Source organism: Streptomyces sp. NPDC090994 (assembly GCF_044768905.1).
Lineage (GTDB): Bacteria > Actinomycetota > Actinomycetes > Streptomycetales > Streptomycetaceae > Streptomyces.
Window position 1 is genome coordinate 230,889 of record NZ_JBIVWS010000003.1, and the last position, 92,502, is coordinate 323,390.

At 72.7% G+C, this 92,502-nt stretch carries 79 protein-coding genes and 1 pseudogene; 53 read left to right on the forward strand and 27 right to left on the reverse strand.

Annotation, left to right across the window (positions count from 1 at the left end):
• Positions 1 to 174: 174 nt before the first annotated feature.
• The 4 genes from ACIQR3_RS08475 to ACIQR3_RS08490 form a co-directional block, all read right to left on the reverse strand.
• Positions 175 to 2,583, reverse strand: coding sequence for a DUF3488 and DUF4129 domain-containing transglutaminase family protein (locus ACIQR3_RS08475; RefSeq protein ID WP_403535976.1), 2,409 nt, complete (start codon positions 2,581 to 2,583; stop codon positions 175 to 177).
• The gene (locus tag ACIQR3_RS08480) at positions 2,580 to 3,944 is read right to left on the reverse strand and encodes a DUF58 domain-containing protein (RefSeq protein ID WP_403535979.1); all 1,365 of its coding nucleotides are present in this window, start codon (positions 3,942 to 3,944) and stop codon (positions 2,580 to 2,582) included. The genes ACIQR3_RS08475 and ACIQR3_RS08480 overlap by 4 nt, the downstream gene beginning before the upstream one ends.
• Positions 3,944 to 4,966, reverse strand: coding sequence for an AAA family ATPase (locus ACIQR3_RS08485; RefSeq protein ID WP_403535982.1), 1,023 nt, complete (start codon positions 4,964 to 4,966; stop codon positions 3,944 to 3,946). The genes ACIQR3_RS08480 and ACIQR3_RS08485 overlap by 1 nt, the downstream gene beginning before the upstream one ends.
• A gap of 220 nt (positions 4,967 to 5,186) precedes the next feature.
• The gene (locus tag ACIQR3_RS08490; RefSeq protein WP_403535985.1) at positions 5,187 to 5,732 is read right to left on the reverse strand and encodes a beta-class carbonic anhydrase; all 546 of its coding nucleotides are present in this window, start codon (positions 5,730 to 5,732) and stop codon (positions 5,187 to 5,189) included.
• A gap of 444 nt (positions 5,733 to 6,176) precedes the next feature.
• Between ACIQR3_RS08490 and rsmH the strand changes: the two genes are divergently transcribed.
• The 16 genes from rsmH (at position 6,177) to divIVA (ending at position 23,962) form a co-directional block, all read left to right on the forward strand.
• A complete protein-coding gene (gene rsmH / locus ACIQR3_RS08495) occupies positions 6,177 to 7,133 on the forward strand; it encodes a 16S rRNA (cytosine(1402)-N(4))-methyltransferase RsmH (protein WP_403535987.1) in 957 nt (318 codons plus the stop codon).
• A gap of 64 nt (positions 7,134 to 7,197) precedes the next feature.
• A complete protein-coding gene (locus ACIQR3_RS08500) occupies positions 7,198 to 7,647 on the forward strand; it encodes a septum formation initiator family protein (RefSeq protein WP_403535990.1) in 450 nt (149 codons plus the stop codon).
• A complete protein-coding gene (locus ACIQR3_RS08505) occupies positions 7,644 to 9,620 on the forward strand; it encodes a peptidoglycan D,D-transpeptidase FtsI family protein (RefSeq protein ID WP_403535993.1) in 1,977 nt (658 codons plus the stop codon). Before ACIQR3_RS08500 ends, ACIQR3_RS08505 begins: the two co-directional genes overlap by 4 nt.
• A gap of 175 nt (positions 9,621 to 9,795) precedes the next feature.
• A complete protein-coding gene (locus tag ACIQR3_RS08510) occupies positions 9,796 to 11,352 on the forward strand; it encodes a UDP-N-acetylmuramoyl-L-alanyl-D-glutamate--2,6-diaminopimelate ligase (protein WP_403536774.1) in 1,557 nt (518 codons plus the stop codon).
• A 28-nt stretch (positions 11,353 to 11,380) separates the two neighbouring features.
• On the forward strand, positions 11,381 to 12,787 hold the full coding sequence (murF, locus tag ACIQR3_RS08515) for a UDP-N-acetylmuramoyl-tripeptide--D-alanyl-D-alanine ligase (RefSeq protein ID WP_403535996.1): 1,407 nt from the start codon (positions 11,381 to 11,383) through the stop codon (positions 12,785 to 12,787).
• The gene (gene mraY / locus ACIQR3_RS08520) at positions 12,787 to 13,884 is read left to right on the forward strand and encodes a phospho-N-acetylmuramoyl-pentapeptide-transferase (RefSeq protein ID WP_215167928.1); all 1,098 of its coding nucleotides are present in this window, start codon (positions 12,787 to 12,789) and stop codon (positions 13,882 to 13,884) included. The genes murF and mraY overlap by 1 nt, the downstream gene beginning before the upstream one ends.
• A gap of 8 nt (positions 13,885 to 13,892) precedes the next feature.
• The gene (murD, locus tag ACIQR3_RS08525) at positions 13,893 to 15,299 is read left to right on the forward strand and encodes a UDP-N-acetylmuramoyl-L-alanine--D-glutamate ligase (RefSeq protein WP_403536777.1); all 1,407 of its coding nucleotides are present in this window, start codon (positions 13,893 to 13,895) and stop codon (positions 15,297 to 15,299) included.
• A gap of 74 nt (positions 15,300 to 15,373) precedes the next feature.
• Positions 15,374 to 16,744, forward strand: coding sequence for a putative lipid II flippase FtsW (ftsW, locus tag ACIQR3_RS08530; RefSeq protein WP_403535999.1), 1,371 nt, complete (start codon positions 15,374 to 15,376; stop codon positions 16,742 to 16,744).
• A gap of 6 nt (positions 16,745 to 16,750) precedes the next feature.
• A complete protein-coding gene (gene murG / locus ACIQR3_RS08535) occupies positions 16,751 to 17,848 on the forward strand; it encodes an undecaprenyldiphospho-muramoylpentapeptide beta-N-acetylglucosaminyltransferase (RefSeq protein WP_403536002.1) in 1,098 nt (365 codons plus the stop codon).
• A gap of 25 nt (positions 17,849 to 17,873) precedes the next feature.
• The gene (locus ACIQR3_RS08540) at positions 17,874 to 18,668 is read left to right on the forward strand and encodes a cell division protein FtsQ/DivIB (RefSeq protein WP_403536005.1); all 795 of its coding nucleotides are present in this window, start codon (positions 17,874 to 17,876) and stop codon (positions 18,666 to 18,668) included.
• A 286-nt stretch (positions 18,669 to 18,954) separates the two neighbouring features.
• The gene (gene ftsZ / locus ACIQR3_RS08545; RefSeq protein WP_403536007.1) at positions 18,955 to 20,163 is read left to right on the forward strand and encodes a cell division protein FtsZ; all 1,209 of its coding nucleotides are present in this window, start codon (positions 18,955 to 18,957) and stop codon (positions 20,161 to 20,163) included.
• On the forward strand, positions 20,160 to 20,888 hold the full coding sequence (pgeF, locus tag ACIQR3_RS08550; RefSeq protein WP_403536010.1) for a peptidoglycan editing factor PgeF: 729 nt from the start codon (positions 20,160 to 20,162) through the stop codon (positions 20,886 to 20,888). The genes ftsZ and pgeF overlap by 4 nt, the downstream gene beginning before the upstream one ends.
• Positions 20,889 to 20,894: 6 nt before the next feature.
• Entirely contained in the window at positions 20,895 to 21,614 is a 720-nt protein-coding gene (locus ACIQR3_RS08555; protein ID WP_403536013.1) for a YggS family pyridoxal phosphate-dependent enzyme, read from the forward strand.
• Positions 21,615 to 21,743: 129 nt separating this feature from the next.
• A complete protein-coding gene (locus ACIQR3_RS08560) occupies positions 21,744 to 22,385 on the forward strand; it encodes a cell division protein SepF (protein ID WP_215167876.1) in 642 nt (213 codons plus the stop codon).
• Between the two features lie 46 nt (positions 22,386 to 22,431).
• Positions 22,432 to 22,716, forward strand: coding sequence for a YggT family protein (locus tag ACIQR3_RS08565; RefSeq protein ID WP_007448661.1), 285 nt, complete (start codon positions 22,432 to 22,434; stop codon positions 22,714 to 22,716).
• Positions 22,717 to 22,771: 55 nt separating this feature from the next.
• Positions 22,772 to 23,962, forward strand: a complete 1,191-nt coding sequence (divIVA, locus tag ACIQR3_RS08570; protein ID WP_403536016.1) for an apical growth/hyphal branching protein DivIVA — start codon at positions 22,772 to 22,774, stop codon at positions 23,960 to 23,962.
• Positions 23,963 to 24,127: 165 nt separating this feature from the next.
• On the opposite strand, the gene ileS is transcribed toward divIVA, so the two are convergent.
• Entirely contained in the window at positions 24,128 to 27,274 is a 3,147-nt protein-coding gene (gene ileS, locus ACIQR3_RS08575) for an isoleucine--tRNA ligase (protein ID WP_403536018.1), read from the reverse strand.
• A gap of 469 nt (positions 27,275 to 27,743) precedes the next feature.
• On the opposite strand from ileS, the gene ACIQR3_RS08580 reads away from it, so the two are divergent.
• From ACIQR3_RS08580 to ACIQR3_RS08600, 5 genes are all read left to right on the forward strand, one after another.
• Positions 27,744 to 28,661: a TraR/DksA family transcriptional regulator gene (locus ACIQR3_RS08580; RefSeq protein ID WP_403536021.1), complete on the forward strand. Its 918-nt coding sequence runs from the start codon at positions 27,744 to 27,746 to the stop codon at positions 28,659 to 28,661.
• A gap of 50 nt (positions 28,662 to 28,711) precedes the next feature.
• Positions 28,712 to 29,290, forward strand: coding sequence for a signal peptidase II (gene lspA, locus ACIQR3_RS08585; RefSeq protein WP_403536024.1), 579 nt, complete (start codon positions 28,712 to 28,714; stop codon positions 29,288 to 29,290).
• A 48-nt stretch (positions 29,291 to 29,338) separates the two neighbouring features.
• Complete coding sequence (locus ACIQR3_RS08590; protein WP_403536027.1) at positions 29,339 to 30,283, forward strand: RluA family pseudouridine synthase; 945 nt, start codon at positions 29,339 to 29,341, stop codon at positions 30,281 to 30,283.
• Positions 30,280 to 30,756 carry a GNAT family N-acetyltransferase gene (locus ACIQR3_RS08595; protein WP_403536030.1) on the forward strand — a complete coding sequence of 159 codons (477 nt, stop codon included), beginning with the start codon at positions 30,280 to 30,282 and terminating at the stop codon, positions 30,754 to 30,756. The genes ACIQR3_RS08590 and ACIQR3_RS08595 overlap by 4 nt, the downstream gene beginning before the upstream one ends.
• 90 nt (positions 30,757 to 30,846) lie before the next feature.
• Positions 30,847 to 32,433, forward strand: a complete 1,587-nt coding sequence (locus ACIQR3_RS08600) for a Na+/H+ antiporter (protein ID WP_403536033.1) — start codon at positions 30,847 to 30,849, stop codon at positions 32,431 to 32,433.
• A 20-nt stretch (positions 32,434 to 32,453) separates the two neighbouring features.
• Here ACIQR3_RS08600 and ACIQR3_RS08605 read toward each other — a convergent pair whose 3' ends face one another.
• The gene (locus ACIQR3_RS08605; RefSeq protein ID WP_403536036.1) at positions 32,454 to 33,581 is read right to left on the reverse strand and encodes a mechanosensitive ion channel family protein; all 1,128 of its coding nucleotides are present in this window, start codon (positions 33,579 to 33,581) and stop codon (positions 32,454 to 32,456) included.
• A gap of 90 nt (positions 33,582 to 33,671) precedes the next feature.
• Between ACIQR3_RS08605 and ACIQR3_RS08610 the strand changes: the two genes are divergently transcribed.
• The gene (locus tag ACIQR3_RS08610; protein WP_403536039.1) at positions 33,672 to 34,265 is read left to right on the forward strand and encodes a dienelactone hydrolase family protein; all 594 of its coding nucleotides are present in this window, start codon (positions 33,672 to 33,674) and stop codon (positions 34,263 to 34,265) included.
• On the opposite strand, the gene ACIQR3_RS08615 is transcribed toward ACIQR3_RS08610, so the two are convergent.
• The 4 genes from ACIQR3_RS08615 to ACIQR3_RS08630 form a co-directional block, all read right to left on the reverse strand.
• Entirely contained in the window at positions 34,250 to 35,899 is a 1,650-nt protein-coding gene (locus ACIQR3_RS08615; RefSeq protein WP_403536042.1) for an alkaline phosphatase D family protein, read from the reverse strand. The two genes, ACIQR3_RS08610 and ACIQR3_RS08615, sit on opposite strands and share 16 nt — an antisense overlap.
• 123 nt (positions 35,900 to 36,022) lie before the next feature.
• Positions 36,023 to 36,868, reverse strand: coding sequence for a thioredoxin domain-containing protein (locus ACIQR3_RS08620; protein WP_403536045.1), 846 nt, complete (start codon positions 36,866 to 36,868; stop codon positions 36,023 to 36,025).
• 81 nt (positions 36,869 to 36,949) lie between these two features.
• The gene (locus tag ACIQR3_RS08625) at positions 36,950 to 37,654 is read right to left on the reverse strand and encodes a hypothetical protein (RefSeq protein ID WP_403536048.1); all 705 of its coding nucleotides are present in this window, start codon (positions 37,652 to 37,654) and stop codon (positions 36,950 to 36,952) included.
• 76 nt (positions 37,655 to 37,730) lie between these two features.
• Positions 37,731 to 39,068 (reverse strand): DUF2252 domain-containing protein, encoded by a 1,338-nt coding sequence (locus ACIQR3_RS08630; protein WP_403536051.1) that lies wholly within the window; start codon positions 39,066 to 39,068, stop codon positions 37,731 to 37,733.
• A gap of 224 nt (positions 39,069 to 39,292) precedes the next feature.
• Between ACIQR3_RS08630 and dnaE the strand changes: the two genes are divergently transcribed.
• Positions 39,293 to 42,832: a DNA polymerase III subunit alpha gene (dnaE, locus tag ACIQR3_RS08635; RefSeq protein ID WP_403536055.1), complete on the forward strand. Its 3,540-nt coding sequence runs from the start codon at positions 39,293 to 39,295 to the stop codon at positions 42,830 to 42,832.
• A gap of 90 nt (positions 42,833 to 42,922) precedes the next feature.
• Here the strand turns inward: dnaE and ACIQR3_RS08640 are convergent, their stop codons facing one another.
• Positions 42,923 to 43,090, reverse strand: a complete 168-nt coding sequence (locus ACIQR3_RS08640) for a hypothetical protein (protein WP_215167890.1) — start codon at positions 43,088 to 43,090, stop codon at positions 42,923 to 42,925.
• Positions 43,091 to 43,312: 222 nt separating this feature from the next.
• Between ACIQR3_RS08640 and ACIQR3_RS08645 the strand changes: the two genes are divergently transcribed.
• From ACIQR3_RS08645 to ACIQR3_RS08660, 4 genes are all read left to right on the forward strand, one after another.
• Complete coding sequence (locus tag ACIQR3_RS08645; protein WP_403536058.1) at positions 43,313 to 44,536, forward strand: NYN domain-containing protein; 1,224 nt, start codon at positions 43,313 to 43,315, stop codon at positions 44,534 to 44,536.
• 120 nt (positions 44,537 to 44,656) lie between these two features.
• Positions 44,657 to 45,631, forward strand: coding sequence for an ABC transporter ATP-binding protein (locus tag ACIQR3_RS08650; protein WP_403536780.1), 975 nt, complete (start codon positions 44,657 to 44,659; stop codon positions 45,629 to 45,631).
• A gap of 83 nt (positions 45,632 to 45,714) precedes the next feature.
• A complete protein-coding gene (locus ACIQR3_RS08655) occupies positions 45,715 to 46,539 on the forward strand; it encodes an ABC transporter permease (RefSeq protein WP_403536060.1) in 825 nt (274 codons plus the stop codon).
• Positions 46,540 to 46,573: 34 nt separating this feature from the next.
• On the forward strand, positions 46,574 to 47,236 hold the full coding sequence (locus ACIQR3_RS08660; RefSeq protein WP_403536063.1) for an AAA family ATPase: 663 nt from the start codon (positions 46,574 to 46,576) through the stop codon (positions 47,234 to 47,236).
• Positions 47,237 to 47,769: 533 nt separating this feature from the next.
• Here ACIQR3_RS08660 and ACIQR3_RS08665 read toward each other — a convergent pair.
• The 6 genes from ACIQR3_RS08665 to ACIQR3_RS08690 all read right to left on the reverse strand — a co-directional run bounded on the left by ACIQR3_RS08665 (position 47,770) and on the right by ACIQR3_RS08690 (position 53,574).
• The gene (locus ACIQR3_RS08665) at positions 47,770 to 48,651 is read right to left on the reverse strand and encodes an alpha/beta fold hydrolase (protein ID WP_403536065.1); all 882 of its coding nucleotides are present in this window, start codon (positions 48,649 to 48,651) and stop codon (positions 47,770 to 47,772) included.
• A 114-nt stretch (positions 48,652 to 48,765) separates the two neighbouring features.
• On the reverse strand, positions 48,766 to 49,341 hold the full coding sequence (locus tag ACIQR3_RS08670; RefSeq protein ID WP_403536068.1) for a TetR/AcrR family transcriptional regulator: 576 nt from the start codon (positions 49,339 to 49,341) through the stop codon (positions 48,766 to 48,768).
• Positions 49,342 to 49,509: 168 nt separating this feature from the next.
• Positions 49,510 to 50,010 (reverse strand): Cys-tRNA(Pro) deacylase, encoded by a 501-nt coding sequence (gene ybaK / locus ACIQR3_RS08675; RefSeq protein WP_215167895.1) that lies wholly within the window; start codon positions 50,008 to 50,010, stop codon positions 49,510 to 49,512.
• A 22-nt stretch (positions 50,011 to 50,032) separates the two neighbouring features.
• Positions 50,033 to 50,773: an LON peptidase substrate-binding domain-containing protein gene (locus tag ACIQR3_RS08680; RefSeq protein ID WP_403536071.1), complete on the reverse strand. Its 741-nt coding sequence runs from the start codon at positions 50,771 to 50,773 to the stop codon at positions 50,033 to 50,035.
• Positions 50,774 to 50,784: 11 nt separating this feature from the next.
• Positions 50,785 to 51,867, reverse strand: coding sequence for a hypothetical protein (locus ACIQR3_RS08685; protein ID WP_403536074.1), 1,083 nt, complete (start codon positions 51,865 to 51,867; stop codon positions 50,785 to 50,787).
• A gap of 129 nt (positions 51,868 to 51,996) precedes the next feature.
• Positions 51,997 to 53,574, reverse strand: a complete 1,578-nt coding sequence (locus ACIQR3_RS08690) for an oxidoreductase (RefSeq protein ID WP_403536076.1) — start codon at positions 53,572 to 53,574, stop codon at positions 51,997 to 51,999.
• Positions 53,575 to 53,753: 179 nt separating this feature from the next.
• Between ACIQR3_RS08690 and hisD the strand changes: the two genes are divergently transcribed.
• The 8 genes from hisD to hisF are packed head-to-tail and all read left to right on the forward strand — an operon-like array spanning position 53,754 to position 59,502.
• Positions 53,754 to 55,097, forward strand: coding sequence for a histidinol dehydrogenase (hisD, locus tag ACIQR3_RS08695; protein WP_403536080.1), 1,344 nt, complete (start codon positions 53,754 to 53,756; stop codon positions 55,095 to 55,097).
• A complete protein-coding gene (locus ACIQR3_RS08700; protein ID WP_403536083.1) occupies positions 55,094 to 56,206 on the forward strand; it encodes a histidinol-phosphate transaminase in 1,113 nt (370 codons plus the stop codon). The genes hisD and ACIQR3_RS08700 overlap by 4 nt, the downstream gene beginning before the upstream one ends.
• Positions 56,203 to 56,796: an imidazoleglycerol-phosphate dehydratase HisB gene (gene hisB / locus ACIQR3_RS08705; protein ID WP_215167901.1), complete on the forward strand. Its 594-nt coding sequence runs from the start codon at positions 56,203 to 56,205 to the stop codon at positions 56,794 to 56,796. Before ACIQR3_RS08700 ends, hisB begins: the two co-directional genes overlap by 4 nt.
• The gene (locus ACIQR3_RS08710; protein WP_215167902.1) at positions 56,793 to 56,957 is read left to right on the forward strand and encodes a hypothetical protein; all 165 of its coding nucleotides are present in this window, start codon (positions 56,793 to 56,795) and stop codon (positions 56,955 to 56,957) included. The genes hisB and ACIQR3_RS08710 overlap by 4 nt, the downstream gene beginning before the upstream one ends.
• On the forward strand, positions 56,948 to 57,598 hold the full coding sequence (gene hisH / locus ACIQR3_RS08715) for an imidazole glycerol phosphate synthase subunit HisH (protein ID WP_403536087.1): 651 nt from the start codon (positions 56,948 to 56,950) through the stop codon (positions 57,596 to 57,598). Before ACIQR3_RS08710 ends, hisH begins: the two co-directional genes overlap by 10 nt.
• 4 nt (positions 57,599 to 57,602) lie before the next feature.
• Positions 57,603 to 58,328: a bifunctional 1-(5-phosphoribosyl)-5-((5-phosphoribosylamino)methylideneamino)imidazole-4-carboxamide isomerase/phosphoribosylanthranilate isomerase PriA gene (priA, locus tag ACIQR3_RS08720; RefSeq protein WP_403536089.1), complete on the forward strand. Its 726-nt coding sequence runs from the start codon at positions 57,603 to 57,605 to the stop codon at positions 58,326 to 58,328.
• A complete protein-coding gene (locus tag ACIQR3_RS08725) occupies positions 58,325 to 58,720 on the forward strand; it encodes a RidA family protein (RefSeq protein WP_403536092.1) in 396 nt (131 codons plus the stop codon). Before priA ends, ACIQR3_RS08725 begins: the two co-directional genes overlap by 4 nt.
• A 26-nt stretch (positions 58,721 to 58,746) precedes the next feature.
• Positions 58,747 to 59,502, forward strand: a complete 756-nt coding sequence (hisF, locus tag ACIQR3_RS08730; RefSeq protein WP_403536095.1) for an imidazole glycerol phosphate synthase subunit HisF — start codon at positions 58,747 to 58,749, stop codon at positions 59,500 to 59,502.
• Between the two features lie 43 nt (positions 59,503 to 59,545).
• Here the strand turns inward: hisF and ACIQR3_RS08735 are convergent, their stop codons facing one another.
• A complete protein-coding gene (locus tag ACIQR3_RS08735) occupies positions 59,546 to 60,181 on the reverse strand; it encodes a TIGR03085 family metal-binding protein (RefSeq protein WP_403536098.1) in 636 nt (211 codons plus the stop codon).
• Positions 60,182 to 60,263: 82 nt separating this feature from the next.
• On the opposite strand from ACIQR3_RS08735, the gene hisI reads away from it, so the two are divergent.
• The 11 genes from hisI to lgt all read left to right on the forward strand — a co-directional run bounded on the left by hisI (position 60,264) and on the right by lgt (position 69,137).
• The gene (hisI, locus tag ACIQR3_RS08740) at positions 60,264 to 60,662 is read left to right on the forward strand and encodes a phosphoribosyl-AMP cyclohydrolase (protein WP_403536101.1); all 399 of its coding nucleotides are present in this window, start codon (positions 60,264 to 60,266) and stop codon (positions 60,660 to 60,662) included.
• 11 nt (positions 60,663 to 60,673) lie between these two features.
• A complete protein-coding gene (locus tag ACIQR3_RS08745) occupies positions 60,674 to 62,179 on the forward strand; it encodes an anthranilate synthase component I (RefSeq protein WP_403536103.1) in 1,506 nt (501 codons plus the stop codon).
• 25 nt (positions 62,180 to 62,204) lie between these two features.
• Positions 62,205 to 62,846: a TIGR02234 family membrane protein gene (locus ACIQR3_RS08750; RefSeq protein ID WP_403536106.1), complete on the forward strand. Its 642-nt coding sequence runs from the start codon at positions 62,205 to 62,207 to the stop codon at positions 62,844 to 62,846.
• Positions 62,847 to 63,020: 174 nt separating this feature from the next.
• Positions 63,021 to 63,278 carry an HGxxPAAW family protein gene (locus tag ACIQR3_RS08755; protein WP_403536109.1) on the forward strand — a complete coding sequence of 86 codons (258 nt, stop codon included), beginning with the start codon at positions 63,021 to 63,023 and terminating at the stop codon, positions 63,276 to 63,278.
• 86 nt (positions 63,279 to 63,364) lie between these two features.
• The gene (locus ACIQR3_RS08760) at positions 63,365 to 63,859 is read left to right on the forward strand and encodes a DUF2752 domain-containing protein (RefSeq protein ID WP_403536112.1); all 495 of its coding nucleotides are present in this window, start codon (positions 63,365 to 63,367) and stop codon (positions 63,857 to 63,859) included.
• Positions 63,860 to 63,984: 125 nt separating this feature from the next.
• On the forward strand, positions 63,985 to 64,794 hold the full coding sequence (gene trpC / locus ACIQR3_RS08765) for an indole-3-glycerol phosphate synthase TrpC (RefSeq protein WP_403536115.1): 810 nt from the start codon (positions 63,985 to 63,987) through the stop codon (positions 64,792 to 64,794).
• Between the two features lie 21 nt (positions 64,795 to 64,815).
• A complete protein-coding gene (trpM, locus tag ACIQR3_RS08770; protein ID WP_374198396.1) occupies positions 64,816 to 65,055 on the forward strand; it encodes a tryptophan biosynthesis modulator TrpM in 240 nt (79 codons plus the stop codon).
• A 66-nt stretch (positions 65,056 to 65,121) separates the two neighbouring features.
• Positions 65,122 to 66,405, forward strand: a complete 1,284-nt coding sequence (gene trpB / locus ACIQR3_RS08775; protein WP_403536118.1) for a tryptophan synthase subunit beta — start codon at positions 65,122 to 65,124, stop codon at positions 66,403 to 66,405.
• Positions 66,402 to 67,217 (forward strand): tryptophan synthase subunit alpha, encoded by an 816-nt coding sequence (gene trpA, locus ACIQR3_RS08780; protein ID WP_403536120.1) that lies wholly within the window; start codon positions 66,402 to 66,404, stop codon positions 67,215 to 67,217. Before trpB ends, trpA begins: the two co-directional genes overlap by 4 nt.
• Positions 67,218 to 67,280: 63 nt before the next feature.
• Positions 67,281 to 68,057 carry a DsbA family protein gene (locus ACIQR3_RS08785; protein WP_403536122.1) on the forward strand — a complete coding sequence of 259 codons (777 nt, stop codon included), beginning with the start codon at positions 67,281 to 67,283 and terminating at the stop codon, positions 68,055 to 68,057.
• Between the two features lie 84 nt (positions 68,058 to 68,141).
• The gene (gene lgt, locus ACIQR3_RS08790; RefSeq protein WP_403536124.1) at positions 68,142 to 69,137 is read left to right on the forward strand and encodes a prolipoprotein diacylglyceryl transferase; all 996 of its coding nucleotides are present in this window, start codon (positions 68,142 to 68,144) and stop codon (positions 69,135 to 69,137) included.
• A gap of 81 nt (positions 69,138 to 69,218) precedes the next feature.
• Here the strand turns inward: lgt and ACIQR3_RS08795 are convergent, their stop codons facing one another.
• From ACIQR3_RS08795 to ACIQR3_RS08820, 6 genes and pseudogenes are all read right to left on the reverse strand, one after another.
• The gene (locus ACIQR3_RS08795) at positions 69,219 to 70,043 is read right to left on the reverse strand and encodes an HpcH/HpaI aldolase/citrate lyase family protein (protein WP_403536127.1); all 825 of its coding nucleotides are present in this window, start codon (positions 70,041 to 70,043) and stop codon (positions 69,219 to 69,221) included.
• Positions 70,040 to 71,230, reverse strand: coding sequence for a CaiB/BaiF CoA transferase family protein (locus ACIQR3_RS08800; protein WP_403536130.1), 1,191 nt, complete (start codon positions 71,228 to 71,230; stop codon positions 70,040 to 70,042). The genes ACIQR3_RS08795 and ACIQR3_RS08800 overlap by 4 nt, the downstream gene beginning before the upstream one ends.
• Positions 71,227 to 72,588 carry an ADP-ribosylglycohydrolase family protein gene (locus ACIQR3_RS08805; RefSeq protein ID WP_403536132.1) on the reverse strand — a complete coding sequence of 454 codons (1,362 nt, stop codon included), beginning with the start codon at positions 72,586 to 72,588 and terminating at the stop codon, positions 71,227 to 71,229. Before ACIQR3_RS08805 ends, ACIQR3_RS08800 begins: the two co-directional genes overlap by 4 nt.
• Positions 72,576 to 73,739 (reverse strand): ADP-ribosylglycohydrolase family protein, encoded by a 1,164-nt coding sequence (locus ACIQR3_RS08810; protein WP_403536134.1) that lies wholly within the window; start codon positions 73,737 to 73,739, stop codon positions 72,576 to 72,578. The genes ACIQR3_RS08805 and ACIQR3_RS08810 overlap by 13 nt, the downstream gene beginning before the upstream one ends.
• Entirely contained in the window at positions 73,736 to 75,088 is a 1,353-nt protein-coding gene (locus tag ACIQR3_RS08815; protein ID WP_403536137.1) for an ADP-ribosylglycohydrolase family protein, read from the reverse strand. The genes ACIQR3_RS08810 and ACIQR3_RS08815 overlap by 4 nt, the downstream gene beginning before the upstream one ends.
• A 521-nt stretch (positions 75,089 to 75,609) precedes the next feature.
• Positions 75,610 to 76,581, reverse strand: a pseudogene (locus ACIQR3_RS08820) (ADP-ribosylglycohydrolase family protein); the annotation flags it as partial.
• A 303-nt stretch (positions 76,582 to 76,884) separates the two neighbouring features.
• On the opposite strand from ACIQR3_RS08820, the gene ACIQR3_RS08825 reads away from it, so the two are divergent.
• The 3 genes from ACIQR3_RS08825 (at position 76,885) to ACIQR3_RS08835 (ending at position 84,062) form a co-directional block, all read left to right on the forward strand.
• Positions 76,885 to 77,616, forward strand: coding sequence for a VIT1/CCC1 transporter family protein (locus ACIQR3_RS08825; RefSeq protein ID WP_403536139.1), 732 nt, complete (start codon positions 76,885 to 76,887; stop codon positions 77,614 to 77,616).
• A 478-nt stretch (positions 77,617 to 78,094) separates the two neighbouring features.
• Positions 78,095 to 82,606, forward strand: coding sequence for a glutamate synthase large subunit (gene gltB / locus ACIQR3_RS08830; RefSeq protein ID WP_403536783.1), 4,512 nt, complete (start codon positions 78,095 to 78,097; stop codon positions 82,604 to 82,606).
• Entirely contained in the window at positions 82,599 to 84,062 is a 1,464-nt protein-coding gene (locus ACIQR3_RS08835; protein ID WP_403536142.1) for a glutamate synthase subunit beta, read from the forward strand. Before gltB ends, ACIQR3_RS08835 begins: the two co-directional genes overlap by 8 nt.
• A 106-nt stretch (positions 84,063 to 84,168) precedes the next feature.
• Here the strand turns inward: ACIQR3_RS08835 and ACIQR3_RS08840 are convergent, their stop codons facing one another.
• Both ACIQR3_RS08840 and ACIQR3_RS08845 read right to left on the reverse strand, forming a co-directional pair.
• Positions 84,169 to 85,068 (reverse strand): chitosanase, encoded by a 900-nt coding sequence (locus ACIQR3_RS08840; RefSeq protein WP_403536145.1) that lies wholly within the window; start codon positions 85,066 to 85,068, stop codon positions 84,169 to 84,171.
• A gap of 64 nt (positions 85,069 to 85,132) precedes the next feature.
• Positions 85,133 to 86,059 carry a rhomboid family intramembrane serine protease gene (locus ACIQR3_RS08845; protein ID WP_403536148.1) on the reverse strand — a complete coding sequence of 309 codons (927 nt, stop codon included), beginning with the start codon at positions 86,057 to 86,059 and terminating at the stop codon, positions 85,133 to 85,135.
• Between the two features lie 136 nt (positions 86,060 to 86,195).
• Here ACIQR3_RS08845 and ACIQR3_RS08850 point away from each other — a divergent pair, with 136 nt between their 5' ends.
• Positions 86,196 to 86,921 (forward strand): vWA domain-containing protein, encoded by a 726-nt coding sequence (locus ACIQR3_RS08850; RefSeq protein WP_403536150.1) that lies wholly within the window; start codon positions 86,196 to 86,198, stop codon positions 86,919 to 86,921.
• Between the two features lie 201 nt (positions 86,922 to 87,122).
• Here the strand turns inward: ACIQR3_RS08850 and ACIQR3_RS08855 are convergent, their stop codons facing one another.
• Positions 87,123 to 88,019, reverse strand: coding sequence for a hypothetical protein (locus ACIQR3_RS08855; RefSeq protein WP_403536153.1), 897 nt, complete (start codon positions 88,017 to 88,019; stop codon positions 87,123 to 87,125).
• Between the two features lie 158 nt (positions 88,020 to 88,177).
• On the opposite strand from ACIQR3_RS08855, the gene ACIQR3_RS08860 reads away from it, so the two are divergent.
• From ACIQR3_RS08860 to pepN, 3 genes are all read left to right on the forward strand, one after another.
• Entirely contained in the window at positions 88,178 to 88,516 is a 339-nt protein-coding gene (locus ACIQR3_RS08860) for a chorismate mutase (RefSeq protein WP_403536155.1), read from the forward strand.
• Between the two features lie 159 nt (positions 88,517 to 88,675).
• Positions 88,676 to 89,266 carry a two-component system response regulator gene (locus tag ACIQR3_RS08865; protein WP_403536158.1) on the forward strand — a complete coding sequence of 197 codons (591 nt, stop codon included), beginning with the start codon at positions 88,676 to 88,678 and terminating at the stop codon, positions 89,264 to 89,266.
• A gap of 47 nt (positions 89,267 to 89,313) precedes the next feature.
• A complete protein-coding gene (pepN, locus tag ACIQR3_RS08870) occupies positions 89,314 to 91,833 on the forward strand; it encodes an aminopeptidase N (RefSeq protein WP_403536160.1) in 2,520 nt (839 codons plus the stop codon).
• The last annotated feature ends 669 nt before the right edge of the window (positions 91,834 to 92,502 follow it).

A 92,502-nucleotide genomic window follows, 5' to 3' on the forward strand; every position in this document is an offset into this window, starting at 1 on the left:
GGGGCCCCCCGCCCGCCGCGTGGGGGGGGGGCCGTCCCGGGGGTGCCGGGGCCGGGCCGCCGGCCCGGCGGCCTTGGTGGCCGGGGGGGGGGGGGGGCCCCCCCCCCCCGGGGCCCCCCCCCTCACTCGTTCTTCGCCCGTTTCACTCGTTCTTCGCCCGTTCTGCGCCCGCTCTCAGCTCTCCGCCCCTCGGCCCCTCGCCCCGCGCGGGGCGGGCCGCGCCGACGCCACACGGTGCGCCACCCGGTGCTTGAGAGCGGCCCAGCGGGCCGACACCGCCCAGACCACCCGTACGGCCGAGCGCGGGGCGAAGCGGGCGCGCAGCCGCACTCCCCGGCCGGCCGCGGCCCCCAGCCCGGCCGCCACCCGGTGCACGTCCTCCGCCAGTCCCGTGACCGGACGCGGGCGGGGAGCGTAGAGGACCTGCTCCACGGCGTCCGCCACCCGGTGCACGGCCGCGGCGGCCGGCGGATCGAGCCGCCCCAGCCGCACGACCCGGGCCGCGGCCTTGCGCGGGGTCTGCGACTCGTCCGGCGCGATGCCGTGGTCCCACGCCGTGTCCGTCAGCTCCTGCCAGGCCGCCAGGGTGCGGGCCGCCGCGTCCGCCGCGCCGCGGCCGTGCGCCCCGAGCCGCACCGCCCGCCGGCGGACCCGCCACAGCATCGGACAGAGCGGGATCACCAGGACCAGCAGTACGGCCAGTGCCCAGGCCAGCCGGACATACCACTGCGGACCGTCGTCGTCCGTGGCGAGCGCGGCCTGCGGGGACTCGCTCGCGCAGGCGTCCAGCTTCTTGTCCTGGGCCGTGCAGCCCTCGCTCGCCGACGCCGAGGCGGACGGTGCCTCCGAGACCTCCTCGGACGGGCGGGCGGCGTCCGGCAGCGTGGTGCCCGGCGAGTCCGGCACGGTGTACGACGGTATCGACCCGCGGTTCGGGGTCGGCTCGAAGCGGGTCCAGCCGACGCCCTCGAAGTACAGCTCCGGCCAGGCGTGCGCGTCCCGCAGGCCCACCGACACCGTCCCGTCCGCCTGCGGGGAACCCGGGGCGAAGCCGACCGCGACCCGGGCCGGTATGCCCAGGGAACGGGCCATCGACGCCATGGCGAACGAGAAGTGCACACAGAAGCCCTGCTTGTCCCGCAGGAAGCGGGCGATCGCCTGGGAGCCGCTGCCGACCTGCACCTGGGTGTCGTACTCGAAACCGCCGGTGACCGCGAAGTACTCCTGGAGCCTGACGGCCTGGTCGTAGGCGTCGGTGGCGCCCGCGGTGACCTCCCGGGCGGTCCGGGACACGATCGCCGGGAGCGAGTCGGGCAGCTCGGTGAACTCGCGTTCCATCGCCGTCGAGGGCTCCGGCGCGGCGGCCAGCTGCTCCGCCGTCGGCCGCACCTCCAGGCTCTTGACGTCGTACGTGAGGCCGCGGGTGTTCTGGCCGTGGTCGCCGACCAGGGTCATGCCGACCGGTTCGTACCGCCAGGCACCGCTGACCAGCACACCGCTCGGCGGGTACGGCATCGGCAGCCAGTCCTGGGCGTACCAGTCCGCCGCCGAGATCGTGGTCCGCGTCTCCCTGCGCTCGACCTCGGGGCCGAGTCCGGGGGGCGTGGGGAAGGCGCCGTCCGGGACGGAGGTGATCTGCCGCTTGGACGGCTTCCAGGTGGTGCCGTCGAAGTCGTCCAGGGAGACGATCCGCAGATAGAGGTCGGAGATGTCGCTCGACTCGGTGCGGACGGAGAGGACCTGGCGGTTCTCGTCCACGTTCAGGCTGTCGCGCAGGGACACCAGCGGGTTCACCGCCGAGATGGTGCCGCCGCCTCCGTCGCCGGAGCCCACGCCCGTGCCGGCGCCGCCCAGCAGGCCGCCGTTCATCGCGGGCAGACCGAGCGGCACCACCAGGGCGACGCCCAGCGCGACCACGCCGATCCGCCGGCCGGTGCGGACCGGGGCGAGGGCACGGGCCGGCCCGGCGCCCGGGGCGCGGGGGGCACCGCCGAAGACCCGGCCCCACTGGGAGAGCCGCTCGCGGCCCTCGGCCAGCAGCAGCATCAGATAGCCGGCCGCCGCGACCAGGAACCACAGCCAGTCGGTGCCGCCGTCCGACAGCCCCGCGGCCACCGAGTACAGCGCCAGCAGGGGCAGACCCGCCGGAGCCGCGCCGCGGAAGGTCACCGCGAGGGTGTCCACCAGCAGGCCGATCACCAGCACGCCGCCCACCAGCATCAGCCGGATGCCGTCGGAGTCCAGCGGCGCCGGGATCGCGTACCGCGCGATGTCGTCGCCGCCCTGCTCCAGCAGCCCGGCGAAGTGCCGGAAGGTGTCCGGTCCGGGAACCAGACCGGCGAAGGACTGCTCGCGGGCGAAGGCCAGGGTCAGCAGCAGCAGCGCGGCCAGGGCCTGTGCCGCGACCGTCAGCCACCGGGCCGACGGCACCCGGCGGACCGCCGCGCCCACCCCGGACTGGACCGCCAGCAGCAACGCGGCCTGCACGATCCAGGTGGCCGGTTCGACCAGCGGCAACAACGCGCACGACGTCATCAGCGTGGCCGCCCACGCGGCCGACGCCATCCGTGCCCGCCCGCTCATCGCACGCCCTCCCCGCCGTTGGCCGTCATGAGGCCGGAGCGTTCCTGTTCCGCCCGGCGCCACCGTTCCTCCAGTGACGCCCCGCGCTCCACGCCCACGGCCGTCCAGCCGGACTCGCGCAGCAGCCGCAGCCGCTCCCCCTGCTCGCCCGACGGGCCGGGGACGTCCGTCGGTTCCCGCAGCCAGGCGTCGCTGTCCAGGACGAAGGCGAGGGCCCCGCCGCTGCGCCGGCTCATCTTGGCGGCGACCGCCGCCTGCTCCTCGTCCAGGTCGCCGAAGAACGCCACCAGCAGCCCCTCGTTGCCGCCGCGCAGCACGTCGTAGGCGCGGGACAGGCTCGTGTGGTCGGAGTGGTCGATCACCGCGAGGGTGTCCATCATCAGCCCGGCCGCGTCCGCCGTCTCCTGCGTGGCGCCCGCGAAACCGTCGGCGCCCTCGCCCGGCACCGAACTGCCGGTGTCCGTCAGCAGCCGGACGGAGAAGCCCCGTTCCAGCATGTGCACCAGGACCGACGCCGCGCCCGACACCGCCCACTCGAAGGCCGAGTCGGGCCCGGCCCCCTCGTAGGCGATGCCCCGGGTGTCCAGCAGGACCGTGCAGCGGGCCCGCTGCGGCTGTTCCTCGCGGCGCACCATCAGCTCGCCGTAGCGGGCGGTCGAGCGCCAGTGCACGCGGCGCAGGTCGTCGCCGTGGCGGTACCCGCGCGGGATCACGTCGTCCTCGCCCGCCAGGGCCAGTGAGCGCTGCCGCCCGTCCCCGTACCCCTTGGCCTCGCCGCCCAGGCGTACCGCGGGCAGCGGTTCCACGCGCGGGACCACCGTGAGGGTGTCCTGCGCCGAGAAGGACCGGGTCAGCTCGCACATGCCGAACGGGTCGGTCAGACGGAGCTGGAGCGGGCCCAGGGGGTAGCGGCCGCGCAGGTCGGAGCGGACCCGGTAGGAGACCTCCCGGCTGCCGCCCGCCTCGACGCGGTCGAGGACGAAGCGGGGGCGGGGGCCGAGCACGTAGGGCACGCGGTCCTGGAGCATCAGCAGGCCGGTGGGCAGCCGCGAGACGTTCTCCACGCGCAGGTGGACCCGGGCCTCGCCGGTGGCCGGTACGCGCGCGGGGGAGAGCCTGCGGCTGCCCGCGACCCGGTACCGCGTGCGGTACAGCACCACCGCGCACACCAGCGGCAGCACCGCCAGCAGCAGCCCGACCCGGAGCAGATCGCTCTGCCCGAGGACGTACGCGCAGACCGCCGCGGCCACGCCGGCGGCCAGGAAGGAGCGGCCACGGGTGGTCAGACCGGCCAGCGCGGTCCGCACACCGCCCCTGTCCCCCCGCTCGCCCTCCGCCCGGTCCGTCCCCCCGGCGGTCATCACAGCCTCCGCGGCGGCTGCTGACCGTACGCCGGTCCGTAACCGCTCGGCGTCCGGCCGTCGGAGGGCACCGGGGTGCGCTGCAGGATCTCCTGCACCACCTGTTCGGAGGTACGGCGGTTCAGCTGGGCCTGGGCGGTGGGCAGCAGCCGGTGCGCCAGCACGGCGACGGCGAGTGCCTGCACGTCGTCCGGCAGCGCGTACTCCCGGCCGTCGAGAGCGGCGGTCGCCTTCGCCGCGCGCAGCAGATGCAGGGTGGCGCGCGGCGAGGCGCCGAGTCTGAGGTCGGGGTGGTCGCGCGTGGCGGCGACCAGGTCCACGGCGTACCGCCGCACCGGCTCGGCGACGTGGACGCCGCGGACCGCCTCGATCAGCTTCAGGATCTCGTGCGCGTGCGCCACCGGCTGGAGGTCGTCCAGCGGGTTCACCCCGCCGTGCACGTCGAGCATCCGCAACTCGGCCTCGGCGCTGGGGTACCCGATGGAGACCCGGGCCATGAAGCGGTCGCGCTGGGCCTCGGGGAGCGGGTAGGTGCCCTCCATCTCCACCGGGTTCTGCGTCGCCACCACCATGAAGGGGCCGGGCAGTTCATAGGTGTTGCCGTCGATGGTGACCTGCCGCTCCTCCATCGACTCCAGCAGCGCGGACTGGGTCTTGGGCGAGGCGCGGTTGATCTCGTCGCCGATCACCACCTGGGCGAAGATGGCACCCGGCTTGAACTCGAAGTCCCGGCGCTGCTGGTCCCAGATGGACACCCCGGTGATGTCGGACGGCAGCAGGTCGGGCGTGAACTGGATGCGCCGCACCGAGCAGTCCACGGACCGGGCCAGCGCCTTGGCCAGCATGGTCTTGCCGACCCCCGGGACGTCCTCGATCAGCAGATGTCCCTCGGCGAGCAGCACCGTCAGGGAGAGCCGGACGACCTCGGGCTTGCCCTCGATCACACCCTCCACCGACTCGCGTACCCGCTCGACCACAGCGGTCAGATCAGTGAGACTCGCTCGATCGTCATAGGTCGTCACCCGGTCCTCCTCGGCCTTTCCCCTTGCCCCCGTAGGAGCCCCCGGACCACGGACACCCCGCGGAAGAGGTCCCGCGCGGCACCGCTCCCCGCATTCTTGCTGCCGTTACCGATTCGTGTCACTCGCCTGTGGACAACTGCCCGCGATATGTCGGGCCTTGCGGTCTTTCGCGTGTGCTGTCGATGTGCTGTCGCCCGGGCGTGCGGTTCGGGCGGGCGCGTCAGGCCGGGTCGATCTCCCGCAGCCGGCCGGTCCGCACGTCGAAGACGAAGCCGCGTACGTCGTCGGTGTGCGCCAGGAACGGGGAGGTGCGCACCCGCTGGATCGACTGCCGCACGTCCTGGTCGACGTCCCGGAAGGACTCCACCGCCCAGACCGGGCGCTGGCCGACCTCCGCCTCCAGTTCGGTGCGGAAGTCCTCGGTGAGGGTCTCCATGCCGCAGCCGGTGTGGTGGATGAGGACCACGCTGCGGGTGCCCAGCTTGCGCTGGCTGACGGTCAGGGAACGGATCACGTCGTCGGTGACCACACCGCCCGCGTTGCGGATGGTGTGGCAGTCGCCGAGGTTCAGTCCGAGCGCGGCGTGCAGGTCGAGCCGGGCGTCCATGCAGGCCACGACCGCGACGCGCAGGACGGGACGGGCGTCCATCCCGGGGTCGGCGAAGCCGGCGGCGTAGCGCGCGTTCGCCTCGACGAGGCGGTCGGTGACGGTGCCGCCGCCGGTGGCGGCGTCGGAGCCTGCGGGAACAGATGCAGAAGTCGTCATATCCCTGACGTTACTGGTCACCGGCGCGCACGGCCCGCCGTGAAGACGGACAAAGAACACCGGGAAGCCCTGGTGTGAGCTAACCCACAGGAGTGGTGACCATGCGTCCGTACGGGTGAAGTGCCCCCGGATCCGGCTTCCCGAGCCCCCGGGCCCGCGACGCGCAGGCCGGTTGATTGACCGGGAGACAGGGTGGACTAAAGTGACGCGAAGCGGGAGGCGAGGCTCTCCCCGCTGGACTGAAACCCCGCAGACCCGGGCGCCGCGGCGCCCGTACTCCCCACGTGCGCGGCGCGTACGTACGGCTCGGCCTCCTCCCGCTCCCGGCCGGCCGACGCTTCCGGCGCCGGCAGGTCCCCCGTCACGGGGGTCCCCGCCCCGCCGGGGGAGGATGGGGACCCGACGGTGCGTGACGCCGCGCCGGATCCGAGAGGCCGACCCCCCTTGAGCCAGAGTCGACACGTCCCGGTGATGCTCCAGCGGTGCCTGGACCTGCTGGCGCCCGCCCTGGAGGAACCGGGGGCGGTGGTCGTCGACTGCACCCTCGGCCTCGGCGGGCACAGCGAGGCCCTGCTGGAGCGCTTCCCCGAGGCCCGGCTCGTCGCCCTGGACCGCGACAAGGAGGCCCTGCGCCTGTCCGGCGAGCGGCTCGCCCCCTACGGTGAGCGCGCCACCCTGGTGCACGCCGTCTACGACGAGCTGCCCGACGTACTCGACCGGCTCGGCGTCCCCCGCGTCCAGGGCGTGCTGTTCGACCTCGGCGTCTCCTCCATGCAGCTCGACGAGGCGGACCGCGGCTTCGCGTACGCGCAGGACGCCCCGCTGGACATGCGCATGGACCAGACGACCGGCATGAGCGCCGCGGAGGTCCTCAACACCTACCCGCCGGGCGAACTCGTCCGCATCCTGCGCGCCTACGGCGAGGAGAAGCAGGCCAAGCGGATCGTCTCCGCGATCGTCCGGGAGCGGGAGAAGGAGCCGTTCACCAACAGCGCCCGGCTGGTGGAGCTGATCCGGGCCGCGCTGCCGCAGGCCGCCAAGCGCACCGGCGGCAACCCGGCCAAGCGGACCTTCCAGGCGCTGCGCATCGAGGTCAACGGCGAGCTGTCGGTCCTGGAACGGGCGATTCCGGCCGCCGTCGAGGCGCTCGCCGTCGGTGGACGGATCGCCGTGCTGTCGTACCACTCGCTGGAGGACCGGCTGGTCAAGCAGGTCCTCGCGGCGGGCGCGGCCAACACGGCCCCGCCGGGGCTGCCGGTGGTCCCCGAGCGGTACGCGCCCCGGCTCAAGCTGCTCACCCGCGGTGCCGAACTTCCCACCGAGGAGGAGGTCGCCGAGAACCGGCGGGCGGCCCCGGCGCGGCTGCGCGGCGCGGAGCGGATCAGGGAGTCCACCGAGTGAACCGAGTCAGGCCCGAGCGGCGGGGACGGTGCGGGCGCGGCCCGGACCGGGGAGGGGAGGGGCTGTGAAAGGCGCACCGGAACTGAGGGGCAGGGCCGCCCGGCTCGCCCGGCTCTTCCCGGCCGGCGGCGGGGGAGGGCAGGCCGCCCGCACCCCCTTCGTCGTCCTCGTCGTGCTCCTGCTCGGCGGCGGGCTCATCGGACTGCTGGTGCTGAACTCCGCGCTGAGCGAGGGGTCGTTCCAGCTCGACGACCTGGAGCAGCAGACCAAGGAGCTGACCGACGAGGAGCAGGCGCTCCAGCGGGACGTCGACGCCTACTCCGCGCCCCAGGCCCTCCAGCGCCGGGCCCGTGAGCTGGGCATGGTGCCCGGCGGCGACCCGGCCTTCCTCGCCCCCGACGGCACGGTCAAGGGCTCCCCGAGCCCCGCCGCGGGCGCGACGCCCCTGGTCCTCGCCCCCGAGGCACTCACGCAGTCCACCCCCGCCCCGACGACCCCGACCCCCGGCAGGTGACGGAAGTGCCCGACGACTTCGGCAGGCAACCGACGCGCCGCCGGGTGCCCGGTCCCGCGCGGCCGGCCCAGCCCGGCGGTACGCGGCAGCCCGGCCCCGGGGGCCGCCCGGCCCGCCGCCCGGCCCCGCCCCGCGGCGCGGCCCCGCGGACCATCCGGCTCGGCAGCCCCCGCCCCCGGCTGCGCCTGGTCGGGTTCGCCCTGGCGCTGGTCCTGATCGCCTTCGTCGTACGCCTGCTCCAGGTGCAGGCCGTCGACGCCGGCACGTACACCGCCAAGGCCGAGCTGAACCGGTACGTCGTCCACACCCTGACCGCCGCCCGCGGCGGCATCACCGACCGCAACGGCGTGGCCCTGGCGACCACCGTGGACGCCTACGACATCACCGCCGACCCCACGATGTTCACCCGCGAGCAACTCGAGGTCGACGACGGGCCCGAACAGGCGGCGGCGCTGCTCGCCCCGATCCTCGGCGAGGACGAGGAGGAGCTGGCGGCCACCCTGCGCCCGGACAACAAGCAGCTGCGCTACGTCCGCCTGGCCCGCGCCCGCACCCCGCAGGAGTGGAACCAGATCCAGGACCTGAAGACCGCGCTGGCCAAGAAGGCGGAGACGGACGAGTCCACCGTCAACGTCCTCGCCGGCGTCTTCGCCGACCCCAGCAGCAAGCGGATCTACCCCAACGGCGACCTCGCCGCCGGGGTGATCGGCTGGGTCAACTCCGAGGGCGAGGGCAGCGGCGGCCTCGAACGCCAGCTCGACAAGATACTGGCCGGCGAGGACGGTGAGATCCGCTACGCCCAGTCCGGCGGCCACCAGGTCCCCACCGTCGGCCGCAACGAGACGCCCGCCGTGCCCGGCAGCGACGTGGAGCTGACCCTGGACCGCGACATCCAGTGGGCGGCGCAGGACGCCATCACCGAGCAGGTCGAGGAGTCCAAGGCCGACGGCGGCTACGTCATCGTCCAGGACACGCGGACCGGTGAGATCCTCGCCATGGCCAACTCACCCGGCTTCGACCCGGGCGACCTGGCCCACGCCGACCCCGACGCGCTCGGCAACGGCGCCCTCCAGGACGCCTTCGAGCCCGGCTCCACCGCCAAGGTGATGTCGATGGCCGCCGTCCTGGAGGAGGGGGCCGCCACCGCCGACACCCACGTCACCGTCCCCAACCGGCTGCACCGCGGCGACCGGCTCTTCAAGGACGACATCGACCACCCCACCTGGTACCTCACCCTCAACGGCGTGCTCGCCAAGTCCAGCAACATCGGCACCATCCTGGCCACCGGCGAACTCGGCAAGACCCAGGAGCAGGCCAACCAGGTCCTCTACTCCTACCTGCGCAAGTTCGGCCTCGGCAGCTACAGCGGACTCGGCTTCCCCGGCGAGACCAAGGGCATCCTCGCCGCGCCCGGACAGTGGTCCACCTCGCAGCAGTACACGATCCCTTTCGGCCAGGGCGTGTCCGTCAACGCGCTCCAGGCGGCCTCCGTCTACTCCACGATCGCCAACGGCGGCGTACGGATCGAACCGACGCTGGTGAAGGGGACCAAGGACGCCGAAGGCGGGTACACGCCCGCCGAGAAGCCGAAGAAGACGCGGGTGATCAGTGAGAAGACCGCGAAGACCCTGTCACAGATGCTGGAGTCGGTCGTCGACGACGAAGAGGGCACCGGCACCAAGGCCCGCATCCCCGGCTACCGGGTCGCGGGCAAGACCGGTACGGCCAACCGAGTGGATCCGGCCACCGGCCAGTACAAGGGGTACACCTCGTCCTTCGCCGGGTTCGCGCCCGCCGACGAGCCCCGGATCACCGTCTACTGCGCCATCCAGAACGCCACCGAGGGCAGCTACTTCGGCGGCCAGATCTGCGGCCCCGTCTACAAGCAGGTCATGGAGTTCGCCCTGAAGACCCTCCAGGTCCCGCCCACCGGCACCGACCCCGCGAACCTCCCGGTCACCTTCAAACCCTGACCCGTTTCCGACGCAGTACCGAGCCACCAGGAACCACCCCGTGACAACGATCACCCCCGATCCCGGGAACCAGAACGGCCCCCGCCCCTCACTTCGCGGGCAGGCGGGTGCGCCCGGTACGCTCACCGCCGTGCCACAGCCTGATCAGTCCCAAACCACCCAGAAGGGCCACCCCGTGACCTACCCGGGACCGCCCCGGCCGGTACGGGTCTCCGCCACACCCCTCGCGGAACTCGCCGGTCAGCTGGGTGTCACCGCTCCGGAGGGCGACGCAGCCGTCACGGGCATCACCCACGACTCGCGCGCCGTCCGCCCCGGTGACCTGTACGCCGCCCTGCCCGGCGCCCGCGCCCACGGCGCCGACTTCGTCACCCAGGCCGCCGGTCTGGGCGCCGCCGCCGTGCTGACCGACCCGTCCGGCGCCGAGCGCGCCGCCGCCACCGGACTGCCGGTGCTGGCGGTCGAGGACCCGCGTGCGGAGATGGGCGAGCTGGCCGCGACGATCTACGGACACCCCGGCCGCGACCTGCTCCAGATCGGCATCACCGGCACCTCCGGCAAGACCACCACCGCCTACCTGGTCGAAGGCGGGCTGCGCACCGGGAAGGCCACCGGCCTGATCGGCACGGTCGAGATGCGCATCGGCGACGAGCGCATCAAGTCCGAGCGGACCACGCCCGAGGCCACCGACCTCCAGGCGCTGTTCGCGGTGATGCGCGAGCGCGGCACCGAGGCGGTCGCCATGGAGGTCTCCAGCCACGCCCTGGTGCTCGGCCGGGTCGACGGCTGCGTCTTCGACGTCGCCGTCTTCACCAACCTCAGCCCGGAGCACATGGAGTTCCACTCCGGCATGGAGGACTACTTCCAGGCCAAGGCACAGCTCTTCACCCCGGAGCGCAGCCGGCTCGGCGTGGTCAACGCCGACGACGAGTACGGCCGCCGGCTCGCCCGCGAGGCCACGGTCCCGGTCGTCACCTACTCGGCCGAGGGACACCCCGACGCCGACTGGCGGGCCGAGGACGTGGAGGTCGGCCCGCTGGACTCGACGTTCACCGTGGTCAGTCCGAAGGGCGAGCGGTTCACCGCCCGCTCCCCGCTGGCCGGCCCGTTCAACGTGGCCAACACCCTCGCCGCGATCGTCGCGCTCGCCGCCGCCGGCCTCGACCCCCGGGCCGCGGCCGACGGGGTCGCGGCGGTGCCGGGGGTGCCGGGCCGCCTGGAGCGGGTGGACGCCGGACAGCCGTACCTCGCGGTCGTCGACTACGCGCACAAGACCGACGCGGTCGAGTCGGTCCTCAAGGCGCTGCGCAAGGTGACCGAGGGCCGGCTGCACGTCGTCCTCGGCTGCGGCGGCGACCGGGACACCACCAAGCGGATGCCGATGGGCGCCGCCGCCGCGCGGCACGCCGACACCGCCGTACTGACCTCCGACAACCCCCGCTCCGAGGACCCGCTCGCGATCCTCGCCACCATGCTCCAGGGCGCCGCCTCCGTGCCCGCCCACGAGCGCGGCGAGGTGCAGGTCTTCGAGGACCGGGCCGCCGCCGTCGCCGCCGCCGTGGCCCGGGCCGAGCCCGGCGACACGGTGCTGGTCGCGGGCAAGGGCCACGAGCAGGGGCAGGACATCGCCGGGGTGGTGCGTCCCTTCGACGACCGCCAGGTGCTCCGCGAAGCCATCCAGGAGAACCAGGCCCTTCAGCAGACCCAGGCCATCCAGAAGACCCAGGGATGAAATCCCGCATGATCCAGGGGATGTACTTGTGATCGCCCTCTCTCTCGCCGAGATCACAGAAGTCGTCGGCGGGCAGATGCACGACATACCGGATCCGTCGGCCGAGGTCACCGGACCGGTCGTCCGGGACTCCCGCGAGGCGGGACCCGGCAGCCTCTTCGTCGCCTTCGTCGGCGAACGCGTGGACGGCCACGACTTCGCGCCGGCGGTCGTCGAGGCGGGAGCGGTGGCCGTGCTCGGCTCCCGGCCCGTCGGCGTGCCCGCGATCGTCGTGGACGACGTCCAGGCCGCCCTCGGCGCCCTCGCCCGCCACGTCGTACGGCGCCTGGGGGCCACCCTGGTGGCGCTCACCGGCTCGGCGGGCAAGACCAGCACCAAGGACCTCATCGCGCAGGTGATCGGGCGCAAGGCGCCGACGGTGTTCACGCCGGGCTCGCTCAACAACGAGATCGGGCTGCCGCTGACCGCCCTGACCGCCACCGAGGAGACCCGTTTCCTCGTCCTGGAGATGGGCGCCCGCGGCATCGGCCACATCCGGTACCTCGCCGGACTGACCCCGCCGAAGATCGGCGTCGTCCTCAACGTCGGCTCCGCGCACATCGGCGAGTTCGGCGGCCGGGAGCAGATCGCGCAGGCCAAGGGCGAACTCGTAGAAGCCCTTCCGGAAGACGGCACCGCGGTCCTCAACGCGGACGACCCCTACGTACGGGCCATGGCCGCCCGAACGAAGGCGAAGGTGATCCTTTTCGGAGAGTCCGGCGAAGCGGACGTTCGCGCCGAGAACGTGCGACTAACGGACACCGGACAGCCCGCGTTCCGGCTTCACACACCCTCCGGTGCAAGCGATGTGACGATGCGCCTGTACGGTGAGCATCACGTGTCGAACGCGCTCGCCGCGGCCGCCGTCGCCCACGAGTTGGGCATGTCCGCAGACGAGATCGCCACCGCGCTCTCCGAGGCGGGCTCCCTCTCCCGCTGGCGGATGGAGGTCACCGAGCGCCCGGACGGCGTGACGCTCGTCAACGACGCCTACAACGCGAACCCCGAGTCCATGAAGGCCGCGCTGCGTGCGCTCGTCGCCATGGGAAAGGGGCGTCGTACGTGGGCGGTGCTCGGCAAGATGGCCGAGCTCGGGGACGAGGCGCTCGCCGAGCACGACGCGGTCGGACGGCTCGCCGTCCGGCTCAACGTCAGCAAGCTCGTCGCGGTCGGGGGCAGGGAAGCCCAATGGCTGCAACTGGGCGCATACAACGAGGGTTCGTGGGGTGAGGAGTCGGTGCACGTGTCCGACGCACAGGCGGCGATCGACCTGTTGCGCAGCGAGTTGCGCCCGGGGGACGTCGTGCTCGTGAAGGCGTCCCGTTCGGTGGGTCTGGAAGCGGTCGCCACGGCGCTGCTCGAGACCGGCACCGAGGGTGAGGTAGCCGCCCGATGATGAAGCAGATCCTGTTCGCGGGAGTCATCGGTCTCTTCCTGACGCTGGTCGGCACCCCGTTGCTGATCAAGCTCCTCGCCCGCAAGGGCTACGGCCAGTACATCCGTGACGACGGCCCGCGCGAGCACGCCAGCAAGCGCGGTACGCCGACCATGGGCGGTATCGCCTTCATCCTGGCGACCGTCGCCGCGTACTTCCTGGCCAAGATCATCACCAGTTACCTGGAGCCCGACCCCGATGTCGACGCGGCGCCGACCTTCTCCGGTCTGCTGGTGCTCGGCCTGATGGTCGGCATGGGTCTGGTCGGCTTCCTGGACGACTACATCAAGATCGTCAAGCGGCGTTCGCTGGGTCTGCGGGCCAAGGCGAAGATGGCCGGCCAGCTGATCGTCGGCATCGCCTTCGCGGTGCTCTCGCTCCAGTTCGCGGACAGCCGCGGCAACACCCCGGCCTCCACCAAGCTGTCGTTCATCACGGACTTCGGCTGGACGATCGGCCCGGTGCTGTTCGTGGTCTGGGCGCTGTTCATGATCCTGGCGATGTCCAACGGCGTGAACCTCACCGACGGCCTGGACGGTCTGGCCACCGGCGCCTCCGTCCTCGTCTTCGGCGCCTACACCTTCATCGGCGTCTGGCAGTTCCAGGAGTCCTGCGCCAACGCGCAGACCCTGACCAACCCGGGCGCCTGCTACGAGGTACGGGACCCCCTCGACCTGGCGGTGGTCGCCTCCGCGCTGATGGGCTCCTGCCTGGGCTTCCTGTGGTGGAACACCTCGCCGGCCAAGATCTTCATGGGCGACACCGGTTCCCTCGCGCTCGGCGGTGTGCTGGCGGGTCTGGCGATCTGCTCCCGCACCGAACTGCTGATGGCCATCCTCGGCGGCCTGTTCGTCCTGATCACCATGTCGGTGGTCATCCAGGTCGGCTCGTTCCGGATGACCGGGAAGCGCGTCTTCCGGATGGCGCCACTCCAGCACCACTTCGAACTCAAAGGCTGGTCCGAGGTCCTTGTCGTGGTCCGTTTCTGGATCATCCAGGGCATCTGTGTGATCGTCGGACTGGGCCTCTTCTACGCGGGATGGGCAGCGGACAAGTGACCGACTCGGTGTCCTCGGAACTTCAGGGCAAGCACGTCACCGTCGCCGGACTCGGCGTCTCCGGAGTACCGGCGGCCAAGGTCCTGCACGGCCTCGGCGCGCGCGTCACCGTCGTCAACGACGGCGCGGACGAGCGCGCGCGGGCGCAGGCGGCGGAACTGGAGGCGCTCGGCATCACCGTGCGCCTCGGCGACGGCGACTCCTTGCCCGAGGGCACCGACCTGATCGTCACCGCCCCCGGCTGGAAGCCGACCAAGCCGCTGTTCACGGCGGCCGAGGCAGCGGGCGTCCCCGTCTGGGGCGACGTCGAACTGGCCTGGCGGCTGCGGGGCGAGAACGCCGCCCCCTGGCTCGCGGTCACCGGCACCAACGGCAAGACCACCACCGTCCAGATGCTGGCGTCGATCCTGAAGGCGGCGGGCCTGCGCACCGCCGCCGTCGGCAACATCGGCGTCTCCCTGCTGGACGCGGTCACCGGCGAGCAGGAGTACGACGTCCTCGCGGTGGAGCTGTCCAGCTACCAGCTCCACTGGGCGCCCTCGCTGCGCGCCCACTCGGCCGCCGTCCTCAACCTCGCCCCCGACCACCTCGACTGGCACGGCTCGATGGAGGCGTACGCCGCCGACAAGGGCCGCGTCTACGAGGGCAATCGGATCGCCTGCGTCTACAACGCCGCCGACCCGGCCACCGAGGACCTGGTCCGGGAGGCCGACGTCGAGGAGGGCTGCCGGGCCATCGGCTTCACCCTCGGCGCCCCGGCGCCCTCCCAACTCGGCGTCGTGGACGGCATCCTGGTCGACCGCGCCTTCGTGGAGAACCGGCAGAAGAACGCCCAGGAGCTGGCCGAGGTCACCGACGTGAACCCGCCGGCCCCGCACAACATCGCCAACGCGCTGGCCGCCGCCGCCCTCGCCCGCGCCTACGGGGTGCCCCCGGCGGCCGTCCGTGACGGGCTGCGCGCCTTCACCCCGGACGCCCACCGCATCGCGCACGTCGCCGACGTGGACGGCGTGGCCTACGTGGACGACTCCAAGGCGACCAACACCCATGCCGCCGAGGCCTCCTTGGCGGCGTACGAGTCGATCGTGTGGATCGCCGGCGGTCTCGCCAAGGGCGCCACCTTCGACGAACTGGTCACGGGCGCGGCGAAGCGGCTGCGCGGCGTGGTGCTGATCGGCGCCGACCGCGCGCTGATCCGCGAAGCTCTGGCGCGACACGCCCCCGAGGTACCGGTCGTCGACCTCGACCGGACCGACACTGGGGCGATGCTCGCGGCCGTCCAGGAGGCGCGGCGGCTCGCCCGGCCCGGCGACACGGTGCTGCTGGCCCCGGCCTGCGCTTCCATGGACATGTTCGCCAACTACAACAAGCGCGGTGACGCGTTCGCACAGGCCGTTCGCGAACTCGGCGCCTGACCCGGCCTGCCGCGCCGGGTGACCACGGGAGGGACACGTGGGACGGTCCAGGCCGACGTACAGCGGAGGCTGCGATGCCCGGTAGTCCCGGCAGCCGTACCGGACGGCCGCCCGCACAGCGGACCGTCCAGCGGCCCGCCGCCCGGCGGACGGCGCCCGAGAACCCGGTGCTGCGCCTGTACACCCGGCTGCAGCGGGCCTGGGACCGGCCGCTGACCGCCTACTACCTGATCGCCGGCGGCAGTGCGCTGATCACCGTGCTCGGCCTGGTGATGGTCTACTCGGCCTCCCAGATCACCGCGCTCCAGCTCTCGCTGCCGGGCTCGTACTTCTTCCGCAAACAGTTCCTGGCCGCCGCGATCGGCACCGTACTGCTGCTCGCCGCCCTGCGGATGCCGGTCAAGCTGCACCGGGCGCTGGCCTACCCGATCCTGGCCGGCGCGGTCTTCCTGATGGCGTTGGTGCAGGTGCCGGGGATAGGGATGTCGGTCAACGGCAACCAGAACTGGATCTCCGTCGGCGGTCCCTTCCAGCTCCAGCCCAGCGAGTTCGGCAAGCTCGCCCTGGTGCTGTGGGGCGCCGACCTGCTCGCCCGCAAACAGGACAAGCGGCTGCTGACCCAGTGGAAGCACATGCTGGTGCCGCTGGTGCCGGTCGCCTTCCTCCTCCTCGGACTGATCATGCTCGGCGGCGACATGGGCACCGCGATCATCCTGACCGCCATCGCCTTCGGGCTGCTGTGGCTGGCGGGGGCGCCCACCCGGATGTTCGCGGGCGTGCTCTCGGTCGCCGGGCTGCTCGGGGTGATCCTCATCCAGACCAACCCGAACCGGCTCGACCGCTTCGCCTGCATCGGCGCCACCGAGATGAGCCCCGAGGGGGACTGCTGGCAGGCCGTGCACGGCATCTACGCCCTCGCCTCCGGCGGACTCTTCGGTTCCGGACTGGGCGCCAGCGTGGAGAAATGGGGCCAACTCCCCGAGGCGCACACCGACTTCATCTTCGCCGTCACCGGTGAGGAACTGGGCCTGGCGGGGACGCTGTCGGTGCTCGCCCTCTTCGCGGCTCTAGGCTATGCGGGTATCCGCGTGGCCGGACGCACGGAGGACCCCTTCGTCAGGTATGCCGCGGGAGGCGTGACCACCTGGATCACGGCCCAGGCCGTGATCAACATCGGCGCTGTCCTCGGACTGCTGCCGATCGCCGGTGTCCCGCTCCCGCTGTTCTCCTACGGAGGTTCCGCCCTGCTGCCGACCATGTTCGCCATCGGGCTGCTGATCGCCTTCGCACGCGACGAGCCCGCTGCGCGGGCGGCGCTTGCGATGCGGCAACCTCGCTTTGGTAGAAAGCGGGGGACCGGGGGCACCGGGTCCAAGCGGAGGCCCCGGAGTTGGAACACGATGCGACGGCGTGCCTCGGCGGCACGCTCGTCCGGAGAGCGGTGAATTTCGGTGCATGTCGTACTCGCCGGCGGAGGAACCGCGGGCCACATCGAGCCCGCGCTCGCCCTCGCGGACGCCCTGCGCAGGCAGGACCCGACCGTGGGCATCACGGCCCTGGGCACGGAGCGCGGCCTGGAGACCCGTCTCGTACCCGAGCGCGGGTACGAACTGGCGCTGATCCCGGCCGTACCGCTGCCGCGCAAGCCCACCCCCGAGCTGATCACCGTCCCGGGCCGGCTGCGCGGCACGATCAAGGCGACCGAGCAGATCCTGGAGCGCACCAAGGCCGACGCCGTGGTCGGCTTCGGCGGCTACGTCGCCCTGCCCGGCTACCTCGCGGCCAAGCGGCTGGGCGTGCCGATCGTGATCCACGAGGCCAACGCCCGCCCCGGCCTCGCCAACAAGATCGGCTCCCGGTACGCCGCGCAGGTCGCCGTCTCCACCCCCGACAGCAAGCTGCGCAACTCCCGTTACATCGGCATCCCGCTGCGCCGCTCCATCGCCACCCTGGACCGGGCCGCCGCCCGCCCCGAGGCGCGCGCGGCGTTCGGCCTCGACCCCAACCTGCCCACGCTGCTGGTCACCGGCGGCTCGCAGGGCGCCCGCCGCCTCAACGAGGTGGTCCAGCAGGTCGCGCCCTGGCTCCAGCAGGCCGGTATCCAGATCCTGCACGCGGTCGGCCCGAAGAACGAACTGCCGCAGGTGCAGCAGATGCCGGGGATGCCCCCGTACATCCCGGTAAGTTATCTGGACCGGATGGACCTCGCGTACGCCGCGGCCGACATGATGCTCTGCCGCGCGGGCGCGATGACCGTCGCCGAACTCTCCGCCGTCGGACTCCCGGCCGCCTACGTACCGCTGCCCATCGGCAACGGCGAACAGCGGCTCAACGCCCAGCCGGTGGTCAAGGCCGGCGGCGGACTGCTGGTCGACGACGCGGAACTGACGCCCGAGTGGGTGCAGCAGAACGTGCTGCCCGTGCTGGCCGACCCGCACCGGCTGTACGAGATGTCCCGCGCCGCCGCCGAGTTCGGCCGCCGGGACGCCGACGACCTGCTCGTCGGCATGGTGTACGAGGCGATCAGCGCCGCCCGTGCACAGCGCTAGGCACATCTGACGGAGGGCAGGAAGCGTGGCCGGACCGACCACCGCCGAACGCGGCGCACGCAGGCGGGAGTCGTCCGGCCCGCCCCGCGTCCGGCGCTTCAAGCGCCCCCGCCTTCGTACGATCGTCATCCTGGCCGCCCTCCTCGTGACCCTGGGCGGGGCGGCCGGCTGGCTCTTCTACGGCTCGGCCTGGCTCAGGGTGGCAGAGGTCTCGGTCTCCGGGACCCGGGTGCTGACCCCCGAGCAGGTGCGCGAGGCCGCCGACGTCCCGGTCGGGGAGCCGCTCATTTCCGTCGGCACCGAGGCCATCGAAGCGCGTTTGGCGAAGAAATTGCCCCGAATTGACGTGATTGAGGCCGACCGTTCCTGGCCCGACGCAATCGAGCTGAAAGTGACAGAGCGCACTCCGGTTCTGTTGGTGCAAAACGGCGAGAAGTATGTGGAAGTGGACGACGGTGGTGTCCGATTCGCCACGGTTTCCCGTGCGCCCAAGGGTGTTCCCCTGCTGGAATTGGCGGTGTCCCGCTCGGGTTCGGCCGCCGCGAGCCTGCGCCGTTTCGGCGAGGACCGGCTCGTCCGGGAGGCGGTCCGGGTCGCCGGCCGGGTGCCGGACCCCGTCGCGCGTGACACCCGCCTGGTCAAGGTGCGTTCCTTCGACGACATCTCGCTGGAGTTGACCGGCGGCCGGACCATCGCCTGGGGCAGCGGTGAAAAGGGCGCGGACAAGGCGCGCGCGCTCCGCGCGCTGATGAAAGCCGCGCCCGGTGCGCGGCACTTCGACGTAAGTGTTCCCACCGCCCCGGCATCGTCAGGGAGTTGACGGGCATCGGTGCAGGCCAGCACCCTGGTTGGGCAGCGCTATGGCTGATCACATAGGGTGAAAAGAAAAACGGGAGGTTCGGCGTGTTCGTTGAACGCGCGCCACTTGTCGACTTAGTGTCCTGTTCAGAAGACTCCAGGGAACAGACACACTGGTAACCCTAAACTTCAGGGTTAGGGTTCGGGTCGGCGCTACGGACCGTCCCATTCGGCATCAGTCGTCGGGTCGCGGGGCACAGTGCTCCAGCGGTTCGACGACACGTAACTCGAGGCGAGAGGCCTTCGACGTGGCAGCACCGCAGAACTACCTCGCAGTCATCAAAGTCATCGGTGTCGGCGGCGGTGGTGTCAATGCCATCAACCGGATGATCGAGGTCGGTCTCAAGGGCGTCGAGTTCATCGCCATCAACACCGACGCGCAAGCTCTGTTGATGAGCGACGCCGACGTCAAGCTGGACGTCGGCCGTGAACTCACCCGCGGACTCGGCGCCGGAGCCAACCCGGCCGTCGGCCGCAAGGCGGCCGAGGACCACCGCGAGGAGATCGAGGAGGTCCTCAAGGGGGCCGACATGGTCTTCGTGACGGCCGGTGAGGGCGGCGGCACCGGCACCGGCGGCGCGCCCGTGGTGGCGAACATCGCCCGCTCGCTGGGTGCCCTCACCATCGGCGTGGTCACCCGCCCGTTCACCTTCGAGGGACGGCGCCGGGCCAACCAGGCCGAGGACGGCATCGCCGAACTGCGCGAAGAGGTCGACACCCTCATCGTCATCCCCAACGACCGGCTGCTGTCCATCTCGGACCGCCAGGTCTCCGTCCTGGACGCCTTCAAGTCGGCGGACCAGGTCCTGCTCTCCGGTGTGCAGGGCATCACCGACCTCATCACCACGCCCGGCCTGATCAACCTGGACTTCGCCGACGTCAAGTCGGTCATGTCCGAGGCCGGTTCGGCCCTGATGGGCATCGGCTCGGCCCGCGGCGACGACCGCGCGGTGGCCGCCGCCGAGATGGCGATCTCCTCGCCGCTCCTGGAAGCCTCCATCGACGGCGCCCGCGGCGTGCTGCTCTCCATCTCCGGCGGCTCCGACCTCGGCCTGTTCGAGATCAACGAAGCCGCCCAGCTGGTCAGCGAGGCCGCCCACCCCGAGGCCAACATCATCTTCGGCGCCGTCATCGACGACGCCCTCGGTGACGAGGTCCGGGTCACGGTCATCGCGGCCGGCTTCGACGGCGGTCAGCCGCCCGCCAAGCGGGACAACGTACTCGGCTCGTCCTCCGCCAAGCGCGAGGAGCAGCCCCCCGCCCCGCCGGTCCGGCAGCCCGAGAGCCGCCCGTCCTTCGGCTCGCTCGGCAGCGTCAAGCCGAAGGAGGAGCCGGAGCCCGTCGCGCCGGAGCCGGTCAGCGACCTGCCGCCGGTCACCCCGCCGCCGGTCCCGCCGTCCCGGACCTACTCGGACAGCGCGGCCGAGGAGCTGGACGTGCCGGACTTCTTGAAGTGATAGGACAGCGCGACACCGTGAGCGGCGCGCACTTCGCCTTCACCGACCGGTGGGGCGGGGTGAGCGCCGTTCCGTACGAGGAGCTGAACCTCGGCGGCGCGGTCGGAGACGACCCCGACGCCGTGCGGACCAACCGGGAACGGGCGGCCGGGGCGCTGGGCCTGGACGCGGACCGGGTGGTCTGGATGAACCAGGTGCACGGGGCGGACGTCGAGGTGGTCGACGCGCCCTGGGGCGCCCGGCCGGTGCCGGACACCGACGCCGTCGTCACCGCCGAGCGGGGACTCGTCCTCGCCGTGCTCACCGCCGACTGCGTGCCCGTCCTGCTCGCCGACCCCGTCGCCGGGATCGCCGCCGCCGCCCACGCCGGCCGGCCCGGCATGACCGCCGGCGTCGTCCCCGCCGCCGTACGCGCCATGACCGGACTCGGCGCCGACCCCGCCCGGATCGTCGCCCGCACCGGACCCTCGGTCTGCGGCCGGTGCTACGAGGTGCCCGAGACGATGCGCGCCGAGGTGGCCGCCGTCGAACCGGCGGCGCACGCCGTGACCAGCTGGGGCACGCCGGCGGTCGACGTCGCCGCCGGGGTGCACGCGCAGCTCGAACGGCTCGGGGTGCGCGACCGGGCGCAGTCGCCGGTGTGCACGCTGGAGTCGAAGGACCACTTCTCGTACCGACGCGACCGCACCACCGGGCGGCTCGCGGGCTATGTCTGGCTGGACTGATGGGGCATGACGGAACGTAAGGACGAACTCGCCGCCAACCTGGCGAAGGTGGAGGAGCGCATCGCCGCCGCGTGCGCCGCCGCCGGCCGGGCCCGCGAGGAGGTGACCCTGATCGTGGTCACCAAGACCTATCCGGCGAGCGATGTGCGCGCCCTGGCTGAGCTGGGCGTGCGGCACGTCGCCGAGAACCGGGACCAGGACGCGGCCCCCAAGGCCGCCGCCTGCGCGGACCTGCCGCTCACCTGGCACTTCGTAGGTCAGTTGCAGACCAACAAGGTACGATCCGTGGTCGGTTACGCCGGTCTCGTGCAGTCCGTCGACCGCTCACGGCTCGTCACCGCCCTGTCCAAGGAGGCGGTACGGGCCGGGCGCGAACTCGGCTGTCTCGTCCAGGTCGCCTTCGACGCGGGGGCGGACGGGCGGGGCGAGCGGGGCGGCGTGGCACCCGACCAGATCGGAGAACTGGCCGGTCTCGTCGCCTCGTCGCCGGGGCTCCGGCTCGACGGACTGATGACGGTGGCCCCGCTGACCGGGGAGTACGCCGGGCGTCAACAGGCGGCATTCGAGCGCCTCATGGATGTGGCGACGGACCTGCGCCGCGCCCATCCGGCTGCGAACATGGTCTCGGCAGGGATGAGTGCGGACCTCGAACAGGCCGTGGCGGCCGGAGCGACACATGTGCGCGTCGGCACCGCGGTACTCGGTGTCCGCCCCAGGCTCGGGTAACGTCGCCAAGAAGTCGGACCACAGCAGAAAATATGGTCATTACCGCCGAAAGGCGGAAACAACGACCTCGTGGATCGCGGGCATTTGGCAGTCGTCAGCCGATCCACCACAGAGCGGAGGACTCAGAGCATGGCCGGCGCGATGCGCAAGATGGCGGTCTACCTCGGCCTCGTGGAGGACGATGGGTACGACGGCCGGGGTTTCGACCCCGACGACGACTTCGAACCTGAACTCGACCCGGAGCCCGAACGAGATCACCGGAGGCATGAACCGGCGCATCAGGGGCATGGTTCACATCAGCCACAAAGGGACGAAGAGGTGCGAGTCGTACAACCGCCCGCGCCTCGCGAACCGGTGGCCCGGTCTGCTTCGCTACCCGCGGAATCCGGGCGACCCGCCCGGATCGCGCCCGTGGCATCCATCACACAAGAACGCGCGAGCCTGGAAAAGAGCGCACCGGTCATCATGCCCAAGGTCGTCTCCGAACGAGAGCCCTACCGGATCACCACGCTTCACCCACGGACCTACAACGAGGCCCGTACCATCGGGGAACACTTCCGTGAGGGCACTCCGGTGATCATGAATCTCACGGAGATGGACGACACGGACGCGAAGCGACTTGTCGACTTTGCGGCCGGTCTCGTGTTTGGTCTTCACGGCAGTATCGAGCGGGTGACGCAGAAGGTGTTCCTGCTGTCTCCTGCTAACGTCGATGTCACGGCGGAGGACAAGGCCCGCATCGCAGAGGGCGGGTTCTTCAACCAGAGCTGAGACGTAACACCGGTGAGTCGGGTCAGGGGAGAGGGAAGCAAGGGTCATGAGCGTGGTCCTGGATGTCGTCTACATCGCGCTGATGTGCTTCCTCATCGTGCTGATCTTCCGGTTGGTCATGGACTACGTCTTCCAGTTCGCCCGCTCGTGGCAACCCGGCAAGGCGATGGTGGTCGTACTGGAGGCCACCTACACTGTCACCGATCCACCGTTGAAGCTTCTGCGGCGGTTCATTCCGCCGCTGCGTCTCGGGGGCGTGGCGCTCGACCTGTCCTTCTTCGTACTGATGATCATCGTCTACATCCTGATCTCGATCGTGAGCCGGCTGTGAGCGATGAGAGAGATACGGGCTTGCCGAATGCCGACGACTACGTTGAGGTGAAGAGATGCCGTTGACCCCCGAGGACGTGCGGAACAAGCAGTTCACGACCGTCCGCCTCCGAGAAGGCTATGACGAGGACGAGGTCGATGCCTTCCTCGACGAGGTCGAAGCCGAACTGACCCGTCTGCTCCGCGAGAACGAGGACCTGCGCGCCAAGCTGGCCGCGGCCACGCGCGCGGCCGCGCAGAACCAGCAGAACATGCGCAAGCCCCCGGAGCAGCAGCAGGATCAGCAGCAGGGCGGCCACCCCCAGCAGGGCGGGATGCCCCAGCAGGGCGGCATGCCTCAGCAGGGCGGGATGCCCCAGCAGGGCATGCGCGGTCCGGGCGCTCCGGTACCCGCCGGCATATCGGGCCCGCCGCAGCAGCAGATGGGTGGCCCCATGGGTGGTCCGCCCCAGCTGCCGAGCGGTGCCCCGCAGCTGCCCGCCGGTCCCGGCGGTCAGGGCGGCCCCCAGGGTCCCGGTCCGATGGGCCAGGGCCCGGGTCCGATGCAGGGCCAGATGGGTCCCGGTCCGATGGGCGGCCCCATGGGCGGCCCGCAGGGTCCCGGCGGCCCCGGTGGTCCCGGCATGCCCGGTCAGGGCGGCCCTGGTGGCGACAGCGCCGCGCGCGTTCTGTCGCTGGCCCAGCAGACCGCCGACCAGGCGATCGCCGAGGCCCGGTCCGAGGCCAACAAGATCGTCGGCGAGGCGCGTTCGCGTGCCGAGGGTCTGGAGCGGGACGCCCGTGCCAAGGCCGACGCCCTGGAGCGGGACGCGCAGGAGAAGCACCGCGTCGCGATGGGCTCCCTGGAGTCCGCCCGCGCCACGCTGGAGCGCAAGGTCGAGGACCTGCGCGGCTTCGAGCGCGAGTACCGCACGCGGCTGAAGTCCTACCTGGAGTCGCAGCTGCGTCAGCTGGAGACCCAGGCCGACGACTCGCTGGCCCCGCCGCGCACGCCCGCCGCCGCCTCGCTGCCGCCGTCCCCGGCGCCGTCGATGGCTCCGGCCGGTGCGAGCGCGCCGTCCTACGGCGGCAACCAGTCCATGGGCAGCGGTCCGGGCGCCTCGTCCGGCCCGTCGTACGGCGGTCAGCAGCAGATGTCGCCGGCGATGACCCAGCCGATGGCGCCGGTACGGCCGCAGGGGCCGTCGCCGATGGGACAGGCGCCCTCGCCGATGCGCGGGTTCCTGATCGACGAGGACGACAACTGAGCAGTGCTGAACGGTAGTACGGCGTCGTAGTCGGCAGCGTTCAAGGCGGGTCCCGGGTTCTTGAGCCCGGGACCCGCCTTTGTGCGGTCCGTTCTCGGAAGCGGGCGTGGACCGTACGCGAGAGGCCCGGCTCCCCGTGGGGGAACCGGGCCTCTCGCCCGTTGCCTACGCCTTGCGGAGACGGAACGTCAGGGACAGGCCCTCGTCCGTGAAGGCGTCCCCGTACGTGCCGTCCGCCTCGCCCTCGGCGAAGTCCGTGGCCAGGACCTCGTCGGCGATCAGGGCCGAGTGCCCGGTCAGGGCGGCGGTGACCGCCGGATCCGTGGCCGTCCAGCGCAGGGCGATGCGGTCGGCGACGTCCAGGCCGCTGTTCTTGCGGGCCTCCTGGATCAGGCGGATCGCGTCCCGGGCGAGGCCCGCGCGGCGCAGTTCCTCGGTGATCTCCAGGTCGAGGGCGACCGTGGCACCGGAGTCGGAGGCGACCGACCAGCCCTCGCGCGGGGTCTCCGTGATGATCACCTCGTCGGGAGCGAGGGTGACCGTCTCACCGTCGACCTCCACCGAGGCCGTGCCCTCCCGCAGGGCGAGGGAGAGCGCCGCCGCGTCCGCGTTCGCCACGGCCTTGGCGACGTCCTGGACGCGCTTGCCGAACCGCTTGCCCAGCGCGCGGAAGTTGGCCTTGGCGGTGGTGTCGACCAGGCTGCCGCCGACGTCGGAGAGGGAGGCTAGGGACTCGACGTTCAGCTCCTCCGTGATCTGCGTGTGCAGTTCGGGGGAGAGCGCGTCGAAGCCCGCGGCCGCGATCAGCGCGCGCCGCAGCGGCTGACGGGTCTTGACGCCGGACTCCGCGCGGGTGGCGCGGCCGAGTTCGACCAGGCGGCGCACCAGGACCATCTGCTTCGACAGCTCCGGGTCGATCGCCGACAGGTCGGCCTCGGGCCAGGAGGACAGGTGCACGGACTCCGGGGCGCCCGGGGCGACCGGCACGATCATGTCCTGCCAGACCCGCTCGGTGAGGAACGGCGTCAGCGGGGCCATCAGCTTGGTGACCGTCTCGACGACCTCGTGCAGGGTGCGCAGCGCCGCCTTGTCGCCCTGCCAGAAGCGGCGGCGGGAACGGCGTACGTACCAGTTGGACAGGTCGTCGACGAACGCGGACAGCAGCTTGCCGGCGCGCTGGGTGTCGTAGCCCTCCAGGGCCTGGGTCACCTGGTCGGTGAGGGCGTGCAGTTCGGACAGGAGCCAGCGGTCCAGGACGGGGCGGTCGGCGGGGGCCGGGTCGGCCTCGCTCGGCGCCCAGCCCGAGGTGCGGGCGTACAGGGCCTGGAAGGCGACCGTGTTCCAGTACGTGAGGAGCGTCTTGCGGACGACTTCCTGGATGGTGCCGTGGCCGACGCGGCGGGCCGCCCAGGGGGAGCCGCCGGCGGCCATGAACCAGCGCACCGCGTCGGCGCCGTGCTGGTCCATCAGCGGGATCGGCTGCAGGATGTTGCCCAGGTGCTTGGACATCTTGCGGCCGTCCTCGGCAAGGATGTGGCCGAGGCAGACGACGTTCTCGTACGACGACTTGTCGAAGACGAGCGTGCCGACGGCCATCAGCGTGTAGAACCAGCCGCGGGTCTGGTCGATGGCCTCGCAGACGAACTGCGCCGGGTAGCGGGACTCGAAGAGTTCCTTGTTCTTGTACGGGTAGCCCCATTGCGCGAACGGCATGGAACCCGAGTCGTACCAGGCGTCGATGACCTCCGGCACGCGCGTGGCCGTCTTGCCGCAGCCGTCGTGGCGGCAGGCGAAGGTGACCTCGTCGATGTACGGGCGGTGCGGGTCGAGGCCCGACTGGTCGGTGCCGGTCAGCTCGGTCAGTTCGGCGCGGGAGCCGGCGACCGTGAGGTGGTCGTCCTCGCAGCGCCAGATGGGCAGCGGGGTGCCCCAGTAGCGGTTGCGGGAGAGCGCCCAGTCGATGTTGTTGTCCAGCCAGTCGCCGTACCGGCCGTTCTTGACGGTGTCCGGGAACCAGTTGGTCTTCTCGTTCTCCTGGAGGAGACGGTCCTTGATCGCCGTGGTGCGGATGTACCAGGACGGCTGGGCGTAGTAGAGCAGCGCGGTGTGGCAGCGCCAGCAGTGCGGGTAGCTGTGCTCGTAGGGGAGGTGCTTGAAGAGCAGGCCGCGGGTGTCGAGGTCCTCGGTGAGCTGTTCGTCGGCCTTCTTGAAGAAGACGCCGCCGACCAGGGGGAGGTTCTCCTCGAAGGTGCCGTCGGGGCGGACCGGGTTGACGACCGGCAGGCCGTAGGAGCGGCAGACCTTGAGGTCGTCCTCACCGAAGGCGGGGGACTGGTGGACCAGGCCCGTGCCGTCCTCGGTGGTGACGTAGTCGGCGTTGACGACGTAGTGGGCCGGCTCGGGGAACTCCACCAGCTCGAACGGGCGCCGGTACGTCCAGCGCTCCATCTCGGCGCCGGTGAAGGTCTGGCCGGTGGTCTCCCAGCCCTCGCCGAGGGCCTTCTCCACGAGGGGCGCGGCGACGACGAGCTTCTCGTCGCCGTTGGTGGCGACGACGTAGGTGACCTCGGGGTGGGCGGCCACGGCCGTGTTGGAGACCAGCGTCCAGGGCGTGGTCGTCCAGATCAGCAGCGCGGCCTCGCCGGCCAGCGGACCGGAGGTGAGCGGGAAGCGGACGTAGACGGAGGGGTCGACGACCGTCTCGTAGCCCTGGGCCAGCTCGTGGTCGGACAGGCCGGTGCCGCAGCGCGGGCACCAGGGGGCGACGCGGTGGTCCTGGACGAGGAGGCCCTTGTTGAAGATCTCCTTCAGGGACCACCAGACGGACTCGACGTACTCCGGGTCCATCGTGCGGTACGCGTCGTCGAGGTCGACCCAGTAGCCCATGCGGGTCGTCAGCTCGGTGAAGGCGTCCGTGTGGCGGGTCACCGACTCGCGGCACTTGGCGTTGAACTCCGCGATGCCGTACGCCTCGATGTCCGGCTTGCCGCTGAAGCCCAGCTCCTTCTCCACCGCCAGCTCCACGGGCAGGCCGTGGCAGTCCCAGCCGGCCTTGCGGGCCACGTGGTAGCCGCGCATGGTGCGGAAGCGGGGGAAGACGTCCTTGAAGACGCGGGCCTCGATGTGGTGGGCGCCCGGCATGCCGTTGGCGGTGGGCGGACCCTCGTAGAACACCCATTCGGGGCGGCCCGCGGACTGCTCCAGGCTCTTGGCGAAGATCTTCTGCTCGCGCCAGAAGTCGAGCACCGCGTGTTCGAGCGCGGGCAGGTCGACCTGGGCGGGTACCTGGCGGTACAGCGGCGGCGTATTCAACGCGTTTCCTCCGGCGGACGTGCTGCCTTCCGTCGGAGGGACGAGAGCTTTGCGCTCCCGCGGTACCACCCTCCTTGGCTCCCGGTGCGCCTTGTGCGCCGGTGAGCCCCCTCATTGGGGTCGCGATGCCGGGTCTACTCGCCGCGTCCGGTCCGGTGCGGCTTTCTTCCGGCGGCTCCGGGGTGATCTTCGCGTCGGGCTCGCCCCCGGGCTCACACCGTCCCCGGGTCGCTCTGGGCTGCGTACGCCGCTACTCGTCCCCATCCACGCTTTTCGCTCCGCCCAGTGTACGGCGCCCGGCGGACAGCGGCCGACCGGTTTTCGGACCGGCATACCCGGCGGGGAGCTGGGCACAACCGTTGCAGGTCGGTCGAGCGGGGCGGTGCGTCCCGTTGCCGCGGGGCTCAAGTCGATTTATCGTCCCAGCACGATTCGCGTGCAAGATCACAGTTCGTGAAGGGGCCGCGGCATGGTGGCGAAGAAGACCGCCGTACGGCACTCGGGGTCCGGCGGACCCGCCCGTGCCCCGGCCTCCGGCACCTCCGGCTCCGCCGGTGGGGTGGGGGAGGGGGCGGGCGGGAAGAAGAGCACGAGCACGCGGAGCGGCGGGGAGGCCGTGGCGAGGAGGACTGCGGCGGAGAAGGGTGCTGCCGGGAAGAGCGCGGCGGAGAAGACGGCGGCCAGAAAGGTCGCCACGGAGAAGGCCGCGGTCAAGAAGACGGCGGTCAAGAAGACGGTGGCCAAGAAGACGGCGGCCAAGAAGGTCGCTGCGAAGAAGGGCGCTGTGAAGCAGACCGCGGCCAAGAAGGCCACGGGGAAGAAGGCCGCGGCAGCGCCGGGTGGCGTGGCGGGGAAGAGCACGGCCAAGAAGGCGGGCGCGGCCGAGGCCGCGGAGCAGACGGGAGCCACGACGGTGGTTGCGAAGAAGACCCCTGGCACGGCCACGGCGGCCAAGACGGCGGTACCGAAGGCGCGGGGCGGCCCGGTGGAGCCCGGCGACCTCGCCGTACGCCCCGGTGAGGACCCGTGGACCCCCGAGGAGGTCGAGGAGGCGCGCGGGGAGCTGCAGTCCGAGGAGGCCCGGCTCCGGGCCGAGCTGGACTCCTCCGAGCGGGCGCTGCAGGGCCTGATGCGGGACTCGGGGGACGGCGCGGGGCACGACGAGGCGGACACCGGCACCAAGAACATCACGCGCGAGCACGAGCTGGCGCTGGCCGCCAACGCGCGCGAGATGCTCACCCAGACCGCGCACGCCCTGGAGCGGCTGGACGCGGGCACCTACGGACTGTGCGAGAACTGCGGCAAGCCGATCGGCAAGGCCCGGATGCAGGCGTTCCCGCGGGCCACCCTGTGCGTGGAGTGCAAACAGAAGCAGGAGCGCCGCTGAGGTGTGCCGTAGTCTCTTCCTCAGTCAGGTACCTAGGTCGAGGGACTCACGTGGCAGAGGCGGAGCGCATCATCGGTACGCCGGACACCCCGGACGAGGCGGGGGACGGGCAGCGGGAGGCCGCCGGCGCCGAGCGGCCCCGGGGCAAGCGCCGGATCGCCGTGCTGTTCGCGGTGGCCGTGTTCGCGTACGCGCTGGACCTGGTCAGCAAGATGATCGTGGTGGCGAAGCTGGAGCACCACGAGCCGATCGAGATCGTCGGGGACTGGCTGCGGCTGGTGGCGATCCGCAACGCGGGGGCCGCCTTCGGCATCGGTGAGGCGTTCACCGTGATCTTCACGGTGATCGCGGCCACCGTGATCGTCGTGATCGCCCGGCTCGCCCGCAAGCTCTACAGCCTGCCGTGGGCCGTCGCGCTGGGCCTGCTGCTCGGCGGGGCGCTCGGCAACCTCACCGACCGGATCTTCCGCTCGCCGGGCGTCTTCGAGGGCGCGGTGGTGGACTTCATCGCGCCCAAGCACTTCGCGGTCTTCAACCTCGCCGACTCGGCGATCGTGTGCGGCGGCATCCTGATCGTGCTGCTGTCCTTCCGGGGCCTGGACCCGGACGGCACCGTCCACAAGGACTGAGCACCTGCCGGTCGGGGAGTGCCGGTGCCGTCCGGCATACTCGACCGGGTGAGCACGCTTCCCGAGATCCGTACCCTGCCCGTGCCCGACGGCCTGGAGGGCGAGCGCGTCGACGCCGCCATCTCCCGGATGTTCGGCTTCTCCCGTACCAAGGCCGCCGAGCTGGCGGCGGCGGGGAAGGTGGCGGTCGACGGCTCGGTGGTCGGCAAGTCCGAGCGGGTGCGCGGCGGGGCCTGGCTGGAGGTCGAGATGCCGCAGGCGCCCGCGCCGGTCCAGGTGGTCGCCGAACCGGTCGAGGGCATGGAGATCGTCCACGACGACGAGGACGTGGTCGTCATCGTCAAGCCGGTCGGCGTGGCCGCCCACCCGTCGCCCGGCTGGACCGGGCCGACGGTCATCGGCGGGCTCGCCGCCGCCGGGTACCGGATCTCCACGTCCGGCGCCGCCGAGCGGCAGGGCATCGTGCACCGCCTCGACGTGGGCACCTCCGGGCTGATGGCGGTCGCCAAGTCGGAGCGCGCCTACACCTCGCTCAAGCGCCAGTTCAAGGAGCGCACGGTCGACAAGCGCTACCACACGCTGGTGCAGGGCCACCCCGACCCGACCAGCGGCACCATCGACGCGCCCATCGGACGGCACCCGCAGCACGACTACAAGTGGGCGGTCACCGCCGAGGGCAAGCCGTCGGTGACGCACTACGACCTGATCGAGGCGTTCCGCGCGGCCTCCCTGCTCGATGTGAAGCTGGAGACCGGCCGCACCCACCAGATCCGCGTCCACATGGCCGCCCACCGCCACCCCTGCGTCGGCGACCTGATCTACGGCGCCGACCCGACCCTCGCCAAGCGGCTGCGCCTGACCCGGCAGTGGCTGCACGCCGTCCGGCTCGGCTTCGAGCACCCCGGCACCGGCGACTGGGTGGAGTACGCCAGCGACTACCCGGACGACCTCCAGCAGGCCCTGGACCGGGTCAGGGAGGAGACCTACGCATGAGCGGCGGTACACCGGTGTACGAGGTGCGCATGGCCGAGGACCCCGCCGACCGCGAGGCGTGCTTCGCGGTCCGCAAGGAGGTCTTCGTCGCCGAGCAGGGCGTCGACGAGGAGATCGAGTACGACGCCTACGACGCCGTCGCCACGCACGTCCTGGCGGTCCGCGAGGACGGCGTGCCGCTCGGCACCGGGCGGCTGCTGACCGGGGACGCGGCGGCCGGGAAGACCGGCGGCGCCCCGGGCGTGGGGTCGCTGGGGCGGCTCGCCGTGACCCGGGCGGCCCGGGGGCTGGGCGTCGGGGCCGCGCTGGTGCGGGCCATCGAGGACGCGGCACGCGCGCGCGGGCTCACGGCGGTGGACCTGCACGCGCAGACCCACGCCCTCGGCTTCTACGAACGGCTCGGCTACACGGCGTACGGTCCGGAGTTCCCCGACGCGGGGATACCGCACCGCGCGATGCGACGCGTGCTGTGACCCAGGGTTCTCGGCGGGGCGACGGGGAAGGCGAGGTGGCAGGCTGGAAGCCTGCCGTGTGATCGCCGAGAACCCTCCGGAGCGCTGACCGTGGATCAGTTGGCCCTGTTGTTCGTGCTGTTGCTCGGGGCCCTGCTGAGCGTCCCGGTCGGCGACCGGTTCGGGCTGCCGGCGCCGGTGCTGATGACGGTGCTCGGCATCGTGCTGGCGCTGCTCGACTTCGTGCCCAACGTCGACATCCCGCCCGACCTGATCCTGCCCGCCCTGCTGCCGCCGCTGCTGTACGCCGCCGTACGGCGTACCTCCTGGCGGCAGTTCGCGGCCAACAAACGGCCCATCTTCCTGCTGGCCGTCGCGCTGGTCTTCGTCACCATGACCTGCGTGGCCGCCGTGGCCCACGCGATCGTGCCGGGCCTCGGCCTCGCCGCCGCCTTCGCGCTCGGGGCGCTGGTGGCGCCGCCCGACCCGGTCGCCGCCACGGCCGTCGCCGGGCAGCTGGGACTGCCCCGCCGCCTGGTGTCCATCCTGGAGGGCGAGGGGCTCTTCAACGACGTCACGGCCATCGTCCTGTACAACGTCGCCATCGCCGCCGCCGTGGGCGGGACCTTCTCGCCCTGGTCGGCCGGGTTCGACCTGGTGCTGTCCGCCGTGGTCGCCGTCGCCGTCGGCCTGGCGCTCGGGTGGGCGGCCAACAAGGTCCTCGGCCTGCTGGGCGACGCGACCCTGCAGATCGGGCTGACGCTGCTGGTGCCGTACGCCTCCTACGTCCTCGCCGAGGAACTGCACGGCTCCGGGGTGCTGGCCGTGCTCACCACCGCGATGTTCCTCGCCGAGTACGCCTCCGACGCCGACGACGTGCTCACCCGGCTGGCCGGGCACACCGTCTGGGATGTCGTCGACACCCTGGTCACCGGGGTCGCCTTCGGGCTGATCGGCCTGGAGCTGCACAACGCGGTGCGGACCGCGTCCGGGCACTGGGCCGAGCTGCTGGGCTGGGCCGGGGCCGTGGTGGGCGTGGTGATCCTGGTGCGGCTGCTGTGGCTGCTGCCGGCGACCTGGCTGACGAAACGGCTGCACGCCAAACGGGACCGGGACGAGGACATCCCGATGAGCCTGCGGGAGACCGTCGTCATGTGGTGGGCGGGGATGCGCGGGGTGGCCTCGGTGGCGCTGGCCCTGGCGATCCCGCTGGAGACGGACGACGGGTCGCCCTTCCCGCACCGCGAGGAGATCGTTTTCATCGCGTTCGGGGTGATCCTGGTGACGCTGCTGGTGCAGGGGCTGACCCTGCCCTGGCTGGTCGGGCGGCTGCGGGTGACGGCCGATACCGAGCAGGAGAAGGAGTTCGAGCGCACCCTCGCCCGGCGCGCGGCCAAGGCGGCCCGGCAGCGGCTGCGCGAGATCGAGGCGGTCGAGGAGCTGCCGGAGGAGCTGACCGAGCAGATGCTGCGGCGGGCCTTCGACATCGGCCTGCGGATCAGCCCGGAGATCGGCGACGAGGAGCGGCGCGAGGCGCACGAGCAGCGGGCGCGGCGGATCAAGCGGCTCCGCCGCATCCAGGGCGAGATGCTGAGCGCCGCCCGGCACGAGGTGCTGGCCGCGCGCAGCGAACCCGGCGCCGATCCGGAGATCGTCGACCGGGTGCTGCGGCATCTGGACGTACGCAGCCTGCGCTGACCGCCGGTGGGCCCGCCGGGTCAGTGCGGCTGGCCCCGGGTCGGCTGGTGCGGCAGGCGGCGTGCCGCGCCGTCGGGGGAGGGCTTGCGCAGGGAGGCGCGGCGGCCGGGCGGGAGGGCCGCGTCGGCCGTGTTGACGCGGGGCAGGGCGTAGGGGTGCTCGTCGGCCAGCCAGCGGATCATCTGCTCGCGCACCTCGACCCGTACCGTCCAGATGTCGTCCGCGTCCTTCGCCGTCACCAGCGCCCGTACCTCGATGGTGTTCGGGGTGGTGTCGGTGACGGTCAGGTTGTACGCGCGGCCGTCCCAGGCCGGGCACTGGCGCAGGATGTCGCGGAGCCGCTCGCGCATCGCGTCCACCGGCGCCGTGTGGTCCAGGTACCAGAAGACGGTGCCGGTCATCTGCGGGGTGCCGCGCGACCAGTTCTCGAACGGCTTGGACGTGAAGTACGACACCGGCATGGTGATCCGGCGCTCGTCCCAGGTGCGCACGGTCAGGAAGGTCAGGGTGATCTCCTCGACGGTGCCCCACTCGCCGTCCACCACCACCGTGTCGCCGATGCGGACCATGTCGCCGAACGCGATCTGGAACCCGGCGAACATGTTGCTGAGCGTGGACTGCGCGGCGATGCCGGCGACGATGCCGAGCACCCCGGCCGAGGCCAGCAGCGAGGCGCCGGCCGTGCGCATCTCCTTGAACGTCAGCAGCATCGACGACACGGCCACCACGCCGACCACCGCCGAGACCACCCGCATGATCAGTGAGACCTGGGTGCGCACCCGGCGCACCCGGGCCGGGTCGCGCTGGGAGCGGGCCTGGGCGTACCTGGTGTACGACGTCTCCACGACCGCCGCGGCGATCCGCACCACCAGCCAGGCGGCCGAGCCGATCAGCACCAGCGTGAGTATGTGGCCGATCAGGCTCCGGTGCGCCGGGAAGACCCGGGACTCGACGTACGTCCCTCTGAGCAGCGCCGCGCACAGCAGCAGCTGGTAGGGGATGCGGGCGCGGCGCAGCAGGCCCCACAGGGGCGTCTCGTGGTGCCGTTCGTCGGCCTTGCGCAGCAGCAGGTCGGTGGCCCAGCCGATGACCAGGGTCAACAGCACCGAGCCGCCGACCACGATCAGTGGGCGGAGTATGTTCTCCATCCCAGGAACGTAACCGGCACCGCCGGACCTGAACATGTGGCCCTGGAGCCGAATGTGTGACATGTCAGACCCTGCTGGCACGATGGGTCCATGAACATCGTGCTCTTTCACTCGACCTTCGGCCTCCGGCCCGCGGTGCGCCAGGCCGCCGACCGGCTGCGTGACGCCGGTCACCAGGTGTGGACGCCCGACCTCTTCGAGGGACGGACGTTCGACACGGTGGAGGAGGGAATGGAGCACAACGAGGGCATCGGGCGGGAGGAGCTGCTGAAGCGGGCCGTGCTGGCCGCCGCGCCGTACTCGGAGCGGGGCCTGGTGTACGCCGGGTTCTCGCTCGGCGCCTCCGTCGCGCAGACCCTCGCCCTCGGCGACCACCGGGCCAAGGGGCTGCTGCTCCTGCACGGCACCTCGGACATCGCGCCCAACGCCTCGGTGGACGACCTGCCGGTGCAGCTGCACGTCGCCGAGCCCGACCCGTTCGAGACCGACGACTGGCTCAGCGCCTGGTACCTCCAGATGGGCCGGGCCGGAGCCGATGTGGAGGTGTACCGGTACGCGGGCGCCGGCCATCTCTACACCGACCCGGACCTGCCCGACTACGACGCCGAGGCGGCCGAGGCCACCTGGCGGACGGCGCTCGGCTTCCTCGACTCGCTCCAGCAGGAGGCTCAGACCGGGTCGTAGACGCGCTCGACCCGCTGGGTGCCGCTGCGGGTGCGGTACGAGCGCGCCCAGGCGGACGTGGCGTCCGGGTCGGTGCGGTCGGACAGCACGTAGTAGTCCATCTGCGTCCGCTCGGCGGTGACGTCCAGGACGCCGTAGCCGTGCCGGTCGGTGTCGACCCAGTGGACGTGCCGGTTGGCGGCCCGGATCAGCGGCGCGGCGAGCGCGGACACGGTGCCCTCGGGGACGTCGACGAGGTCGTCGAGGTTGTCGGAGGTCACCGAGGTGACGACGAACTCGGTGGCGGCCGACGCCGACAGCGGGTAGGTGCCGGCGTTCACCGGCACGTCGTTGGCCCAGGCCATGTGGATGTCGCCGGTCAGGAAGACGGTGTTGCGGATGGCGCCCGCCCGCAGGTGGGCCAGGAGTTCGCGGCGGTCGTCGGTGTAGCCGTCCCACTGGTCGGTGTTGAGGGCCAGGCCCTCCTGCGGCAGGCCCAGCAGCTCCGCCAGCGGCTTCAGCAGCTCGGCGGAGAGCGCGCCGACGGCGAACGGCGAGATCATCACCGAGTTGCCGACCAGCCGCCAAGTGGTGTCGGAGGCGGTCAGCCCGGCCTTGAGCCAGTCGAGCTGGGCGCGGCCGGTGAGCGTGCGCTCCGGGTCGTCGACGTCGCCGCTCCCGGCCAAGACCTGCTGGGAGCGGTAGGTGCGCAGGTCCAGCAGCGACAGATCGGCGAGCTTGCCGAAGCGCAGCCGGCGGTAGGTGGTGCCGGCCAGCGCCGGGCGGACCGGCATCCACTCGAAGTACGCCTGCTTGGCGGCGGCCTGCCGCGCCGCCCAGGCGCCCTCGGTGGCCTCGGTGTGGTTCTCCGCGCCGCCGGACCAGGCGTCGTTGGCGATCTCGTGGTCGTCCCAGATCGCGACGACGGGCGCCGCCGCGTGCAGCGCCTGGAGGTCGGGGTCGGTCTTGTGCAGGGCGTGCCGGACGCGGTAGTCGGCGAGGGTGAGGATCTCGTGCGCGGGCGCGGTGGGGCGGACGACGGTGCCACGGGTGCCGTACTCGCCGGTGCCGTACTCGTAGATGTAGTCGCCCAGGTGGAGCCAGGCGTCGAGGTCGCCGCGGGCCGCGAGGTGGCGGTAGGCCGAGAAGTGGCCGGCCTCCCAGTTGGAGCAGGAGACCACGCCGAACCGCAGGCCGGTGACGGCGGCGTCGGCGGCGGGCGCGGTACGGGTGCGGCCGACGGGGGAGTCGGTGCCGCCGGCGGAGAAGCGGAACCAGTAGTCGGTGGCGGGGGACAGGCCCCGCACGTCGGCCTTGACGGTGTGGTCGGAGGATGCGCGGGCGGTGACGGTGCCCTTGGCGACGACGTCCGTCAGCGCCCGGTCGGTGGCGACGGTCCAGCTCACCGGGGTGTCCGGGCCGGTCCCGGAGCCGGGTATCGCCTCGGGCGCCGGGGTCACCCGGGTCCACAGCAGGATGCCGTCGGGCAGGGGGTCGCCGGAGGCCACGCCGTGCAGGAAGGCGGGGGCGGCGCCGGCGGCACCGGCGGGCCGGGCGGCGGCGAGCGGGGCGGCCAGGACGGCACCGCCGGCCGCGGCCTTGACGACCGTACGGCGGCTGGGAGCGTTCTGGGGAGATCTGGATCGGCTGGTCACGGCCGGTCAGGCTACTGGCCGGTAAGCCGGGGGAGCGGGTGAACCGGTGAGAGTTCACCCGCTCTTCGGCATCACTTCAGGGTGTTACTTCACGGCGTCGCTTCAGGGCGTCGCTTCAGGGCGTCACTTCAGGGCGGCGCCGACCACCTCGGTGAACTCCGCGGCGGTCATCGGCGCGTTGCCGCTGGAGGTCTGGAGCTGCTTGCCGTCCATCACGAGGCTCGGGGTGCCGGTGACGCCGTCCTTGTTCTTGTTGAAGGCGTCGGACATGGCCAGCGCCCAGGCGTCGTAGGTGCCCTTCGTCACGGCGTTCTCGAACTTGGCGTTGTCCTTCAGCGCCGGAACGGTGTCGGCGATCTTGATCAGGTAGTCGTCGTCCTTGAACTTGTCGTCGCTCTCCTCGGGGTGCCACTTGGCCGAGTAGAGCGCCGACTTGTACTTCAGGAACGCCTCCGGGCTCACGTTCAGCGCGGCGCCCAGGGCGCTCATGGCGTTCTTGGAACCCTCGCCGTGCGAGCCGACCGAGAACTCGCCGTCCTTCTCGGTGTCGCCGTCGAGGAAGGTGCCGCCGACGAACTGGACCTTGTACTTGCCGTCCTCGACGTCCTTCTCCAGGGTCGAGCCGGCCGCCTGCTCGAACGCGGCGCAGATCGGGCAGCGCGGGTCCTCGTAGACCTTCAGGGTCTTCTTGGCGCTGTCCTCGCCGATGACCACGGTGGTGCCGTTCTCGCCCGTGGTGTTGGCCGGGGCGACGATCTTCGTCTCGTCCGCCACCGTCTCCCAGTGGGTGGGCTTGTTGGCCTGCACGACGGCGTAGCCGATGCCGCCGGCTATCGCCAGGACGCCGACGATGGAACAGGCGACGATGATCTGCCGCTTGGCCTTGTCGCGCTTGGCCTGGCGCTCGCGCTCCTGGCGCAGCCGCTCACGGGCCGCCGTCTTCTGCTGCTGGCTGTTTCGCTTGCTCATGGTGTCGTGACTCCGTGGGGAGGCGCACACGCGGGTGCGCGGGGGTGGTGTGGGGGACTGCCGGTGCTCGGTGTCGGGTGGTCACCCGAAGGCGAGCGAGCACGGCGGTCCGCGCCGCCCCAGGGAGTGGGTGAGGACGCGGTCGCGGGCGGTGGCGGTACGGCGGACCGGGCGCGCCGGGCGGCGCGGGGCCGGGACCGGGCGTACGGTGACCGCCGCGGCGGCCAGCAGCAGCGGCCGGAACGTGGTCGCGGCGGCCGCCCGCAGCAGCTGGGCCAGCGCGCTCTCGCCGTGCCGCAGCCAGCCGGCGGCGAGCAGGCCGACGCCGATGTGCGCGGCCAGCAGCAGCCAGGAGGTGCCGGGCGTCGAGTCGGCGAGCAGGGCCGCGAGCCGGTCCGTGCCGGCGCCGGTGACCTGGGTCAGCGGGTTGGTGACGTCGGCGTGGACGCCGGTGCCGTCACCGCACAGCACGTCGAAGCCGACCGAGCGCAGCGGACCGGCGACCGGGCCGCCCGCCGGGCCGTAACAGACGTGCTGGCCGGTGGTGAAGACCGTGTCGGCGGCCAGCTCCAGCGGGATCAGCAGGGCGGCGATCCGGCCGTAGGAGCGCTCGCGGCCCGCCAGGGCGTACGCGACGAGGAACACACCGGCCGCGACCAGGGCCACCGTGGGCAGCGGCAGCGGGACCCCGGACAGCAGCACGTGCGACGCGGTGCCGAGGGTCACGGCGAGTGCCGTGAACAGCGCCGCGCGGACGGCTCTGAGCGGGGTTCCGGATATGTCCATGGCGTAGAGAGTGTGACACGGGCTCCGGTAAAGGAACCCTAAAGGGCGGCTGTGGGAAAAGCCCGGTACCGAGAATTCACAGACCCGGGATCCGGCCGTTGCGGAACAGGTCGACGAAGATCTGGTGGTCGGCACGCGCGCGTGCCCCGTAGGCGTGCGCGAACTCCACCAGCAGGGGCGCGAAGCCGTCCTCGTCGGCCGCGATCGCCGCGTCGATGGCCCGCTCCGTGGAGAACGGCACCAGCGACTCGCCGGACTGGTCGTCCGCCGCCGCGTGCATCGCGGCCGTGGCCCGGCCGAGGTCGGCGACCACCTCGGCGATCTCCTCCGGGTCGTCGATGTCGCTCCAGTCCAGGTCGACGGCGTACGGCGAGATCTCGGCGACCAGCTGTCCCGCGCCGTCCAGCTCGGTCCAGCCCAGCCACGGGTCGGCGTGCGCCTGCAGGGCGCGCTGGGAGATCACCGTGCGGTGGCCCTCGTGCTGGAAGTAGTCGCGGATCGCCGGGTCGGTGATGTGCCGGGAGACGGCCGGGGTCTGGGCCTGCTTGATGTAGATGACGACGTCGTTCTCCAGGGCGTCGCTGTTGCCCTCCAGGAGGATGTTGTACGACGGCAGCCCGGCCGAGCCGATGCCGATGCCCCGGCGGCCCACCACGTCCTTGACCCGGTAGGAGTCCGGGCGGGTCAGCGAGGACTCCGGGAGCGTCTCCAGATAGCCGTCGAAGGCGGCCAGCACCTTGTAGCGGGTGGCCGCGTCCAGCTCCACGCTGCCGCCGCCGGGCGCGAAGCGGCGCTCGAAGTCACGGATCTCCGTCATCGAGTCCAGCAGCCCGAACCGGGTCAGCGAACGGGCGTCGCGCAGCGCGTCGAGCAGCGGCCCCTGGGCGGTGTCCAGGGTGAACGGCGGCACCTCGTCGCTCTTGGCGCCGGTGGCCAGGGCGCGGATGCGCTCGCGGTACGCGCCCGCGTACACCGTCACCAGCTCGGTGATCTGCTCGTCGCTGAGCGCCTTGGCGTACCCGATCAGCGCGATCGACGCCGCGAAGCGCTTGAGGTCCCAGGTGAAGGGGCCGACGTAGGCCTCGTCGAAGTCGTTGACGTTGAAGATCAGCCGGCCGGTGGAGTCCATGTACGTGCCGAAGTTCTCCGCGTGCAGGTCGCCGTGGATCCACACGCGGGAGGTGCGCTCGTCCAGGTACGGGCCGCGGTCGGAGCCCTCGCGGCCGGCGGCGTCCAGGTCGCGGTAGAACAGGCAGGCGGTGCCCCGGTAGAACGCGAAGGCCGAGGCCGCCATCTTCCGGAACTTCACCCGGAAGGCCGCCGGGTCGGCGGCCAGCAGGTCGCCGAAGGCGGTGTCGAAGACGGCGAGGATCTCCTCGTCGCGGTGCTCGTCGCTGAGCTGCGGGACCGACATCGCGGGGTGCCTCCTGGTGCTGACGGTGCGTACATGCGCGTGGCGACCGGAACGGATCGTCCGACCGGACCAACGTCCGACGGCGCGCGGGAGTGCCCGCGAAACGCCTCGCTCGAAGGTACGCGGGGAGGCCCCCGGAGTGTCAGTCGCGAGGCATAGACTTCGACGCTGACCCCCCGGACTGCCCGCAGCCCGTCACCCCGAGTTTGCCCAGGAGGCCGAACGTGTCCAAGCCGCCGTTCACGCACCTGCACGTCCACACCCAGTACTCGCTGCTGGACGGTGCCGCGCGGCTGAAGGACATGTTCGAGGCCTGCAACAACATGGGCATGACACATGTCGCCATGTCCGACCACGGCAACCTGCACGGGGCGTACGACTTCTTCCACACGGCGCAGAAGGCCGGCATCACCCCGATCATCGGGATCGAGGCGTACGTCGCGCCCGAGTCGCGGCGCAACAAGCGCAAGATCCAGTGGGGCCAGCCGCACCAGAAGCGGGACGACGTCTCCGGTTCCGGCGGTTACACCCACAAGACGATGTGGGCGGTGAACAAGACCGGGCTGCACAACCTCTTCAAGCTCTCCTCCGACGCCTACGCCGAGGGCTGGCTGCAGAAGTGGCCCCGGATGGACAAGGAGACGATCTCCCAGTGGTCCGAGGGGATCGTCGCCTCCACCGGCTGCCCCTCCGGCGAGGTGCAGACCCGGCTGCGGCTCGGCCAGTTCGACGAGGCGCTGAAGGCGGCCTCCGAGTACCAGGACATCTTCGGCAAGGACAAGTACTTCCTGGAGCTGATGGACCACGGCATCGACATCGAGCACCGGGTCCGCGACGGCCTCCTGGAGATCGGCAAGAAGCTCGGCATCCCCCCGCTGGTCACCAACGACTCGCACTACACCTACGCGCACGAGGCGACCGCCCACGACGCGCTGCTGTGCATCCAGACCGGCAAGAACCTCTCCGACCCCGACCGCTTCAAGTTCGACGGCACCGGCTACTACCTGAAGTCCACGGAGGAGATGTACGCCATCGACTCCTCGGACGCCTGGCAGGAGGGCTGCGCCAACACGCTCCTGGTCGCCGAGATGGTCGACACCACGGGCATGTTCGAGAAGCGCGACCTGATGCCCAAGTTCGACATCCCCGAGGGCTACACCGAGGTCACCTGGTTCCAGGAGGAGGTCCGCCGCGGCATGGAGCGCCGCTACCCGGGCGGCGTCCCCGAGGACCGCCAGAAGCAGGCCGAGTACGAGATGGACGTCATCATCCAGATGGGGTTCCCGGGCTACTTCCTCGTGGTCGCCGACTTCATCATGTGGGCCAAGAACCAGGGCATCGCGGTCGGCCCCGGCCGAGGCTCCGCGGCCGGTTCCATCGTGGCGTACGCCATGGGCATCACCGACCTCGACCCGATCCCGCACGGCCTGATCTTCGAGCGGTTCCTCAACCCCGAGCGCGTCTCCATGCCCGACGTCGACATCGACTTCGACGAGCGTCGGCGCGTCGAGGTGATCAGGTACGTGACGGAGAAGTACGGCGCCGACAAGGTCGCCATGATCGGCACGTACGGCAAGATCAAGGCGAAGAACGCCATCAAGGACTCCGCGCGCGTGCTGGGCTACCCGTACGCGATGGGCGACCGGCTCACCAAGGCGATGCCCGCCGACGTCCTCGGCAAGGGCATCGACCTCAACGGCATCACGGACCCCTCCCACCCCCGCTACAGCGAGGCCGGCGAGATCCGCTCGATGTACGAGAACGAGCCGGACGTCAAGAAGGTCATCGACACCGCCAAGGGCGTCGAGGGCCTGGTCCGGCAGATGGGCGTGCACGCGGCCGGCGTGATCATGTCCAGCGAGCCGATCGTCGACCACGCCCCGATCTGGGTGCGGCACACCGACGGCGTGACCATCACCCAGTGGGACTACCCGCAGTGCGAGTCGCTCGGCCTGCTGAAGATGGACTTCCTCGGCCTGCGCAACCTGACGATCATGGACGACGCCGTCAAGATGGTGAAGTCCAACAAGGGCGTCGAGCTGGACCTGCTCTCCCTGCCGCTGGACGACCCCACGACCTTCGAACTGCTCCAGCGCGGCGACACCCTCGGTGTCTTCCAGTTCGACGGCGGCCCCATGCGCTCGCTGCTGCGCCTGATGAAGCCCGACAACTTCGAAGACATCTCCGCCGTGTCGGCCCTGTACCGCCCGGGCCCGATGGGCATGGACTCGCACACCAACTACGCGCTGCGCAAGAACGGCCTCCAGGAGATCACCCCGATCCACAAGGAACTGGAGGAGCCGCTCAAGGAGGTCCTGGACGTCACCTACGGCCTGATCGTCTACCAGGAGCAGGTGCAGAAGGCCGCACAGATCATCGCCGGCTACTCGCTCGGCGAGGCCGACATCCTGCGCCGCGTGATGGGCAAGAAGAAGCCCGACGAACTGGCCAAGAACTTCGTCCTCTTCCAGGCCGGCGCCCGCAAGAACGGCTACAGCGACGAGGCGATCCAGGCGCTGTGGGACGTGCTGGTCCCCTTCGCCGGCTACGCGTTCAACAAGGCGCACTCCGCCGCGTACGGCCTGGTCTCCTACTGGACCGCCTACCTCAAGGCCAATTACCCGGCCGAGTACATGGCCGCCCTGCTCACCTCGGTCAAGGACGACAAGGACAAGTCGGCCGTCTATCTGAACGAGTGCCGGCGCATGGGCATCAAGGTGCTGCCGCCCAACGTCAACGAGTCGATGTCCAACTTCGCCGCCCAGGGCGACGACGTGATCCTCTTCGGCCTCTCCGCGGTGCGCAACGTGGGCACCAACGTCGTCGAGTCGATCATCAGGTGCCGCAAGGCGAAGGGGAAGTACGCCTCCTTCCCCGACTACCTGGACAAGGTCGAGGCGGTCGTCTGCAACAAGCGGACCACGGAGTCGCTGATCAAGGCCGGCGCCTTCGACGAGCTGGGCCACACCCGCAAGGGCCTCACCGCGCAGTACGAGCCGATGATCGACAACGTGGTCGCGGTCAAGCGCAAGGAGGCCGAGGGCCAGTTCGACCTGTTCGGCGGCATGGGCGAGGAGGCGAACGACGAGCCGGGCTTCGGCCTGGACGTGGAGTTCTCCACCGAGGAGTGGGACAAGACCTACCTCCTCGCCCAGGAGCGGGAGATGCTCGGCCTCTACGTCTCCGACCACCCGCTCTTCGGCCTGGAACACGTGCTGTCCGACAAGGCCGACGCGGGCATCTCCCAGCTCACCGGCGGCGACTTCGGCGACGGCGCGGTCGTCACCATCGGCGGCATCATCTCCGGCCTCCAGCGCAAGATGACCAAGCAGGGCAACGCCTGGGCGATCGCCACCGTCGAGGACCTCGCCGGTTCCCTGGAGTGCATGTTCTTCCCGGCGACGTACCAGCTGGTGTCGACCCAACTCGTCGAGGACGCCGTGGTGTTCGTCAAGGGCCGCCTCGACAAGCGCGAGGACGTGCCGCGCCTGGTGGCGATGGAGCTCCAGGTCCCCGACCTGTCCAACGCGGGCGCCAACGCGCCCGTGGTGCTCACCATCCCGGCGACGAGGGTCACCCCGCCGATGGTCAGCCGCCTCGGCGAGATCCTCACCCACCACCGGGGCGACAGCGAGGTCCGGATCAAGCTCCAGGGGCCGACGAAGACCACCGTGCTCCGCCTGGACCGGCACCGCGTCAAGCCCGACCCGGCGCTCTTCGGCGACCTGAAGGTGCTGCTGGGCCCGTCCTGCCTGGCGGGCTGAGCCACCGAGCTGTCCACCTGACCGAGGCTGACCGAGGGGCGCATCCGGCAGCGGATGCGCCCCTCGGCGTCTCCCGGCGTTCTGCGGCCGTCAGTTGTGACCGAAGCGCTTCTGCCGCTTGCCGCGCACGGCGGTGTCGGTGTGCGCCAGCGGCGGGGCGAGCTGCTCGTCCCGGGCCGCCGCTACGGGGCGGTCCGCCTGCTGCGTACGTTCGGACTTGGACTGCTTACGGTCACGGTTGTTCTTGTTCTTGGCCATGATGGTGCCTCCTGTGGGGAAATCAGTGGCCAGAGCCTCGACCAGATTCACATAGGCCGATAAAGAACGCATGTTGGACAATTACCGTCGGTGACCCGCTTCATCGGGGCGCCCGGACCGCAAACGCCACGCCGAAGATCGAGTTCCGACCGTTAACCCCCGCCCGGTCGGGCAGACTCGAAGCAAGCCCGAAGCAAACCTCCCGGAAAGAGGGTGGAAAGCGTGGACCGCTGCATCGTCCTGGTGGACGCCGGGTATCTGCTGGGGGCCGCCGCCAGTCTCCTCGCCGGGGAACCCTCGCGGTCCCGCATCACCGTCGATCACGCCGCCCTCATCCAGGGGCTGCGCGAACGCGCCCAGGACGACACGCAGCAGCCCCTGCTGCGCATCTACTGGTTCGACGGCGCCCCCGACCGCGTCCCGCAGCCCGAGCACCGCCGGCTGCGCGTGATGCCCCGGGTCACCGTCCGGCTCGGCGCGCTGACCCGCAGCGACGGCCGCTGGGCGCAGAAGGGCGTGGACGCCGCGATGCACGCCGAGCTGACCGAGCTGGCCCGCAACCGGGCCTGCTCCGACGTCGTCCTGGTCACCGGCGACGGCGACCTGCTGCCGGGCATGATGGCCGCCAAGGAGCACGGCGTCGCCGTCCACCTGTGGGCCGTGCAGGCCGCCGACGGCGACTACAACCAGTCCGAGGACCTGGTCGCCGAGGCCGACGAGCGGCGCGTCCTGGACCGCGCCTGGATCACCCAGGCCGTCCGCGCCAAGGAGCTGACCGGGGTGTGCGCGCCGCCGCCCGTGCCCCGGCCGGAGATCGCCGCGATCCTCTCCGCGCCGCTGCCCGAGTCCGCGCTCGCCGCCGCGGCCGAGCGGCACCCCGAGGAGCGCCCGCACCCCGCCCCGCCCGGCGCCTCCCGCAACGGCGCGGGACCGGAGGACCGCGGCCCCGCCGCCAAGGGCGTCCCCACCCCCAAGGACCTGGCCGCCCTGCGCGCCCCCGGACCCCAGCCCGTCCAGCAGCCCCCCGCCAGTGCCACCCTGCGCTGGTCCTCCGACAAGGGCTGGGTCGACCGGCCGGCCGGCGAGCCCCCCGAGGCCGCCTCCATGCCGACGCTGGCCCAGCTCACCACCGCCGAACAGCGGTGGGCCGACCGGGAGGAGGACATCACCACGGTCGGCGGCGACCCGTACGAGGTCGGACAGGTCTTCGCCCGCCGCTGGGTGGAGCGCCTCGGCGACCAGAGCCACCTCCAGAAGCTGTCCGGCATGTACCCGCGCGTCCCGCACCGCATCGACGGCGAGCTGCTGCGCTACGCGGCCCGCTTCGGGCTGCTCGCCCACAAGGACGACCAGATCGACGAGCAGGACCGGTACGCCATCCGGGCCGGCTTCTGGCGCGAGATCGGGGTGCGGACGGCGGTGGAACACAGTCCCGCGACCGAGTGAGAGCCCCGCCGGACCCGCCCCCGTGGGCCTACCCGGGCGCGGCCCGGGCGCGCGCACCCCGTAGTCTCGTCCCTTGTGAGTACGCGCGCGGCACAGGCACTTCGACCCGGTGGCGATGCCGTGTGCGTGGTGCGGGGGCTGACCAAGACCTATCCGGCGGTACGCGGCCGGCGCGGTGCTCCGGCCGCCCCCGAGGTCCGGGCCACCGACGACGTGGCGCTGGACATCGCGCGCGGCGAGATCTTCGGACTGCTCGGGCCGAACGGGGCCGGCAAGTCCACCCTGGTGCGGCAGTTGACCGGGCTGATGCGGCCGGACTCCGGGAGCGTGCGCCTCTACGGCCACGACATCGTCCGCCACCCCGAGCGGGCCGCGCGCCTCCTCGCCTACCTCGGGCAGGAGTCCACCGCCCTGGACGAGCTGACGGTCTGGCTCGCCGCCGAGACCACCGGACGGCTGCGCGGCCTCGACGCCCGCCGGGCGCGCGCGGAGACCGGCGCCGTCCTCGACGAACTCGGCCTCACCCCGATCGCCTCCCGCGCCCTCAAGAAGCTCTCCGGCGGCCAGCGGCGGCTGGCCTGCTTCGCCACCGCGCTGGTGGGAGAGCGGCCGCTGCTCGTCCTGGACGAGCCGACCACCGGCATGGACCCGGTGGCCCGCCGGGCCGTCTGGGCTGCCGTCGACCGGCGCCGCGCCGAGCACGGCACGACGGTGCTGCTGGTCACCCACAACGTCATCGAGGCGGAGACGGTCCTGGACCGGGTCGCGGTCCTGGACCGGGGCCGGGTGATCGCCTGCGACTCACCGGCCGGCCTGAAGGAGAAGGTGGCCGGCGAGGTCCGGGTCGACCTGGTGTGGCGCGACGCCGCGCCGCTGCACGTCCCCGAGGTGGCCGCGCTGCACGACCGCGTCACCGAGTCGGGCCGCCGCTGGACGCTGCGGCTGGCGCCCGAGGAGGCCCGCGCGGTCGTCGCCACGGTCACCGGAGGCTCCGCCTTCGCCGCCCTGGACGACTTCACACTGGCCACGCCCAGCCTGGAGGACGTCTACCTGGCGCTGGGCGGCGCGGCCCGGCAGGGGCTGGTGAGGGCGTGAACGCCCGGGGACTGAGCATGCAGGCCGCCGAATCCGTACGTACCGAACAGGACGCCCGCCGGAGCGAAGAGGAGCAGCGCGACGTGAGTGTCGTACCCGCCGATGCCCTGCCGGGCGGTGTCCTGGCCGCCGAGGAGCAGGTCGCGCCCGCCGCGGCCGAGCTGGGGCCGCGGGCGCGGCTGTGGCCCTCCCTGGCGGCCGTCTACCGGGCGCAGCTGTCACGGGCCCGGGTCGCGCGGATCCCGCTGCTGTTCGTGGCCACCTTCCAGTCCGTCGGCATCATGATCCTGATGCGCGGGGTGGTGGACGGCGGCGAGGAGGCACAGGCCGTGGTCGCCGGTTCGGCGGTCCTGGTCGTGGCGTTCGTCGCGCTGAACCTGCTCGCCCAGTACTTCGGCCAGCTCCGCGGCAGCGGCGGCCTCGACCACTACGCCACCCTGCCGGTGCCGCCGGCCGCGGTGGTGCTGGGCGCGGCCGGGGCGTACGCCTCCTTCACCGTGCCGGGGACCGTGGTCACGGCGGTGTTCGGCTGTCTGCTGTTCGGGCTGCCGCTCACCCACCTGTGGGTGCTGATCGCCGTGATCCCGCTGGCCGGCGCCGCGCTGGCCGGGCTGGGCGCGGCACTGGGCCTGCTCGCGCCCCGGCCCGAGCTGGCCACGCTGCTGGGCCAGCTGGGCATGTCGGCGGCGCTGCTGCTCGGGGTGCTGCCCGCCGACCGGATGCCGGAGGCGGTGCGGTTCGCCCGGGACCTGCTGCCGTCGACGTACGGCGTGGAGGCGTTCGCGCGGACGTTCGGGGAGCGGATCGACTGGGCCCTCGTCCTCGCCGACCTCGCGGTGTGCGGGGCGGTCGGCGTGGTCTCGCTGGCCGTCGCCGCCTGGGCGTACCGTCGGGCGGCCGTCCGGTGACGCGCCGCACAGACGGGCCTGGCACGATGGCAGGGTGACCGCACCGCTGACTCCCCCTCCGCCACCCCACGAACACTCGTCCGCGTCCCACCAGGGACAGCCGGTGCCGCCGCCCGCCGGGGCGTACGCGGCCGACGGCGCGTACGGCCGGTCCGGCGAGCAGGACGGTCCGGGACTGAGGACCGAAGTGTGGCAGGCCGCCGTGGCCGCGGTGGCGGTGGCGGTGTCCGGGGCGCTGCTCGGCGTGCTGTGGTGGCGGCTGGCGCCGAGCGTGCCGCTCGTCGGTGACGTGGTGGACAAGAGCTGGGTGGTCTACCTCAAGGACTCCGAGGGCGAGCAGGCGGTCGGCGTCGACGGCACGTTCACGCTGCTCGCGCTGGCCTTCGGGGCGCTCAGCGCGCTGGTCGTCTTCCTGGTGCGGCGGCGCGGCGGCGTGCCGCTGGTCGTGGCGCTCGGCGTCGGCGGACTGCTGGGCGCGGTGCTGGCCTGGCGGCTCGGGGTGTGGCTCGGGCCGACGCAGGACGTGATCGCGCACGCGCGGGAGGCGGGCAAGGGGGAGACCTTCCCGGCGCCGCTGAAGCTCGGGGCGAAGGGGGCGCTGCTGGCGTGGCCGCTGGCCGGGCTGCTGGTGCATCTGGGGCTGACGGCGCTGTTCGCGCCGCGGGATCCGGAGCCGTACGACGGCGCGAGCGGCTGAGGCGGGGTCCGGCCGCCCCGCCGCGCGGGCCCGGGCCGGGGAGACGCCCGGGGCCGCGGCCGTAGCGGTCGAGCGGGGCCGAGCGCCCCTGCGGCGAGTCGTGCGTGACGATCCTCCGGCGCCCGGGGTCCGGCGCCCGGGGTCCGGGGTCCGGCGTCCGGCGTCCGGCGCCCGGGGTCCGGCGTCCTGCGTCCGGCGTCCGGGGTCCGGCGTCCTGCGTCCGGCGTCCGGGGTCCGGCGTCCGGCGCCCGGGGTCCGGGGTCCGGCGTCCGGGGTCCGGCGCCCGGGGTCCGGCGTCCTGCGTCCGGCGTCCGGGGTCCGGCGTCCGGCGTCCGGCGCCACTCGGCGCCCGGCGCCCTGCGTCCGGCGCCACCCGGCGCCCTGCGTCCGCCATCGCGCCGGCCTGCGCGCCGGTTCCCGCCCGCCGGCCGGTACCGGGCGTACCCGGTCACCGGTCGGACGCGCACGACGACCCCGGCCGTACGGGGCGCGGGGGGAGCCGGGGCCCTGTGGCTCCGGCGGACGGAGGCCGGCTACCGGTGCGCCGCCAGGAACGGCAGGACGACGTCGGCCATCTCGTCGGGTACTTCCTCCGCGAGGTCGTGCCCGGCGTCGAGGACGTGGCCGGTGACGTGGTGGGCCATGAGCCGCAGCTGGGACTCGTTGCGGTCGCCGATGAACGCGGACCCGCCGAGCGCCAGGACCGGGATGTCGAGCTTCTCCTTCGCGGCCTGCCGGTTCTGTTCCGCGTCGACGAGCATCGCCCGGTAGACGGCGAGCATCGCGCGGATTCCACCGGGCATGGAGTAGCAGCGCACGTACTCCTCGGTCGCGTCGGGAGTGGCGCTGTCGGGGCGGGAGCGCTCGGACTTGATCATGTAGGTGATCAGTTCGCGTTCGTGCCCGGCGATCAGCATCTCGGGCACGTCCGGCTGGAAGTAGAAGCCCAGATGCCACAGGTGCATGCCGCCGCCGACGTTCTCGGGGGTGAGCGCGGTGTGGTCCTCGAAGCCGAAGCCGGGGAACAGCGCCTCGGCGAACACGAGGGAGCCGACCCGGTCGCGGTGGCGGGCGGCGAGCTGGTAGCCGATCACCGCTCCCCAGTCCTCGCCGAGCACGGCGTAGGTCTCGTGTCCGAGGCGGGCCATCAGCTCGGCGATGTCGTCGCTCATCGTCGCGCAGTCGTAGCCGTCCGCGGGGCGGGCGGAGTCGCCGAGACCGCGCAGGTCGGGCACGACGATGGTGTGGTGGGGCGTCAGCTTCGGGACGAGGTGGCGCCAGTGGTAGCCGGTCTTGGGCACGCCGTGCAGCAGCACCACGGCCGGGCCGGACCCGGCCGTCCGGTAGTGCAGGCTCGTGCCGTTGACGGCGGCACGGCCGGTGAGCAGGGGCGTTGTGGTGTGGTCGTACATCATGACGGGTGCTTCCTTCCTGTCCTGGCGGGCGACCGCGGACGGGCCCCATTTTCTTTATCGACCGTTACAGATTCGGGGCAGGGGGAGTCCCCGGCCGAGGGCGGGCGATGTCCCTCAGCCGAGAGCGGTCAGCGCGATGTCCACGAGGGGTTCGAGGGAGCGCGCGTCCGGCGTGATCTTCGAGGAGACGAGCAGTCCGTTGAGGAAGGTGACCAGGAACGCGGCGGCCGTGTGCGGATCGTGCCGCGCCGCGATCTCGCCCCGCTCCATCGCCGCCCGCAGCACCTCGGCCAGCGCCTCGCGGCTCGCGTCCTGCATGTCGCGCACCGTGCGCCGGGTCGCTGCGTCCCGGGGCAGCCGCTCGCAGACGGCGTTGACGGCCAGGCAGCCCCGGCCGTCGCTCCTGACGGCGACACGGATCCGCTCCGTCAGCAGCGTGCGGATCGCCGTACGGGCGTCCGCCTCCTCCAGGCTGCGCAGGGCGTCCGCCGCGAGGGTGGTGCGGTAGTGCTCCAGTGCGGCCCGGTACAGGCCGTCCTTGTCGCCGAACGCGGCGTACAGGGACCCCTGCCCGATCCCCAGGTGCTGGGTCAGATCGCGCACCGAGGTCGCCTCGTAGCCGCGCGTCCAGAACAGCTCCATGGCGCGGCTCACCGCCGCCTCCGTGTCGAACTCCCGGGTCCTTGGCATGGCTCCACCGTAAACGATCTGGATCGACCGTTCAAGAAAGCGGGTGCGGTGTGACCGTTCGCCCCCTCGCGGGGCGGCCTCACCGGCTGCTCACCGCCGGGCCGGTCGTCCAGGCCGGCCGGCGGTCCTGGTGTGCGCTGCCTTTCCGGTGGCGTGTCCGCCGAGGGGTCAGGCGCGGCCCACCGGTGCGAGGACCGCGCCGGTCAGCTCGGCCAGGTCTCCCGGGGACAGCTCGATCTCCAGACCCCGGCGGCCCGCCGAGACGCAGATGGTGGGGTGGGCCGGCGCCGAGTCGTCCAGGACCGTGGGCAGCCGCTTGCGCTGGCCGAGGGGGGAGATGCCGCCCCGGACGTAGCCCGTGGTGCGCTCCGCGAGGGCCGGGTCGGCCATCGCCGCCCGCTTGCCGCCCACCGCGGCGGCCAGCGCCTTCAGGTCCAGCTTGCCCGCGACCGGGACCACCGCGACCGTCAGCTGCCCGTCGACGTCCGCCACCAGCGTCTTGAAGACCCGCTCCGGCGAGACGCCCATCGCCTCGGCCGCCTCCTCGCCGTAGGACGGATGCGCGGGGTCGTGGTCGTAGGAGTGGACCGTGTACGTCACCCCGGCCGCCGTCAGGGCCACCGTGGCCGGCGTGCCCCCCGGCTGCTGCTTCTTCGCCTTCTTCGCCATGCTCGGCAGTTCCTCGGATACGTCAGTTGAGACTCGTCGGGCCGCGCGTCAGCTCCGACGCGGGCAGCGACGGCAGCGTACGGATGACGGCCGTCTCGGTGCGCAGGAGTTTCAGCTCGTCCCGCAGGCGGGAGGCGGTGTCCGGGGCCTGGAGCAGCCGCTGCTTGGTCGGCGTGTCCAGCATCATCGCGGCGGCCACCAGGTACGACACCACGCCCGGCTCGTCCGGCAGGTCGGCGCCGGTGGTCAGCGACCGCTCGCGCGCCCCCGCCAGCCGCTTCTGGTACTGGCGGAACGCCCGCAGCACGCCCTCGGCCAGCGCGCCCGCCTCGTCACCGGGCTCCTCGTCGAGGTGCTCCACCTCGGCCGTCAGGAACGGGCCGGAGGCGTCCACGGAGAGCAGCCGCACCCGGGTCGTGCCGGTCGCCAGCACCTCGAAGGTGCCGTCGGGCCGCTCCCGGATCGTCGCGGCGTCGGCCACGCAGCCGACCTTGTGCAGCGCCTTGACGGGGTCGGGGCCGAACCCCGCGGCGGCCCCGCGTTCGGGCACCGCCGTCGGATCGGGCAGCCCCGGCAGGCTCGGCGCCACCTCGTGGCCGTCGCGGATCGCCACGACGGCGAACCGGCGCGGTTCCTCCTCGGGGGTCTTCAGCAGCTCGCGCATCATGGCGCGATAGCGCTCCTCGAAGACGTTGAGCGGAAGCACCAGCCCCGGGAACAGCACCGAGTTCAGGGGGAAGAGCGGAAGCCGGACGGTGGTCACGGTCCAGAAGCCTAATGCGCGCCGGGACCGGCGTGAGAACCGCGCCCGCCGCAGACCCCGGCCGGCACCTTTCCGGCCACCGCCGCGCGGACGCCGTCGCGCACCTGGAGGAACCGGCCGAGCGGGTCCTCCGCCTCCCGGTCCCAGGGGAAGGAGGTGGCGTACGGGCCGGCCAGCCGCAGCTGCTCCAGGGCGTCCGGCCAGCGCTCCAGCCGGACCAGGACGTAGACGAGCAGGTTGCGCAGCTCCGCCGGCCAGGGGTCGGCCGCCGGCTGGGCCGCCGACAGCGCGAGGGCGAGGTCGGCCGCCGTGTCCAGCCGGGCCCGCCCCACCGCGCCCGCGCCGCCCTCGGTCAGACACCGGAAGGCCGCCCGCAGCGGCAGCGCCCGCAGCGCCGAGCCCTCGGGGGCGTCCTTGGCGGCCGTCTCGGCGAAGTCCAGGCACTCGCGGTGGGCGCCCGGCGAGGCGGCGGCCAGGTACTCCAGGGCCGCGACATGGCAGCCGTAGTGGTGCGGGCAGCGCCGTACCGCCTCCGTCCACAGCCGCTCGAACTCGGCGTGCCCGGCGTGCCGTCCCCGCGCCGAGTCCAGCGCGACCCGCCAGGGCACCGGGTCCCGGCCGCTGTTCTCGGCGGCCTCCGTGACCATCGGGGCGATCTGCCGCAGCAGCTCCACGCGGTCCGGCGACTCCCAGCACCGGTCCACCGCCAGCCGTACGGTGACCAGCCGGCCGTCCGGGTCCTCGGGGGCGGCGGTGTGCCAGGCCCGCAGCCACTCGGGGCGGGAACGCGCGAAGGCCGCCAGCCGGGCCGCGTACCGGTCGCGGTGCTCCCACCGCTCCTGCGCGCGGGTGCCGGCCAGCAGCGCGGCGGCGGGCCCGTGCGCGCCGTGCGCCGCGGCGACCAGCGCGGGCGCCAGCCGGTCGTCGGGCACGTCGAGGAGCACCTCGTCCCCGGCCGGGGGACCGGCCTGGGGACCGGTCGCAGGAGCGGCCGAAGCGCCGGCCGAGGGGCCGGCCGCCGGGCGGGGGGAGGCGCCTCGCAGCCGAGTCGTGCGGCGGAGGAACGCGCGTAGACGGGCCATGGTGTCGACCATTGAAAGTCCGCGGTTCGGGACGGCGCCAGAGGGTTCACCGAACCTGTGGAAAGTTGTATGGACGGTGGTAAAGGGCGAGTAAAAGGTGAAGGTTCTTCGCGTTCTCGCGGCGCTCTCGCGGCGGTGGGTTCAGTTCCGCCGCAGGGTCCGCGTCGCCCCCGCCGCGACCGTCGAGGCCAGCACCCAGCCCAGCAGGATCAGCGCCGCCGCCAGCCACTGCCAGCCGCCGGCCAGCCGCCAGTAGCTCACCTGGCCCAGGTCGATCACGGGCACCAGCAGGTCCAGCGAGAAGAGTGCCGGGTTCCACGCCGGATGCTCGCCGCCCTTGAGCGGCGCCAGATCGGCGTACGAGAACGCCAGCGAGCCGGCCGCCCACAGCACCGCCAGCCACGCCGCCGCCCGCCCCGGGCGGTATCCGTAGCCGACGGTCCAGTCCTGGAGGTACCCCCACAGCTTGGTGCCGAGCGGCAGGCCCTCGCGGCGCCGGCGCTGCTTGGCGAGCAGCACCTCGCGGGCGTCCTCCTCCTCGCCGCCCGCCTTGAGCACCGCCGCGAGCAGCTCGTACGGCTCCGGGTTGTACTCGGCGGTCGCGGCGACCACCCACTCCAGCCGCTCGGCCAGCGGGAACGGGCCCCGCGGCACCAGGTTCTCGTAGCTGAAGCCGCCCATGTGCAGCCGGCCCGGCCCCGGCCAGCTGTCCGCCCGGTCGATCAGGTTGACGACCCGCGCCCCCGACAGCACCACCCGGCCCAGCGCCGGCCGCTCCCCGAGGAAGCGCAGCTCGGACGCCTGCACCCGGCGCAGCGACACCTCCTGGAGCTCGGTGAGGACGAAGCGGGCCTGCTCGCAGTCGACCGCGTCGCCGAACCGCCCGTCGTCCAGCCGTATCCCGCCCTCGCACTCGAACCGCTGGATCCGCGTCCCCTCCGCCGGTGTCGTGCCCATGAGCAGCGGGTTGCCCAGGCTCCCCGGCGTCAGGTACAGCGAGCGTTCCACGGTCAGCTGCGGGGCGTTCAGCGCGAACCGGGCGCGGGGGTTGACCAGCCGGGCGCCGCGCAGGCTCAGCGAGACGCCGATCTGGGCGCTGCGCAGCCGCAGCTCGCCGTGCGACTCCAGCATGTCCGCCTGGAGGTCCTGCCCGATGGACAGACCGTCCCCGGCGATCGACCGGCCGCTGCGGTCGTGGTGCACCACCGCCTGGTTGAGCAGCAGGTCGGTGCCTATCTGGGCGTCGGTCAGCCGCACCCCGCCCGGAAACCGGCAGCGCGGCAGATGCAGGTCGCCCTCGGTCTGCAGCCGGGCCGCCTCCAGCCGGGGCACACGGCAGTCCACCAGCCGGAGCGTGGTGAACCGCGCCTCCGGCAGCAGCACCTCCCGCTCGAACCGGCAGCGGCGCAGCTCCACGTAGGGCGCCACGGTGCCGCCCGCCAGGTCCATCGTGCCGCTGATCAGCACGCCGACCAGCTTCAGCGAGGACACCCGGCCGGCCAGCGCGGGCGGTCCGTCCAGCAGCAGCCAGCACACGACGCGGGCCCGCACGGTCCGCTCCGGCCCCCACGGCAGCCGGCCGTGCGGATCGTCGACCGCGGCGTCACCGCTGCTCAGGTCGTACACGGAGCCGTTGCGGAACGCCTGCCACATCCCCGCCTCGGCCGCCGTCAGGTCGTCGGGCAGCTCCGCGGCGCGGAGTTCTGCCACCTCGGTCACGGCTTTTCACTTCCTCCCCTGCTGCTTACGGGTCATCACCCTCGTACAACCGTTCATGCCCGCAGAGTGAGGCCGCGAATACTCTTGGTGATGATTATTCGGAGGAATCCGGGGCCGGGGTGTATCAGTGAGTGGAACGCGCGACCGGGGTCCGACGCGGGTCTGAGAGAATTGGTCGCGTGATCTCCCGAATCGATCTGCGCGGCGACGCCCTCCCCGAGGGCCCCGCCCTGCGCGACCTGCTGCCCCGAGCCGACTTCGACGTCTCGGCCGCCCTGGAGAAGGTGCGTCCGATCTGCGAGGACGTGCATCATCGGGGCGACGCGGCGCTGATCGACTTCGCCGAGCGGTTCGACGGCGTCAGCCTGGAGCGGGTGCGAGTGCCCGCCGAGGCCCTGGAGAAGGCCCTCGACGAGCTGGACCCGGCCGTGCGCGCGGCCCTGGAGGAGTCCGTCCGCCGTGCCCGTCTGGTCCACCGCGCCCAGCGCCGGACCACGCACACCACCCAGGTCGTGCCCGGCGGCACGGTCACCGAGAAGTGGGTGCCGGTGGACCGCGTGGGCCTGTACGCGCCCGGCGGACGCTCGGTCTACCCGTCCTCCGTGATCATGAACGTGGTGCCCGCGCAGGAGGCCGGCGTCCCCTCGATCGCGCTCGCCTCCCCCGCCCAGGCCCCCGCTTTTGAAAATGATCCAGCCGGTGGCCTGCCCCACCCGACCATCCTCGCCGCCTGCGCCCTGCTCGGCGTCGACGAGGTCTACGCGGCCGGCGGCGCCACCGCCGTCGCGATGTTCGCGTACGGCACCGAGTCCTGCCCGCCGGCGAACATGGTCACCGGCCCCGGCAACATCTGGGTCGCCGCCGCCAAGCGCTACTTCACCGGGAAGATCGGCATCGACGCCGAGGCCGGCCCCACCGAGATCGCCGTCCTCGCCGACGCCACCGCCGACCCGGCGCACGTCGCCGCCGACCTGATCAGCCAGGCCGAGCACGACCCGCTGGCCGCGGCCGTCCTGGTCACCGACTCCGCCGAACTGGCCGACGCGGTGGAGCGGGAGCTGGAGCCGCAGGTCGCCGCGACCAAGCACGTCGAGGACCGGGTCGTCCCCGCGCTCAAGGGCGAGCAGTCCGCCATCGTCCTGGTCGACAGCGTCGAAGCGGGCCTGAAGGTCGTCGACGCCTACGGTGCCGAACACCTGGAGATCCAGACCGCCGACGCCGCCGAGGTGGCCGGCCGGGTGCGCAACGCGGGCGCGGTCTTCATCGGCCCCTGGGCGCCCGTCTCGCTCGGCGACTACGCCGCCGGGTCCAACCACGTCCTGCCCACCGGCGGCTGCGCCTGCCACTCCTCCGGCCTGTCCGTGCAGTCCTTCCTGCGCGGCATCCACATCGTCGACTACACGCGCGACGCGCTGGCCGAGGTCGCCCACCACGTGGTGACGCTGGCCGAGGCGGAGGACCTGCCGGCCCACGGGGCGGCGATCAAGGCGAGGTTCGACTGGAAGGTTCCCGAGGGCAAGTGAGCACCACCCGCATCGACGATCTCCCCGTACGGGACGAACTGCGCGGCAAGTCCCCCTACGGCGCGCCCCAGCTCGACGTCCCCGTCCGGCTGAACACCAACGAGAACCCGTACCCGCTCCCCGAGGAGCTGGTCGACCGCATCACCGAGCGGGTCCGTGAGGCCGCCCGCGACCTCAACCGCTACCCCGACCGGGACGCGGTCGAGCTGCGCACCAGGCTCGCCGCGTACCTCACCGAGACGTCCGGGCACCCCCTCGGCGTCGAGAACGTGTGGGCGGCCAACGGCTCCAACGAGGTCATCCAGCAGCTGCTGCAGACCTTCGGCGGCCCCGGCCGCACCGCCATCGGCTTCGAGCCGTCGTACTCGATGCACGGGCTCATCGCCCGGGGCACGGGGACGGGCTGGATCTCCGGTCCCCGCAACGACGACTTCACCATCGACCTCGCGGCGGCGCGGAAGGCCGTCGCCGAGCACCGTCCCGACGTCGTCTTCATCACCACCCCCAACAACCCCACGGGCACCGCCGTCCCCCCGGAGACGGTCCGCGCGCTGTACGACGCGGCGCAGGCGGCGAAGCCCTCCATGGTCGTCCTGGACGAGGCGTACATCGAGTTCAGCCACGGCGACTCGCTGCTGGAGCTGCTCGACGGCCGCCCGCACCTCGTGGTCTCCCGGACCATGTCCAAGGCGTTCGGCGCCGCCGGACTGCGCCTGGGCTACCTCGCCGCCGACCCGGCCGTGGTCGACGCCGTCCAGCTCGTCCGGCTGCCGTACCACCTCTCCGCCGTCACCCAGGCGACCGCGCTGGCCGCCCTGGAGCACACCGGCACCCTGCTGAAGTACGTCGAGCAGCTCAAGACCGAACGGGACCGGTTGGTTTCCGAACTGCTCGCCCTCGGCTACGAAGTGACCGACTCGGACGCGAACTTCGTCCAGTTCGGGCGGTTCGACGACGCCCACGCGGTCTGGCAGCAGATCCTCGACCGGGGCGTCCTGGTCCGGGACAACGGCGTACCGGGATGGCTGCGGGTCACCGCCGGCACCCCGGCCGAGAACGACGCGTTCCTCGACGCGGTACGTGAACTCAAGAAGGAGCAGACGGCATGAGCCGCGTAGGACGCGTGGAGCGCGTGACCAAGGAGACCTCGGTCCTCGTCGAGATCGACCTCGACGGCACCGGCAAGACCGACATCGCCACCGGCGTCGGCTTCTACGACCACATGCTCGACCAGCTCGGCCGGCACGGTCTGTTCGACCTCACCGTGAAGACCGAGGGCGACCTGCACATCGACTCCCACCACACCATCGAGGACACCGCCCTCGCGCTGGGCGCCGCCTTCAAGCAGGCCCTCGGCGACAAGGTGGGCATCTACCGCTTCGGCAACTGCACGGTCCCGCTGGACGAGTCCCTCGCCCAGGTCACCGTCGACCTGTCCGGCCGCCCCTACCTCGTGCACACCGAGCCCGAGACCATGGCGCCGATGATCGGCGAGTACGACGTCACCATGACCCGGCACATCCTGGAGTCCTTCGTCGCCCAGGCCCAGGTCGCCCTGCACGTCCACGTGCCCTACGGGCGCAACGCCCACCACATCGTGGAGTGCCAGTTCAAGGCGCTGGCCCGGGCGCTCAGGTACGCCTCCGAGCGCGACCCGCGCGCGGCCGGCATCCTGCCCTCCACGAAGGGCGCGCTGTGAACGGCACCTCGACCGTACTGATCGTCGTCGGCCTCTTCCTGGTCGGCGGGATCATCTCGTTCGCCAAGCAGGAGATGCCCAAGGGCCTGATCGTGCTGCTCTCCCTCGGCGCCGCGATGTGTCTGCTGGCGGGCATCCTGAGGCTGGAGGTGTGGAATTGAGCACGCCCACGAAGAAGGTCGTGGTCTTCGACTACGGCTTCGGCAACGTGCGCTCCGCCGAGCGCGCCCTCGCCCGCGCGGGAGCCGACGTCGAGATCACCCGTGACTTCGACACGGCGATGAACGCCGACGGCCTGCTCGTCCCCGGCGTCGGCGCCTTCGCCGCCTGCATGAAGGGGCTCAAGGAGGCGCGCGGCGACTGGATCGTCGACCGGCGCCTGGCCGGCGGACGCCCGGTGATGGGCATCTGCGTCGGCATGCAGATCCTCTTCGCCCGCGGCATCGAGCACGGCGTCGAGGCCGAGGGCCTGGACGAGTGGCCCGGCACGGTCGGACCGCTCCAGGCCGACGTCGTCCCGCACATGGGCTGGAACACCGTCGAGCCTCCCGCGGACTCCCAGCTCTTCGCGGGCCTGGACGCGGACGCCCGCTTCTACTTCGTGCACTCCTACGCCGTCCACGACTGGTCGCTGGAGACGCACAACCCCGCGATGACCGCCCCCAAGGTCACCTGGTCCACCCACGGCAAGCCCTTCGTGGCCGCCGTGGAGAACGGCGTCCTGTGGGCCACCCAGTTCCACCCCGAGAAGTCCGGCGACGCCGGTGCCCAGCTCCTCACCAACTGGATCGGAACCCTGTAGCGACATGGCCAAGCTCGAACTCCTCCCCGCCGTCGACGTCCGCGACGGCCAGGCCGTCCGCCTCGTGCACGGCGAGTCCGGCACCGAGACGTCCTACGGCTCCCCCCTGGAGGCCGCCCTCGCCTGGCAGAACTCCGGCGCCGAGTGGCTGCACCTGGTCGACCTGGACGCCGCCTTCGGCACCGGCGACAACCGCGCGCTGATCGCCGAGGTCGCCGGGGCCATGGACATCAAGGTGGAGCTGTCCGGCGGCATCCGCGACGACGACACCCTCGCCGCCGCCCTCGCCACCGGCTGCACCCGCGTCAACCTGGGCACCGCGGCCCTGGAGACCCCCGAGTGGGTCGCCAAGATCATCGCCGAGCACGGCGACAAGATCGCCGTCGGCCTCGACGTACGCGGCACCACGCTGCGCGGCCGGGGCTGGACCCGCGACGGCGGCGACCTCTACGAGACGCTGGCCCGCCTCGACCAGGAGGGCTGCGCCCGCTACGTCGTCACCGACATCGCCAAGGACGGCACCCTCCAGGGCCCCAACCTGGAACTGCTGAAGAACGTCTGCGCGGCCACCGACCGCCCGGTCGTCGCCTCCGGCGGCGTCTCCTCCCTGGACGACCTGCGGGCGCTGGCCGGACTGGTCCCGCTCGGTGTCGAAGGCGCCATCGTCGGGAAGGCCCTGTACGCGAAGGCGTTCACCCTGGAAGAAGCCTTGGAGGCTGTGTCGCGATGACATCCGAAGCCGTGCGGCGCGTGCAGAGCGGAAGTCCCTGGGAAGAGTCCTTCGGTTTCGCACGCGCCGTCGCGGCGGGCGACCGGGTCGTCGTGGCGGGCACGACGGCCTTCAAGGGCGATGTGCTGTACGGCGAGGGCGACCCGTACGAGCAGGCCAAGGTCGCCTTCGCCACCGCGCTGGACGCGGTCGGCGAGTTCGGGCTGGGCGTCGAGTCCGTGATCCGCACCCGGGTGTACCTGGCGCACTCCCGGGACGTCGACGCGGTGGGGCGGGCCCACAAGGAGCTGTTCGACGCCGTACGCCCGGTCACGACCCTGCTGGTCGTGCAGGGTTTCATCGACTCCCGGGTCCTGGTGTCGGTGGAAGTGGAAGCATTCAGAGGACAGTAAGCACTGTTAAGAGGAGCCGTGGATTCATGACCCTGGCGGTCCGAGTCATCCCCTGCCTGGACGTGGACGGCGGCCGGGTCGTCAAGGGCGTCAACTTCCAGAACCTGCGCGACGCGGGCGACCCCGTCGAGATGGCCAAGGTGTACGACGCCGAGGGCGCCGACGAGCTGACGTTCCTGGACATCACCGCCTCCTCGGGCAACCGGGAGACCACCTACGACGTCGTGCGCCGCACCGCCGAGCAGGTCTTCATCCCGCTCACCGTCGGCGGTGGCGTGCGCACCGCCGAGGACGTCGACAAGCTGCTGCGGGCGGGCGCCGACAAGGTCGGCGTCAACACGGCGGCGATCGCCCGCCCGGACCTGATCCGCGAGATCGCCGAGCGGTTCGGCCGGCAGGTGCTGGTGCTCTCCGTGGACGCCCGCCGTACCGCGGCCGGCACCTTCGAGGTCACCACCCACGGCGGCCGCAAGGGCACCGGCATCGACGCCGTCGAGTGGGCGCACCGCGCCGCCGAACTGGGCGCCGGCGAGATCCTGCTGAACAGCATGGACGCGGACGGCACCAAGGACGGCTACGACCTGGAGATGATCACGGCGGTGCGCGAGCACGTCACCGTCCCGGTCATCGCCTCCGGCGGCGCCGGCAAGCTCACCGACTTCCCGCCGGCCGTCGCCGCGGGCGCCGACGCGGTGCTGGCCGCGTCCGTGTTCCACTTCGGCGACCTGCGGATCGGCGAGGTGAAGGAGACGCTGCGGGGGGCGGGGCACGCGGTGCGGTGACGCCGCGCCCCTTGCGGGGCACGCGTCACCGCGCGCGGTCAGGTCACAGACCGAGCTGTTTCGTCTCGTGCACCCGGGCGATCGCCTCCTTGTCGCCGTCCAGCTCCACCGCCGCCGCGCTCTGCCGCCCGAAGGCGAACAGCAGCAGCTCGGAGGGCTCGCCGGTCACCGTCACCACCGGCGTGCCGCGGTGGGCGACCGCCGTCTGCCCGTCCGGGCGGCGCAGCACAAGCCCCGTCGGCACACCGCGGCCCAGCAGCCGGGCCGTGCGCTCCAGCCGGGACCACAGGGCGTCCTGGAAGACCGGGTCCAGCTCCCGCGGCGTCCAGTCCGGCTGGGCCCGGCGGACGTCCTCGGTGTGGACGTAGAACTCCACCGTGTTGGCCGCCTCGTCGACCTGCTTGACGGCGAACGGGGAGAAGCGCGGCGGGCCGGAGCGCAGGAGCTGGAGCAGCTCCTCGTAGGGCTTCGCGGCGTACTCCTCCATCACCCGTTCCAGCCGGGACGCCAGCGGCTTGATCACGGCGCCGCCCACCGCGTCCGGCCGCCGCTCGCGCACCACCAGGTGCGCGGCGAGGTCACGGGTGCGCCAGCCCTCGCACAGGGTGGGGGCGTCCGGGCCCGCGGTCTCCAACAGCTCGGTGAGCAGAAGGCGTTCACGCTTGGCGAAAGTCGACATGGGGCCAGCCTACGGCCGCGCACCGGGTCCGCACAGTGGACGGCGCCGGGCCGCCCGCCGCCCACCCGGCACAATGGACGGCATGACCAGCACGCCCCCCGGCAGGACCGGCGCACTCGACCCGGATCTCGCCGCCCGCCTCAAGCGCAGCCCCGACGGCCTCCTGCCCGCCATCGCCCAGCAGTACGACACCGGTGAGGTGCTGATGCTCGGCTGGATGGACGACGAGGCACTGCACCGCACGCTGACCACCGGCCGCTGCACCTACTGGTCGCGCAGCCGCCGGGAGTACTGGGTCAAGGGCGACACCTCCGGCCACGTCCAGTGGGTCAAGTCCGTCGCCCTGGACTGCGACGCCGACACCGTGCTGGTCAAGGTCGACCAGGTCGGCGCCGCGTGCCACACCGGCGCCCGCACCTGCTTCGACGAGGACGTGCTGCTCAAGGACGGCGATCTCGGCAGCCCGGCCGGCGATCAGTAAGGTCTGCCGCCATGGACCTCGACACGTTCCGCAAGCTGGCCGCCGACCGACGGGTCGTCCCGGTCACCCGCAAGCTCCTCGCCGACGGCGACACCCCGGTCGCGCTGTACCGCAAACTCGCCGCCGAGCGCCCCGGCACCTTCCTGCTGGAGTCCGCCGAGAACGGGCGTTCCTGGTCCCGGTACTCCTTCGTCGGCGTCCGCAGCGCCGCCACCCTCACCGAACGGGACGGCCGCACCCACTGGCTCGGCACCCCGCCCGTCGGCGTCCCCGTCGACGGCGACCCGCTCGCCGCGCTCCGCGCCACCGTCGAGACCCTGCACACCCCCCGTCAGGACGGCCTGCCCCCGTTCACCGGCGGCATGGTCGGCTACCTCGGCTACGACATCGTCCGCCGCCTGGAGAAGGTCGGCCCCGGGGAGCGCGACGACCTGAAGCTCCCCGAGCTGACCATGCTGCTCACCAGCGACCTCGCCGTGATGGACCACTGGGAGGGCACGGTCGTGCTGATCGCCAACGCGATCAACCACAACGACCGGGACACCGGCGTCGACGAGGCGTACGCCGACGCGGTCGCCCGGCTGGACGCCATGGAGGCCGACCTGTCGCGCCCGGTGGCCCAGCCGCCCGCCGTGCTGCCGCCCTCCGAGCTGCCCGAGTACACCGCGCGCTGGGGCGGCCCCGACTTCCAGGAGGCCGTCGAGGACATCAAGGAGCGCATCCGCGCGGGCGAGGCCTTCCAGGTCGTCCCCTCGCAGCGCTTCGAGACGCCGTGCGCCGCGAGCGCCCTGGACGTCTACCGGGTCCTGCGGGCCACCAACCCGTCGCCGTACATGTACCTGTTCCGCTTCGACGGCTTCGACGTCGTCGGCTCGTCCCCCGAGGCCCTGGTCAAGGTCGAGGACGGCCGGGCCCTGCTGCACCCCATCGCCGGCACCCGGCACCGGGGCGCCACCCCCCAGGAGGACCAGGCCCTCGCCGACGAACTCCTCGCCGACCCCAAGGAGCGCGCCGAGCACCTCATGCTCGTCGACCTCGGCCGCAACGACCTCGGGCGGGTCTGCGAACCGGGCTCCGTCGAGGTCGTCGACTTCATGTCCGTCGAGCGGTACTCGCACGTCATGCACATCGTCTCCACGGTCACCGGCCGTGTCGCCCCCGGCCGCACCGCCTTCGACGTCCTCACCGCCTGCTTCCCGGCCGGCACCCTCTCCGGTGCCCCCAAGCCGCGCGCCCTGCAGATCATCGACGAACTCGAACCCTCCCGGCGCGGCCTGTACGGCGGCTGCGTCGGCTACCTCGACTTCGCCGGCGACTCCGACACCGCCATCGCCATCCGCACCGCCCTGCTGCGCGACGGCACCGCCTACGTCCAGGCGGGCGCCGGCGTCGTCGCCGACTCCGACCCGGTCGCCGAGGACACCGAGTGCCGCAACAAGGCGGCGGCGGTGCTGCGGGCGGTGCACACCGCGAGCCGGCTCGGCGGAAGGGACGAGGCTCACGTGAACCCCGCGTGACCGTTTCACCGGGGTTCAGGCGATAGTGGAGTACGTGACTGCTGTTCCTCACCCCCGTACCGAAGCCGCGGGACCCGCCCGGTCCGGCCGCCGTAGCCTCGCCCTCGCGCTGCTGAGCGGTGCCCTGGGCGCGGCCGTCGCCCTGCTGGCCACCCGCCAGGAGTGGTCCCACGGCACCGCGACGGTGGCCGGCGGCGACTTCCCCCTGACCGCCCAGGGCAGCGACGTCACGGGCGTTCCCGCGGCGCTCGCCATAGTGGGGCTCGCCGCGCTCGTCGCCGTCTTCGCCGTCCGCCGCACCGGGCGGTACGTCGTCGCCGCCCTGCTCGCGCTGTGCGGCGCGGGCACCGTGGCCGCCGCCGTGACCGGCGCCTCCGACAGCGCCGCCCTCGACGACCAGGCCGCGCAGGCCGCCGGCGCCACCTCGGCCACCGTCCACGCCCTCGGCCACACCGCCTGGCCCTACGTCGCGGCGGCGGGCGGCGCGCTGCTCCTGCTGGCCGGGCTGCTCGCCCTGCGCTACGGCCGGCAGTGGCCCGCGATGTCCGGCCGCTACGAGCGCTCCGGCGCCCCCCGCCCGCGCCGCACCGCCAAGGCCGCCGATCCCGACCGCCCCGAGGAGCTGTGGAAGGCGCTCGACCGCGGCGAGGACCCGACCGGGGCCTGACGCGGCACGCGCGCGCGGGGCGCGATTACGGGTACGCGCGCGTGGGCACCCGTGCCGGTGGCCGTGCGCGTTGCGCACCCCACCGCACACCGCACGCGCGCGTGCGGGAGAATGAACGGGAGCGTCCAGCTCAAGCACGTACAGCGACACGTACACGGCAACGAGGAGCCAGCAATGTCGGACAGCAGCCACGGCCACACCCCGGCCGCCTGGACCGGTGTCATCATCGCCTTCATCGGTTTCTGCATCGCGGGCGTCTTCATGGTGATGGCCCAGCCGGTGGGCTTCTGGGTCGGTATGGCGATCACCCTCCTCGGTGCCGCCGTCGGCGGGATCATGCGCATGATGGGCATGGGCCAGCCGAAGGACACCCACCCGGTGCACAAGACCACCGAGCCGGGACAGCGGCAGCCCGCGGGCATCAAGGCCTGACCGGACGCCGTACCCGCGCGACCCGGCCGAGGGGCGGCCGGCACCTGGGTGCCGGGGCCGCCCCTCACGCGCGCGCAGGGGGCACAATGCGGGGCATGGACGCCGAACGCCGGGACCCGCCGCACCCGCCCGCCCGCGCCACCGCCCCGCCCGCCCGCGCCACCGCACGGGCCGGCCACGTCCCCGCACGGGCCGCCCGGACGGCCGCCCCGGCCGCCGTGCTCGCCGCCGTCGCCGGGGCCTTCGCCTACGTCGGCACGGTCGACCCCAACGAACCCGGCCACTACCCCGTCTGCCCGCTGCTGCGCTTCACCGGCGTCTACTGCCCCGGCTGCGGCGGCCTGCGCAGCGCCCACGCGCTCGTCCACGGCGACCTGGCGACGGCGCTCCAGGCCAACGCCCTGGCCGTCGCCGGCTTTCTGGCCCTGGCCGTCCTGTGGACCGTCTGGGTGGCGCGCGCGGTCCGCGGCCGTCCGCTGCGGATCGACCTCGGCCCCGTGCACCTGTGGACGCTGGGCGTGCCCCTGCTGGTCTTCACCGTCGTCCGGAACCTGCCGTTCGGTGGCTGGCTGCACCCTTGACCGCGCGCCGGACGTCCAGGTGGCGGGACCGGCGTCAACCGGATGCGAGACCGGTGCCCTCCTGCGGATACCATCGGAGCGAAGCCGTACCCGGAACCGAACCGTCTGAAAGGGGGGCCGCTCGCGTGAGTGTGCTCGACGAGATCATCGACGGAGTCCGCGCCGACCTGGCGGAGCGGCAGGCGCGCGTCAGCCTCGACGAGCTCAAGGAGCGCGCGGCCAAGGCCCCCGCCGCGAAGGACGGTGCCGCCGCGCTCAAGGGCGACGGCGTCAAGGTCATCTGCGAGGTCAAGCGCTCCAGCCCGTCCAAGGGCGCGCTGGCCGCCATCGCCGACCCCGCCGCCCTCGCCGCGGACTACGAGGCGGGCGGCGCCGCCGTCATCTCGGTCCTCACCGAGCAGCGCCGCTTCGGCGGCTCGCTGGCCGACCTGGAGGCCGTCCGCGCCCGCGTGGACATCCCCGTCCTGCGCAAGGACTTCATCGTCACCTCGTACCAGCTGTGGGAGGCCCGGGCCTACGGCGCCGACCTCGCGCTGCTGATCGTCGCCGCCCTGGACCAGCCGGCCCTGGAGTCGCTGATCGAGCGCGCCGAGTCCATCGGCCTCACCCCGCTGGTCGAGGTCCACGACGAGGACGAGGTGGACCGCGCGGTCGAGGCGGGCGCCAGGGTCATCGGGGTCAACGCGCGCGACCTGAAGACGCTCAAGGTCGACCGCGGCACCTTCGAGCGGGTCGCCCCCGAGATCCCCGAGGGCCTGATCAAGGTCGCCGAGTCCGGCGTCCGCGGCCCGCACGACCTGATCGCCTACGCCAACGAGGGCGCCGACGCCGTCCTGGTCGGCGAGTCCCTGGTCACCGGCCGCGACCCCAAGGCCGCGGTGGCCGACCTGGTGGCGGCGGGCGAACACCCGGCACTGCGGCACGGCCGGAGCTGACACCCCGGTAGGCTTGCCCCGATGACTCTCCTGCTCGCCTCGGTGTCCCGGGACCCGTACGCCCGCCTCGCGCGCGGCTGCCGGCCCCGGGGCTGCCGCGCGCCCGCCCGGCGGGTCCACGGCCGCAGGGTTCGCTACGTCATCGGTGACGAACCGGGGCAGGTCAACGGACGGCGATGGCAGCGGGCCTTCCAGGGGCGCGGGGCCGTATCCGATGTGCGACTGCCGTCGCGTGGGCGCGACCAGCCGCAGACGGCCTGAAGCAGGCCGACCACCCCGCCCCCACGGCGATCCGTGTCTTCCCCACACTCACCGTGAGGTTCCCGCATGCCCAGCACCTTCTTCATCCCCGACCCCGAGGGTCAGGTCCCCAGCCCCGAAGGCTACTTCGGGGCGTACGGCGGCAAGTTCATCCCGGAGGCCCTCGTCGCCGCCGTGGACGAGGTCGCCGTCGAGTACGACAAGGCCAAGCACGACCCCGAGTTCGCCCGTGAACTCGACGACCTGCTGGTGAACTACACCGGCCGCCCCAGCGCCCTCACCGAGGTCCCCCGGTTCGCCGAGCACGCCGGCGGCGCCCGCGTCTTCCTCAAGCGCGAGGACCTCAACCACACCGGCTCCCACAAGATCAACAACGTGCTGGGCCAGGCCCTGCTGACCAAGCGCATGGGCAAGACCCGGGTCATCGCCGAGACCGGGGCCGGCCAGCACGGCGTCGCCACGGCCACCGCCTGCGCCCTCTTCGGCCTCGACTGCACCATCTACATGGGCGAGGTCGACACCGAGCGCCAGGCCCTCAACGTGGCCCGGATGCGGATGCTCGGCGCCGAGGTCATCGCCGTGAAGTCGGGCAGCCGCACGCTGAAGGACGCCATCAACGAGGCGTTCCGCGACTGGGTCGCCAACGTCGACCGCACCCACTATCTCTTCGGCACGGTCGCCGGCCCGCACCCCTTCCCGGCGATGGTCCGCGACTTCCACCGCGTCATCGGCGTCGAGGCCCGCCGCCAGCTCCTGGAGCGGGCCGGACGGCTGCCCGACGCCGCGATCGCCTGCGTCGGCGGCGGCTCCAACGCCATCGGTCTCTTCCACGCCTTCATCCCCGACACCGGCGTCCGCCTCATCGGCTGCGAGCCCGCCGGGCACGGCATCGAGACCGGCGAGCACGCGGCCACCCTCTCGGCCGGCGAGCCCGGCATCCTGCACGGCTCCCGCTCCTACGTCCTCCAGGACGAGGAGGGCCAGATCACCGAGCCGTACTCGATCTCGGCGGGCCTGGACTACCCCGGTATCGGCCCGGAGCACTCCTACCTCAAGGACTCCGGCCGCGGCGAGTACCGGGCCGTCACCGACGCCGCCGCGATGGAGGCCCTGCGCCTGCTGTCGCGCACCGAGGGCATCATCCCGGCCATCGAGTCCGCCCACGCCCTCGCCGGTGCCCTGGAGGTCGGCAAGGAGCTGGGCCCGGACGGGCTGATCGTCGTCAACCTCTCCGGCCGGGGCGACAAGGACATGGACACCGCCGCCCGCTGGTTCGGGCTCTACGACACCGACGCCGAGGTCGCCGACGACGCCGCCGGCACCGCCGAGATCGAGGGGGACGCCAAGTGAGCGGGAACCTGCACCTGCTGGACGACACCCTCGCCGCCGCCAAGGCCGAGGGCCGCGCCGCCCTCATCGCCTACCTGCCGGCCGGCTTCCCGACCGTGGACGGCGGCATCGAGGCGGTCAAGGCCGTCGTCGACGGCGGCGCCGACGTCGTCGAGGTCGGCCTGCCGCACAGCGACCCGGTGCTCGACGGACCGGTCATCCAGACCGCCGACGACATCGCCCTGCGCGGCGGCGTGAAGATCGCCGACGTACTGCGCACGGTCCGCGAGGCGTACCAGGCCACCGGCAAGCCGATCCTCGTCATGACGTACTGGAACCCGATCGACCGCTACGGCGTCGAGCGGTTCACCGCGGAGCTGGCCGAGGCGGGCGGCGCCGGGTGCATCCTGCCCGACCTGCCCGTGCAGGAGTCGGCGCTGTGGCAGGAGCACGCCGCCAAGCACGGCCTCGCCACCGTCTTCGTGGTCGCCCCCAGCAGCAAGGACGAGCGGCTCGCCGCCATCACCGAGGCCGGCACCGGCTTCGTCTACGCCGCCTCCCTGATGGGCGTCACCGGCACCCGCGAGTCGGTCAGCTCCCAGGCCGAGGACCTGGTCCGGCGCACCCGCGCCACCACGTCCACCCCGGTCTGCGTCGGCCTCGGCGTCTCCACCCCCGCCCAGGCCGCCGAGGTCGCCCGCTTCGCCGACGGCGTCATCGTCGGCTCGGCGTTCGTCAAGCGGATGCTGGACGCCCCCGACCACGCGGCCGGCATCGAGGGCGTGCGCGCCCTCGCCGGGGACCTCGCCCAGGGCGTACGCGGTCACGCGTAACTCGTACGGGTGGACCTGCGACCGGGGAGGCGCGGTGCGCCTCCCCGGTTCGTTCTGCGGGGTGTGAGCGAGAAGAACCGTGAGGGAAAGCGGACCGCCCGCGAGCGGCTGGCGGCCGAGCGCGAGAAGCAGAAGAGCGCGGACAAGCGCCGCCGCGCGCTGATCGTGGGCGCCACCGTCGTCGGTGTCCTGGGCGTCGCCGCGGCGATCGGCGTGGTGGCGGCCGAGGCCGGCAAGGACGGCGGCGACGAAGCGGCGTCGGGGCCGGTCACGGCGCCCTCGGGCGCCCAGGGCAAGGACGGCCTCGCGATCCCCGTCGGCAAGGAGAGCGCCGGGTCGACGCTGACCGTCTGGGAGGACTTCCGCTGCCCCGCCTGCAAGAACTTCGAACAGACCTACCGCTCGGTGATCCATGAGCTGACCGCCGCCGGACAGCTCAAGGTCGACTACCACCTGGCGACCATCATCGACGGCAACATGGGCGGCACCGGCTCCCGCACCGCGGCCAACGCCGCGGCCTGCGCCCAGGACGCCGGGAAGTTCCCGGCCTACCACGACGTGCTCTTCGACAACCAGCCCGCCGAGAGCGACGACGCCTACGCCGAGACCGACAAGCTGATCGAGCTGGCCGGCAAGGTCGACGGCCTCGACACGCCCGCCTTCCGCGAGTGCGTCACGAACGGCACCCACAACGGCTGGGTCGACAAGTCGGCCGCCGCCTTCCTCGACGGCGACTTCACCGGCACGCCCACCGTCCTGTTCGGCGGCAAGAACATCTACGCGGACCAGTCGATGACCCCGGCGAAGCTGAAGCAGATGGTGGAGGACGCCGCCCGGTAGGCCCTTGCCCGGGGCGCCTGTTATGGACCCGTAGCCGGGCCGCCCGGCGCGGGCCCGGTCCGGCACGGTAGCGTCGGGCCTGTCATGGAACTTGCCTTCATTCCCAGCCCGTCGCGCGGGGTGCTGCACCTCGGCCCGATTCCGCTGCGCGGCTACGCGTTCTGCATCATCATCGGCGTCTTCGTCGCCGTCTGGCTCGGCAACAAGCGCTGGGTCGCCCGCGGCGGACAGTCCGGGACGGTGGCCGACATCGCGGTCTGGGCCGTCCCCTTCGGCCTCGTCGGCGGCCGGCTCTACCACGTGATCACCGACTACGAGCTGTACTTCAGCGAGGGCCGGAACTGGGTGGACGCCTTCAAGATCTGGGAGGGCGGCCTCGGCATCTGGGGCGCGATCGCGCTGGGCGCGCTGGGAGCCTGGATCGGCTGCCGCCGCCGGGGCATCCCGATGCCCGCCTACGCGGACGCCGTCGCCCCCGGCATCGTCCTGGCGCAGGCCATCGGCCGCTGGGGCAACTGGTTCAACCAGGAGCTGTACGGGCGGGCCACCGACCTGCCGTGGGCCCTGGAGATCACCTCGACGGCCGACGGCCGGGTCCCGGGCACGTACCACCCGACCTTCCTGTACGAGTCCCTGTGGTGCGTCGGCGTCGCGGTGCTCGTCATCTGGGCCGACCGCCGCTTCACGCTCGGGCACGGGCGGGCGTTCGCGCTGTACGTCGCCGCGTACTGCGCGGGCCGGTTCTGGATCGAGTACATGCGCGTCGACGACGCCCACCACATCCTGGGCCTCCGGCTGAACAACTGGACCGCGCTGTTCGTGTTCCTGCTGGCGGTCGTGTACATCGTGGTGTCGGCGAAGAAGCGGCCGGGCCGCGAGCCGGTGGTCGAGCCGGGCGCCGCCGACGGCGACGGGGACGGCGCGAAGACCGTCGGTGACGGCGGGGACGCCCCGGGCGAGGACCAGAAGGACGACAAGGGCGAAGAGACCACGGAGGCCGAGAAGGACGAGCCGGCCGAGAAGGACGACGCCGTCCCGCAGGACGTGACGGACGGGGCCGGTTCCGCGAAGAAGAGCTGACCGGCGGTCGTACGCCGATACGCCGGCGAGGGCGCCCGGGGCCGTGTCCCGGGCGCCCTCGCCATGTCTCCGTCCGTCCGGTCAGGTCCGCCGGGACAGTGCCAGCGTCCGCCGGGCCGCCGCGACCACCGCCGCGTCGACGAACCGGCCGTCCGGCAGCGCCTGCGCGCCCTGCTCCACCGTCGCCGCCTTCAGCACCGCCTCCGCCGCGTCCAGCTCCGCCGCGCCGGGCAGGTACGCCCGCTCGATGACCGGCAGCTGCCGGGGGTGGACGGCGGCGCGGCCCAGGAAACCCAGGGCCCGGCCGTGGGCGCAGGAGGCGGCCAGCCCCTCCAGGTCACGGACGTCGGGGTGGACGGACTGGCAGGGCGGGGCCAGTCCCGCAGCCCGGGCGGCGACGACCACCCGGGAGCGGCAGAAGCCGAGGCCGGTGTCGTCCCGTACGCCCAGGTCGGCGCGGAGGTCGGCCTCGCCGAGGGCGATGCCGCGCACGGCGGGGTGGGCGGCGGCGACCGCGAACGCCCGCTCCACTCCCAGCGCCGATTCCAGCAGCGCGTACAGCGGCACCCCGCCGGTCCGCTCCGCCACCCGGACGGCCTGCTCGGGCGCGGTCACCTTGGGCAGCCGCAGCCCGGACAGGCCGGGCAGTCCGGCCAGGGCTGCCAGGTCGGCTGCGGCCCAGGGACCGTCCAGGGCGTTGACGCGCACGTGCACCGGCACCGGCTGCCGCTCGGTGAGCAGCTCGGCGGTGGCGGCGCGGGCGTACTCCTTGCGGTCCGGGGCGACCGCGTCCTCCAGGTCCACGATCACCACGTCGGCCCCGCAGGCCAGCGCCTTGGCGACCACGTGCGGCCGGTCCCCGGGGGCGTACAGCCAGGTCAGCGGGGGCGAGGCGGGGGTGGTCATACGGCGCCCGCCTCGCGCAGGAGTTTCAGGTCGCCCGGGGTCAGGCCCAGCTCGCTGAGGACCTCCTCGGTGTCCGCGCCGTGCGGACGGCCCGCCCAGCGGATCGCGCCCGGTGTGGCGGAGAGCCGGAAGAGGACGTTCTGCATCCGCAGCGGGCCCAGCTCCGGGTCGTCGACCGTGGTGACGGTGTCCAGTGCCCGGTACTGCGGGTCGGCCATCACGTCCCGTACGTCCTGGACCGGGGCGATCGCCGCCTCGGCGGCCTCGAAGGCGGCGAGGACCTCGTCGCGGGGGCGGCGGGCGATCCAGTCGCCGACCGCCGTGTCCAGGACGTCGGCGTGCCGGGCCCGGTCGGCGCCGGTCGCGAACCAGGGCTCCTCGATCAGCTCCGGGCGGCCCACCAGGCGCATCACCCGCTCGGCGACCGACTGGGCGGAGGTGGAGACGGCGACCCAGGTGCCGTCGGCGGTGCGGTAGGTGTTGCGCGGGGCGTTGTTCGCGGAGCGGTTGCCGGTGCGCGGCTGGACGTGGCCGAGCTGGTCGTACCAGAGCGGCTGCGGGCCCAGCACGGTCAGGATCGGTTCGATGATCGCCAGGTCGACGACCTGGCCCTCGCCGGTGCGCTCGCGGGCGGCGAGCGCGGTCATCACCGCGTACGCCGTGGCCAGCGCGGCGATGGAGTCGGCGAGGCCGAACGGCGGCAGGGTCGGTGGCCCCTCCGGCTCGCCGGTCGTCGCGGCGAAGCCGCTCATCGCCTCGGCGAGGGTGCCGAAGCCGGGGCGGTGCGCGTACGGGCCGAACTGGCCGAAGCCGGTGACGCGGGTGAGGACCAGGCGGGGATTGACCGCGGACAGCTCCTCCCAGCCCAGGTCCCAGCGTTCCAGGGTGCCGGGGCGGAAGTTCTCGATGACGACGTCGGCGCCGGCGGCGAGGCGGAGCAGGGTGTCCCGGCCGCCGGGTGTGGACAGGTCGAGGGTGATGGCGCGCTTGTTGCGGCCGAGGAGTTTCCACCACAGGCCGATGCCGTCCTTGGACGGGCCGTGGCCCCGGGACGGGTCGGGACGGGTGGGGTGTTCGACCTTGACGACCTCGGCCCCGAAGTCGCCGAGCATCGTGGCGGCGAGCGGACCGGCGAAGAGGGTGGCGAGGTCCAGGACGCGCAGACCGGTGAGCGGGGCGGGGGTCATGGGCGGGTGGCCTCCCGGTGGGTGAGGTGGGCGAGGGCGTCGAAGCCGGTGCCGTCGAAGTCGGCGACGGAGCTGGCGAGGCGGTTCTTGAGCGGGGCGGTGAAGTGGTGGGGGAGGGCGGCGGGGTCCCCGGTGAGGAGGGCGGCGACGCTGCCCGCCGTGGCCCCGTTGGAGTCGGTGTCCCAGCCGCCGGAGACGGCCCGGCAGACCGAGCCGGTGAAGTCGCCGTCGGCGTGGGTGAGGGCGGCGGCGATCAGGGCGGTGTTGGGGACGGCGTGCACCCAGTGGTACGTGGTGCCGTGACGGGCGTGCAGCCGGTCCACCACGGTGTCGAAGTCGCCGTGCGAGGCGGCCAGTCCGACGGCTTCGCGGACGGCCGTCGCCAGCCGGGAGCCGGGCGGTACGACGGTCAGGCCGGCGGCGAGGCAGGCGTGCACGTCCTGGGTGCCGGCGGCGGCGGTGGCGATCACGGCCGCCGCGAACATGGCCGCGTAGACGCCGTTGGCGGTGTGCGTGAGGACCGCGTCGCGGTGCGCCTGCTCGGCGGCGGCGGCCGGGTCGCCGGGGTTGGTCCAGCCGTGCAGGTCGGCGCGGATCAGGGCGCCGATCCACTCCCGGAACGGGTTGTGGTGGCGTGCGGTGCGCGGGGGTTCGAGACCGGTCAGGAGGTTGCGGTAGGCGACGCGTTCGGCGGTGAAGGTGCGGCCCGCGGGGAGTTCGTCGAGCCAGACGCGGGCCACGTCGGCGGTGGCGAAGCCGCGGCCGTGACGCTGGATCAGCAGCAGGTTGAGCAGGGGGTAGTCGAGGTCGTCGTCCTCGGGCATGCCGTCGATGTTCTCGGCGAGGGAGGTGGCGGCCGAGCGGCGGTTCCAGGGGTGTGCGGCGGCGAGGTCGTCGGGGACGCCGCGGGCGGTGAAGTACGTGGCCAGGGGCCAGTTCCCGGTGGCGCGGGCGAGGCGGCGGATGGCGTCCAGGGGGAGTTTCTCCACGGGTTTGCCGAGCAGGCAGCCGACGGCCCGGCCGAGCCAGGCGGCCTCCAGGCGGGCGGGGTCCACGCCGGCCCGGCCGGCCGGGGCGGGCCACTGCGGGCAGCGGGCCTTGACGGCCGCCAGGTCGGTCGGTTCGGCGTCGGCCGAGGGGACGGGCAGCGCCGCCAGTTCGTCCAGCAGGTCCTCCGCGAGCAGCCGCAGATAGCGGGAGGCGGGCTCGGGGGAGGCGCCCGCGCGGGCCGGGGCGTCGCAGCCGCCCGCCGCCCGCCAGCGCCCGGCGACCGCCGAGGCGTCCCGGCCGTCCTGGGCGGCCTGGCGCAGCTCGTGCCCGATCAGGTCCTCGGGCTGGACCCAGGTCAGCCGGAGCACCGCGGCCCCCCGATCCCGGCGAACGCCCGCTCGTGGGCGCGGCGGCGGTCCACGTCCCGCGCGAAGACCTCCCGGGTGACCTCGGTGAGCGCGGCGGCCGGCTCCCACAGGTCCAGCCGGCTGGCCTCCGCGACCGTCTTGGCCCACTCCTCCGGTACGGCGGAGCCCAGCGCCCCGGCGAGCGCGCCGGCCATGGTGGCGATCGAGTCGCAGTCGCGGCCGTAGTTGACCGAGCCGAGCACCGCGTGGCGGTAGTCGCCGCCGGCGACCAGCAGCATGCCCAGGGCGACGGGGAGTTCCTCGATCGCGTGCAGCCGGGAGGGGCGGCGGGCGCCGAGGGAGGGGGAGCGGTAGTCGGGGCCGACGGTGTCGTACGGGGCGACCGCCGCGCGCAGCGGGGCGAGGGCAGACTCGAAGTCGGTGTACCGGGCGGCGACGTCGCAGACCTTCTCGATCGCCTCGCGGGTGCCGTCCTTGGCCAGGGACAGGCAGGCGTCCACCACCGAGGCCGGGGTGGCGCCGGGCGCGCAGGCCGCCGCGACCGCCGCCGCGAGGACCCCGGCCGCCTCCCGGCCGTACGACGACTGGTGCGCGCCCGCGATGTCGAGGGCCTCGGCGTAGGCGCCCGCCGGGTGGGCCGCGTTGACCAGGCCGACCGGGGCCATGTACATCGCCGCACCGCAGTTGACGATGTTGCCGACGCCGGCCTCGCGCGGGTCGACGTGGCCGTAGTGCAGCCGGGCGACGAGCCACTTCTCCGCCAGGAAGATCCGCTGGAGGGGGAGCGCCTCGGACTCCAGCTCCGGGATCCAGCGCGGGTTCGTCATCAGGTCCGGGACCAGGTGCTCGGCGACCGCGTGGGCGTCGAGGTGGTCGCGGACGGTGACGTAGACCCTGATCAGGGCGTGGGTCATCAAGGTGTCGTCGGTGACGTGCCCGTCGCCCTTGTGGTACGGGGCGAGGGGGCGGGCGGTGCGCCAGGCGTCGCCGTGCCAGGGGCCGACGACGCCGTGGACGCGGCCGCCGTGGCGTTCGAGGATCTGCTCGGGGGACCAGCCCTCGACGGGGCCGCCGAGGGCGTCGCCGACGGCGGCTCCGACGAGGGCGCCGGTGATCCGTTCCGCGAGGGCGTCTTCTGCTTCGGATGTCATGTTCCGTCGGGTCCTTCCGGTCGGGCCGGCCGCGCCGCTTCCAGGCGTCCGGCGAGTTCCACCAGGTCCGTGCCGGTGAGGCGGGGCAGCACACAGCCGGGGAGGGTGCGGCAGGTGTCCCGCCAGGTGGCGGGGATCGCCGTACCGCCGCCGATGGCCCCGGTCAGGGCGCCGACCAGGGCCGGGGCGGAGTCCGCGACCCGGGACAGACAGGCCGCCGCCGGCACCGCCCGGGCGAGCCGGCCGTCGGCGGCGGTGGCCAGGGCGAGGGCGACCGGGACCGTCTCGGCGGCGGCGATGCCGTAGCTGTAGACGTGGTCGACGATCTGGTGCTCCAGGAGGGGGACCAGGGCGAAGGTGCTGTCGGCGGTGGTGGCGAGGGCCAGTGCCTGGCGGGCGTTGCGGCCGATCTCCGTCTCCTCGGGCAGCTCGGCGAGCGCCGCCGCCACGCACGCCCGTACGCCGGCGCCGGCGAGGGCGCACGCCACCGCCGCCGCCATCGCCCGCGCGCCGTGCACGCCGTCGCCGTCCTGGGTGTAGCGGGCGTCGAACTCGGCGAGGCCGGCCGCGAGCCGGGGTTCGCCGGGGTGGGCGACGGCGAGGACACAGGCCCGTACGCAGGCGGCGTCGTCGAAGTAGTGCGGGTTGTCGTGTCCGGTGGCGGGCGGCCGCAGCCCGGCGGCCAGGTTGCCGAGGCCGGCCCGCACGGAGATACGGGCGCGCAGCGGCAGCACCGCCGACTCCACCTCGGGGGCGCGGTCCGCCGCCGCGGCGACCTCGGCGGCGACCGCGCTCCAGGTCAGATCGATGGCGGTGCGGATACGGCGCTCCCGGCTCAGGTCGCCGAGGCTGCTCGCGTCCCCGGCCCGCAGGACCGCCTCGGCGGCGAACGCCGCCCACTCGGCGTCGTCGGAGGGGCCGAGGCGCAGCGGTTCCGGCGGCTGGTTCAGGGCGATGGGGACCGGGAGGGTGGTGGTGGCGTTCTGCTCCGCGAACGTGTCCAGCTCCCGGGTGAGCCGCCGGGTCCACTCCGGCATCCGCGCGGCCCGGTGCCGGGCGGCGGGCCAGCCGGCGGCGTCCCCGGCGGCGAGGCCGAGGAGGAGGCCTTCGACGCGGCGGGCGGCGGTGGGGTGGCGGGGGACGGGGGGTTCGGTGGGGCGGGGGGCTGGGGTGGGGGGCTCGTCCGTGCCGCGGTCGGTCCGGGGGCCGTGGGCCGTGTCCGCGTCCGTCCGGGCGGCGGGGGCGGCGCGGTGCCCGCTGCCGGCGGCCGGGGGCGGTGCCGCCGTGTCGGGCGGGGCGGCGTAGGCCGTGGTGACGGGCTCCTGACGGGAGGGGCGGCGCCGGGTCACGACACCGGCTCCGCCGTGTTGCCGCCCGGGTCGCGGGCGGGGACGACCGCGGGTGGTTCCGCGGGGGCGGCGGCGCGGGGTTCCGGCTCCGGGAGGACCAGGGCGCCGCCGGGCCGGCCGGGGGTGGCGGGCCGGCCGGGGGTGGCGGTCGCGTGCGGGGGCCGGTGGCGGTGGGTGACCGGGGGTGCGGGTTGGGGGTGCTCTGTGTCGTCGGTGGGGTCGGTGGGGTCGGTGGGGTCGGTGGGGTCGGTGTACCCGGTGTGTTTGGTGTGTCTGGTGGCGTCGGCGTGTCCGCTGTCTCTGGTGGGGGCGGCGTGTCTGGTGTGGCCGGTGGGGTCGGTGTACCCGGTGTGTCTGGTGGTGTCGGCGTGTCTGGTGTGACCGGTGGGGTCGGTGTACCCGGTGTGTCCGGTGACGTCGGCGTGTCCGCTGTCTCCGGTGCGGTCGGCGTACCCGGTGTCTCCGGTGGCGTCGGCGTACCCGGTGTGTCCGCCGTACCCGCCGCCGTACCCGGCGTCTCCGGTGCCGTCGGCCGTCGGCCGTGGTGTGAGCAGGTCCGCCACCTCCAGGACGTGGTGGCCGGCCATGGCCGGCAGACAGCTGCCGCGGGCCGGGCCGATCGCGCCGGCCCACTCCGCCGGGATCGCGGCGACCCCCCGCGCCGCCCCGGCCAGCGCGCCCGCGACCGCCGCCGTCGTGTCGGCGTCGCGCCCCATGTTGACGGCCATGAGCACCGCCTCCGCGAAGTCCCCGTCGGCCGCCGCGTACGCCCCGAAGGCGAGGGCGACCGCCTCCGGGGCCAGGTCGGTCCAGGGGTAGCCGCCGACGACCACCGCGGAGCGGACCGCCCGTTCGCCGCGGTGGGCCGCCGTCACCGCCCGGCGCAGCGAGCGCGCCGTCCAGGAGTCGTCGGGGACGACGGCCAGCGCGGAGGCCACCACCGCCACGGTCGGCGCCCCCGCCATCGCCGCCGCCACCCCGGCCGCCACCGCCTGGCCGCCGTAGATGCCCTCGCCGTCATGGCTGACCGAGCCGTCGATCGCCACCAGCCGGGCCGCCTCGGCGGGGCGTCCGGCCGCGAACACCCCGTAGGGCGCCGCGCGCATCGCGAGCCCGTCGCTCCAGGCGTGCCGGTGCTGGGCGGAGATGGGGGCGGCCAGTCCCCGGCGCAGGTTCTCCAGGGTGCCGCGTTCGCTGAACCCCGCGCCCCGGAAGGGGCCCTCGTCGCGGTCGGCGATCCATTCGTGCCAGGCCGCCTCCACATGGGCGGGCGTGAGCGCGGACCCGTGCCGGGCCAGCAGCAGCCCGGAGAAGATCGCGTACTCGGTGTCGTCGGTGCCGGCGGGGCGTTCGGCGACGTAACCGGTGATGCGGCCCCAGCGGGCGCGGATCTGGGAGGGCTTGAGGTTTTCGGCCGGTGCCCCGAGCGCGTCGCCGACGGCCAGACCGAGCAGCGCGCCACGCGCCCGTTCACGGAGTGCGGTCCCTGCCATCCGGCCGGCTCCTCTCCCTGGGCCCCTCGGATCGCCTCGGGGACTTTGCGGAACTGTCCCCGGTGCGTGGCCCCCCGCAGCCTCATGAGCCCCAGCATCACCCGGTCGACATATGTGCGGCCAACGGCACGGATGAGCAATCAACGGTAAAACCGCAGGTTAGCCCAGCCTTTCCTTGCTGGCGGGGCCGGAATGACGGGCGTACATTGGTGGTTGTCAAGAAGTGGACTTCGTCTAAAGAAGCTTTCGAGAAGTCTGAAGAAGCGCGTCGAGAGCGCCCGAAGAAGCTGGTGGGGGACCCTCATGGCCATCATCGAAACCGAAGCGACCCTGCACGAGGCGCACCGCGACAACCACACCCACCGGGACGTCAACGGCGGCTGGCTGCGCCCCGCCGTCTTCGGCGCGATGGACGGCCTGGTCTCCAACCTCGCGCTCATGACCGGCGTGGCCGGCGGCACCGCCGGCCAGCACACCGTCGTGATCAGCGGCCTCGCCGGCCTGGCCGCCGGCGCCTTCTCCATGGCCGCCGGCGAGTACACCTCCGTCGCCTCCCAGCGCGAACTGGTCGAGGCCGAACTGGACGTCGAGCGCCGCGAGCTGCGCAGGCACCCGGCGGACGAGGAGGCCGAGCTGGCCGCCCTCTACGAGGGGCGCGGCGTCGACCCCGGCCTCGCCCGCGAGGTCGCCCGGCAGCTCTCCCGCGACCCCGAGCAGGCGCTGGAGATACACGCCCGCGAGGAGCTGGGCATCGACCCCTCCGACCTGCCGTCCCCGCTGGTCGCGGCCGTCTCCTCGTTCGGCTCCTTCGCCCTGGGCGCCCTGCTCCCCGTACTGCCCTACCTGCTCGGCGCGAGCGCGCTGTGGCCCGCGGTGGTGCTGGCGCTGGCCGGACTGTTCCTCAGCGGCGCGGTGGTGGCCAAGGTGACCGCGCGGAGCTGGTGGTACAGCGGGCTGCGGCAGCTCCTCCTGGGCGGCGCGGCGGCCGGTGTGACGTACGCCCTGGGAACATTGTTCGGAACGGCCGTAGGATGACCGGGCCCCTGACTTATGCGTTGGGCCGCATAAGTAGTCGGTTACACGTTGCTCAATGGTTTCGAGCGCATGACCACTGGGCATGAGCCGTAAGCGCTGTGGGCAAAGGTGCCCACGGCACATCCGCGGGACGGGTGACGAAGCCCGTTCCGCCCCTCGGTCCGACGGACATCGATCTGTCCCCGCCGGACCCCCACAGCTCCCGCCACCGGGTGTCGGTACCCCCGCTACGCACCTTCTGGCGTCCGCATGTTGGAACGGAATATCCGCTTTCCGAGAGCCGTTCCATCATGTAACCTGCACGAAATTTTGCGCTCACATTGAGCCACGCAGAGGGCCAGCGTCGTCCCTCGGCACCTTTCGCACTTTGCCACTGACGACGACGGGAGAGCCGATGCGTACGCCGCGCCAGCCGTCCCAGCACTCCGAGAACGGCCGAAACTGGTCGTTCATGGATGCTCGCCCTGCTGCGCAGGGTATGTACGACCCCCGCAACGAGCACGACGCCTGCGGCGTCGGCTTCGTCGCCACTCTCACCGGCGAGGCGTCCCACACGCTGGTCGACCAGGCCCTCACCGTGCTGCGCAACCTGGAGCACCGCGGCGCCACCGGCTCCGAGCCCGACTCGGGTGACGGCGCGGGCATTCTCTCGCAGGTCCCGGACGCCTTCTTCCGCGACGTGGCCGGATTCGAACTCCCCGAGGCCGGTCACTACGCCGTCGGCATCGCCTTCCTGCCGGAGCACGGCACGGACGACGCCGTCTCCCGCATCGAGTCGATCGCCGTCGAGGAGGGCCTGACCGTCCTCGGCTGGCGCGAGGTGCCGGTCGCCCCGCAGCTGCTGGGCGCCACCGCCCGCTCGACCATGCCGGTCTTCCGTCAGGTCTTCGTCGCCGACGGTGTCTCCGAGGGCATCGCCCTGGACCGCCGCGCCTTCGCGCTGCGCAAGCGCGCCGAGCGCGAGGCCGGCGTCTACTTCCCGTCGCTGTCCGCCCGGACCATCGTCTACAAGGGCATGCTCACCACGGGCCAGCTGGAGCCGTTCTTCCCGGACCTGTCCGACCGCCGCTTCGCCTCCGCGATCGCGCTCGTGCACTCCCGGTTCTCGACGAACACCTTCCCGTCCTGGCCGCTGGCCCACCCGTACCGCTTCGTCGCGCACAACGGCGAGATCAACACGGTCAAGGGCAACCGCAACTGGATGCGCGCCCGCGAGTCCCAGCTCGCCTCGGACGTCTTCGGCTCCTCCGCGGACCTGGAGCGCCTGTTCCCGATCTGTACGCCCGACGCCTCCGACTCCGCCTCCTTCGACGAGGTCCTGGAGCTGCTGCACCTGGGCGGACGGTCGCTGCCGCACTCCGTGCTGATGATGATCCCGGAGGCGTGGGAGAACCACGACTCCATGGACCCGGCCCGGCGCGCCTTCTACCAGTACCACTCCACGATGATGGAGCCCTGGGACGGCCCGGCCTGCGTCACCTTCACCGACGGCACCCAGGTCGGCGCCGTCCTCGACCGCAACGGTCTGCGCCCCGGCCGCTACTGGGTCACCGACGACGGCCTGGTCGTCCTCGGCTCCGAGGTCGGCGTCCTCGACATCGACCCGGCGAAGGTCGTCCGCAAGGGCCGCCTCCAGCCCGGCCGGATGTTCCTGGTGGACACCGCCGAGCACCGCATCATCGAGGACGACGAGATCAAGGCGCAGCTCGCCGCCGAGAACCCGTACGCCGACTGGCTCCAGGCCGGTGAGATCGAGCTGTCCGACCTGCCCGAGCGCGAGCACATCGTCCACACCCACGCCTCGGTCACCCGCCGCCAGCAGACCTTCGGCTACACCGAGGAGGAACTGCGCGTCATCCTCGCGCCGATGGCCAAGGCCGGCGCCGAGCCGATCGGCTCGATGGGCACCGACTCGCCGATCGCCGCGCTCTCCGACCGCCCCCGGCTGCTCTTCGACTACTTCACCCAGCTCTTCGCGCAGGTCACCAACCCGCCGCTGGACGCCATCCGCGAGGAACTGGTCACCTCCCTGCGCTCCGCGCTCGGCCCCCAGGGCAACCTCCTGGAGCCGACCGCCGCGTCCTGCCGCTCCGTCGTGCTGCCCTTCCCGGTGATCGACAACGACGAGCTGGCCAAGCTCATCCACATCAACGCCGACGGTGACATGCCGGGCATGAAGGCCGCGACCCTCTCCGGCCTGTACCGGGTCTCCGGCGGCGGCGACGCGCTCGCCGCCCGCATCGAGGAGATCTGTGCCGAGGCCGACGCCGCCATCGGCAACGGCGCCCGCCTGATCGTCCTGTCCGACCGGCACTCCGACGCCGAGCACGCGCCGATCCCCTCGCTGCTGCTCACCGCCGCCGTCCACCACCACCTCATCCGCACCAAGCAGCGCACCCAGGTGGGCCTGCTGGTCGAGGCCGGCGACGTCCGCGAGGTCCACCACGTCGCCCTGCTGATCGGCTTCGGCGCCGCCGCGGTCAACCCGTACCTGGCCATGGAGTCCGTCGAGGACCTGGTCCGCGCGGGCACCTTCCTGCCCGGCATCGAGGCCGAGCAGGCCATCCGGAACCTGATCTACGCCCTCGGCAAGGGCGTCCTCAAGGTCATGTCCAAGATGGGCATCTCCACCGTCGCCTCCTACCGCGGCGCCCAGGTCTTCGAGGCCGTCGGCCTGGACCAGGCGTTCGTGGAGAAGTACTTCAACGGCACCGCCACCAAGATCGGCGGCGTCGGCATCGACGTCATCGCCCAGGAGGTCGCCGCCCGGCACGCCAAGGCGTACCCCGTCTCCGGCATCGCGCCGGCGCACCGCGCCCTCGACATCGGCGGCGAGTACCAGTGGCGCCGCGAGGGCGAGCCGCACCTGTTCGACCCGGAGACGGTCTTCCGCCTCCAGCACTCCACGCGCTCCGGCAAGTACGACATCTTCAAGAAGTACACCGAGCGCGTGAACGAGCAGTCCGAGCGGCTGATGACGCTGCGCGGCCTGTTCGGCTTCAAGTCGGACCGCCCCTCGATCCCGGTCGAGGAGGTCGAGCCGGTCTCGGAGATCGTCAAGCGGTTCTCCACGGGCGCCATGTCGTACGGCTCCATCTCGCGCGAGGCCCACGAGACCCTCGCCATCGCCATGAACCAGCTGGGCGGCAAGTCCAACACCGGTGAGGGCGGCGAGGACCCGGAGCGCCTGTACGACCCGGCCCGCCGGTCCTCCATCAAGCAGGTCGCCTCCGGCCGCTTCGGCGTGACCAGCGAGTACCTGGTCAACTCCGACGACATCCAGATCAAGATGGCCCAGGGCGCCAAGCCCGGCGAGGGCGGCCAGCTGCCCGGCCACAAGGTCTACCCGTGGGTCGCCAAGACGCGTCACTCGACGCCGGGCGTGGGCCTGATCTCCCCGCCGCCGCACCACGACATCTACTCCATCGAGGACCTCGCCCAGCTCATCCACGACCTGAAGAACGCCAACCCCCAGGCGCGCATCCACGTCAAGCTGGTCTCCGAGGTCGGTGTCGGCACCGTCGCCGCCGGTGTGTCCAAGGCGCACGCGGACGTCGTGCTGATCTCCGGCCACGACGGCGGCACGGGCGCCTCGCCGCTGACCTCGCTCAAGCACGCGGGCGGCCCCTGGGAGCTGGGCCTGGCCGAGACCCAGCAGACCCTGCTGCTCAACGGCCTGCGCGACCGGATCGTCGTCCAGACCGACGGCCAGCTCAAGACCGGCCGCGACGTGGTCATCGCCGCGCTGCTCGGCGCCGAGGAGTTCGGTTTCGCCACCGCGCCGCTCGTCGTCTCCGGCTGCGTCATGATGCGCGTCTGCCACCTGGACACCTGCCCGGTCGGCATCGCCACCCAGAACCCGGTGCTGCGCGACCGGTTCTCCGGCAAGGCCGAGTACGTCGTGAACTTCTTCAAGTTCATCGCCGAAGAGGTCCGCGAGATCCTCGCCGAGCTGGGCTTCCGCTCCATCGAGGAGGCCGTCGGCCACGCCGAGGCCCTCGACGTCACCCGCGCCATCAGCCACTGGAAGGCCCAGGGCCTGGACCTGGCGCCGCTGTTCCACGTGCCCGAGCTGCCCGAGGGCGCGGTGCGCCACCGCGTCGTCGAGCAGGACCACGGCCTGGAGAAGGCGCTCGACAACGAGCTGATCAAGCTCGCCGCCGACGCCCTGTCCGCCACCGGCGCCGCCGACGCGGCCCCGGTCCGCGCCCAGGTCGCCATCCGCAACATCAACCGCACGGTCGGCACCATGCTCGGCCACGAGGTGACCAAGAAGTTCGGCGGCGCCGGCCTGCCCGACGACACCATCGACATCACCTTCACCGGCTCGGCCGGCCAGTCCTTCGGCGCCTTCGTCCCGCGCGGCGTCACGCTGCGCCTGGAGGGCGACGCCAACGACTACGTCGGCAAGGGCCTGTCCGGCGGCCGGATCATCGTCCGCCCGGACCGCGGCGCCGACCACCTCGCCGAGTACAGCGTCATCGCCGGCAACACCATCGGCTACGGCGCCACCGGCGGCGAGATGTTCCTGCGCGGCAAGACCGGCGAGCGGTTCTGCGTCCGCAACTCCGGCGCGCTGGTCGTCTCCGAGGGCGTCGGCGACCACGGCTGCGAGTACATGACCGGCGGCCAGGCGGTCGTCCTCGGCGAGACCGGGCGCAACTTCGCGGCCGGCATGTCCGGCGGCACCGCCTACGTCATCGACCTCGACCGGGACAACGTCAACGCCGGCAACCTCGGCGCGATCGAGGCCCTGGACGACACCGACAAGGAATGGCTGCACGACGTGGTGCGCCGGCACGCCGAGGAGACCGGCTCCACGGTCGCGGGCAAGCTGCTCGCCGACTGGTCCGCGTCGGTCGAGCGGTTCAGCAAGATCATCCCCAGCACGTACAAGGCAGTGCTCGCCGCCAAGGACGCCGCCGAGCGAGACGGTCTCTCCGAGTCCGAGATCACCGAGAAGATGATGGAGGCGGCGACCAATGGCTGACCCCAAGGGCTTTCTGAACCACGGCCGCGAGGTCGCCCAGTCCCGTCCGGTCGAGGAGCGCGTCAGGGACTTCAAGGAGGTCTACGTCCCCGGCTCGCTGCTGCCCATCATCAGCAAGCAGGCCAGCCGGTGCATGGACTGCGGCATCCCGTTCTGCCACAACGGCTGTCCGCTCGGGAACCTGATCCCCGAGTGGAACGACTACGCCTACCGCGAGGACTGGTCCGCCGCCTCCGAGCGGCTGCACGCCACCAACAACTTCCCGGAGTTCACCGGCCGCCTGTGCCCGGCCCCGTGCGAGTCGGCGTGCGTGCTCGGCATCAACCAGCCGCCGGTCACCATCAAGAACGTCGAGGTCTCCATCATCGACAAGGCGTGGGACAGCGGCAGCGTCGCGCCGCGGATCCCCGAGCGCCTGTCCGGCAAGACCGTCGCGGTGATCGGCTCGGGCCCGGCGGGACTCGCCGCCGCCCAGCAGCTCACCCGGGCCGGCCACACCGTCGCCGTCTACGAGCGCGCGGACCGCGTCGGGGGCCTGCTGCGGTACGGCATCCCCGAGTTCAAGATGGAGAAGCGGCACATCAACCGCCGTATCGAGCAGATGCGCGCGGAGGGCACCCGGTTCCGCACCGGCGTCGAGGTCGGCCGCGACATCCAGGCCGGCGACCTGAAGAAGCGCTACGACGCCGTCGTCCTCGCCGTCGGCGCCACCACCGCCCGCGACCTGCCGGTCCCCGGCCGCGAACTCAAGGGCGTGTACCAGGCGATGGAGTACCTGCCCCTGTCCAACAAGGTCCAGGAGGGCGACTACGTCACCTCCCCGATCTCGGCCGAGGGCAAGCACGTCGTCGTCATCGGCGGCGGCGACACCGGCGCCGACTGCGTGGGCACCGCCCACCGCCAGGGCGCCGCCTCCGTCACCCAGCTGGAGATCATGCCCCGCCCGGGCGACGAGCGGAACCCGGTCACCCAGCCCTGGCCGACCTTCCCCATGCTCTACAAGGTCACCTCGGCGCACGAGGAGGGCGGCGAGCGGGTCTACTCCGTCTCCACCACCCACTTCGAGGGCGACGAGGACGGCAACGTCCAGTGGCTGCACCTGACCGAGGTCGAGTTCGTCGACGGCAAGCTCACCCCGAAGCCGGGCACCGAGCGCAAGATCCCGGCCCAGCTGGTCACCCTCGCCATGGGCTTCACCGGCACCGACCGCGAGAACGGCCTGGTCGAGCAGTTCGGCCTGGAGCTGGACCAGCGCGGCAACATCGCCCGCGACGCCGACTTCCAGACCAACGTCCCCGGTGTCTTCGTCGCCGGTGACGCCGGCCGCGGCCAGTCGCTCATCGTCTGGGCGATCGCCGAGGGCCGCTCGGCCGCCAAGGGCGTCGACAGCTACCTGACCGGCGCCAGCGAACTGCCGGCCCCGATCCGCCCGACGGACCGCGCGCTGACCGTCTGACGGCCGCACCAGGACTGTCCCGTACAACGGCGTACGGGTCACGGACGACGCCCGCCCCCGTCCCCGACCGGACATGGGGCGGGCGTCGTCGCATGCCTCGCATGTACTAGGGCACCTGGTACGTGTCCCCGTACACCTGCCACTCCAAAGGCGTCGCCAGTTCCAGGTTCCCGGCCTCCACGAACCGCCGCTGGGCGGTGTCGACGCGGGTGGTGTCGCCGTCCCGGCTGTTGCGCAGGGCCTCGCGGCGCACGTCGAGGAAGGCGTTCAGGTACGTCTTCTCGTCGCCGCCCTCGGCCGGGGTCTCGGCCTGCCGCATGGCCTGCTCGCGCAGTCCGTAGAAGCCGTCCTCCTCCGTGTCCGGGCCGTGGAAGATGATCGCGTCGTAGTACACGAACTGGCCCAGCGTGGACAGCCCGTCCAGCTTGGCCAGGCGCACGGACGGCTCGAAGTAGACCCGGTCGCGCTCCTCCTCCTGTGCCTTCCGGAACGCCGGGACCTCGGCCTCCGCCCGCCAGGCGTCCGTGAACCCGGGGTCCAGGCCCTCGTGCGAGTCCGTGCCGTCGACCTCGCGCAGGGCGGGCAGATAGCGGGCCAGGCCGTTGCCGGGGTGGTCGTCGGTGTACCGCTCGACCAGGGTGAGCAGGTCGTGGGTGCCGGTGCAGAAACCTGCGATGCCCGCCGTGTACCCCTGCCCGTCGCCGAGGTCCTCGATGCTGCCGTAGAGGCCGCGCCAGTCCAGCGTGGAGTTGTCGGCGCTCGCCACGAGCCGCTGCGCCAGCTCCTTCTTGTCCGGGGCGGACAGCCCGGCCGGCAGGCCGGCGATCACCGCGTCGTCCTGCTCCCGCTCCCGCTCGGCCCGGTCCTTGGCCTCCTCGCGGGCCGACCCGGCGGTGGCCGCGGGCGGGCCGGGCACCGGCTCGTCGGAGTCGGCCGGCGCCAGGAAGAAGACCGCCGCCGTCGCCACCACCGGCACGGCCGCGAAGAACAGCACCCCGCGCCTCATGCCGTACCGCCGTTCGTCGGTGTGGCGGCCGCGGGCGTGGCCGTGGTGATCGGTGACCGGTGCCTCACGCCGTACCCACGCCCGTCAGCGCCGCCACCCGGGCCAGCACCGCCACCGCCAGCACCACCAGCAGCGCGGCGCACGCGCCCGCCTGGACCAGCGTCCGGCGCCCGTCCCGGGGCGCGTAGGCGAACGCCGCCGCCACCAGACCGCCGGCCACCAGACCGCCGAGGTGGCCCTGCCAGGAGGTGAGCCCGGCGGAGATCAGCAGCCACAGCAGCAGATACGCCATGAACCGGTTGACCGGCCCCATGTCCGCGCCGACCCGGCGGGCCAGCACGTAATACGCCGCCCCCAGCCCGAAGATGCCGCCCGAGGCGCCCACCGACGTCTGTCCGGGGTCGGCCAGCAGCACCACCAGGACCGAGCCGCCCAGCACCGCCAGCAGATAGAGCACGAGGTAGCGCAGGCGGCCGAGCATCGGCTCCACCACCCGGCCCAGCTGCCACAGCGCCACCATGTTCATCACGATGTGCAGCAGCCCGAACGTGCCCTCGGTCGGCTGGAGATGGAGGAAACCGCCGGTCAGCAGCCGCTCCCACTCGCCGGCCACGACGCCCTCGGGGTGGAAGGCGGACGGGTGGTCGGCCTGGTAGACGTAGAAGCCGTCGTCCGGCCCGGTCAGCCGCGCGGCCAGCACCGAGAACCGGTCCACGAGCTCCGGACGGACCACCTCGGCGACGTAGGCCAGCGCGTTGAGCGCGATCAGCGCGTACGTCACCACGGGCGTCGCCGTGACCCGGCCGCCGACGATGGTCCGGGCCTGCCGGACCGACCGCGCCCCCTCCTTCACGCACTCCGGGCACTGGTGGCCCACGGACGCCTCGCGCATGCAGTCCGGGCAGATGTACCGCTCGCAGCGGGTGCAGCGGACATGACACTCCACCGCCGGATGGCGGTAGCAGGTCGTGACGACGGGCTCGGACTCCAAGAGCCGGCTCCTCTGCGGTGGTGAGGGACGGGCGGCGGCGAACAAAATAGCGAACTCCTGTGGACGGGCTGAGAGCAGGGTCGGCCAGTGCCGTAACCTCGGCAGCCGGTGCCGTGGTGCGAGCGGGGGAGTCCGGATGGCCGCGATCAGCCTGAGCAAGATCGAGGAGAGCGCGCCCGCGCTGGTCAGCCTCTACAAGAGCGCCGGTGCCTCACTGGACAGACACGGACTGCACGGGCAGCGGGCCGCCGTCTACCTAGTCGTCGACTACTCCGGCTCCATGAAGCCGTACTACAAGGACGGCAGCGTGCAGGCGCTCGCCGACCGGGTGCTGTCGCTCTCCGCGCACCTCGACGACGACGGCACCGTGCCGGTCGTGTTCTTCTCGACCGACGTCGACGCGGTCACCGACATCGCGCTCGCCGACCACCAGGGGAGGATCGAGCGGATCGTGGCGGGCCTGGGCCACATGGGCAGGACCGCCTACCACCTGGCCATGGACGCCGTCATCGACCACTACCTCGACAGCGGCTGCACCGCCCCCGCCCTCGTCGTCTTCCAGACCGACGGCGGCCCCGTCAACCGGCTCGCCGCCGAGCGCTACCTCTGCAAGGCCGCCCGGCTCCCCCTGTTCTGGCAGTTCATCGGCTTCGGCGACCGGGGCAGCAAGCAGTTCGACTACCTGCGCAAGCTCGACGAACTGGCCGTCCCCGGCAAGCGAGCGGTCGACAACGCCGGCTTCTTCCACGCCGGACAGGACCCGCGCACGGTCTCCGACGCCGAGCTGTACGACCGTCTGGTGGGCGAGTTCCCCAAGTGGCTGGTCGAGGCGCGCGCCCAGGGGATCGTCACCGGGAACTGACGGGCGCCGGGGATCGTCACCGGGAACTGACGCGCGTCAGGGATCGTCACCGGGAACTGACGGGCGCCGGGGATCGTCACCGGGAACTGACGCGCGTCAGGGATCGTCACCGGAAGCTGACGCGCGCCGGGGATCGTCACCGGAAGCTGTCGCGCGCCGGGGATCGTCACCGGAAGCTGTCGCGCGCCGGGGCGCTCCGGTTCACGTGTCGCACTCCAGCACCGTCCGGCACAGCCCGCACCGCGCCCGCACCCGGCCCCGCACCGGAACCCGGATGCGCTGGTGACAGGTCGGACAGGGGAACGAGACCCGCAGCGGACCCCGGGCGTCCGGGGTGAACGCGTACGGCACACCGCCGCCCGCACCGCCGGACGGATGGTCCCGCGCGTGCCGCCGGTCCCGGGCGTAGCGGCGGCGGCCCGCCCAGCCGGCCGCCGTCAGCGGCGGCTGCCGCTCGTCCCGGCGGGCCCGCTCCCGGCCCGCCACGTACGCCGAGTACGCCTGCGGACTGGTGAACCACACCGACGGGTCCTCACCGAACACCAGCGCCCGCTTGGCCAGCACGTACCCGAACTCCTCCGGCGTCAGGTACCCCAGCTTCTGCGAGGACGCCGCGTCCTCCCGGTACGCGTCCAGCAGCAGCCACCCCGCGCCCAGGTACGTCGTCACCGTGTCGGTCAGGATCTCGTTGTCCCGCGTGCCCGGGAACGACAGCCCCAGCCGGTGCAGGTACACATGCGTCACCTCGTGCGCCAGCGCGGCGCCGATGTCCCGGCGGTGGGTGCGGAAGCGGTCGTTCAGCTCGACGAAGTACTCCGGCCCGGCGGCCAGTTCGACATTGGCCGCCTGGGTCATCGCACGGAAGGAGACGATCAGCCGCGCGTCCGGCAGACGGTAGTGCCGCACCAGCTCCCGGGCGACCCGCTGCGCCCCCAGATACAGGTCGTCGGTGTCGCAGAACGCCACGTCGGCCGGTGCCACACTGGCCGAGAAGGTCTGGACGGTGTCGTACGACAACCGCCTGTACAGCGCGGTGACGGCGGCCCGCACCGTCTCCAGGTGCGGGTAGCCGTGCTCGACCGGCCCGTCGTTCGCCACGTCCGTACCCCCAAGACGCCGGAACCCGGTTCCCACTGTACGGGGCACCCTCCCGGTCCGCCCCGGGTCCGGCCGCGGAAAGCCGCCCCGCCCGTGCCCCCGCCGGGTGCTGAGACGGCCCGGCGCCACCCCGGCCCCGCCCCGTAGGCTGACCCGTCATGACCACCAGCAACACCGGTAACAGTGGAGCCGACCCCGCCGTCCGCGAGGAGCTCGCCCGGCTGCGCGACAGCATCGACAACATCGACGCCGCCGTCGTCCACATGCTCGCCGAGCGCTTCAAATGCACCCAGCAGGTCGGCCACCTCAAGGCCCGCCACCAGCTGCCGCCCGCCGACCCGGCCCGCGAGGCCGAACAGATCACCCGGCTGCGGACCCTGGCCGAGAACGCCAAACTCGACCCGGCCTTCGCCGAGAAGTTCCTGACCTTCATCATCGCCGAGGTCATCCACCACCACGAGCGCATCGCCGAGGACGCCGGCACCGAACCCGCCTGACCCGCCCGGCCCGCCCGACCCTCCCGAGGCCGTACCGGGGGGAGTGACACGGGGACGTGCACGGGGCATGCTGCGCTGTGCACCCCCCTCGCCGTACAGCTGTGCGCCCCGTGCCGCACAGCCGTGCACCCCTTGCCGCACAAGGGAGGACGTCGGGCCATGCCGTCGGATGCCGGAACACCGCCGGGCGCCGGAGCCCCCTCGGACGCCGGAATACTGATCGTCGACGACCACGAGGACACGCTGTACGCCCTGGAGGCCGCCCTCGCCCCGCTCGGCTACCCGCTGCGGCGGGCCACCAGCGGCGACCAGGCGCTCAAACAGGTCCTGCGCGGCCAGGTCGCCCTGCTCCTCCTCGACGTACGGATCCCCGGCGTCGACGGCCTCGACGTGGTCCGCTGCATGCGCCGCGTGGAACAGACCCAGCACATCCCGGTCGTCCTCCTCACCGGCTTCGGCTTCGACCCCGAGCTGAGCGCCACCGCCTTCCGCCTGGGCGTCGCCGACCTGGTCCGCAAACCCGTCGACCCCTGGGCCCTGCGCACCAAGGTCCGCCACCTCCACGAAACCCACCGGCGCCACCTCGCCCTCCAACGGGAGGTGCGCGACCTGCGCGCCCGCCTGCGGGAGCACACCGGAAACGGACCCACCCCTCCCGGCCGCCCCCACCCCGACGCTCCCGCCCCGCGCTCCCGGCCCCGGGGGGCGCGCGAGGGGGAGCGCGACAGCCTCCAGAAAGACCGGACATAGGCCGCGTACCGAACCGCCTCTGTGCCCTCCGACCGGCATCGGGCAGCATGTCGTCCATGTCCGTACTGACGCGCGACGAAGCGCAGACCCGTGCCCGGCTCCTCGACGTCCACCACTACACGATCGCCCTCGATCTGACCGGCGGGGAAGAGACCTTCGACTCCCTCACCACCATCCGCTTCACCGTCCGCGGCGACACGGAGCCCGCAGCCGGCACGGACACCTTCGTCGACGTCAGGCCCGCCCGGCTGCACAGCGTCACCCTCGACGGACACCCCCTCGACCCGGCGGACCTGGACGACAACCGCCTGCCCCTGCGGAACCTCGCCCCCGGCGCACACGAACTGCGCGTCGACGCCGCCATGGCCTACTCCCGCACCGGCGAGGGCATGCACCGCTTCACCGACCCCGCCGACGGCGAGACCTACCTCTACACCCAGCTCTTCATGGACGACGTCCAGCGCGTCTTCGCCGCCTTCGACCAGCCCGACCTCAAGGCCCGCTTCGACCTCACCGTCCGCGCCTCCGAAGGCTGGACCGTCCTCGCCAACGGCGTCACCGAACGCACCGACGACGGCCGCTGGACCGCCGCCACCACCCCGCCCATCTCCACCTACCTCGTCGCCGTCGCCGCCGGCCCCTGGCACTCCGTCACCACCGAACACCGCGGCCTGCCCTTCGGCATCCACTGCCGCCGCTCCCTCGCCCGGTACCTCGACGCGGACGCCGACGAGATCCTCGACATCACCCGCGCCTGCTTCGACCGCTACCACGAGAAGTTCGACGAGCCCTACCCCTTCGACTCCTACGACCAGGCGTTCGTCCCCGAGTTCAACGCCGGCGCCATGGAGAACCCCGGGCTGGTCACCTTCCGCGACGAGTTCGTCCACCGCTCCGCCGTCACCGACACCGAACGCCAGACCCGCGCCATGGTCATCGCCCACGAGATGGCCCACATGTGGTTCGGTGACCTCGTCACCCTGCGCTGGTGGGACGACATCTGGCTCAACGAGTCCTTCGCCGAGTACATGGGCTACCAGACCACCGCCGAGGCCACCCGCTTCACCGGCCCCTGGACCGAGTTCGGCGTCACCCGCAAGTCCTGGGGCTACGACGCCGACCAGCGCCCCTCCACCCACCCCGTCGCCCCCGAGGACGTCCCCGACACCGCCTCCGCCCTCCTCAACTTCGACGGCATCTCCTACGCCAAGGGCGCCTCCGCCCTGCGCCAGCTCGTCACCTGGCTCGGCGAGAAGGACTTCCTGGCCGGCATCAACACCCACTTCGCCCGGCACAAGTTCGCCAACGCCTCCCTCGCCGACTTCATCGACTCCCTCGCCACCGCCACCGACCGCGACGTCCACGCCTGGGCCGACACCTGGCTGCGCACCACCGGCGTCGACACCCTCACCGCCGGCGTCGACGCCCGCCCCGGCGCCTGGACCCTCGCCCTGCACCGCGACGGCAGCCGCCCGCACCGCGCCACCATCGGCGTCTACGACCGCGACCTCAACGACGGCCGCACCCTCGTCCTGCGCGAGCGCTACGAGACCGACGTCCCCCAGACCGCCCCCGAGCCCCGCTCCGGCACCCGCCCCGCCCTCGTCGTCCCCAACGACCTCGACCACACCTACGCCAAGGTCCGCCTCGACGCGCACTCCCTGGAGACCGCCCTGCGCGGCCTGTCCGAGATCCCCGACGCCCTCACCCGCGCCGTGGTGTGGAACACCCTGCGCGACATGGTCCGCGACGGCGAACTCGCCCCCGGCGACTACCTGGCCACCGCCGCCGCCCACCTTCCCGAGGAGACCGACCTCGCCCTCGTCCAGGGTGTCCTGGCCTTCGCCCACACCCACATCGCCGACCGCTACCTCACCCCCGGGCAGCGGCCCGCCGCCCTGGCCACCCTCACCGCCCTGTGCCGCGACCTCATCCGCCGCACCGAGGACGGCGACCACCCCGGGCGCCGCCTGATCGCCGTACGCCACCGCATCGCCACCGCCGCCCACCCCGAGACCATCGCCGCCTGGCTCGCCGACGGCACCGTCCCCGGCGGCCCCGAACTCGACCCCGAACTGCGCTGGCGCATCCTCACCCGGCTCGCCGTCCTCGGCGCCACCGACGAGGCGACCATCGCCGCCGAACTCGACCGCGACCCCAGCGCCACCGGCCAGGAAGGCGCCGCCCGCTGCCGCGCCGCCCTGCCCGACCCCGAGGCCAAGGCCCGCGCCTGGGACGCCATGTTCGGCTCCGACGACCTCTCCAACTACCTGTTCACCGCCACCGCCCAGGGCTTCTGGCAGCCCGAACAGGCCGACCTGGTACGGGAGTACGTCCCCCGCTACTTCCCCGACGCGGTCGCCGTCGCCGCCCGCCGCGGCCCCGCCATCGCCGCCGCCGCGGGCCGCTGGGCCTTCCCCGTCCACGCCGTCACCGCAGACACCCTCCGCCTCGGCGAGGACTGCCTGCGCGACGCCGGACCCGTGCCGTCCCTGCGCCGCCGGCTCGTCGACGAACTGGACGACCTCGCCCGGGCGCTCCGGGTCCGCGAGGCCCACGGCGCCTGACCCCCTCCACGGCGCCTGACTCCCCCCACGGCGCCTGACCCCCCACGGCGCCTGACCCCCCCCACGGCGGCACCCGCCGCCGGCCCCCTCCGGGCCGGCGGCGCCGCACGGTACACCACCTCCGACCCATTCCCCCCGTACGGCAGTACCTCCATCGGGTGCTGTTCACCGAACCCCCGGACGCGACCACCTCCCGCGTACACGCTGGAGGCCACCCCGCCGCGCCCCGGAGGACACCGATGAGTACCCCACCGCCCCATGCTTCGGGTTCCGACGGTCCCGACGGTTCCGACGTGCCGGGGCCGTTGCCTGCTTGGGGGCCCGGCGGTTCCTGTGGCCTGCGGCCGCTGTTCGTTTCGGGTTCTGACGGTTCCGACGTGCCGGGGCCGTCGCCCGTTTCGGATTCCGACGGCTCCCTTGCTCCGGGCTCGGACGACGGTCCCTACGCCCTGCGACCGCCCCACGCTTCAGATCCCGATGGCTCCCGTGCCTCGCGACCGCCCCTCGTTTCCGGTTCCGATGGCTCCCAAGCCTCGCGACCGCCCCTCGCCTCGGGCCCCGACGGCCCCTGCGCCTCGCGACCGCCCCTCGCCTCGGGCCCCGACGGCCCCTGCGCCTCGCGACCGCCCCTCGCCTCGGGCCCCGACGGCCCCTGCGCCTCGCGACCGC

Coding starts and splice junctions, on each gene's coding strand:
- priA (WP_403536089.1), top strand. CDS start 57,603: ATGGCCAAGCTCGAACTCCTCCCCGCCGTCGACGTCCGCGACGGCCAG.
- gltB (WP_403536783.1), top strand. CDS start 78,095: ATGTACGACCCCCGCAACGAGCACGACGCCTGCGGCGTCGGCTTCGTC.
- hisF (WP_403536095.1), top strand. CDS start 58,747: ATGACCCTGGCGGTCCGAGTCATCCCCTGCCTGGACGTGGACGGCGGC.
- ACIQR3_RS08670 (WP_403536068.1), bottom strand. CDS start 49,341: ATGCCAAGGACCCGGGAGTTCGACACGGAGGCGGCGGTGAGCCGCGCC.
- ACIQR3_RS08825 (WP_403536139.1), top strand. CDS start 76,885: ATGGCCATCATCGAAACCGAAGCGACCCTGCACGAGGCGCACCGCGAC.
- ACIQR3_RS08625 (WP_403536048.1), bottom strand. CDS start 37,654: ATGGACATATCCGGAACCCCGCTCAGAGCCGTCCGCGCGGCGCTGTTC.
- ACIQR3_RS08640 (WP_215167890.1), bottom strand. CDS start 43,090: ATGGCCAAGAACAAGAACAACCGTGACCGTAAGCAGTCCAAGTCCGAA.
- ACIQR3_RS08580 (WP_403536021.1), top strand. CDS start 27,744: ATGGTGGCGAAGAAGACCGCCGTACGGCACTCGGGGTCCGGCGGACCC.
- lgt (WP_403536124.1), top strand. CDS start 68,142: ATGGAACTTGCCTTCATTCCCAGCCCGTCGCGCGGGGTGCTGCACCTC.
- ACIQR3_RS08735 (WP_403536098.1), bottom strand. CDS start 60,181: ATGTCGACTTTCGCCAAGCGTGAACGCCTTCTGCTCACCGAGCTGTTG.
- ACIQR3_RS08795 (WP_403536127.1), bottom strand. CDS start 70,043: ATGACCACCCCCGCCTCGCCCCCGCTGACCTGGCTGTACGCCCCCGGG.
- trpM (WP_374198396.1), top strand. CDS start 64,816: ATGACTCTCCTGCTCGCCTCGGTGTCCCGGGACCCGTACGCCCGCCTC.
- ACIQR3_RS08480 (WP_403535979.1), bottom strand. CDS start 3,944: ATGACCGCCGGGGGGACGGACCGGGCGGAGGGCGAGCGGGGGGACAGG.
- hisI (WP_403536101.1), top strand. CDS start 60,264: ATGACCAGCACGCCCCCCGGCAGGACCGGCGCACTCGACCCGGATCTC.
- ftsW (WP_403535999.1), top strand. CDS start 15,374: ATGCCCGGTAGTCCCGGCAGCCGTACCGGACGGCCGCCCGCACAGCGG.
- ACIQR3_RS08810 (WP_403536134.1), bottom strand. CDS start 73,739: ATGACATCCGAAGCAGAAGACGCCCTCGCGGAACGGATCACCGGCGCC.
- ACIQR3_RS08860 (WP_403536155.1), top strand. CDS start 88,178: ATGACCACCAGCAACACCGGTAACAGTGGAGCCGACCCCGCCGTCCGC.
- ACIQR3_RS08665 (WP_403536065.1), bottom strand. CDS start 48,651: ATGATGTACGACCACACCACAACGCCCCTGCTCACCGGCCGTGCCGCC.
- ACIQR3_RS08755 (WP_403536109.1), top strand. CDS start 63,021: ATGTCGGACAGCAGCCACGGCCACACCCCGGCCGCCTGGACCGGTGTC.
- mraY (WP_215167928.1), top strand. CDS start 12,787: ATGAAGCAGATCCTGTTCGCGGGAGTCATCGGTCTCTTCCTGACGCTG.
- ACIQR3_RS08760 (WP_403536112.1), top strand. CDS start 63,365: ATGCGGGGCATGGACGCCGAACGCCGGGACCCGCCGCACCCGCCCGCC.
- ACIQR3_RS08865 (WP_403536158.1), top strand. CDS start 88,676: ATGCCGTCGGATGCCGGAACACCGCCGGGCGCCGGAGCCCCCTCGGAC.
- ACIQR3_RS08555 (WP_403536013.1), top strand. CDS start 20,895: ATGACGGAACGTAAGGACGAACTCGCCGCCAACCTGGCGAAGGTGGAG.
- ybaK (WP_215167895.1), bottom strand. CDS start 50,010: ATGGCGAAGAAGGCGAAGAAGCAGCAGCCGGGGGGCACGCCGGCCACG.
- ACIQR3_RS08745 (WP_403536103.1), top strand. CDS start 60,674: ATGGACCTCGACACGTTCCGCAAGCTGGCCGCCGACCGACGGGTCGTC.
- ACIQR3_RS08595 (WP_403536030.1), top strand. CDS start 30,280: ATGAGCGGCGGTACACCGGTGTACGAGGTGCGCATGGCCGAGGACCCC.
- ACIQR3_RS08610 (WP_403536039.1), top strand. CDS start 33,672: ATGAACATCGTGCTCTTTCACTCGACCTTCGGCCTCCGGCCCGCGGTG.
- divIVA (WP_403536016.1), top strand. CDS start 22,772: ATGCCGTTGACCCCCGAGGACGTGCGGAACAAGCAGTTCACGACCGTC.
- ACIQR3_RS08490 (WP_403535985.1), bottom strand. CDS start 5,732: ATGACGACTTCTGCATCTGTTCCCGCAGGCTCCGACGCCGCCACCGGC.
- trpB (WP_403536118.1), top strand. CDS start 65,122: ATGCCCAGCACCTTCTTCATCCCCGACCCCGAGGGTCAGGTCCCCAGC.
- ACIQR3_RS08685 (WP_403536074.1), bottom strand. CDS start 51,867: ATGGTCGACACCATGGCCCGTCTACGCGCGTTCCTCCGCCGCACGACT.
- ACIQR3_RS08850 (WP_403536150.1), top strand. CDS start 86,196: ATGGCCGCGATCAGCCTGAGCAAGATCGAGGAGAGCGCGCCCGCGCTG.
- ACIQR3_RS08840 (WP_403536145.1), bottom strand. CDS start 85,068: ATGAGGCGCGGGGTGCTGTTCTTCGCGGCCGTGCCGGTGGTGGCGACG.
- pepN (WP_403536160.1), top strand. CDS start 89,314: ATGTCGTCCATGTCCGTACTGACGCGCGACGAAGCGCAGACCCGTGCC.
- ACIQR3_RS08725 (WP_403536092.1), top strand. CDS start 58,325: ATGACATCCGAAGCCGTGCGGCGCGTGCAGAGCGGAAGTCCCTGGGAA.
- ACIQR3_RS08565 (WP_007448661.1), top strand. CDS start 22,432: ATGAGCGTGGTCCTGGATGTCGTCTACATCGCGCTGATGTGCTTCCTC.
- hisB (WP_215167901.1), top strand. CDS start 56,203: ATGAGCCGCGTAGGACGCGTGGAGCGCGTGACCAAGGAGACCTCGGTC.
- ACIQR3_RS08560 (WP_215167876.1), top strand. CDS start 21,744: ATGGCCGGCGCGATGCGCAAGATGGCGGTCTACCTCGGCCTCGTGGAG.
- ACIQR3_RS08835 (WP_403536142.1), top strand. CDS start 82,599: ATGGCTGACCCCAAGGGCTTTCTGAACCACGGCCGCGAGGTCGCCCAG.
- ACIQR3_RS08630 (WP_403536051.1), bottom strand. CDS start 39,068: ATGTCGGTCCCGCAGCTCAGCGACGAGCACCGCGACGAGGAGATCCTC.
- ACIQR3_RS08475 (WP_403535976.1), bottom strand. CDS start 2,583: ATGAGCGGGCGGGCACGGATGGCGTCGGCCGCGTGGGCGGCCACGCTG.
- ACIQR3_RS08605 (WP_403536036.1), bottom strand. CDS start 33,581: ATGGAGAACATACTCCGCCCACTGATCGTGGTCGGCGGCTCGGTGCTG.
- ACIQR3_RS08620 (WP_403536045.1), bottom strand. CDS start 36,868: ATGAGCAAGCGAAACAGCCAGCAGCAGAAGACGGCGGCCCGTGAGCGG.
- ACIQR3_RS08800 (WP_403536130.1), bottom strand. CDS start 71,230: ATGACCCCCGCCCCGCTCACCGGTCTGCGCGTCCTGGACCTCGCCACC.